A 115,343-nucleotide genomic window follows, 5' to 3' on the forward strand; every position below is an offset into this window, starting at 1 on the left:
CTGCTCCACCGCGACCTCGCCGCGCAACGAAAAATACAGGCAGGCGCCGTCAACGTAGGCATGCGACTGATGCGCGGACCCTGCCAGCGTGCCGGGCACCGCGTTCACCGCCGCCACCACCTCGTCGTAGATGGCGGACAGGTCGCTCCAGCGCCCGGACATTTCCAGCGTATCGGCCACGAAGCCCGGGCTGCGCTTGAAGCCTTCGGCGCTTTTGCCGGTCAGGTAGCGCGTTTCCAGCCAGCGTTCGAAGATGGCCTCGCCGTCGAGCTTTTCGCCCAATTCCTCGCAGACGCCTTCGCTGATCTGCATGACGGCATCCACCATCTGGCGCGCGCCCTCGTCGGCCACCAGCAACACGTTCAGGTCAGGTCGGTTGAACTGCACGCCGCTTTCCAATTCGTCGTACAGGCGCAGCGCCGCGGGGTTTGCGCCGCGCTGCATGATCTCGCGGCAGGCATCCAGGCCGATGGCAAAGGTCTTGAAACCGTAGGCGATGGCGCGGCCATAGTCGGGCAAACGATGCAGCTTCAGCCGCAAGCGCACGATCACGCCCAGCGTGCCTTCCGACCCGATGAACAACTGCTGAAGGTCCGGCCCCACGGCCGCCCGCGAGTAGCCGCCCACCGTGACCAGACTGCCGTCCGCCAGCACCACGTCCATGCCGAACACCATGTCTTCGATCTTGCCGTAGCGCGTGGACAGTTGCCCCGCCCCACGGCAGGCGGCCCAGCCGCCCACGGTGCTGATGCCGAACGACGACGGCCAATGGCCCATCGTCAATCCGTATTCTTTCTGAATGGTCTCTTCAAACACATCCCCAAACATGCCGGCTTCCACGTCCACGATCTGGCTGTCGCGGTCCACACCGATCAGCTTGTTCAATTGGCACACATCCAGCACGATGCCACCGCGCACGGGCAAGGCCGCGCCCGTGACGTTGCTGCGGCCGGCGGACACGGTGACCGGAATCGCCCCGGCATGCGCAATGCGCATGACCGCCTGCACCTGCTCCACCGACGACACCGCCACGATCACCGCGAGCGGCGTGGCGGGCTTGCCGCCCGTCTCCGACACCATCGATCCGGCCCACCAGTCCCGGGTCCAGGCCACCACGTCGCCCGTGGCGGTCAACACGTTGTCAGCCACGTGGCGCAAGGCGTCAAGCTGCGCGTCGGTGACGCGTACGGGGTCGCGCTGCAAGCCGGCTTCAGCGCCGGCTTCAGCGCTGGTGCCTGCCAAGGTGGCGGCATAGGCAGGCGGCGTGTGCGCGCCCACCACGTAATTGCCCCGGTTGTAGCCGCGCTTGATGGCTTCTTTACTGATCATTGTTCCTCTCCCATGAGTATGGATTTTTCGAGCTTGATGGCAGCCAGGTAATCACTGACCTGCTGCGTGATGGTGGCAGGCGGCAAACCGAGTTCCGCCTGCAAGATCTGTCCCACCCGGTCGGCCGCTTGCGCCGAGGCGTCGCGCGCCATCAAGCGGGTACGCATGCGCCGGGCCAGTACGTCTTCGACCGTGCCGGCCATTTCATGACGCACCGCGTAAAGCACTTCGGCTTCGGTGTAAGGCAGGCCCTGGACAATGGGCGCCAGCAAGGCCGGCGACGCCTGCATCAGGTCGCTGACAAAGCGCGCCTCGGTGCCGTACCGTTCGCCCAGATGCGCCGACATGCCGCCAGACGCCACGATGGCTTGCGGGTCGTAGCCGGCCGCCCCCAGCAGATAAGCCTTCTTGGTCTGGCAGGCGTTGCGCTGCCCCAGCACCTGCTGCGCGGCGTCGATGGTCTGTTCCGCCATATGCCGCGACGTGGTGAGCTTGCCGCCCACGATCGTGACCAGGCCGTCGGCCGACACGCGGATCTCGTGGTTGCGCTTGATCTCCAGCGTCTTGCCGCCCGGCGGCGCCACCAGCGGCCGGCAGCCCGCGATGCTGCCCACCACGTCTTCGGCTTGCAGGTCGGTCTTCAACGCCGAGCGCGCGCCTTCCAGCAGGAAGTCGAGCTCGCGCCGCGTGCAGTAAACGTCATCCAGATTGCCGTCGTAGTCTTCATCGGTCGTGCCCAGGTAAGACACGTCGCCCCAGCGCGTGATGGTGGCGCGGCGGCTGCGGCCGGGCACCGGAATGGTGACGGTGCAGTCGTTGCGGATTTTCATCCACGGCACGGCCACGTGCACGCCCTTGGCCGGACGCACATGCAAGGCGGGCTCGTCGCCTTTTTTCGCGCCGGTCCAGTCGCGCAGCCACACCCCCGTGGCCATGATGACCACACGGGCCCGCGCGCGGATTTCGCGCCCGTCCGCGTGCACGATCACGCCATCGACCTTGCCTTGCGCATCGCGCGTTACCGCCACCGCCTTGGCATGGTTAGCCACCGCTGCGCCGTGAAAGGCGGCGGTGCGCGCAACCGTCAGCGTCAGGCGCGCGTCGTCCACCCGCGCGTCGTAGTAAAGAAAGCCGCCCAGCAGGCCGTCCTCTTTGAAGGTCGGACAATGCGACAGGACCTCCGCCGCCGTCAGCTTCTGGTGCAGGATGCCTTCGCGCCAGCCGCCGGCGATGTCGTAGGTCCACAGCAGGCTTTCAAACGCCTTGGACAAGCGCTTGTCGAACACCCCATCGCGTTCCAGGATGGGAAACAGGAACGGCAAGCGCTGCACCAGATGCCGCGCATTGCGCCGCAAGCGCTGGCGCTCGTGCAGGGAATGGCGCACGAGGCCCAGGTTGCCCTGCTCGATGTAGCGCAAGCCGCCATGCACCATCTTCGATGACTTGGACGAGGTGCCCGAGGCAAAGTCGTCTTTCTCGATGACTGCGACACGGTATCCGCGCAAGGCCGCATCCAAGGCCGCATAAGCGCCAGTAATGCCGCCCCCCACGATCAACATGTCGAATTGTTCGCTGCCCAACCGGTCCAAATGTTCCTGCCGGTTCAGGCGTAATGGCTCGGTGCTGGTCATGTCGGCCCGATCCTTTCTGGGCTGTCTGGATAGCCACCCGATCATTTCTGCAATGCCTCTTGGTTGTCTTGCTTGAACTGTTTTACGTGCCCCAATTCCGACCCGACGCGGGCGTGCCACAGGGCACGGCGGCGCGCGCGCTCACCGGCATCGACAGCGGGTTCGAACACAGCGTCGGTCACGATGGTTTTGCGGGCGTCGTGTAGCGAGGGCCATAGCAAGCCGGACGCGCCCGCCAGATAGGCGATGCCGCGCAGGCTGGCGCGATCCGCCTCTTGCATGCGGCGTATGGGAATGCCGATCAGATCGGCTTGGATCTGCAGCAAGGGATCGCTGCGCGACAGGCCACCGCCCACCACCAGTTCCGACACCCGAACGCCCGACGCTTCCTCGTCTGCCTCGATGCAGCTGGCGACCGAGTGCGCGATACCTTCCAGAATGGCGTAGGCCACTTCGGCCTGCGTGGTGGCCATCGACACGCCGGTCAGCGAGGCGCGCGCGGCGGCTTCCATGCGCGGCACGCGCAGGCCGGTCAGGGCCGGCACGAACGTGACGCCGTTTGACGAGTCCACGGTTTGCGCCAGCGCGCTGATCTCGTGCGCGTCCTTGAACCACTTCAGCTTTTCGCACACCCAATTCAGCGCCGACCCGGTCGTCGCCACAAAGGTCTCGACCGCAAAGTGCGACACCCCACCCTGGCGGCGCGCCGTCATCGTCAGCGAGCCGTCGGACATGCCTGCATTCGCGGGCGGCTCCGTGCCGATGATCAGGTCGACAAAGCTGCCGGTGCCATGCACGCACATCGCCTGCCCCCGGTCCAGGCAGCCCAGTCCGATGGCGCCCGCGTGCTGGTCGCCGGCCGATGCCAGAATCGGCACGTCGATGCCAAGGACTTCCTGGCGGGTGCGCCCGAAGTCATCCGCGTCCTGACGCAGCGTGGGCAACAACTCGTGCGGGAAGCCCAGTTCCTGCACCCATTCCAGGTAGTAGCGATAATCAGCCAGCACGTAGGCGCCGGCGGACGTGGCGTTGGTGGGCGTGGTCACGCACTCGCGCCGTTGCGAAAAGTGCCACAGCAACCAGGTGTCCACAGTGCCGAACGCCAGCCGCTTGTCGCGCCACGCATCCGCTACCTGCGGTGTATCTCGCAGATGGCGCGCGGCCCACAGATACAGCGAGCGCACGCCCACCGGCCGGCCGACGCGCTCGCGCAGCCGCGCATCCCATTGGGGGGCGAGCAGGTCCAATGCATCCACAAAGCGCGTGTCTTGCCAGACCATGGCGGGCACCAGCGCGCGGCCCGTTTGCGTATCCCACAGCACCGCCGTAGCGCGCTGCGTGGCCAGCGCCAGCGCCACGATCTCCTGGTCGGCACGCCGGGCATCCGCGATGGTGGCGCGGCAGACCTTGATGGTTTGGTCCAGGATGTCGTTGGCGTCCTGCTCCACGACGCCCGGCCTGGGCGAGTCCACATGCAAGGCCGCGTACTGCAGGCAAGACACCTGCCCATCGGCGGACACGGTGGCGGCGCGCGTGCCGGACGTGCCTTCGTCTATGGCCAGAATCACATTCTTGTTTGTCATCGCGAGGCTTTCCCAATGGCGGGGTCCAGGGCGGGCAGCACGACGTCGTCCTTGAACTGCGGCGCGCCGGCTTCGTTGTCAGGGTTGATGGTGGTACGGGTGGGATCCCACTTGATCACGAAGCAGATGATGCTGGCGACAAGCGGCACAATCGACAGGATCAGGAAGGTCTTTTCCAACCCGTAGTTTTCGCGAAAGAGCGGAAACACCAGCAGTCCGATCGCGGCGCCTGTCGAACCCAGCGCGCCGATGATGCCGTTGGCGCCCGCCCGCAATTCGCTGCGAAACGACAGCGACGACAGGCTCTTGCCATTGGCGCCCGGCCCACCCGAGTGAAAGAGGATGAACAGCGAGGGCACGATGACGGCCACCCACAGCGGCATCTTGCCGTGGAAGGTGCCCAGGATCAGCAGCATCAGGAATACCGCGGCGAAACCGAATGCCGACGCGCGCCGCAACCCCAGCTTGCGGCCGATGTACGGCGACAGGAAGCCGCCGAAGATGCCGAACACGTTGAACACCAGGGCGCCGATGGTGGCGAAGATGAAGTCCTTGCCGAACAAGGCGGCGCTGATCAAAGGCAAGTACCAGCCCACGGCGAAATACTGGATGGACTGGCCGATCTGGACCGTGGCCGCCAGGATGGTGCGCGGCAGGTAGACGCCGCGAAAGATCAGCAACACGTTGGCCATGCCACGCTTGGCCTGGTTGGTCACCGGCACCCGTTCATGCATCGGCGCGGCAACGAAGGCTTGCCCGTATATGCGGGTCATGGCGCGCGCTGCCTGCTCGACTCGCTCTTTGCGCGCCAGCCAGATCGGGCTTTCGATCATGTAGCGCAGTTGCAGCACCAGGATGACGACAGCGAAGATGGCGGTGGCCGCCACCGAATAGCGCCAGATCGAATCGCCCACGTCCCATGAGAAAAACAGCATGGCCAGCAGCAGGTTCGTGCACACGGCCGTGTACCACATGCCTTGCCAGGTGTTCAGCCGACTTTTGAATTTCAGCGGCGTGAACTCGGCCAACACGGCCATCGCAATGGCGAAGTCGATGCCGTAAGCCGCGCCGACAAAGAAGCGACCCACCAGAATGACCTCGAAACTGGGCGCAAACATCACCAGCAGCGCGCCGATGACGGCCAGGAACTTGGCAATGATCAAGGGCCGGATGCGGCCCCAGCGGTCGGCCATCCACCCGCCGATGGGGTTGAAGGCGATGGCAACCCACGCTGCGAACGACGTCATCAGCGCCACTTGACCGGCAGTCAAGCCCAGGTCGCGCGTCATGGGGCCCAATGCCGCGCTCAGGGCGGAATTGGCGAAGGCATCCAGGAATAGTCCGCCCAGCGCCAGCCACCAGATGAGGCCGGCCCGGCCCGTGATGCCGGGGCGTGAATCGATATAAGCGATGACATCGTCGATGCCACGTATTTTTACGGTCGATGATTGCACAGTCGTCTCCTCTTGGAATTATTTCTGTAAGAGGTCGACGCAAACTGCGCGCAATAAAAGACCACCCTACAGATGGTCTTTTATCTAAATCTGTGCGGTGACTTTATGGGCTGCGCAAGGGGGTGTCAAGAAGAAGGCGTATCGGGATAAACCCTGTTTCCCGAGACTTTTTGGGCTTGGAAAAAGTATCCAAAAATCCAAAAAAGTATAAGTAATACGGTTAATTTATATGTTTTTTTCTTTATTTTTCAATGACTTGCATTAATTTTGCAAGCAGGCAAACTACGCGCATTCTGAAACTCCACCCAACAAGCCAAAAGAGGATTCCCATGCGCTTAATCACCGATCAAGAACTCAGCAATATGTCGACCGAGAACAAGCGTCGCCGTCATTTGGAACTGGATAAGAAGCTTGAGGTGGCGGCCAGCCGTGGCTGGGCCTGCGCCCACCGCATTGAAGCCACCCGTGCCAAGGTCCACGCGGCGATCCAGTCGGACGTGGAGCTGGGCCGCGATGTTGAGCAGCGCACGGAAAAGCGGCGCGACCGCGTGAAGTTCAAGAACTGACCGGCTGAATCCAGAGGATTCGCGCCAAGCTGGCGCCCGGCATCCACCCAGGCTACGGCCCCCGGACTGAACCAGCCCCGACTGGCTCAAAAGCAAAAACCCCCTGGCTCAACAGCCAGGGGGTTTTGTCATATTGGTGGTGCGGACAAGGGACTCGTAAACGCACCACTAGTGCGGCTTCGAACAACTGTTGGGGCAAAATTTTCGGCGCCACGAAGAAAAGTCCCATTCCCGACCTACTCCAGCCCGGAATGCTGACGTTTGCGTCCGACCGAGGCATGATGGCCCGCGGTTTCGAAGAGATCGCTGGAAAGCGCTACTGCCAGGGATGGTGGATCCGATGGCTTGAGTCGTGAGATTCCTTCTCCCGACTATTACCCCAACGTCACTTCAACAGCTTGCTATTCAGTAACGCAGCCATCTTAGCTTTTGCTCGAGCCACAAAGGCGTCCTCAGTTTCTGTGTCATGTGGTGGAGCAATCGCGTGGCTCAACTCTTGCGTGAACTCCTTGCTCATCACCAGTTGTGCTACGCCCTTGGCGAACTTGCTTTCCTCGCTCTCGCCACTTCTCCACCCCGTGCCGACTATCACCGCCCCCGCGAAGACACCTCCCACGCGCGACTGCACCGTTAGAGCCGAAGATTCGCGCACTTGCGCGCTATCCGGACGCGCGAGGAAGTCGATCAGACTCTCAGGCTTTCGCTGGACGAGGCTGCTCAATTGGGTATTCTTGTCGTCAGCCATGGGAACGCCCCTTTTGAGATTTGTAATAGGATCGGAAGACATAGTCGAACGCATCGACAGTGGCATCTACCACCTTCTTCTTTGTCGAGTCAGGCAGCTTTTCCCAAAACCCAAAGAGGCTCGAGATAAGGCTTAAAAACCAGCCAAACATAATAATCATCCGTGTTGTAGAAACGGTTACATTCTATATCAACACGATATGCCGTGGCTGGACCGAACGATTCTTTGGGCATCTTGCGCCGCAGCCCGTGCAGCTGCGTATGGCCTTGAACGAAAATGAGTTTCGATTGCGAGCCACTCGGCATCAAGCGCCTTGGCGCGGAGGTAAGCGTTGGCCTTCTTCCCGTGAGAAATGATCACTTTGGGCTTGACCCAATCAAGCAAAAAGTCAAAGTGCCTGGTGACTCGCTGATGCGCTTTAACGTCGCCAGCGGCAGGAGCTTCGGCCGCATATATATTCGTCTCCAAACATCGGAACTCTCCGAGCTCCTCGCCCGCAGCGATGAGTGCGTGAATCGTCATACGGCTATGCGAAAACTCGGCCTTCGACCTTCCAGTTTTAGTCTTCTGCGTTGCTCGAATAGCCCGAATTTCCCCCAGCACATCCGAACGTCTCATGCCGTACCCCGGTTCCCAATAGCTTAGAAATTGCCGTCCTGTAGCCGTAGCGGGGTTATATCCCACGATAAACACGTCGCACAGCAAAGGACTGCCCTCACAGATAAACGGACGAAGGTCATGCCCATCTCCGACAATTTCCAATAGCTCTTTTTCGAAACGCAAAAAATCTTGCATAGTTCACTCCTTTAACAGACCTACCGGAGCAGTAGGCCAGGGTCTTTGCCGGGTGGTTCGGGTTCTGATCCGGACTAATTCGGGGTTAGGGTCACCGTGAGACTGATCTTGCTATTTGCGCGGGTGACAGCGTCAATCACATCGAAAATTGTCACGGCGATCTAAGGTGCACCGGCTAATACCCTACGGGGCCTATGGAGAGGTTGTGTATCTTATTGGTGCTTGACGACGGCGGGAGGGTATGTGGGAGAAGCGTGGGATGCCAGTGGGCATACCTTGCGGGCAAGAGCGTGGTCAGGCGGAGCCTGTCAAACGTTTTTCCATCAGCAGTTGTACGCGGGTCGAGCAAGGAGAGCCGGGCGGTCGCGAAGCGATCATCCGCATATCCCAGGGGTCGGATAAACGTGGTTTGATTTAGTCCTGTTTTAAGGTTTTCGTATCACGCACCATTTCCAAATTCGCAAAAGGTCGAATTAACGCCATCGCTCACTTGGGACTCTCTGCCTTTACTACGGCGCAACCCAACCACGCCCGCTCCGCTATCAAGCGCGCTATTTCCTGTTTGCACATGAAAATAACCGATTCAACGGCCTCGGTGGGTAGCTGACTTTCGCTGACACAAAGAACCAAATCCCGCGATAGCGTGCGGTCTAAGGCATGCGCCTTAATAGTTCCTTCTGCAATTTCAGGATGGGCGGCCGAGAACGGCAAAATTGTCGCTGCCATAGCGCTTCGCACGGCTGGGATCAGGATAGCTGAAGTGCTGGCTTCCGCAAATAAATTGCATGCACACCCAGCGGTTAGAAATGCATGATCCACCCGCGTGCGCAGCGTATTCGGGAGACTTGGAAGCATTAGCGGCAAATGTGCAAAGTCCGCGATTCGAAGGATCCGTGCTGGCAACGAGACGCTAGAGTGCGCCAGCAGAAAGAGACTCTCACGAAATATTGATGTAGTGAGCATTCCCTGAATGGGTGCCTGGTCCGGAGAGAGGGAAAAGTCGACGCGCCCCTGAAGCACGAACCTCGTCAGATCCGCACTGGGCAAATCGACTATTTCCAGAACAACCGACGGCAACTCCGCCTTGGCCCGACGCATCAAAGGTAGCGCGAGCATCCGCGCTGTGCTCGAGGCCAGTCCAATGGAGACCGTGCCCGTGATCTGATCCGTGGTCTTCGAAAGAAGGCTGCGCGTGCTATCGACCTGGCGCAAGATTGTCTGCGCGTGTCTATGTAAGAGCAGCCCTTCGGCCGACGGCTGTACGCCCCTAACTCCACGTACGAGCAGCGGAACTCCCAGCTTCGCCTCAAGCAGGGACATTTGCTGACTCAGTGCTGGTTGCGCTACATGCAGGCTCTCTGCCGCACGGGTCATATTGCCTAGCTCCACCACACGGACAAAGTACTTGAGCTGACGAAGGTTCATCGAATAGGAAAATCTTATGTGTTGATCGGAAAATAGTATTTTTTTCTTCGGTTTACCAATGCCTAGAATGGGCGTCCATATGAGGATGCCTAAAATGAGTTCCCCACTCAAGGGTTTGAAAGTTCTTGATCTGACACGCGCGCTGTCCGGCCCTTTTTCCACCATGATCCTGGGCGATCTGGGTGCAGAGATAATAAAAGTTGAACCGCTTCCAGCGGGCGAGATGTCAAGGAAATGGGGTCCTTTTGAGAATAATCTCAGCCTCTACTACCTCAGCGCCAACCGAAACAAGCAAGGCATAGCAATCGACTTCCGTGAGCCTGAGGGTCTGGCGCTCTTGCGAAGCATGTCCATCGCCTCGGACATCGTGGTGGAGAACTTCAAGCCCGGAACGATGGATGCCATGGGTCTGGGCTATTCGTCGCTGTCCAGAGAGCGTCCCGACCTGATAATGGCGTCGATCTCAGGTTTCGGCTCCGTCGGCCCTGCTCGACATTGGCCAGGTTTCGATCAAGTTATCCAGGGTTACTCGGGCTTCATGAGTTTGACTGGCACACCTGAATCCGGCCCCATGCGTACCGGGGTGGCCATCGCTGATTTGTCGGCTGGCATGTGGCTGACCATTGGCATTTTGTCGGCGGTTGTCGAGCGTGCCTCCACTGGAATCGGGCGCCACGTCGAGACCTCTTTACTTGCAGGGCTGATGTCATTGCTCGGTGTTCAAGGTCAACGTTATCTGACGACGAATGAGGTCCCCCAACCGAGCGGAAACATGCATCCGGTTATTGCACCCTACGGCAGCTTTGACGCATCAGATGGGCCTCTGAACTTAGCCCCCGCGACTCAAGCGATGTGGGCCAGACTTTGCGACATCGTCGACGTTCCGCATCTGGTGGAGGATGAGCGCTTCAGTACTAACGCTGCACGCCTCGAGAAGCGGGAAGAACTACGGCAAGAACTCGAAAAAAGCCTTAAGCGAAAAACTCGTCTGGAGTGGACCTCGCTATTGATAGAAGGCGGCATTCCGGCAGGTCCCATCAACACTCTCGCCGAGGCATTCGCTGACGACCAGGTGACGACATCTGGCTTGCTGCGCACCTTATCGCATCCAGTGTTGGGCGAACTGAAGCAAGTTGCTCTCCCTCTGATATTTGGTGCGGACGAAGCCGAAAGCTATGCGCCGCCTCCGGCGTTTGGCGAAGATACACGCCAAGTCTTGTCGCAATATGGGCTCTCAAGCATCGAGATAGACGGCCTGCTGGCCCGGGGCATCGCTTACCAGGCGCAGGTGTCCAGGTGAAAAATTGTCCCAACTCCCCAAGCCTGTCCGTGGACGGATATTCCGCGACGATCCGCCTGCGAAGCCCCGAACATTCAAATCGGCTGGGGCCAGTTGACTTGGCCGCGATCAGGATGCACTTGGACGCGGTCAATTCAAACACAGCGATCCGCGTGCTTCGCTTCGAGGCGGAGGGCAAGACATTTTGCAGTGGTTATGACATCTCGTGCTTCGGCGCCGCATACACACCTGGCGCGCTCTATTTTGGTGAAACCATAGATCTGATCGAAGCAGCGCGCCCCATCACGATTGCCGCAATTCATGGAGGCATATATGGGGGAGGCACCGACCTCTGCCTGGCATGCGACTTTCGCATAGGCACACCGCAGGCAGAAGCTCTTATGCCTGCGGCGAGCCTCGGCCTACACCTCTATCCAGGAGCCCTGTCGCGCTACGTTTCCAGGCTGGGTTTGAACCAGGCGAAACGGCTATTTTTGATGGGTGAGCGCGTGCGTGCCGACGAAATGCTGCGGATTGGGTTTCTAACCGAACTTATTGACGCAAGCAGGCTCGAGAGCCGGTTGATCGAAATAAGTGAGCGAATGGCCGCGATGGCACCCATTCCGCTTTTGGGCATGAAGGCCCAGCTCAATCGCATTGCTCGAGGAGACTTTGATATTCGCTCAATCGAAGAGGCAGTGATGCTTTCGGAGGCCTCCGAAGATTTCGCCGAAGGCCTCTGCGCATGGAAGGAACGGCGCATACCGAATTTTAAACATCGCTGAGATTCGCGTGCGATGTGCTCATCCATTTGTGGCGACCGAATCCGGTTAAAGGAGTTTCAGGTGAAAACTATAATTTGTACTGTCACCATTGCTACGGCAATTTTGGCAGGATCGGCCGATGCCCAATCTGCACCGCTGTATCCTTCGAAACCCGTAAGTCTGGTTGTGGGCTTTCCTCCAGGCGGGGGAGCAGACCAAGTTGCCCGCATCTATGCAAATGCGCTCTCGAAGGAGCTCGCGACGCCGGTGATAGTGGAGAACCGCCCGGGTGCAGGCTCCACGATCGCCGCCAGCAGCGTCGCCCGTGCAAAGGCGGATGGCTATACGATGTATCTGGGAAACGCCAGTGTCATGGGCAGCGACAGCGTTCTCTACAAGGTTGACTATAGGCCCGACGACTTCATCCCCGTTGCGCAACTCACTCTTAGCCCGCTTGTATTGATCTCGAACTCTCGACTCGGTCTGAATAACGTACGTCAATTGATAGACAGGGCGAAAAATCAACCCGGTGCTCTCAATGTTGCTTCCTCCGGCAACGGAATCGTCACTCATATGGCGGCCGTCGAATTCATGCGACTCGCAGGGGTGAAACTCTTGCACATCCCGTTCAAGGGCGGTGCCGCAGCCGTCCAGTCGGTCGCAGCTGGCGACACCGATATTTCATTTGCGACCGCCTCATCGGCCAGAGCTGTTATCGAGTCGGGTAAGGTGACAGCGATAGCAGTGACCTCCGCCCATGCATCACCTTTGATGCCCTACCCCCCAATTGCCGATACGGTTCCCAACTATGAACTCACGAATTGGTGGGGGTTATTCGCCCCGAAAGACACGCCACCAAACGTTGTAGAGATTCTGTTCAGTGCTAGCAAGAAAATCCTTGCGGAGGACGACGTACAGCAAAGACTGTCTGCAAATTTCGAGCAAGCGACTCCGTCTGCCTCTCAGCAAGAATTCGCGGAGTTTGCCCATAGCGAAGGAGAAAAGGCGCTACGGCTAGCGAGAGACAGTATGGCCACGGCGAACTGAAGCACGGGCACGGAGCCGCCGCAAGCAGGGTCTGGTTGTATGTCGAGTCCCTGGCGATTTTGCTGGTTCGCCGATTTAGTTCCGCGCCGCTTAGCGCACCGATCGTCCCATTGGCCGAACTGAAGATTGAACCTACCGGCGGCAGCCCATACTCGCTTTTCATTAACAACGGCCTACTTGGAATGTTGGTGCCCTGTTTGGCTGCTGTCTCGATATCCGTGTGCATGCTCATGCTAACGAAAGGCATTTTGGCAAGCCGAAAATGGTACCAAGCCCGCGCGGCATGAACGCGCCAAGCGGATTCTGGTTCGCTCGGAAACTCAATGAAAAATCACCAAATTATTTGCTCAGCCGCGGTATTTACCGTCGACCGCTGGCTGTACGAGTTTTGCTCCTGAGCCAAGGAAGATTGCTGCAAGCAGCCCTACGTAAGCAGCAAATTGGTGCGACCGAGAAGCAGTAGCAGCGAGGATCAGACATCTTTATCTTCATCAGCTATGCCTTCCCTCATCGGGAATGGCTGGCCGTTTGAAAAATGGAGTACATCTTGCAGCAGAAACAGCCCACTCATGAACATCGAAACAGCACGTTAATGGCTTCGTCCGCGATGAAGGTCGCAATAGGACTGGCCTTGATCGTCGTGGTGCTGGCCATGGCTGGAAAACTAATTGAAGAATGGGCAACCGTTCTATGGCTGGTGTCCATGGGCGGACGCTTCTGGGGCGCTGTTTTTGTGGGACTCATCTGCGTCGCATGCGCTACTTGGGCCGGGTTGGTCAGTTGTGGCATGAGGGAAACAGAGGCCCCGATAACGCCTGGCGCATCAGAGCGTAAGGCAGCATTCTTGTTCTGGCTTGACGCCACGCTGATTGCGGGCTTGGTGATTTTCATTGTCGCTAACTTCGCCCTGTACGTTTCGTACAGCTCTTTCAGCGGACTGAACATCTATCAACAGATCGCTGTGGCCGTTATGCACGGTTCCATCGTCATGGGGATTTTCGTCCTTAGCGCGCACGCCGTGATCGAAGTCGGAGGCCACTGATGGATCGAAAGATATATGCCGTGGAGGTCACGCCAGCCAAAATGACCCGACCGTGGAACCCACTCCCATTGGTGGCCCTTGTTCTTGGGCGATACCTCGTCGGGGAACGGTTCCAGAACCTCGACCAACGTCTAGACGCTGGCAAAACGTGCCCACTCCCCCCCTTTGGCGTAAATCCTGGCGTGGATTTGGCGTAGCAAAGCAGGCGATTTAATGGGGATCGCAACGCTGCAGGCAAAAGAAAACCCCCGAGGCATACGAATGCTCGGGGGTTGTATGACATTGTTGGCGTAACGCTAAAACAATGTCAGCTCAATGTGAGCTAATACGTGGTGCGAAGGAGGGGACTCGAACCCCTACACCTGTTACGGCGTCAGGACCTAAACCTGGTGCGTCTACCAATTTCGCCACCTTCGCTAAAGGTCAAGCCCGCTATTGTAGCTTGCTTGTTAAAATCTTGCGTCATGAATCCGCGCCTCGATGCTTTACACCCCTACCCGTTCGAAAAATTGCGCGCGTTGCTGGCCTCTGCCAGCTCGCAGCCGGACGGCCTGACGCCCATCAACTTGTCGATTGGCGAGCCCAAGCACGCCGCGCCCGAGCGCGTGGCGGAGGCGATCCGCAGTCACATGGACGGCTTGTCCGTCTACCCCTCGACCAAGGGCGACCCAGCCTTGCGCCAGGCAATATCGAGCTGGTTGGCGCGCCGCTACAGCATCCCCGCGCCCGACGCCGACACCCAGGTGCTGCCGGCGCTGGGTTCGCGCGAAGCGCTGTTCGCCTTCACCCAGACCGTGATCGACCCGTCGGCCGGTTCGGTGGTGATCTGCCCCAACCCGTTCTACCAGATCTACGAAGGCGCCACCCTGCTGGCGGGCGCGACGCCCTACTTCGTCAACGCCGACCCGCTGCGCAACTTCGCCAGCGACTGGAACCAGGTGCCCGACGCCATCTGGAAGAAAACGCGGCTGGTGTTCGTGTGCTCGCCGGGCAACCCGGCCGGCAACGTCATGTCGCTGGACGAATGGGAGACGCTGTTCAAGCTGTCTGACCGCCACGGTTTTGTCATTGCGTCGGACGAATGCTATTCCGAGATCTACCTGGACGAGGGCGACGCCCCGCTGGGCGGCTTGCAGGCCGCGCGCCGCCTGGGCAGGGACGACTACCGCAACCTGGTGTGCTTTTCCAGCTTGTCCAAGCGCTCCAACGTGCCCGGCCTGCGTTCCGGCTTCGTGGCGGGTGACGCTGCGCTTATCGGCCGCTTCCTGCTGTATCGCACGTATCATGGCAGTGCCATGAGCCCGCTGGTGTCCGCCGCCAGTGTCGCCGCCTGGACTGACGAGGCGCACGTGAAAGACAACCGGCGCCTGTACCGTGAAAAGTTCGACGCGGTTGTGCCCATTCTGGAAAACGTGCTGGATGTGTCACGGCCGCAGGCCTCTTTTTACCTGTGGGCGGCCACGCCGGGCTCGGATACGGCGTTCGCACGCGACCTTTACGGCCGCACGGGTGTTACCGTTCTGCCGGGCAGTTTTCTGGCGCGGGAGGCACACGGAGTGAATCCCGGCCAGGGCCGCATTCGTATTGCGTTGGTGGCGCCCTTGGCTGACTGCGTGCAGGCAGCCGAGCGCATCGCCCATTTTGTACACACTTCTGTTTGATCAACCTTTAAAAGCTGAGCCGCTATGACTCTCGACCTGCAGACCACCATCGAAAAAGCCTGGGACGACCGGGCCAACCTGACGCCCGCCGACGCCAGCGCCGAGGTGCGCGAAGCGGTGGAACACACCATTGACGGGCTGGATCTGGGCCGCCTGCGCGTAGCTGAAAAAATCAACGACGACTGGGTTGTGCACCAGTGGATCAAGAAGGCCGTGCTGCTGTCGTTTCGCCTGAGCGACAACGCCATCATGGGCGAGGCCCCGCTGCAGTTCTACGACAAGGTGCCGCTCAAGTTCTCGGAATACGGCGACAACGCCTTCAAGCAAGGCGGCTACCGCGTGGTGCCGCCCGCCGTCGCACGCCGCGGCGCCTTCATCGGCCGCAACGTGGTGCTGATGCCGTCCTACGTGAACATCGGCGCCTACGTCGACGAAGGCACCATGGTCGACACCTGGGCCACCGTCGGTTCGTGCGCCCAGATCGGCAAGAACGTCCACCTGTCGGGCGGTGTGGGCATCGGCGGCGTGCTGGAGCCGCTGCAAGCCAACCCCACCATCATTGAAGACAACTGCTTCATCGGCGCCCGCTCGGAAGTCGTTGAAGGCGTGGTCGTGGAAGAAAACTCGGTGCTGGCCATGGGCGTGTTCCTGTCGCAAAGCACCAAGATTTATGACCGCGCCACGGGCAAGATCATGTACGGCCGCGTGCCCTCGGGTTCGGTCGTTGTTCCCGGCTCGCTGCCGTCGGCCGATGGCTCGCACAGCCTGGCTTGCGCCGTCATCGTCAAGCGTGTCGACGCGCAAACGCGCGCCAAGACCAGCATCAATGATCTGCTGAGGGCGTAATGAGCACGTCTGCCGTACTGGATCTGGTCAAGGACCTGATCGCCCGTCCGTCGGTCACGCCGGCGGATGAAGATTGCCAGGCGGCGCTTGCCGCCCGGCTGGAGCGCATCGGCTTCACGTGCGAAACCATCGCACAAGGCGGCGTCACCAATCTGTGGGCCCGGCGCGGCAGCGCCGCGCCGTTGACCGTGTTTGCCGGTCACACGGATGTGGTGCCTCCGGGTCCGCGCGAAAAGTGGGATAGCGACCCGTTCGTACCCACCGAACGCGACGGCTGGCTGTACGGACGTGGGGCGGCCGACATGAAAAGCTCGATTGCCGCCTTCGTGGTGGCGGCCGAGGAATTCGTGGCGGCCCACCCCCAGCATGACGGTTCGATCGCGCTGTTGATCACGTCGGACGAAGAAGGTCCGTCCATCGACGGTACCGCCATCGTTTGCGACGCCCTGAAGGCGCGCGGCGAAAAGCTGGATTACTGCATCGTGGGCGAGCCGACTTCCGGCGATGTGCTGGGCGACACCTGCAAGAACGGCCGCCGTGGCTCCTTGTCGGGCAAGTTGACGGTAAAGGGCATCCAGGGCCACGTGGCCTACCCGCACCTGGCACGCAACCCGGTGCACCAGTTGGCGCCGGCGCTGGCCGAGATCGTCAACATCGAATGGGACCAGGGCAACGAGTACTTCCCGCCCACGACGTTCCAGGTGTCGAACCTGAACTCGGGCACGGGCGCCACCAACGTGGTGCCGGGTGAAGCCGTTGCGCTGTTCAACTTCCGCTTTTCAACGGCCAGCACGCCGGAAAGCCTGAAGGCGCGCGTGCATGCGGTGCTGGACAAGCACGGTCTGGAATATGACCTGGACTGGGATTTGGGCGGCGAGCCGTTCCTGACCCCGCGCGGCTCGTTGACGGATGCGCTGGTGCAGGCGATTCACGCTGAAACCGGCGTCACCGCCGAACTGTCCACCACTGGTGGCACGTCCGACGGCCGCTTCATCGCCAAGATCTGTCCGCAAGTGATTGAGTTCGGTCCCGGCAACGCCACGATCCACAAGGTCAACGAACGCGTTGAAGTGGCCTCGCTGGAGCCGCTGAAGAACATCTATCGGCGCACGCTGGAAAACCTGCTGTTGCCCAAGTAAAACGCCGCTACGCGGACGCTCTGCCCCCCTTCAGAGGGGGGTGTTTTTTCCCGGTTCGGCACGCTGAATCGGGAACAAAAGGCCTGTTATGTATCAATCCGCCCGCCAAGAATTGCACACCCTGCGCGACCTCATCCGCTACGGGGTGTCGCGCCTGAATGGCGCCCAGGTGGCGCTGGGACACGGCAGCGACAACGCCTGGGACGAGGCGGTCTACCTGACGCTGCACGCCCTGCACCTGCCGCTGGACACGCTGGAACCGTTCCTGGATGCCCGTGTCGTCCGAGAAGAACGCGACCGCGTGCTGGACCTGCTGGAACGCCGCGTCACCGAGCGCGTGCCCGCCGCCTACCTCACCAACGAGGCTTGGCTGCGCGGTCACCGCTTTTATGTGGACAAGCGCGTCATCGTGCCGCGCTCGCCCATCGCCGAACTGCTGGACCAAGGGCTCTCGCCCTGGGTGCAGGACGCAACCGCCGTGGAAAACGTGCTGGACATGTGCACCGGTTCGGGCTGCCTGGCCATCCTGTCGGCCATGGCCTTCCCCTACGCCCATGTGGATGCGGTGGATGTGTCGGCCGACGCGCTGCAAGTGGCCCGCCGCAATGTAGATGACTACGGTCTGCAAGACCGGCTGGACCTGCACGAAAGCAATCTGTTCGACGCCCTGCCCGCGCGCCAGTACGACGTCATCATCTGCAATCCACCTTATGTGAACAGCGGCTCCATGGATGTGCTGCCGCAGGAATACCGCCACGAACCGCATCTGGCGCTGGCCGGCGGCGAGGACGGCATGGACCTCGTGCGGCGCATTCTGGCGGCGGCCCCCCAGTACCTCACGCCCGACGGCGTGATCGTGCTGGAGATCGGCCACGAGCGCGACTTCTTCGAAGCCGCCTTTCCGCAGTTGTCGCCCGTGTGGCTGGATACGGAAGAAGCGTCGGACCAGCTTCTGCTGCTTACCCGAGAGCAACTCAGCCTGTGATACGCGCTACTGGATTGACCCTGCGCCGTGGCACGAAAGTGCTGCTGGATAGCGCTGAATTTGTCGTGCACCCGGGCGAGCGCGTTGGCATCGTTGGCAAGAACGGCGCGGGCAAGTCCTCGCTGTTCGCGCTGCTGACCGGCGCGCTGGACCTGGACGCCGGCACGGTGAACCTGCCCGCGGGATGGCGTATCGCCAGCGTCAAGCAGGAACTGGACGCCGACGACCGCCCTGCCCGCGAATTCGTCATTGACGGCGACACGCACCTGCGCGAATTGCAGGCGCGCCGCGCTGAACTCACGGACGACCAAGGCACGCAGATCGCCGAAGTGGAAGCCGCGCTGATCGAAGCGGGCGCCTGGAGCGCCGCCTCGCGTGCCGAGCAGTTGCTGGCCGGCCTGGGTTTCAAGCCCAGCGAATGGATGCTGCCGGTCGAGAGTTTCTCGGGCGGCTGGCGCATGCGCCTGGCCTTGGCCAGCGCTCTGATGGCGCCGTCCGAATTGCTGTTGCTGGACGAACCCACCAACCACCTGGATCTGGACGCAATGCTGTGGCTGGAGAAATGGCTGGGCGCCTATCCGGGCACCGTCATGCTGATCTCGCACGACACCGAGTTCCTGGACGCGGTGGCCAAGTCCATCCTGCATTTCGACCACGCCAAACTGGTGCGGTATCGCGGCGGCTATGGCGACTTCCTGACGCAACGCGCCGAGCGCCTGCGCCAGACCAACATTGCCTACGAACGCCAGACCCGCGAAACCGCGCGCCTGCAAGGATTCATCGACCGCTTCAAGGCCAAGGCGTCCAAGGCCAAGCAGGCGCAAAGCCGCGTCAAGGCGCTGGCGCGCATGCAGGTGCTGGCGCCGCTACATGCGGAAGCGGGCATCGACATCCGCATCCCCTCGCCCGACCAAGTGCCGGACCCGCTGCTGACCCTGGAGCACCTGTCCGCCGGCTACACCGACGCGGCGGGCAATGCCATTCCCATCCTGCGCGACGTCACCTTGATGGTGCGCGCGGGCAGCCGTGTGGGCGTGCTGGGCGCCAATGGCGCGGGCAAGAGTACGCTGATCAAGACCCTGGCGGAAGAAATTCCCGTGCAAGCTGGCGAACGCCGCGCCTCGCGCGGCTTGGCCATCGGCTACTTTCACCAGCATCAGCTGGACATGCTGGACGTGGACAGCACGCCTATCGCCCATCTGGCGCGCCTGGCGCCGGAAACGCGCGAACAGGAACTACGCAATTACCTGGGCGGTTTCGGCTTTTCCGGCGACACCGTCACCAGCAAGGTCGGCCCGATGTCAGGCGGCGAAAAGGCGCGCCTGGCGTTGTCCCTGATCGTCTGGCAAAAGCCCAACCTGTTGCTGCTGGACGAACCCAGCAACCACTTGGACGTGGAAACCCGCGAGGCCCTGGCTGCCGCGCTGGCCGACTTCGGCGGCAGCATGCTGCTGGTGTCACACGACCGGCACCTGCTGCGCACCACCGTGGACAGCTTCTGGATCGTCGCGGACGGCGCGGTGCGCGAGTTCGATGGCGACCTTGAAGACTATCGGGATTGGCTGGCTGCGCGCAATGCCGGCGAACGCGCGGAAGCCGCGCGCGAAAGCGCCGAAGGCAGCGAACCCGTTGTAGACCGCAAGGCGCAACGCCGGGCCGAGGCCGAACAACGCCAACGCCTGTCAGCACTGCGCAAGCCACTGGAATCGAAGCTGGCCAAGGTCGAGGCCGAGATGGAAAAACTGCGCACCAAGCTGCACGCGCTGGACGCCATCATCGCCGACGCGGACCTGTATTCCGATGCGCGCCGCGCGGAACGCCAGAAGGTCATGGCCGAGCACGGTGAACACGGCAAGCGCATGGACGAGCTCGAAGAGCAATGGCTTGAGATCCAGGGTTCCCTGGAAGAAATCGACCAAAGCGAAGCCTGACGAGGGGCTTGGAAGATGCACCTGGGTGGCGGCTTTGCACGCCGCCCACGCCCCTCTGCTTCAACTATTAATAATAAGCATTATCATTTATACTTCGTCCCGAATTTGACTCCTACTGGCGCCGGACGCCAGCAACATGTCGACCCTTACGGACGTATTTCTCCGCCACTACCGCGAACTGCTGGGCTTTCTGTCGATGCGCACAGGCTCGCGCGATGTGGCCCAGGACTGCGCACAAGACACGTGGATCAAGCTGGCGGAATTCAACGACCGCACCCGCCCGGACAATGACCGCGCGTACGTATTCCGGGTCGCCGCCAACATCGCCACCGACTGGCACCGCCGCCGCACACGCGAACTGACGGCCACCGCGGACTACGCCGCCGCCCTGCCCGTCGCCTATGCCGCCGACACCTTCGACGTTGCCTCTGCCCATCAGATCTTGCGGCGCCTGGAAGCCGCCCTGCTCGCCCAGCCCCGCCGCAGCCTGGACGTCTTCGTTCTGCATCGCCACGAAGGGCTGACTTATCGGGCCATTGCGGAGCGTTTCGGGATATCGATCAGCGCGGTGGAAAAGCACATGATGCGCATCCTGCTGGCCTGCGACGTGGCGTTGGCCGACTGATGATGGCCGACTGATGGCGACGTCCCGCATCCGTCCCGCCGACCCCGTGGAAGAAGCGTCACGCTGGGTCATCCGGCAAAGCGGCCAGCGCCTGGACGATGCCGAGCATGCGGCGTTTGAAGCTTGGTATCGGGCGGATGCGCGGCACGCGGCCGCCTATGAGCGCTTGTCGCGGCTGTGGCGGCGCATGGGTGAAATTGATCGAGGCAAGCTCAGCAAGCGCCCCGCGCGCAAGCTGCGGGCAACCGCAATGCTGGCGCTGCTGACGGCGGCGTTCGCGGGCTGGTTCGGGTCAAGCAGCCCGACGCAGCAGGCCGATTATGTGGCCGGCGCCGGCATCTTGGCGCTGACGCTGCCGGACGGTTCAAGCGTCGTGCTGGACGCGCACAGCGCGCTGGCGCTGGACTACACCGACGGCCGGCGCCAGGTTCGCTTGCTGGCGGGCCGCGCGCAGTTCGAGCCCGCGCCACGGCAAAACGGCATGGCTTCGTTCTCGGTCCTCACCCGCGACGCCTCGGCCACGGCGCTTGGCACGCGCTTCACTGTGGATCTGCAAGACGACGGCACCCGCGTTGCGGTGCAAGCGCATCAGGTGGCGGTGCATTGCCTGCCTTGCTTTGAAGACCAAAGCGTGACCTTGTCGGCGGGCGAAGCCGTTGACGTATCCGAAGCGGGTATCAAACGCAGCGCCGAAGCGGGTACGGCATCGCCCGGCTGGACGCGCGGGCTGTTGAGCTTTGACGACGCCCCCTTGGAGACCGCGGCGCAGGCGCTGGCCCGCTACAGCGGCAAACACATCATGGTGATGGGCGATGCCGCCCGGGCACAGCGCGTGTCGGGCACCGCCAATGTGGCCAATGCCCGCCGCGCGCTGGAATTGCTGTTGGCGCAGACGTCTGTGCGCGTGACGGATTTGCCGGGCTTGCTGATCTTGCGTTGACGGCGCCCCGGCCGCGCGCCCGAAGCCGAAGCCGCACCAGCCCCAGGACCGGCGTCCATGTCCACGTCCGCACACAATCGGTAAATGAGAATCGATATAAATTATTCATCACGTTTTTGATGAGGGGTTTGGGCAGTGCCGACGTCCTACGGCTGACATTACTGCTTAGGACTTACGCATGGCTTCCCGCTTTTTCCTCTGCCGCCTGCCCTCGGGCACGGCCGCCGCGGCCACCTTGAGCATGGCGCTGACCTTGGTGCACCCTGCGCTGGCGCAGACGCGCGCCACCGCTGTCACGTTCGACATTCCGGCCCAGGCCCTGGGTTCAGCGCTGCTCGCGCTGGGCCAGCAGGCCAACCTGGAAGTGTCATTCGTGCCGGCGGCAGTCGCGGGTAAATCGGCGCCGGCATTGCACGGCACCTTGTCGCCACTGGACGCGCTGGACCAGTTGCTGCGCGGCTCGGGACTTGCCCTGCGCAATGACGGCCCGGGCCGCTACGTGATCTACGTCGACAAGACCAACCAGTTTTCAGCGCTGCGGCTGGACGCGGTGAAGGTCTATGGCGAACACAGCGACGAGCGCGTCTACACGCAGGAAGAAATCGCCACCACGCCTACGGCTAACCAGGACTTGAGCTCGCTTGTGGCCACCCACCCCGCCGTGCGAACGAACGCGACGGCCAATGGCTCAACGAACCGCGGCTCGATGAATGTGGAAGACATTTCCTTCCACGGGTCCAGCCCGTATCAAAACCTGTTCCAGATCGACGGCATGGACGCCACCAACCGCGTTGATCCCGCCAGTAAAAACCTGAACCTTCAGATCGGCAATATTCCCAGCAATTCGCAGTCGTACTTCGTGGACACAAACCTGCTGGGCGAAGTGCGCGTGATGGACAGCTTCGTGCCGGTCGAGTATGGCCGCTTCACGGGCGGAGTGGTCGATGCGCGGCTGCGCCGGCCGTCCGGTGAAAACCATCTGCAACTGGACTACCGCTGGAACACGTCAAAAATGACGCAGCAGAAGATCGCCGAAGGCGATGAAAAAGGCTGGGGCCAGGGTAAGCCGGGCTTTTCGCCGGTATGGAAGAAGCGCTTTTACACCGCCATTGGCGACATCGCCATCAACGACAAAACCGGCGCGGTGCTCAGCATGTCGCGACGCGAATCCAGCATCCGGCGCTGGAACATGGGCGTGGACGCCGACCAGCCCACGCAAGGCGAAGACAACTACACCGACCGCATCGACAACTTCCTGGGCAAGGTCACCGTGCGTGCCACGGCGGACACCATATCCGACCTGACCCTGAAATACAGCGACCGCCGCGAAACGCTGGCAAGCGACACGTTCCGCAACACGCAATGGGACAACACGCACGCCGCGCGCGGTATCGGCTGGAACCTGGATCACGCTTTCCAGGGCGGGCGCGCGTCGGTGCAGGCGGGTTGGGACAATGCGCTTAGCAACCGCTCATCAGAGGCCACCGAGCTGGTCACACACAAGTTTCCCTCCATTCCCCAATTCACCGCGGGCGGCTACGGCAAGGAACAAAAGGAACAGGACACCTGGACCTTGAAAGGCCGGATAGACCTGGACCCGATGCGCACAGGCGCCTTCACGCACACGCCCTATGTGGGTGTGGACGTGCAACGCGTGGCGGTGAACTTCGAGCGGTTCAGCGATTCGTATTCCTATATTGCAAACCACCTGTCCAACGGCGGCGAACGTCAAACAAGCAAGGTGCACTACCTTCAAGGCACCGTCGCAACGAAGTACAACACCGCATCCGTCTACGTGTCGGACCGTGTCGAACTGGGCCGCGTCGCCTTCACCGGTGCGCTACGCGCCGACCGTGAAACCTTCCTGGACAACACCAACCTGTCGCCGCGAACGCGGCTGGACTGGGACGCTTTCGGCGACGGCAATACGGTGATCAGCGGCGGCTGGGCCCGCTATTACGGTTCCGACGTGCTGAACATTGCGCTGGAAGAACGAATCAACACCCTGCGGCGTCAGGTGCTGGACCGCAACGGCAAGCCCGTAGCCGATGGCTCCAAGCCCTACTACGTGTCTTATGAAGGATTGCGTACCCCCTACGACGACGAATGGGCGCTGTCGGTCAGGCAGCGCATGGGCGGCATGGAAGGCGTGGCCGCCTACGTACACCGCAACGGACGCGACCAGGTGAGCAAGTCAGGCAACAGCATCCAGGGCTATCGCTACCTGAACGACGGCAAGTCCACCACCGACACCATCAGCCTGACGCTGCGCACGCTGGAACCGTGGCGTCTCATGGACACGCGCTGGACGGCGCGTGCCGACTGGAGCTATCAGAAGCGCCGCGTCAACGCCGACCTGGTTGAAGGCTATGAGGGCGGCGCGCGAGACCCGGATGAGTACATTCTTTACGACGGCGAGCGCATGCGCGCCATCGACCTGCCGCCAACGACATTCCATCAGCCGCAGAAGGCCTCGTTGAGCCTGACCGGCATCTGGCCCAAGGCCGGGCTCACGTGGGACAACAGCGTCCAGTGGCGCAGCTCGCGGATGTCATCGATTTACGTGGGCTTTGGCCCGCGCCCGGAATCGCTGCAAAGCTACCGCAGCGCCCGGCTGGCCTCGTACTGGACCTGGGACACGCGCCTGATTTGGGAACCCACTTTCGCGCGCAACGTCGCCTTCACCGTGGACGTGCTGAACGTCTTGAACAAGACCCCGGCCATTACCGCCAGCAACCCGAATCTGTCGACCAACCGCAGCACCTACCAGGTAGGCCGCGAGATCTGGGTACAAGCGAGTTACCGCTTCTGATGCGCGGTGTGCCTATTCGCCGTGGCCTATTGGGCGCGGCGCTCCTTTTCGTCATGGCCTGCGGCGCGGCCGCGCGGGCCGAGCCGGCTGCGGTTTGTGTCAACGATGGCGAATGGGACGGCGCCTGCCTGCGCGCACGATACGCCGGCCCGCCCGGCGATTGGCCCGCGCCGGACATTGACGCCGGCATCACGTGGACCGAATGGGCCACCGTGCCGCCGCCCAGCGCACCGCCAACATCATGGCTGGCAACTAATGCAGACCAAGCGCAGTTGGCGCAAGACATTCAAAAGCCGGAAGTCGTGGCCTTGGGGCAGATGCTGTTCTTCGACGCGCATCTGTCCCGCAAAGGCCAGGTGTCTTGTGCTTCCTGCCATCAACCGCAACGCGCCTTCACGGATGGCCGTCCGCTGGCAATCGGCGAAGACCGCCTGATGGGCCGGCGACGTTCACCGCCGCTGTTGGCGGCGCCTTTCGCGCCGAGCCTCTTCTGGGATGGACGCGCCACATCCCTGAAAACGCAGGTGCTGGGGCCGGTGCAGGACAGCCGCGAGATGAATCATGACCTGGGGGATGCCATTGCCCGCCTGCGGAACCTGCCGCCATATCCCGCGCAGTTTCTGAAGGCATTCGGACCGGCTGTCGGAATCGAGGGAATGGCAGTAGACACCGCGGCGGTCGATACCGCGGCGGTCGACACCGCGGCGGTCGATACCGCGGCGGTCGACACCGACCGGCTGGCCCGCGCGCTCGCCGCTTTCGTCGCGACGATCCGCCCGCAAACCACCCGCTTCGATGCGTTTCTGAATGGCCAGCGCGATGCCCTGGACGACCGCGAACTGTTGGGCATGCATCTGTTCCGCACGCAGGCGCGATGCATGAATTGCCATAACGGCCCACTGCTGACGGACCATCAATTCCATAACATCGGGCTGTCGTTCTATGGCCGCCGCAATCAGGACCTGGGCCGATTCGAGGTGACGCGCAACCCCGCCGATCTTGGCACGTTCCGCACGCCCAGCCTTCGCAATGTCTCGCAAGCCGGGCCTTGGATGCACAACGGTCTGTTCACGGATTTGAAGGGCTTGCTGCGCATGTACAACGCGGGCATGGGTCGGGACCCGGCGCTGGCCGACGCGCCTGACACCTACGCGCCGCGCAAGTCCGAACACATCCGGCCGCTGGATCTCAGCGCGGACGACATCGACGCCCTCTTGGCGTTTTTGAAAGTCTTGTAGGGAAGGAGAAAGCGGCGTCCCGGGCGCTTGCACGACGCAAGCTCGGGAACGCCGCTGGCCTGCCGTTACGAGTACGGCCGCTCGCGCAGGCGGGTGTGGTTATCGATCACGGTGTCGATCACTTCACGCAGAATGGTTTCGGCCAGGGCAGGCGGCACGCCCGCTTCTTCGGCCAAACGGCGGATGCGCTCGACCTGCTGGGATTCCCTGACGGGATCTAACAGATCCATGCCGTGGTTGGTCTTCAATTCGCCAAGCATGTCCGTGCAGCGAAAGCGCACGCCGAGCAGCAGCATGATTTGCTGGTCGATCTCATCGATCTCGGCACGCAGCGACGCCAGCTCGGCTTTTGGGGACTCATTGGTGGCCATGTTTAACCCTGAACAATATCAAGCTTCGCGATGCCCAGCGCCAAGGTCTTGGCGCCCACATCGCGAAACTGGATTTCTGCCTGGGCGTCCTGACCGGCGCCGCTCAAGCCAATAATCGTGCCATCGCCAAACCGCGCGTGGTGCACGCCCTGACCCACACGATACTGCTTGTCGCCCACCGTGACACCGCTTGCAATGCCACGAGGTTGACGCGGCGCAATGGTATTGGTGGCCTTGCGGCCAAATGCGTCGCCGCGATTGCCGCCGCCCCAACCCGCGCCCGTGCTGCTGAGCGGCGCCAGGCCAGCCTTGGGGGACAGCCACTTCAGATGCTCTTCGGGAATCTCGTCCAGAAAGCGCGAGCGCATGGCGTAGCGCGTCTGGCCATGCAGCATCCGGCTTTGCGCCAGGCTGATGTACAGACGCTGCCGGGCGCGCGTGATCGCCACATACATCAGGCGGCGCTCTTCTTCCAAGCCAGACTGTTCCAGGATGCTGTTCTCGTGCGGGAACAGCCCCTCTTCCAGGCCGGTGATGAAGACCGCGTCAAATTCCAGCCCCTTGGCGGCATGCACCGTCATGAGCTGGACGGCGTCCTGGCCTTGCTGGGCCTGGTTGTCGCCGGCTTCCAGCGCGGCGTGCGACAGGAAGCCCGCAAGCGGGGTCAAGCCGTCGGACGCCACGATGGGCGCGTCGACCACGCCGGGCATCAGCGTCGACGAGGCGGCCTGCTCGGGCACCACGCCGGCAGGCATGCCGTCATAGTTTTCTTCCGACGCGAACACGGCAGCCGCCGTGATCAGTTCGTTCAAGTTTTCCAGCCGCTCGGCGCCTTCGCGTTCCGCCTTGTAATGGGCGTTCAGGCCGCTGGTCTCAAGCATGTGCTCAACCATTTCCGGCAGCGGAAGGTCGCGCGTTTCTTCGATCAGACGATGGATCAGTTGGGCAAACTGGGCCAGGTTGGACCCGCCCTTGCCGCCCACCAGCGCCACCGCGCCGTACAGGCTGGTGTCGTGCGCGCGGGCCGCGTCGGCCAGTTGCTCCAGCGTACGCGCACCAATACCGCGCGTCGGGAAATTGACGACGCGCATCCACGAGGTGTCGTCGTGCGGGTTGGCCATCAAGCGCAAATATGCCAGCGCGTGCTTGATTTCCTGGCGTTCGAAGAAGCGCAGGCCGCCATACACCTTGTACGGAATGCCGGCCGAGAAGATGGCGTGCTCGATCACGCGGGATTGCGCGTTACTGCGGTAGAGCACGGCGATCTCGCGGCGCAGGCTGCCGTCATGGATGAGCGAACGGATTTCGTCCACGATCCATTGGGCTTCCATGCCGTCGGAAGGCTGTTCGATGACACGCACCGGTTCGCCTTCGCCCTGGTCCGTCCACAGGTTCTTGCCCAGGCGGCCGCTGTTGTGGCCGATGAGTGCGTTGGCGGAATCCAGAATGTGGCCGAACGAACGGTAGTTCTGTTCCAGGCGGATCACGGTGCCGTGCGCGTAGTCGCGCTCGAAGTCGGACATGTTGCCGACGTTCGCGCCGCGAAAGGCGTAGATGGACTGGTCGTCGTCGCCCACGGCGAACATCGCCGCGCCACCGCCGGCCAGCAGGCGCAGCCACTTGTATTGCAGCGTGTTGGTGTCCTGGAACTCGTCCACCAGGATGTGGCGGAAGCGGCGCTGGTAATGCTCGCGTACCGGCGCATTGCGCGACAGCAGTTCATAGGCGCGCAGCAGCAGCTCGGCGAAGTCGACCACGCCTTCGCGCTGGCACTGAGCTTCGTAAAGCTGATAGATCTCGATCAGGCGGCGGCGATGGGCGTCGTAGGCCTCGACGTCTTGCGGACGAAGGCCTTCTTCCTTGGCGCCGTTGATGAAGCGCTGCACGTCACGCGGCGGATACTTTTCGTCGTCGACGCCATTGGCCTTCATCAGGCGCTTGATGGCGGCAAGCTGGTCGGTGACATCCAGGATCTGGAAGCTCTGCGGCAAGCCGGCGTCGCGGTGATGCGCGCGCAGCATGCGGTTGCACAGGCCGTGAAAAGTGCCGATCCACAAGCCGCGCGTATCAATCGGCAAAATCGCCGACATACGCGCCAGCATTTCGCGGGCGGCCTTATTGGTGAACGTGACTGCCAGCAGCCCAAAAGGCGAGGCCTGGCCGGTTTGAATCAGCCAGGCCATGCGGGTAGTGAGTACCCGGGTCTTCCCGCTGCCCGCCCCGGCCAAGACCAGGGCGTGCTGCGGTTCTAACGTTACTGCGGCGCGTTGTTCAGGGTTGAGCTTCTCTAGCATCATGCCGCGTAGCGGCGCAGATGTTGAGCGAATTGCTCGAGCCCGGCGATGCCGCTTTGCTGGGCGCGCTGGCACCAGGCCTGCAGGTCATGAAGAAGCTGTTCGCTGCTGGCGCTGGAGCTTTCCCAGATGCGGCCGAGTTCACGACGCATTTGCACCAGCGTCGACAGCGACTTGTTCTGGGCAATGGCGCTGTCCACGGCAGCCAGGGTTTCCGGCTGGAGGATGTCCTCGTTGCGGTGGAGGGCACTACGCACCTGACGCAGCTTGTTATAGCCGCAATCCGCGTTGCCTTCCTGGCGCGAGGCCTTCAACTTGTTCATTTCTTCGCGAGCGGCGCTCTTGATCACGTCCGCATAGCGGGCCATGACTTCGTAGCGGTGCGTGATCACGCCTTGCAGCGTGCGCAGGTCGATGCCGGTGCGGGTGTCGTCCAGCTTCAGCTTGGGCGCAACCTTCTTGATCTTGGCCAGGCCAAAGAACTTCAGGATGTTGATGTAGGCCCAACCGATGTCGAATTCGTACCACTTGGCCGAAAACTTGGCCGACGTGCCGTGGGCGTGGTGGTTGTTATGCAGTTCTTCGCCGCCAATCACGATGCCCCAGGGGAACACGTTGGTGCTGGTGTCCGGACTGTTGTAGTTGCGGTAGCCCCAGTAGTGGCCGATACCGTTGACGACGCCGGCTGCCCAAAAGGGAATCCAGGCCATCTGCACCGCCCACACCGTGACGCCGACAGCGCCGAACAGGGCGACGTCGATGGCAAGCATGGACAACACGCCCCACAAGCTGTGCTTGCTGTAGACGTTGCGTTCGAGCCAGTCGTCAGGCGTGCCGTGGCCGAACTTGGCCATGGTTTCCTTGTTGTTCGATTCTTCGCGGTACAGCTCCGCACCGCGGAACAGCACCTTCCAGATGCCGAACAGCATGGGCGAGTGAGGATCGCCTTCCTTTTCGCACTTGGCGTGGTGCTTGCGGTGAATGGCAACCCATTCCTTGGTGACCATGCCGGTCGTCATCCAGAGCCAGAAGCGGAAAAAATGCATGACGGCTGGATGAAGATCCAGACCGCGGTGCGCTTGGCTGCGATGGAGGAAGACGGTGACCGCAACAATCGTGATGTGCGTCACGACCAAGGTGAAAACGACAATCTGCCACCAAGTGGCTTGGGTCAGACCGCCGGCAATGAAGGAGAGGATGTAATCCATAAAGCTGTTATGAGCCTCGCTTGTTAAGTGCCTGAAGTTTAGCTTACCTTTGCCGTCTTATGACAAGGTAGTTTCAAAATAGTTTTTGAGCGAAATCAAGGACTAAGCCCTGATTTTAGAGCAAAAAAAAGCCACGCTCGCGATCACTTCGGGCAGATCGCGAGGCTAGCCTTGCGGACATGCGGCGCTTTGGGCCGGCTACCCCTGGTAGTTGGGGGTATTCGCAAAGACACCTGGTTTTGGCCATATCCCGCAATTAAAGTTCCTGTCAGCGAGGGGGCTGGGGGAGTAAGGGGCTTCTGCCGCGATTGTTTTTCCCAAGACACACGCACCGGGCAAAATTTCACCCCTAAAATGCCCACGAACTGTCTCATTTGCCCCACTGATGTCACGAACAAAAACCCGTCCCTTATTGTTTTCGGCCCTCGCCTTCCTTGCGCTGGCGCTACACGCCCCCGCATCCGCCCAGTCGATGAAGTCGGGCGACGTGGCCGTGTTGGCGTCGTACTACGAAATTCGAGGGTCGGACTGCCTGGCGCTGCGGGCACCGTACGTGGTGATCACGGAAAAGCCGCGCCTGGGCAAGGCCAGCATCGTGCAGACTCGCGGGCAATCCAGCGATTCCGGCCGCTGCGCCTATAAGTCGGTAGCCGTATCCCAGGTGGTCTATATCGCCGACCAGCCAGGCTCGGATACCCTGGCCTGGCAGGTGAAATACCAGAACAAGACCTTGGGCACCCGCCGTTACAGCGCCACCATAGGCGTCACGCCGGCCAAATAGCCGGCGCGCGCCACACCGGGAGGTATCAGGCCGGCTTGCCTGGCGCGTCGGTATCGGCCTCGGTGGCAGCCTCGGTGTTGGCCTCTGCAGCGGCCACGGGTTCCGCCACCGGTTTGACCTCAGCCGCTTCTGCGTCGACCGGCGTGACGTCGACCCCGGTTTCCGCCAGCACGTCCTGGCCGTCGTCTTCCGCCAGGTCAGCGTCAGCCGCTACGCCTTCCGCTGCCGGCTCCGATGCCGCGCCCTTCTTTTTGCGCTCGAACACCGCCGCGAAAAAGCCGTCGGTGCCATGCACATCGGGACGCAATTGCAGATACGGGCCTTCCAGCTTCAGCGTTTCGCAGCGCGAGGCCAGAATTTCGGCGGCATCCAGGCGTTCGAAATCGGGGTGGTTGGCCAGGAAACGTTCGGCCTGCACTTCGTTTTCTTCCGCCAACAGGCTGCAGGTGGCATAGACCAGACGTCCGCCCGGCGCCACGCAGCGCGCGGCGCTGTTCAGGATGCGCTCTTGCAACTGCCCCAATTCGGCCAGCGCCTGCGGGTGCTGGCGCCACTTCAGGTCAGGATTGCGGCGCAAGGTGCCGATGCCGCTGCACGGCGCATCGACCAGCACGCGCTGGGCCTTGCCGGCCAGGCGCTTCACGCGGGAATCGTTTTCGCTGTCGATCACGACAGGCACCACGTTTGACAAGCCGCTACGCGCGAAACGGGGCTTGGCGCGCGCCAGGCGGGCGGCCGAGACGTCGAAGGCGTAGAGGCGGCCGGTGGAGCGCATCAGCGCGCCCAGCAGCAGGGTCTTGCCACCGGCGCCCGCGCAGAAATCGATGATCATTTCGCCACGGCGCGGCGCGACCAGCAGCGCCAGCAACTGGCTGCCTTCGTCCTGCACTTCGATGCTGCCGTTTTCGAATTGCGGCCAGCGGTTGATGGCCGGGCGCCCTTCCATGCGGATGCCCCACGGCGAATACGGCATGGCCACGGGTTCGTAGCGGCCGGCGCTTTGCTGCAGCTCGGTCAACATGGCGTCGCGTTCGACCTTGAGGGGATTCACGCGCAGGTCCAGGCTGGCCTGACGGTTCAGCGCTTCGACGAGGGTGTCCGGGCTGTCCATCAGCGCCAGACGCTCGTCCAGCCAATCGGGAATGCTGCCGCGAATGGCACGCGGCAAGGTTGCCAGGTCAATCTGCGACACGCGTTTGAGCCATTCGGCTTCGGCGGCGTCCATGCCCTCTTCCAGCGCCTCGGCGCCCAGCGTCGCGTTCAAGCCCAGAATGGCCAGGCGACGCGATGCGGGACCCACGCCGCTTTCGCCGAACTGGCGATAACGGCGCAGATGGCGCAGCACGTCATAGACGGCCTCGGCTACCTCGGAGCGATCGCGCGCGCCCAGGTTGGGGTGGTGACGCAGCCAGTGCGACAACGCGGCATCGGCCGGATAGGTCCATTGCAGGATTTCGCCCAAGACGCGCTGGACCTGGTCGATGCGGATGGCCGCATAGGACTGGCGGGGACGATTGAACTGCGGCTTTGGCGCGCCTTGTTCGCGGCTGCCCTGATCACGACTGCCCTGATAGGCGTCGCCACCACGCTGGCCGGCATATTGGCCGCGTTCGCCACGGTCGTCGCCGCGCGGGCCGTCATAGGACGGACGCGAATCCGAACGGTCCTGGCTTTCACGGCGATCCGAAGCATAGGAACCACGTTCACCGCCACGGTTTTCACCACGCGGGGCGTTGCCGTACGACGGACGCGAATCCGGACGGCCCCCGCCTTCACGGCGCTCCGAACCATAGGAGCCACGGTCACCGCCACGGCTCTCGCCACGCGGGGCGTTGCCGTACGACGGACGCGATTCCGGACGGCCGGCGCCTTCGCGGCGATCGGAACCATAGGAGCCGCGCTCACCGCCACGGCTTTCACCGCGCGGGGCGTTGCCGTACGACGGACGCGAATCGGAACGGCCTGCGCCTTCACGGCGATCCGAACCATAGGAACCGCGCTCACCGCCACGGTTTTCACCACGCGGGGCGTTGCCGTATGACGGGCGCGAATCCGGACGGCCGGCACCTTCGCGGCGCTCCGAACCGTAGGAACCGCGTTCACCGCCACGGCTTTCGCCGCGCGGGGCGTTGCCATACGACGGACGCGAATCCGGGCGGCCCGAGCCTTCACGGCGCTCTGAGCCATAGGAAGCACGTTCACCGCCACGGTTCTCGCCACGCGGGCCATTACCGTATGACGGACGCGAATCCGGTCGGCCCTGACCTTGACCCTGGCCTTGTACCTGGCCGCCACGGCGCTCCGAACCGTAGGAACCACGCTCGCCGCCACGGCTTTCACCGCGCGGGGCGTCGTAGGACGGACGGGGCGCGGGGCGTCCCTGGCCTTGGCCTTCGCGGCGGTCGCCGCCGAAGCCGCCGCGTTCGCCACGGCTTTCGCCGCGCGGGGCGTCGAACGACGGACGGGGTGCCGGGCGGCCGGCATCGCGGCTGGGGCGCTCTTCACGCCCCCGTTCGGCGCGCTCGCGCACCGGTGCCTCGCGGGCTTCGCCCTTGGGACGCGAAAAAAAGGACCGACCGTCGCGCCCTTCGGAGGCGGCCCTCGGGGAGCCTGCCGGACGAGAACGCGGAGATTGGGGTTTAGTCATGGTGTGTTCCAGTGGGGCGGAGGAGTTCCGCCCGATAAAAGCGATTCAGGGCCGCTCAGGCAGCCGGCGACCAGGTGAAAAGGCGTGCGGGATCCCCCTGCACGTCCACCCGGTGGTCGTTTGTCAGGGTAACCCGGCCTTCAGCCAACCAACGCACGGCGGCCGGAAAAGCCTGATGTTCCACGGCCAGCACGCGGTTGGCCAGCAGTTCCGGCGTATCCCCCGCCAGAACCGGCACACAGCCCTGGGCAATGATGGGGCCGTGGTCCAGGACCGGGGTCACGAAATGCACGGTGCAGCCATGCACGCGCACGCCGGTCGCCAAGGCTTGGGCGTGCGTATGCAGGCCAGGGAATGCCGGCAACAGCGATGGGTGGATATTGACCAGGCGGCCGGCGTAATGGTTGACGAAGCCAGGCGTCAGTACGCGCATGAAACCGGCCAGAATGACGTAATCAGGCGCATAGCGATCGATTTCGGCGGCCAGGGCGGCATCGAAGGCCTCGCGGCTGGGGTAGTCCTTGTGATACAGCGCCGCAGTGGGAATGCCTTGGGCGGCGGCCCACTCCAGGCCGCCGGCGTCCGGCCGGCTGGCGATGACGGCGGCGATATCGGCCGGCCAGCCCTGGTTGCGGCAGGCTTCGGCCAGCGCCTGCATGTTGCTGCCCCGCCCCGAAATCAGGATGACAAGGCGGCGCTTGGAAAGTTGTGTGTCCGGCAAGATAAAGAATCCAATAATTACCCCCACGCGCCCCGGCAGGGACGCGGTTAGCTTGGCGCAACGGGCTTGTCCGCCTTCATCCACGCACGATAAAACCGTCGGCGCGTGAATGATTGGGGGGGATTGGAACAAACCCGGAATCCAAAATTGTAAACTCTCGCTCGTGAAACCATCGCTGCGTATCTACCGATCCCTGCCTCCGCCCGACCGGCGCGCTCCTTGCGCGCTGACGATCGGCAATTTCGACGGCGTCCATCGCGGGCATCAAGCCATGCTGGCTCGCGTCTGCCAGGCCGCCCGCGAGCGCGGTCTTACCCCTTCCGTGATGACGTTCGAGCCGCATCCCCGGGAGTATTTCGCCACGCTGAACCAACGCCCCGAATTGGCGCCTACCCGAGTGTCGGGCTTGCGCGACAAGCTGTCGGCGCTGGCGCGCTATGGCGTCTCTCAGGTGGTGGTGCAGCGCTTTAACGCCCGGCTGGCTGAAATGTCGGCCAATGCGTTCATCGAAAACCTGCTGGTCCAGGGCCTGCAAACCAAATGGCTGCTGGTGGGCGAAGACTTCCGCTTTGGCCACAAGCGCAGCGGCGACATCGATCTGCTGCGCGAAGCCGGCATGCTCCACGGCTTTGAAGTACAGACGCTGGCGGACGTGACCGACCAGCAAGGCCATCGCATTTCAAGTTCCGAGGTGCGCACGGCGCTGGCCGTGGGCGACCTGGACCGCGCCCGCCACCTGCTGGGCCACCCCTTCCATATCAGCGGCCACGTCATCCACGGCCAGAAGCTGGGCCGCACCCTGGGCTACCCCACCATGAACCTGCGCGTGGCCGAACGCTGCGCCGCGCGCTCCGGCATTTACGTGGTGCAGGTCTATGGGCTGGCCGACCGGCCCTTGCCCGCCGTGGCCAGCCTGGGCGTGCGCCCAACCGTCGAAGACCGTGGCAGAGTGCTACTTGAGTCACACCTGCTCGAAGACACGATCAATGCTTACGGTAAACTCGTACGCGTCGAATTCCTGCACAAGCTGCGGGACGAAGAAAAATTTCCTGACCTCCCTTCCCTGACTGCCGCCATCGCCGAAGACGCGCGAAACGCGCGCGCTTATTTTGCCGTTCATGGACTATAAAAAGACCCTCAACCTGCCCGATACCCCCTTCCCCATGCGGGGCGACCTTGCCAAGCGCGAGCCCGCCTGGATTTCGCAATGGGAGGAAAACCACGTCTACCAGGCGATCCGAGCAGCCAGCCGCGGCCGGCCCCGTTTCGTGCTGCATGACGGCCCGCCCTATGCGAACGGCGACATCCACATCGGCCACGCGGTCAACAAGATCCTGAAGGACATCATCGTCAAGAGCCGCAACATGGCCGGCTATGACGCGCATTACGTGCCGGGCTGGGACTGCCACGGCATGCCGATCGAAATCCAGATCGAAAAGAAATTCGGCAAGCATCTGCCCGTGGCGGAAGTGCAGTCGAAAGCTCGCGCCTACGCGCTTGAGCAGATCGACCGCCAGCGCAAGGATTTCAAGCGACTGGGTGTGCTGGGCGAATGGGATCGCCCGTACATGACCATGAACTTCAGCAATGAAGCCGACGAAATCCGCGGGCTGGGCCGCATCCTGGACAAGGGCTATGTGTTTCGCGGCCTGAAGCCCGTGAACTGGTGCTTTGACTGTGGTTCCGCCTTGGCCGAAGCCGAAGTCGAATACGCCGACCGCGTCGACCCCGCCGTTGACGTCGCCTTCCCGTTCGCCGAACCGGCCAAGCTGGCCGCCGCCTTCGGGCTGGACTCGGTGGATGACGGCGCCATCGTCATCTGGACCACCACGCCCTGGACCATCCCGTCCAACCAGGCGCTGAACGTGCATCCGGAAATCGAATACGCGCTGGTGCGTGTGTCGCCGGCGCCCAAGTTCGGCCCGCTGCTGCTCGTCGCGAAAGACCGCGTCGAAGCCTGCCTGAAGTCGTGGAATCTGGAAGGCGAAATCATCGCCACGGCCCCCGGCGAGGCGCTGTCCGAAATCGAATTCCGCCATCCGCTGGCGCAGTTCAACGACGCCTACGACCGCCGCGCACCGATCTACCTGGGCGACTACGTCACGGCAGACTCGGGCACGGGCGTCGTGCACTCGGCCCCGGCCTACGGCATTGAAGACTTTGTGTCGTGCAAGGCGCACGGCATGAAAGACACCGACTTCATCAGCCCCGTCATGGGCGACGGCAAGTACGTGGACAGCCTGGCGCTGTTCGGCGGCCTGTCCATCTGGGATGCCAACCCGAAGATCGTCGAAGCGCTGACCGAAGCCGGCGCGCTGATGCACGTCGAAAAGCACAAGCACAGCTACATGCACTGCTGGCGCCACAAGACGCCGATCATCTACCGCGCCACCAGCCAATGGTTCGCCGGCATGGACGTGGCCCCCAAGGACGGCGGCCCGACCCTGCGCGAATCGGCCTTGGCCGGTATCGACGCCACGGCCTTCTACCCGTCCTGGGGCCGTGCCCGCTTGCACGCCATGATCGCCAACCGCCCGGATTGGACCCTGTCGCGTCAGCGCCAATGGGGCGTGCCGATGGCCTTCTTCGTGCACAAGGAAACCGGCGAGCTGCATCCGCGCACGTCCGAACTGCTGGAGCAGGTGGCGCAGCGCGTCGAGCAAGGCGGCATTGAAGCCTGGCAAGCGCTGGAACCGCGCGACCTGCTCGGCGACGAAGCCGACCAATACGAAAAGAACCGCGACACGCTGGACGTCTGGTTCGATTCCGGCAGCACGCACGCAACGGTGCTGGGCGGCAAGGATGGCGACTTCGCCGGTTCGCACGGCGCTGAACTCGGCTGGCCCGCCGACCTGTACCTGGAAGGCTCGGACCAGCATCGCGGCTGGTTCCATTCGTCGCTGCTGACCGGCTGCATGCTGTACGGCCAACCGCCCTACAAAGCGCTGCTGACGCACGGCTTCGTGGTGGATGGCCAAGGCCGCAAGATGAGCAAGTCGGTGGGCAACGTGATTGCGCCCCAAAAGGTGTCGGACTCGCTGGGCGCTGAAATCCTGCGCTTGTGGGTCGCCTCCACCGACTACTCGGGCGAACTGTCCATCTCGGACGAAATCCTGAAGCGCGTGGTCGAAGGCTACCGCCGTATCCGCAACACGCTGCGTTTCCTGTTGGCCAACGTGGCCGACTTCGACGCGGTGTCGCAGGCCGTGCCGTATGGCGATCTGTTCGAAATCGACCGCTACGCGCTGGCGATGACGGCGCAGATGCAGTCGGAAGTGCAGGCCAACTACGAACGCTACGACTTCCACCCGGCGGTCTCGCGCTTGCAGACGTTCTGCTCGGAAGACCTGGGCGCCTTCTACCTGGATATCCTGAAAGACCGCCTGTACACGTCGGCGCCCAATAGCGTGGCGCGCCGCTCGGCGCAGACCGCGCTGCTGGACATCACGCAGACGCTGCTCAAGCTGATGGCGCCCATCCTGTCCTTCACGGCCGAAGAAGCCTGGAAGGAACTGGTGGGCTCGGCGCTCAAGCACCAGGCCGACGCTGCCCGCACCACGATCTTCACCGAGGTCTATCACGCGCTGCCGCCGTTTGCCGATGCCGACGCGCTGTCGGCAAAGTGGACGCGCCTGCGCGCCATCCGCGCCGAGGTCCAGCGCAAGCTGGAAGCAGTGCGCACGGCGGGCGACATCGGTTCGTCGTTGCAAGCCGAAGTGGATCTTTACGCCAGCGGCGACGACCAGCAATTGCTGGCCAGCCTGGGCGACGACCTGCGCTTCGTGCTGATCGTGTCGCGCGCCACCGTGCATGCGGGCGAAGGCGACACCCGCATCGAGGTCACGCCGTCGACGCACAAGAAGTGCGAACGCTGCTGGCACTGGCGCCTTGACGTGGGCCAGGACGCGGACCATCCCGAGATCTGCGGCCGCTGCGTGTCCAACCTGTTCGGCTCGGGCGAAGCCCGCGACAAGGCGTGAACATGGCCCGCCCCTCCGATTCGGGAGTGACGGGCACGGCGCCCGCCCGCGCCGCCCCGGCGCGCGTGGGCGGCTGGCTGGCGCTGGCCTTGCTGATCATCGTGCTGGACCAATTGACCAAGGTGTACTTCAACACCTCGTTCCAATATGGCGAACGCGTCAACGTGCTGCCGGTGTTCGACTTCACGCTGATGTACAACCGGGGGGCCGCGTTCAGCTTCCTGGCGTCCGAGGAAGGCTGGCAGCGCTGGCTGTTCACGGGCCTGGGCTGCGTGGCGGCCGTGGTCATCACGATCATCCTGCGGCGCACGCATGGCCAACCGCGCTTCAGCTTGGCGCTGACACTGATTCTGGGCGGCGCCGTCGGCAACGTCATCGACCGCGTGGCCTATGGCCACGTGGTGGACTTCCTGCTGTTCTACTGGAACGAGTCCTACTTTCCCGCCTTCAACCTGGCGGACGTGGGAATCAGTTGCGGCGCCGTGCTGTTGGTGCTGGACGAACTTTTGCGCGCCCGCAAGAAGCCGCAGGCTTGACGACTTCGCGCCGGGGCAGTCCTGCCCCGGCCACCCCCTCCCCTGGCTTTTGCCATGTTTGATACCCCCTGAATGCATGGCGAACGGCGCAATGCCGCAATGCAGAATAAAATCACCCTCCATTCCTCGTTTTCACGGCGCTGAACCCGCCGCCACGCCCTCATGCTCGATCTCGCCCGCAAACGCATCGTCCTCGGTCTGACCGGGGGCATCGCCTGCTACAAAATCGCCGAGCTGGTGCGGCGCATGACCGAACAAGGCGCCACCGTCGACGTGGTAATGACCGAGGCGGCCACGCACTTCATCACGCCAGTAACGATGCAAGCCCTGTCCGGCCGGCCGGTATTCGTGGACGCCTGGGATGCGCGCGTGCCCAACAACATGGCGCACATCGACCTGACGCGCGGCGCAGACGCGGTGCTGATCGCGCCCGCCAGCGCCGACTTCATGGCCAAGCTGGCGCACGGCATGGCCGACGACCTGCTGTCCACGCTGTGCCTGGCGCGCGCCTGCCCCTTGCTGGTGGCGCCCGCCATGAACCGCGAGATGTGGGCCAACCCGGCTACCCAGCGCAATGTTGAACAACTGCGGGCCGACGGCATCAGCGTGCTGGGCCCGTCGGCGGGCGAGCAGGCTTGCGGTGAGACTGGCGACGGCCGCATGCTGGAATCGCATGAGCTGCTGAGCGACCTGATTGCGTTTTTCCAGCCCAAGCTGCTGGCGGGACGCCACGTGCTGCTGACCGCGGGCCCCACGTCCGAACCGGTCGACCCGGTGCGCGTGCTGAGCAACCGCTCGTCGGGCAAGACCGGCTACGCGCTGGCCCGTGCCGCGCGCGAAGCCGGTGCGCGCGTGACCTTGATCACCGGCGCCACCTTCCTGCCCGTGCCACGCGGCGTGACGGCGCTGTCGGTCATGACCGCGCGCCAGATGCATGACGCCGTGATGGCCAGCGCGGCCGATGCCGACATCTTCATTGCCGTGGCCGCCGTGGCCGACTGGCGCGTGAAGAACGTCAGCACGCAAAAACTGAAGAAGACAAGCGAAGGCGGCGGCGCGCCGCTGATGGAATTCGAACCGAATCCGGACATCCTGGCCGAAGTGGCCAAGCTGGAAAACGGCCCGTGGTGCGTCGGCTTCGCGGCCGAAACCGAAAAACTGGCCGAGCACGCCGAAGCCAAGCGCCAGCGCAAGGGCATCCCGCTGCTGGTGGGTAACCTGGCGCACAAGGTCATGGACGCGGACACCACCGAACTGGTCCTGTTCGACGAGCAAGGCGCGCATCCGCTGCCGGCGGGCGACAAGCTGGAAGCCGCGCGCCGCCTGATCGCGGAAATCGCAGCACGCTTTCCAACGTAGGATGGGTGAAGCGCGAGAAAGCCTGGGCAAGAAAAACAACGGCGAACGCGCGGAACCCATCAGGCAACGCCAGCACCAAAACAATTTCAGCCACAGAACCAGCACAACTTCAGACACAGAACCAAAATCGCAGCACCGCGCGATGGGTTACGCGCTTTCGGTGGCGGGGTTCTTGTCTTTGTTATCGCGCGCTTCACCCATCCTACGTGGCACGGTCTGTAAGCGCGCCATTGAGCCGTAGTGGGCTTGCAGCGTGTGCCACTCTGCTTCGTTGTAGAACGTCAGCGTGCGCTGGCCGTACAGCTTGGCAACTTCTATGCAGAAGCGCATCGCGACATCGGCGTCCACGGCGTTTGTTACGCCCGTGGCGCAGCCGGGCACCGTGGTCTGCGCGGTGAGCGCCACGCCCATCACGGGCGCGTCGGTCGCGGTGGCCGGCTGCATCAGCGAATTCACATGCCACAGGCCGTTTTCGTAGGGCGTGATGTCTTGCGTGGTCAGCGGCAGGGTCACGGGAAGTTCACCGCTGACCCAGCCCATCACATCCAGCATCGTTTCCGGAATGCGCAGCAGGTAACCCTGCTTGGCCACCGGCGTCAGCGCCACGCCGCGCTTGTTCACCAGGCGGTTGCCGCGCGTGGTGTCCACGGACAGGATCGCGTCCATGCGCGGGTCCACTTCGTGCGACATCATTTCGCGCATGGGAAAAGGCGAACGCATCATCGGCACGGGATGATGCGGGCGCGTGCCGGCCCGCGGGCAGATGTGCGTGCGAATGCGTACTGTGCCCGGCATCACGTCGCCCTGGCGCGCCATCGCCATCAGCTTGAGCGCGGCGGCAATGGCCACCACGGCCCCATCGCTATCGGACACCAGGCCCGTCACGGCGGGTCGCGCGCCGATGCCGCCCAGACGGCCGACGATGCCCAACTGCGGCGCGGCGGCATCAAGGCCGGGAATGACGATGGACAGGAAATCGGTAGCCGCGCCGTCGCGTTCCAGGCGGGTGACTTCCACGTCGCAATCGCCGGCGTCGCGCAGCACCTTGGCCACGGCCTCGCCGGTAATGTGCGCCGAGGACAGCAGTTCGATGGTGTCGATCACCTGCTTCATGCCGGAATCTCCAGCGGACCCGGACGGAAGACGCGCGGCTCTTCGCGGCCCAGGAACAACGGGGCGTCGTGCGGGCCGATCAGCGAGACTTGCTGGCCGCGCACGCGCAGGCCCGATCCTTCGGGCAGCCCAAGCACCGGCATCGCCGGGTTCAGCGTGCAGAACTCGGCCAGACGCTGGGCGCGCGTTTCGCCACGGTGTCCGGGCGGATGCGCGTTGGTGTAGTGCGGGTTGATCTGGAACGTGATCAAGTCCAGGCCGTCGAAACCGCCCGGGTCGGTGATGGGCATGTCGTTGGTGGTGCAGATGGTGGGGCACGTCAGGTTGGAACCAGCGCTCCAGCCCAGATACGCCGCGCCCGCGCGAACGCGGCGCTTGACCACGTCCAGCAAGCCCTGGCGACGCAATTGCCCCAACAGGTTGAACGTGTTGCCACCGCCCACGATGATGACGGCGGCATTTTCCAGCGCGGCCACGGGGTCTGCTGCACGATGCAGGCCTTCAATGGACAGGCCCGTGTCCGCCAGGGCCGAGGCCACCAGCGCGGTGTAGTCGTCCCAGCCGCGCGTGACGCCGGCAAACGGCACGAACACGGCAGGCGCACCGGGCGGCAGCGTGTTGATCAGTTCGCGGATGTCCGGCATGGCGTGGACCAGATAACCGGCGTCGCTGCTGGAATTGCTGAGTAGCAAAAGGTTCATGGAAGAGATTCCGTCAACAAAAGCAAAAGGGAAGAATTCAGGTAAGCCAGTAGGGATCGTTCAATTGGCGCCCCAGCCCGGCCACGTGCGTGAGCACGGCTTCGCGCAGGCGCGCCACGCGCTCGGCATCGGCCTGGAATGACACGAATGACAGGCACAGGCCGCGCAATTCACCCGTGGCGGGATCTCGCACGGCGGCGGCCACGGCGCCGATGCCGGGCATGGCCTGGTCGATGGCGACGCCGCAGTGATCGGCGCGCGTCTGCTCGACCAGCCGCGCCAGGTCGCCCACGGTGGCGGGGCAATCACGGCCTTCCATGGGCAAGGGCTGCGTGGGGTCGGCGCCATACAGCGCCTGGAATTCGGTATCGCTCAAGCGCGACAGCAGCACACGGCCCATCGCCGTGCCCGAGGCATTGCGACGCGAACCGGGCGGCGACAGCACCTGCACGGGATGCGAGCCGTTCAAGCGCTGCAGCACCACGGTTTCGCGCTGGTTCAAGGTGGATAGATAGGCGGTCAGGCCGCTGTCTTCGGACAGCCGGGCCAGCACGTCGCGGCAGGCTTCGTCCAGCGGCGTGGCGGCCATGCCGGCGCGCACCGCCTGGGCCAGCAAGGCGCCGGGGCGATACCGGCGCGTGGCCGGATCCTGGTCCAGCAAGCCGTAGTGCTGCATCTGGTTCAGCACGCGCGATGCCGTGCTTTTGGGCATGGCCAGGCGCGCCGCGACATCGGTGAAGCTCAGTTCCATGGCGCCGTCCGCGTAGAGCGACAGGACGCGCTGGACTCCGTCTAGAATGCTCATATTTGTTCCATAAATTGGAACTAAAGTTCCTTAATAGAGAACAAGCATAATCCAGGGCCGGGAACGCGGTCAATACGGAATGTGCCGACGAAAAAAAGCCCCCGGTTTCATCGGGGGCTTGAACAACCTTAAGTTGATTAAGTGAATACAGCCGTCGTGATCTACCGGTCGGCCAGCGTGGACCACTGCGCCAGCGGCAACGGCGGCTGGGCATGCAGGATGCGCGCCAGCACCAGCTTCAACTCTTCCCAACCGCCCCGCTCGCTTGGCCAACTGGACGGCGTCACCGGCTTCCAGCCGCCCTCCGGCGTGCGCTCCGCCATCTTGAAGCGGAAGGTGTAATGCCCCGCCATGCCCATGCGCAAATCGCTCACCACCAAGGCGTCGCCGATGGCGTCGTAGCGCAGCCAATCGTCCGTGAACCATTGCAGGCGCTGGTGCAGCGGCGCGTCGTCCAGTGCACGCGCCAAGTCCAGGTGCAGCGGCTGGCGCAGCCATTCCGGCGGCCCGCGATCAAACAGGCTGCTGACGGCTTCGTAGTAGTCACCGTCCGGCGTCTTGGCAATCACGCGCCATACCAGGGTATTGAACGGCATCGACACGGCCCGCAGCTCGGTCACGGCGATGCCCTGTTCACGCATGGCCTCGCGCACCCGGTCCTCGGCGGCAATGCGGCTGGCCAGGCCAAAGCCCAGGTACGCGGTGCTGAAGACCAGCACGCCCGCCAGGAAGCGGCGCGCGCGCTGCGTCATCCCGACAGCAATGGCGTAGAACACCGCCAGCAACATCGGCACCGTGTAGACCGGATCAATAATGAAAATGGCCGACCAGCTTTCGGGAATGGTGGTCATCGGCCAGAAAAGCTGCGTGCCGTAGATGGTGAACGAATCCAGTATCGGATGCGTCACCAGCACCAGCCATATCGTCAGAAATAGCCGTCGCCCGCTATAGGGTGCCTGTGGCCAATATTTGCGTATCAGCCAGGCAAGCAGCATGGCCAGGCCGGTCAGCACGAATACGGAATGGGAGAAGCCCCGGTGATAGGTCATGAGCGATACCGGATCGGGGTACCGCACCAATACGTCCAGATCGGGCAGGCTGCCCAGCACCGCCCCATACATCAGCGCCCGGCGCCCCTGGAAGCGCCCCAGCAGCGCGCCTTGTATGCCCGCGCCCAGCACGGCTTGTGTTACCGAATCCATAGTTTCCCAGTCGAACTTTCCATCAGCCGCATCAATCAGACAGCCTAGATAACATTTGGCCATCAAGCCAGGCGTTAAGATACCCGATTGCTTTCAGCTAATTTTCAGACTCTGCGTCCATGGATCAATATATCGACAAGATCGGCCTGTTCATCGAGGCCAACCAGGTGTGGGCAGGCCCCATCACGTTCCTGCTTACCATGGGGGAATCGATGGTGCTGTTGGGCCTGTTCATTCCCGCGACGGCGCTGATGCTGCTGACGGGCGGCCTGATCGGCGCGGGCACGCTGGACCCCTGGGGCGTGGTCGCCTGGGGTATTGCCGGCGCCATTGTGGGTGACGCGGTGTCGTATTGGCTGGGCCGCTGGGCCGGCCCGGGCGTTTTGCGCCGCTGGCCGCTCAAGCAGCAACGCACCGGCGTGGCGCGCGCGCGGCTGTTCTTTTACCGCTATGGATTCGCCTCGGTCCTGATCGGCCGCTTTCTGGGCCCCATCCGCTCAACCATTCCCACCGTCGCCGGCGTGATGGGCATGGCGCACCACCGCTTCCAACTGGCCAATGTCATGTCGGCGCTGCTGTGGATGCCCTTGATGCTGGCGCCGGGCTACATCACGGCGCGCAGCCTGGGCACGGCGGAAAACGCACAGCAAATCGCCATGATGATCGGCGCGGGCCTGTCAGTGCTGCTAGGATGCGGGCTTCTGCTGGCCATGGTGCGCAAGCGCCGTCAACCGGCTCGGCAACGGGCGGGACAAGGCCGCGGCAACTGATTGGAGAATGGCATGGCGATTGACCTGGAGCCGAAAGACGGCGATTTCGCGCGCTACATTGAAAACCTGTCGCGCGCGGGCGGTGTCACGCCCGGCAAGGTGCCCGAAAAGGGCCGCGCGTCGCGCCAGGCTAGCGTCGCCGTGCCGGTCCCCGTACCGGCCCCCGCCTCGGGCGACTCCTTGTCCACCGCCCCCTGGGGCAACACGGCCCCGCCCGCGCGCAACACCGGCTCCCCTGGCGCCACCGCGCCTTCCGACGCGGCTGAAATCTCGATGGCCCAGCGCGCACGCCAGCGCAAATTCGGCGTCATCCTGACCGTGGGCGGCGTGCTGGCGGGCTGGGCGGCCGCCAACATTGCCTTCCGCGTGCTGCGCAGCCCCCATTTCGAGCTGGACGAGTTGATGCCCGCGGTATTCCTGGGGTTCTTCGCGGTCATGCTGCTGAAGGCCGCCGGCAGCGCGCGCAAGGCGCGCGGCACGCCGCTGGGCAAATTGCCGCCGCTGAAAACGTCGTCCTATCGCAAGGACAACTGAAGCCGCTGGGCCGCCCGGCATTGGTGCTAACATTTCCGCCGCCGTCGCAAAGACCCTCAAGAATTACGGAGTAAAAGTGAATAACGTTGTCGGATTGAACCAAGCCCAAGCGGCCACGATGCTGAAGCTGCAGGACCACTTGAACAGCATGATCAATCCCGACTGGGTCAATGGCGGATCGCGTTTCCTGCGCGCCGCTTTTGTTGAGTCCGCCGAAGCGCTCGAGCACTACGGCTGGAAATGGTGGAAGAAGCAAACCATCGACCTGCCCCAGGTGCAGATGGAACTGGTGGACATCCTGCACTTCTACCTGTCGCACACCATCGTCCAAGCCCACGGCCAGCAAGCCGATGCCGCGCGCGCGCTGATGGCCGACCTGGCCACGCCCGCCTCGGTCACGCTGGACGGCAAGACCTATTCGCTGGGCGCCCTGCCCGTGCCAGAACTGCTGGAACTGATCGGCGGCCTGGCCGTCTGCGGCCGCGCCAGCTACAAGGTGCTGGAACAGACCATGACGGCGTGCGAAATGAGCTGGAACGACGCCTACACGCAATACGTGTCGAAGAACGTGTTGAACATCTTCCGCCAGCAGCACGGCTACAAGGAAGGCACCTACATCAAGATCTGGAACGGCGAAGAAGACAACGTCGTGCTGGCTCGCCTGCTGACGCAACTGGATCCCACCAGCGCGGATTTCGCCGACGCGATGGCGCGCGAACTGGAACAGGCCTACGCGCGCCTGTAAGACCACGGCAAACCCGTTCGTCTAAAAAAAATCGCCGCTTGAAGCGGCGATTTTTCATTGCAGGCACGGCGATTCAGCTTCAGCGCTGGCCGAAGCGTGTCTCGCCAAACAATTCCTTCAGTTCGCGCGGTTGCGAACGCCAGTACTGGTGCGGCGCCGACACTTGCCCGCCCAATTGCGCCGCCGCGTGCCAGGGCCAGCGCGGGTCATACAGCATGCCGCGCGCCAGCGCGACCATATCCGCCTGGCCCTCGGCCAGGATGTCCTCGGCCTGTTGCGCCTCGGTGATCAAGCCTACCGTAATCGTCGGCATACCGACCTGGCGCTTGATCTCGGCCGCAAAGGGCACCTGGTAGTTCGGCCCCACCGGAATTTTCTGCTGCGACGAAACACCGCCGCTGGACACGTCAATGAACTCGCAGCCGCGCTCCTTCAACTGCTGCGCAAAGACCAGCGTCTGCTCAAGATCCCAGCCGCCCTCCACCCAATCCGTGGCCGACACGCGCACACCCAGTGCAACCGAAGACGGCGTGGCTTCACGCAGCGCCTGGAACACTTCAAGCGGAAAGCGCATGCGATTTTCAAGCGAGCCGCCATAGGCATCCGTGCGCAGGTTCGCCACGGGCGACAAGAACTGGTGCAGCAGGTAGCCGTGCGCGGCGTGCAGCTCGATGGCGTCAAAGCCCAGGCGGATGGCGCGGCGCGCGCTGTCCACGAAGGCATCGCGCACACGCGCCAGGCCGGCTTCATCCAGCGCCAGCGGCGGCGGTTCGGATGCTTTGTGCGCAATGGGCGACGGCGCCCAACCCTGCCAGCCGCCTTCGGACGGCGGCACCAGTTGGCCACCGTTCCAGGGTGCGTCGCTGGACGCCTTGCGGCCGGCATGGCCCAACTGGATGCCCAGCTTGATAGGCGAATAGCGGCGTACCGCGGCCACCACGCGGCCCAACGCCGCCTCGGTCTCGTCCGACCACAGCCCCAGGTCTCCCGGCGATATGCGGCCATCGGGCTCCACCGAGGTGGCTTCCGTGAAGAGCAGCGCCGCACCAGACAAGGCCAGATGGCCCAGATGGATCATGTGCCAATCGGTGGCACAGCCGTTTTCGGCCGAGTATTCGCACATGGGTGCGATGACGATGCGATTGGCCAGTGGGACGTTACCGACCGACGTGGGACTGAACAGGTGACTCATGGACGCCTCCGGGCATGGGATGCGAAAGCATAGCGCCCGCGCTTGACGCAAAGCGCAATCCCATCGCCCCCGTCAGGGTTAAACGCCCCGGCTATTGGCCTTCGATCACCGAATCCAGGAACTGCCGCGTACGCGCTTCTTTCGGCTGGCTGAACAGCACGGAAGATTCCGCGTCCTCGACGATATTGCCCTGATCGAAGAACAGCGTGCGGTCGGAGCTGCGTTCTGCGAATTTCATCTGGTGGGTCACGATGATCATCGTCATGCTGCGGCGGGCCGACAGCTTGCGCAAGATTTCCAGAATGCCGCCGACCAACTCGGGATCAAGCGCCGACGTCACTTCGTCGAACAACATGATTTCCGGGCACATGGCCAGCGCGCGCGCGATGCCCACGCGCTGCTTCTGGCCGCCGGACAACTGCGCCGGGTATACATCGAGCTTGTCGCCCAGCCCCACCATGTCCAGGTATTCCACGGCGCGTTCGCGCGCCTGGTCCTTGGACATGCCCAGCACGTGTATCGGCGCTTCCATGGCGTTACCCAGCGCGGTCATGTGCGGGAACAGGTTGAAGTGCTGGAACACCATGCCGATCTTGCCGCGCACGCGGCGCAGGTATTCGGAATTGACGCCCACGGGCCGGCCCTGTTCGTCCGTCCACATCGTTTGGCCATCGATCTCGATATCACCGCTGGTGGGCTGGTCCAGCGTCATCAGTACACGCAGCAAGGTGGACTTGCCCGACCCGGATGGCCCGATCACGGCCACCGTCTGGCCCGCCGGGATTTCCAGATTGATGCCGCGCAGCACCTCCAGATCTCCGTAACGCTTGTGCAGATTCTTGATGGTCAAGCTGGCGCTCATCGCTTTCCTCCATATCGTTGCAGGCGGGCCTCCAGGCCGCGCACACCCCACGCCGCCACCAGGCTCAAGGCCAGGAACAGCACGCCCACGAGCGTCAGGGGTTCGGTGTACCGGAACGTCGCGGATCCGATCATCTTGCTTTGCTGCAGCAGTTCAACCACCGTGATGGCCGACAGCAGCGGCGTGTCCTTGAACATCGCAACCAGATAGTTGCCCAGCGCGGGCACCACCGGCGGAATCGCCTGCGGCAGCACCACACCCACCGCCGTGCGCCAGCGCGACATGTTCAACGCCGTGGCGGCTTCCCACTGCCCGCGCGGCACTGCTTCAATGCCGGCGCGATAGACCTCGGCGCAGTACGTGGCGTAATGCACGCCCAGCGCGACGATGCCGGTCGCCAACGGCGACATCTGCACGCCGGTCAGCGGCAGCACATAGAACAGGAAGTACATCTGCACCAGAAGCGGCGTGCTGCGGATGAACTCGATCACGAACGCCGTGGGCAGCGACACAATGTGCAAGCGCGAGCGCCGCAGCATGGCCAGGACCAGACCCAGCGTAATCGCCACCAGCATGCCCAACAGCGTCGCCTGAATCGTGATGACCAGCGCCGAACCCAGCGTCGGCAGGATCTCCAGCGCGAAAGACCAATCAAATATCGGTGTCATCGGACGCGGACCCTCCGCTCAAGCATGCGCACGCCGGCCGTGATCACCAGGGCCACCGCGAAGTACATCAACAGCATCAAGGTGAAAATCTCGGTGGTACGCAGGGTTTCGCTGCGCAGCAGTTGGCCACGGAAGGTCAGGTCGGTGATGGTGATCAGCGACACCAACGCCGTGTTCTTCATCAGTTCGATCAGCAGGTTGCCGGCGGGCGGCAGCATGGCCGGGATCGCCTGCGGCACCACGATGCGCCGCATGATCTGCGCGCGCGTCAGATTCAAGGCGATGCCCGCTTCGCGCTGGCCCGGCGGCACGGCCCGGATGGCGCCACGCACCACCTCGGCGCCGTAGGCCCCGGCATTCAAGGCCAGCACCACGATGCCCACCAGCATGGCCGGCAACTGGACGCCGAACAGCGGCAGCACGAAATAGAACCAAAACAATTGCACCAGGGCCGATGTGCCCCGAAAAACCTCGACGTAGACCGATGACAGCCAGCGCACGGGCCGCAACGTTGACAGGCGGCCGATGCCCGAGGCCAGCGCCAGGGGCACCGCCAGCACGACGGCGCCCGCCATGATCTGGAGCGTGACCCCCAGACCCTCAAGCAGGGGCGGCACCAGCGCCGCGATATGTTCCGAGAGAAGTTGCATCGGCGCTCCTTACTGGCCGGCGCAGAGCTTGGCGGCCGTCACGCCCTGTGGCAGTTCATCTTCGGTAAAGCCAAAAGGCGCCACCAGTTTCTTGTGCTCGTCCGTGCCGATGAATTTTTTCAGTTCGGCGTTGAAAGCCGTGGCAAATTCCTTGTCGTCGGTGCGGAACGCATAGGCGCCGTAGCCGCGTACGCCCTTGCCGTCGATCACCGGGTCGGTGAACGGGTCCGCCTTTTCCAGGTCGCTGCCCGCCTGCGTCTTGCCCATCAGGTCGTTGACCGTCAAGCCCGTGGCGGCGTAGGCATCGGCGCGGCCCGCCTGCACGCCCGACAAGGCGCTGACAGCGTCCGGAAACACCACGATCTGGCCCGACGGAATCTTCACTTTTTCGGCGTATTCGCCCTCGATGGCGCCCACCACCACGCCCAGCTTGGCATCCGGATTTTTCACCACGTCTTCATAGCTGTGCAGGTTCTTGGGATTGCCCTTTTTCACCAGGAAGGCCTCTCCCACCCCATAAGTCGGGTCCGAAAACGCCACCTGCTTGCAGCGCTCGGGCGTCACGTACATGCCGGCGGCGATGATGTCGAAACGCTTGGCGGCCAGACCGGGAATCAATGAACCGAACTCGGTCAGCACCCCTTCCACCTCGTTGATGCCCATGCGCTTGAGCACCACGCGCGCAATTTCCACGGATTCACCCGTGACCTTGGCTTCCTTGCTGTCCATGTACGCAAACGGCGCCTCGTTGGCGTAACCGATGCGGATTTTGCCTGCGGCCTTGGCGGCTTCCAGCGTGTTGGTAGCGCTGGCGGGCGCCCCGTCAGCCGCAGTGGGCTTGTCGCCCCCCGAGTCGGAACACGCGGCCAACACGCCCAGGCCCAAGGCCAGCAGCAAGCGTTTGGATTGAAGCAAGGTCATGGATTTTTTCTCCCAAATTTATTTCTAGGTGCATGGCTTCACTAAAAATAATACGCTATTAAATGATTTCGACACGAATCATATAGGCGTAAAAAAGCAGGCCTAAGCCTGCTTTTGGGGGCCGATGCTCTATGGAGCGTCAGCAGACGTTACGAAACGTAGAAAAACATGGCTGCGCTATTGTGCGTACGAAAAGCGGCCGTTTTTGACGATGCCCATCACCCGGGCGCGCTCGTCAAACCCTTGATGATTGTCCTTCGAAATATTCAGCACGCCATTGGGCACGACCAGATCGCGCGTGTTCTCCAGCGCATCGCGCAACGCGGCGCGGAACTCCGGCGTACCGGGCTTGGCGCCCGTTTTCAGCGCGCGGCCCACCGCCGAATCCAGCAGCATCCAGGCGCCATAGGCGTCACCCGCAAACTGCGTCAACGTATTGGCGCCGTATTGGCCTTCGTACTTGTCGGCAAACTCTACGGCCACTTTCTTCACCGGATTGCTGTCGGGCAACTCGCGCGCCACCACGCCCGGGCCGGTCGGGAACAGGGTGCCTTCCACATCCCTGCCGCCGACTTGCAGGAATTCCAGCGTGCCGATGCCATGGGTCTGATAGACGGCGCCGGTGTAGCCGCGTTCCAGCAAGGTCTTTTGCGGCAGGGCCGAGGGCGTGCCCGCGCCGGCAATCAGCACGGCGTCCGGCTTGGCCGAGATCACCTTCAGCACCTGCCCCACCACCGATGCATCGGTACGCTGAAAGCGTTCCTGTGCCACGATCTTCAGGTCGTTGCCGGCCGCGGCGTTGAACTCCTTCCACCAGCTATCGCCATAGGAATCCGCGAAACCGATGAAGGCCACGTTCTTCAGGCCCTTCTTCTTCATATCCTCGACCAGCACGGTGGCCATCAGCGAATCGTTCTGCGGCATCTTGAACGCCCAGGCCCGCTTGGGATCGGACAGGGGTTCCACGATGACGCTGGAGGCCGCCAGCGCAATCATCGGCGTCTTGGTTTCGGCCAGCACGTCCAGCGCGGCCAGGGCGGCCGCCGTGGTGTTGGGGCCGACAATGGCGTCGACCTTGTCTTCGGACGTCAGCTTGCGCAGGTTCTTCACCGCGCGGCTGACGTCGGTGCCATCGTCCAGCACCACATAGCGCGCCGGCTCCCCACCCAGCGTGTCGGGCCACAGGCGGATCGCGTTGTTGGTCTGGATGCCAATGGCGGCGGCGGGGCCGGTGGTGGACACATCCACACCGATCACGATTTCGGCTTGGGACGTCAAGGTGGGCAGCACCAGCGCGACGGCGCAGGCATAGCGAAGAAAATTGCGAGGCATGACAGCAGCTCTTGGGGTGGTTAAACAGATGCCGCTATTTTGCCTGATGGACCGCGTCGTACCGTGGACGATCGGCCCAAGATAGCCGCTGCCGTTACATCGGCTTGCCGTTGCGCACCGGTGGATTCCGCGCCCGCCCCCCGGCCTCGTCTTATCATCGTTCATGCCTTGCACGGCAAGGCACGCCGCCCCGCTGGCGGTCGTCTTTTTGCACCGGGCGCGCCCGCGACGCACGCGCCCATCCCTTAAAGGAGTCACTATGAAGAAAACCGCATCCGCCGCCTGGTCGGGCGATCTGAAGACTGGCAAGGGCACGATCTCCACCCAAAGCGGCGCACTCAAGGCCCAGCCCTACGGGTTCAACACCCGCTTTGGCGACACGCCGGGCACGAACCCCGAAGAATTGCTGGGTGCCGCGCACGCCGGCTGCTTCACGATGGCGCTATCGAACATCCTGTCCGAATCCGGCATGGTCGCCACCAGCCTGGATACCAAGGCCGAAGTCACGCTGGACAAGGTGGACGATGGCTTTTCCATTACCGCCGTGCACTTGACCGTGGAAGCCGTCATTCCGGGCGCCACTGCCCAGGCCTTCGAAGAGGCCGCGCGCAAGGCAGAAACCGGCTGCCCGGTTTCGAAGGTGCTGAACGCCAAGATCACCATGGACGCGAAACTCAAGTCCTAAGCGCGACACCGGCTGATGGGGCTGGCCTTGGCCGGCGCCATTAGCCTATCCGATTGGGATACCCGATTGGACACCGAGCCAACCCACCCGATTGGCCCGCCCTATCCCAAGCTTTTCCAAAATCAATTTGACGGCCACCAGGCGCTTCTAGAAAATGAGAACCATTCTCAGGAGCGCCGCATGACCAGTTTCATCTACGCGATCTCAGGCGGCAAAGCCGCCCTGGCCCAGGACGCCCAAGTGTCGGCGAACCTGCGCCGCATGGTCGGCTCGGGCATTCTGGTGGCCGTGGGCTACATCGATCCGGGCAACTGGGCGACAGACATCGCGGGCGGCAGCGGCTTCGGCTACGGCCTGCTGATGGTCGTCATCACCTCGGCATTCCTGGCGCTGGGCTTCCAGATTTTGGTGTCGCGCCTGGCGCTGGCCACCGGGCAAGACCTGGCCACGCTGACCGCTCGCCATCTGCCCGCGCGTTGGTCCAAGGCCGCGTGGCTGGCGGGCGAAGCCGCCATTCTGGCCACCGCCCTGGCTGAACTGATCGGCGGGGCCATTGCGTTGCGGCTGTTGTTCGACCTGCCCCTGATCGCGGGTGTGGCCGTAACCGGGGTAGGTACGTTCGCCGTGCTGGCCTTGACGCGCGGCAACGCCGACCGCCATGAACGGGTCATCGCGGTGCTGCTGGGCGTGGTGGCCGCGTCGTTCGTGTTCCTGCTGTTCAAGGCGAATCCCAACTGGACGGCCGTGGCGCACGGCGTCACGGAAACCGGTGAGGCATTGCGCAATCCCCAGGGTTTCCTGATTGCGCTGGGCATCCTGGGCGCCACCTTGATGCCGCACAACCTGTATCTGCATTCCGGCTCGCTGGCGGAACGCGCGCAGTCGCTGCCGTCGTCCGCGCGCGGCATGGCGATGCGCGTGGCCCGCAACGACACCATCGTGTCGCTGGGCGTGGCCATGCTGATCAACTCGGCGATCATGATCGTGGCGGCCGCCTCGCTGTCAGGATCGGGCCTGATCGTATCCAGCCTGGATGACGCGCACGCCGTCATCGGCCACAACCTGGGCATCGGCGCCGCGGTCGTCTTCGCGGTGGCGCTGTACGCCGCCGGGCAAAGCTCCACGATCACCGGGGTGCTGGCCGGACGCATCCTGTCCAAGGGTTTCCAGATTCGCAGCAACTGGTCGGATCGGCGCCGCGCACTGGCCACCCGCTTGATTGCGGGCGCGGCGGCCGTCGGTCTGCTGATCTTCACGGGCGGCAAGGATCCCGACGAATTGCTCGTGCTGAGCCAGGTCATCCTGAGCCTGGCCCTGCCCTTCGCGCTGGGCCCGCTGGTGGTGTTGGCCTGCCGCAAGGGCGTGATGGGCCACTATGCGTTGCGCGGCGCCTGGGCCTGGGCCGCCATCAGCGCCACCGTGGGCATCGTGATCCTGGACGGCTACCTGCTTGTCGACATGATGGTCTAGGCCAAAAAAAACGCCAGCGTCTGCTGGCGTTTCTTTGGCTTGCCGCTTGCGCCGTGGTGGCGGCGGGCGGGCTCGCGCCTTAGTGGTAGGCGGAGACGACCGGATGCTGCTTTCGGCCCACGTCCATGTCGTGCAGAACTTCGCCGACAGCGCCGCCGAAGGAGGCCACGCGCACCTTCAGGCGCAGCCATAGGCCACGGTTGAAGGGACCGGACAGGGTTTCCGCTTTGACGGCCTCGCGGATCAAGGACCGCTCCAGCGCATCCGACATACGGGCATTTTTCAACGCGGTATCGCTCATGATTCTCTCCTTGAGAAAGCGCGATGTGGAACAACACGACTTCATGTTAGATCCGCGTTTGTTGCGTCGCAATAAAAACTTCAAGCATTTTTTTAATCGTTGTGCAATGGGTACAAACACCACCAAAGCGGTGCAAGTGGCACCACGTTAAGCACTAGTTCTGTGCAGCGCCGTCCCCCATTCAGACGACTCGATACGCCTGAATCAGCTTGTCGGCCATCTCCGCCACGCGCCCGGCCGGGCCGCCCTCGCCGAATAGCTGGCTGGAAACAAAGGCGCCTTCAATCAACAGCAGCAAGCCGTCGGCCAAGGCCTCGGGGTCGTGCGCGCCCATGCCTGCCGCCATCTCGTTCAAGCGGCGCCGCAGCTCTAGCTTGTGCTCCACGGCCACCGCGCGGGCCGGATGGTGGGGTTCGGGGTATTCGACTGCCGCGTTGGTCAGCCCACAACCGCGATAGCCGTTTACCACCGCGCGCTTGCTCAGACCCGACAGGTAGTCCAGCAACTGCGCGCGCGGGTCGCCCGGATGTGCGGCGCAAGCAGCATCGAAACGTGCCCAGAATTCGCCCTCGTAATCCCGCAGATAGGCCGCCGCCAATTCGTCCTTGGACGAAAAACTGCGGTATAGGCTGGGCTTGGTCACGCCGGCTTGATTGACGATGGCGTCCACGCCCACGGCGCGGATGCCATCGCGGTAGAACATTTCGCGCGCCGTCTTGCGGATGCGGTCGGCCGCAAGCAGCGGCTTGGCGGCGGGTTGCGCCACTGTCGTGGACGAAATATCGGGTGCGATATCGGACGCGGGGGAAGGCTTGGTGGCCATGCTGGACTCCTGAAAACGGCGCGAAAAACACATTCATCAAAAAGCGCTTGACGATGTTACTGACCGGTACGTACTATTCGCAAATTCGCAAACCCGATACGTACCGGTCAGTAACATGATTATAACCCACCCCCCAATCCCCTTCCGCCGCGCCGGGCAAAAGTACGCTTTTGTCGTGGTCGCGGTGATATTCCTGGCCTTGCTCGTGTCTGCCGGGCTGCGCTCCACGCCCAGCGTACTGCTGGTACCGCTGGAAGAAGCCTTTGGCTGGAGCCGCAGTTCGATTTCATTCGCCGCCGCCGCGGGCATCTTTCTTTATGGACTGGTCGGCCCCTTCGCCGCCGCCGCGATGGAACGCTTTGGCTTGCGCCGCGTGCTGATCACCGCGCTGGTCCTGATGTCCGCCTCCAGCGCGGTCAGCGCGTACATGACCGAGCCCTGGCACCTGCTGATGAGCTGGGGCGTTTTCTCGGGCTTGAGCTCCGGCGCCGTCGCCTCCGTGCTGGGCGCCACGATCGTAAACCGCTGGTTCACCAAGCATCGCGGCTTGATGATGGGCTTGCTGACTGCCAGTACTGCCAGTGGCACGCTGGTATTCCTGCCCATTCTTGCCACCTTGGCGTCTTCCGGAGACTGGACGCGCGTGGTCTGGACGGTGGCGGCGGCCGCCGCGGCGATGGTGCCGCTGGCCTGGTGGCTGGTGCCCGACCGCCCGGCCAACGTCGGGCTAGTGCCCTTCGGTAGCGACCCGCACGCCCCGCCCGCTCCCGTTGCGCCGCGCACCGGCATGTTGGCCGCCACGTTCGGCGCTCTGGCGCGCGCGTCCAAGACCCCCACCTTCTGGTTCCTGTTCGCCACATTCTTCATTTGCGGCTTCACTACCAATGGCCTGGTCGGCACGCACCTGATCGCGCTGTGTGGCGACCACGGCATGCTGGAAGTGCAAGCCGCGGGCCTGCTGGCATTGATGGGCATCTTTGACTTGGTCGGCACCACGGCCTCGGGCTGGCTGACCGACCGCTACGACCCGCGCAAGCTGCTCTTCGTCTACTACGCCTTACGCGGCCTGTCGCTGATCTACCTGCCCTACTCCGATTTCTCGTTCTACAGCCTGTCGATCTTCGCCATCTTCTTCGGGCTGGACTGGATTGCCACCGTGCCGCCCACCCTGCGCCTGACCACCGAAGCCTTCGGCGAGCGCGACGCCGGCATCGTGTTCGGCTGGATCGTCGCGGGCCACCAGTTGGGCGCCGCCAGCGCCGCCTGGATGGCGGGCGCCATCCGCGAAGCGCAAGGCAGCTACCTGATGGCTTTCGTCATTTCCGGCATCACGGGCTTGATCGCCGCGGTCATCGCCTTGCGGATCGGCAAAAAACGCGTGGTGCCCCAGCCCGCCTGAACGCGATCCTTGCGCGCATGAAAATGCCCGGCATCCGAACTGAACCGGATGCCGGGCATGTTGCCTTGCAACGCAACGGGGGTACTAGGCCGAGGCTTCCTCGACTTCGCCCAGATACGCCGCCCTGACCTTCGGGTCATGCAGCATCTGCTTGGCGGGGCCGGACAGGATGATCTCGCCCGATTCCATCACATAGCCCCGATGGCTGTTTTCCAGCGCCAGGCGCGCGTTCTGTTCGATCAGCAATATCGTCACGCCCTCGCTGGCTATGGTGCGCACCACCTCGAACACTTTTTCGACCATCAGCGGCGCCAAGCCCATGGAGGGCTCATCAAGCAAAAGCAGCTTGGGGCGCGCGATCATGGCGCGGCCCATCGCCACCATCTGCTGCTCACCGCCCGACAAGGTGCCGGCCGCCTGCTTGCGGCGTTCGGCAAGCCGGGGAAACAGCGTGAACACGCGGTCGGTGTCCTGGCGAATCTGTGCGGCATCGCGGCGGATGTACGCACCCATCGCCAGATTCTCTTCGATGGTCAGTTGGCCAAAGATGCCCCGACCTTCAGGCACCATGACCAGGCCACGGCGAACCAGCTCATGCGATTTCGTGCCACCGATCGACTGCCCGCCGTAGACGATTTCGCCGCCCGCCAGCGGCACCAGGCCGCAAATGGCGCGTAGCGTCGTGCTCTTGCCCGCGCCGTTGGCGCCGATCAGGCACACGAGTTCACCCGCGTCCACGCGCAGGTCGATGCCGCGCACGGCACGGATACCGCCATACGCCACTTGCAGGCCGCGCAATTCCAATAAGGGTTGGGATGCCGTCATGATGCCGGGCTCTCCTTGTGAATCAGCGGGTCTTGCGCCGCGCCGGCGCCCAGATACGCTTCGATAACCTTCGGGTCGCGCTGCACCTGGGCGGGCTTGCCCATGGCCAGCACCTTGCCGTATTCCAGCACCAGCACCCGGTCGCACAGACCCATCACCAGCTTCATGTCGTGCTCGATGAGCAGCACCGTGACGCCATCGTCGCGGATCTTTTCGACCAGCTTGCGCAGCACCACCGTTTCCGATGCATTCATGCCGGCCGCGGGTTCGTCCAGCGCCAGCAGCTTCGGGTCCGTGGCCAGGGCGCGCGCAATTTCCAGGCGGCGTTGATCGCCGTATGGCAAGGAGCGCGCGACGTCGTTGGCGCGATGGCCGATGCCCACGTAGTCCAGCAGTTCCTGCGCCCGCGCCTCGATGGCCGCTTCCTCCGCCCTCGTGGCGCGCGTGCGCAACACCGCGCCCAAGACGCCTGCCTTGGTGCGCAGGTGGCGCCCAATCATCACGTTCTCGATGGCGGACAAATTGGCGAACAGGCGTATGTTCTGGAACGTGCGCGCCAGCCCCGCGTAGGCGACCTCATGCGGCTTCTTGCCGGACAGGGATTCTCCGTTGAACGTGCAACTGCCGTCCTCCGGGATATACAAGCCGGTCAGCACGTTGAACAGCGTGGTCTTGCCCGCGCCGTTCGGGCCGATCAGGCCATAGATTTCGCCCTGCTCAATATCGAAACTGACATCCGACAAGGCTTGCAGGCCGCCAAAGCGTTTGCCCAGCCCCTGCGCTTGCAGCAACTTGCTCATGCCGCGCCTCCTTGCGTCTTCGACGACAGCTCGCGCTTGCGCACGGCCGACGGCCACAAGCCCGCCGGGCGGAACAGCATGACGCACACCATGGCCAAACCGAACAACAGCATGCGGATGCCTTCGGGGTCCAGCACCACGGCGCCAAACACCATGTGCTGGAAGGGTTCCACCACCGCGCGCAAGAATTCCGGCAAGGCCGCCAGGATCAGTGCGCCCAGGATGACGCCCGGGATATGCCCCATGCCGCCCAGCACCACCATGCACAGGATCGAAATCGACTCCATCAGCGAGAAGCTCTCGGGGCTGACAAAGCCCTGCATCGACGCGAACAACGCGCCGGCCACGCCGCCGAAAGACGCGCCCATGGCGAACGCCAGCAGCTTGATGTTGCGGGTGTTGATACCCATGGCCTTGGCCGCGATCTCGTCTTCGCGGATGGCTTCCCAAGCTCGGCCGATGCGGGAATTCTGCAGGCGCACGCACACCACGATGATGATCAGCGTGATGGCCAGCAGCAGGTAGTAGTACTTTTCAGGCCCGGTGAAGCGCATGCCCAGCAAGCTTTCCGTGCGCCCGAACGAGAACTCGCCCACCTTGAAGGTATCGATGCGGTTGATGCCTTGCGGCCCGTTGGTGATGTTGATCGGGGCATTCAGGTTGTTCAGGAAGATGCGAATGATCTCCCCGAAGCCCAAGGTCACGATGGCCAGGTAGTCGCCCCGCAATTTCAGCGTTGGCGCCCCCAGCAGCACGCCAAACAGGCAGGCCACGGCCAGCGCAATCGGCAAGATCGCCCAGAACGGCAGGTGCAGCCCGAAATGCGGCGACGCCAGCAGCGCCCAGGTATACGCGCCCACCGCATAGAACGCGATGTAGCCCAGATCCAGCAAGCCGGCAAAGCCCACCACGATGTTCAGGCCCAGCGACAGCATCACATACAGCAGCGCAAAATTCAGGATGCGCACCCAGCTCTGGCCGGCCATGCCGATCACAAAGGGCAGCACCGCCAGCACGATGCCGATAAGCGCAATGCCGATCAGGTTGCGGGTCGACAGCCCGCTGTTTTTTTTCAGGGATACGTTCATGCCCGGTCTCCCACGCGTTCGCCCAAGAGGCCGGAAGGACGGAAGATCAGCACCAGCACCAGCACGAAGAACGCAAACACGTCCTGATAATGGCTGCCCAAAAAGCCGCCCGTGATATCGCCGATATAACCCGCGCCCAGCGATTCGATCACGCCCAGCAGCAGCCCGCCCACCATGGCGCCCACCATGCTGCCGATGCCGCCCAGCACCGCGGCGGTAAACGCCTTCAGGCCCAGCATGAAGCCCATGGTGTATTGCGACACGCCGTAATAGGTGGCGACCATCATGCCCGCCACGGCGGCGAGCGCCGAGCCGATCAGGAACGCCGCCGAAATCACGGTATTGATGTTCACGCCCATCAGCCCCGCCACTTCGCGGTTCTGCGCAGTGGCGCGCATGGCCGTGCCCAGGCGGGTCTTGTGAACGATGGCCAGCAAGCCGCCCATGATCAGCGCCGCAATCACCACGATGGCGATCTGCAAGGTGCTCATGCGGGCGCCGGCAAACTCGAACACGCGCGGCGACAGCACCTGCGGAAAGTTCAGGTAGTTGCGGCCCCAGGCCATCATCGCCACGTTTTGCAAGATGATGGACACGCCGATCGCGGTGATCAGCGCCGCCAGGCGCGGCGCGCGGCGCAGCGGCCGGTAAGCCACGCGCTCGGCCGTCCAGCCCACCGCCATGCACAGCGGCACGGACACCAGCAGGCCCACGCCCAGCACCACGAACGCGGACACGCCGGGGTCGCCACCGATCAGCGAAATGGCAATCGTGGTGGCCGCCATGGCGCCGATCATGACGACATCGCCATGCGCGAAGTTGATCAGCCCGATGATGCCGTACACCATGGTGTAGCCAAGGGCGACCAGGGCGTACACGCTGCCTAGCGTGACGCCGTTAATCAGTTGTTGAATGAAGATATCCATAGGGGCCGCGAAAATAAGCCTGGAAAAATCGCGCAACGCAGCGGCCCTCGTCATGACGAACGGGACGCGGCGGGCACGGCGCCACGCCGAGCGGCGCAAGCGCAAAGAGTGGGCGGACACCGGCTCAGCCGGCCCCGCCCGGGGTTCAGCCCGCCTTAGTTGGCTTGGCTGACCATCGTTTCAACCATCTCCCACTTGCCGTTCTTGACTTCGTAGATGGTGACCGAGATTTCCTTGAGATCGCCTTGCGCGTCGTAGGAAATGTGCTCGCTGGTGGCGCCCTTGCGGTTCAGCTTGGCCAGCACCGGCAGGTACTTCTCGGGGTCGGACGACCCGGCCTGTTCGATGGCCGTGATCATGTTCCAGGCGCCGTCATAGGCGTACGGCGCGTAGACGCCGGGGGCCTTCTTGAAGCGGGCTTCGTAGCGCTGGGCAAAGTCCTTGCCCGCCGTCATCTTGTCCAGCGGCACACCGGCCAGGGACGCAAACGTGCCGTCGGCGGCATCGCCCGCCAGCTTGATGAAGGTGTCGCTGCGCGTCATTTCGCCCGAGACAAGCGGAGCCTTCAGGCCCAGCGTGGCCAACTGGCGCTTCATGGGACCGGACTGCGCGTCCAGGCCGCCGTAGAAAATTGCGTCGGGCGCGGCGCCCTTGATGTTGGTCAGGATGGCCGTGAAGTCATTGGCCTTGTCGGTGGTGTATTCGCGGCGGACCACTTGGCCACCGGCGGCCTTCACGGCCTTTTCCACTTCGTCGGCCAGACCTTGGCCGTAGGCCGTGCGGTCGTCGATGATGGCGACCTTCTTGGCCTTCAGGTTCTGCACCATGAACTTGCCGACCGCCGCACCCTGCTGGGTGTCGCTGGTCATCATGCGGAACGTGGTTTCGTAGCCCTGCTTGGTGTATTCCGGCGACGTCGCCATGGCGATCTGCGGCAGACCGGCTTCATGGTAGACACGCGATGCCGGGATGGTGGTGCCCGAGTTGAAGTGGCCCAGGATGCCCACGACTTCCTGGTCGACCAGTTGCTGCGCCACCTGCACGCCCACGCGCGGATCGGCCTGGTCATCACGCGACACCAGCACGAACTTGGCAGGCTCGCCATCTACCTTGACGCCCTTCTTGTTGGCTTCTTCCAAAGCCAGGTTCAGCCCGTTCTGCATGTCTTCACCGTAGTGCGACTGCGGACCGGTCAGCGGGGCGGCAAAGCCGAGTTTGATGTCGGCGGCCGATGCGGCGGCCGTCATGCCCACAGCAGCGATGCTGGCGGCGAGTAGCTTCAAAGTCGTGCGGAACTTCATGGGGAATCCTCCGGGGTCTCGGATGGCCGTGTACTGATAGCGGTACTTAAGGCCTTGTTATACCTGAGCTTTTAGCCAGGCTTTTGGTTTTTCTACTACCGCGGGCCCGGCGGTGGCCGGGTCCCGCGCATGCATGTTCTGCAAGGTCTGGATGCCGGGTTGCGACATCCAGACTTGAGGTGCGACCGGATTTTCGTTCCAGTGCAACCTTGCCCGATATTGGAGATAACCCTCAGTCATCGAGGGTTACCCCTCGGTCACCCTTAACCGATCGTCATGAGGCTGGCGTTGCCCCCTGCGGCGGCCGTATTCACGCTGATGGAACGTTCGGTCAACAGGCGTTCCGGCACATAGGCGGCGCCCGCGGCCAAGGCATCGGACGTCAGCCCATGCACCGCCAGGATGGCCCCCGGACGCTGCGCGATGCGCTGGTTCAGCGCTTGCAGCGCGTCGCCATCGCCTTCAAACAGCACGGCCTGGTAGTCCGCCTGGTCGACCTCGTCATCAGCAAGAATGCCCGCCTGGCCTTGCTGCTCGGCGTCCAGCGTGGACAACAGCGCCTGCGCGGCCGGCGTATCCGCGAACCAGGCATGGTTGCCCGTCAGGCGCGCCACCGACCACTGCGCCCGCGCACCGGCTTCGGTGGCGGCCACGCAATACACGGCCCCGCGCGGTTCGACCATATAGGTGTTGGTTTCGCCCGTGGGGCCGGGCAACGCAATGCGTTGCGGCAGCGGCGCGGCGGCATCCAGTGCCGGCGGCAGACCGGCCGGACGCGTACCCAGCAAGCGGTACATGTACAGCGGGCCGCCCGCTTTCGGGCCCGTGCCCGACAGGCATTCGCCACCAAACGGCTGGACGCCCACCACCGCGCCCACGATGTTGCGGTTGACGTACACGTTGCCGGCATGCACTTGCCCGGTCACGTGCGCAATGGTTTCGTCGATGCGGGTATGCACGCCGAAGGTCAGGCCGTAGCCCGTGCCGTTGATGGCGTCCAGCAGCGCATCCAGCTCGTCGCGCTTGTAGCGCACCACGTGCAGCACCGGGCCAAACACTTCGCGCGTCAGTTCGCTGATGTGATCGATTTCGATGATGGTGGGCGCCACGAAGGTGCCATGGCGGCATTCGCCGTTCAGTTCGACCTGGTCAACGCGGTGGCCCGCCGTGCGCAGGGTTTCGATGTGGCGCTGGATGCCGTTGCGGGCTTCGGTATCGATGACGGGGCCCACGTCCACCGAGAGGCGGTCCGGGTTGCCCACGCTCAGTTCGCGCATGGCGCCGCGCAGCATCGTCAGCACGTGATCGGCATTGTCTTCCTGCACGCACAGCACGCGCAGTGCCGAGCAGCGTTGGCCGGCCGAGTCGAAGGCCGAGCTCAACACGTCGAACACCACTTGCTCGGACAGCGCGGACGAGTCCACCACCATCGCGTTCTGGCCGCCCGTTTCGGCGATCAGCGGAATGGTGTGGCCGTCGTCATCCAGGCGGTCGGCCAGCGTGCGCGCGATGATGCGCGCCACGTCGGTAGAGCCGGTGAACATCACGCCGCGCACGGCGGGGCTGGCCACCAGCTGGGCGCCTATGGTTTCGCCACGGCCCGGCAGCAGTTGCACCGCGCCGGCAGGCACGCCGGCCGCGCGCAGGATGGCCACCGCTTGCGCGGCGATCAACGGCGTTTGTTCAGCAGGCTTGGCCACCACGGTGTTGCCGGCAGCCAGCGCGGCCGCGACCTGGCCGGTGAAGATGGCCAGCGGGAAGTTCCACGGGCTGATGCACAGCACGGTGCCCAAGGGGCGATGCGTGTCGTTGCTGAATTCCTGTTCGGCCTGGTCTGCGTAGTAGCGCAGGAAGTCCACGGCTTCGCGCACTTCGGCAATGGCGTTGGGCAGCGACTTGCCGGCTTCGCGCACGATCAGGCCCAACAGGGTCTGCATCTGCTCTTCCAGCAATTGCGCCGCGCGGCGCAGGCATTGCGCCCGCTCGGCCACCGGCGTCGACTGCCAGATGGGCGCGGTATTGGCGGCGGCGCGCAAGGCGATATCGGCGTCTTCCGACTGCGCCTCGATCACGTGGCCGACCACATCGCGCAGGTTGGCGGGGTTGCGCACTTCAATGGCGCGCGCCGCGTCCCAGGCTTGCTCGCCCTCGCCCAACATCGGGCCGGCGCGCCACGGCGTGCCGGCGCTGGCCAAGAGCGCAGCCGACAGCGAACCCAGGCGATGCTCGTTGGTCAGGTCCAGCCCGGCCGAGTTGGCGCGAGCGCCCTGTTGCACGTTGCCGTACAGCTCGCGCGGCAGCGCGATCTTTTCGTGCGGTGCGCCCAGCGGCACAATGCGCGAGGCCGCTTCCACGGGGTCAGCCACCAGCGATTCCACCGGAATGGTGTCGTCGCCGATCAGGTTCACAAACGAGGTGTTGGCGCCGTTTTCCAGCAGGCGGCGCACCAGGTACGCCAGCAGCGTTTCGTGCGTGCCGACCGGCGCGTAGATGCGGCACGGGCGGTTCAGCTTGCCCTGGGCCAGCGGGCCGACCACTTCGTCGTACAAGGGTTCGCCCATGCCGTGCAGGCACTGGAATTCGTATTGACCGGGGTAGTAGTTCTGACCCGCCAACTGATAGATGGCGGCAAGCGTATAGGCGTTGTGCGTGGCGAACTGCGGGTACACGGCCTCGGGCGCGCCCAAGAGCTTGCGCGCGCAAGCCAGGTAGGCCACGTCGGTGTACAGCTTGCGGGTATAGACGGGATAGCCTTCCAGGCCGTCGACCTGGGCGCGCTTGATTTCGCTGTCCCAGTACGCGCCCTTGACCAGGCGCACCATTACGCGGTGGCGGCTGCGGCGAGCCAGGTCGATGACGTAGTCAATGACGAACGGCGCGCGCTTCTGATAGGCCTGGATGACAAAGCCGATGCCGTTCCAGCCATCAAGTTCCGGCGCGAAGCAAAGCGCTTCCAGCAGGTCCAGCGAGATTTCCAGGCGGTCGGCTTCTTCGGCGTCGATGTTCAGGCCGATGTCGTAGCTGCGCGCCAGCGCCGTCAGCGCCTTCACGCGCGGCAGCAATTCAGCGATGACCCGTTCGCGCTGGCTGCGCGAATAGCGCGGATGCAGCGCCGACAGCTTGATCGAGATGCCCGGGCCTTCGTAAATGCCACGGCCGGCCGCGGCCTTGCCGATGGCGTGTATGGCCTGTTCATACGACGCGTAATAACGCTCGGCGTCTTCGGCCGTGGTGGCCGCTTCGCCCAGCATGTCGTAGGAATAGCGGAAGCCGCGCGCTTCCATCTTGCGGTTGTTGGCCAGCGCTTCGGAGATGGTCTGGCCGGAGACGAATTGTTCGCCCATCATGCGCATGGCCATGTTCACACCCTTGCGCACCAGGGGCTCGCCGCCCTTGCCGATCAGGCGCGTCAGCGCCTTGGACAAGGATTGCTCGCTGCTCACGGCAACCAGCTTGCCGGTGATCATCAGGCCCCAGGTGGCGGCGTTGACGAACAGCGATTGCGAACCACCCATGTGCGACTTCCAGTCGCCACGCGCGACCTTGTCGCGGATCAGCGCGTCGCGGGTGGCGCGGTCGGGAATGCGCAGCAGCGCTTCGGCCAGGCACATCAGCGCCACGCCTTCCTGACTGGACAACGAGAATTCCTGAATCAGCCCTTCGACGCCGCCACCGCTACGCTTGCCGCGCAGCTTCTTGACAAGGTCGGACGCCATGGCGTGCACTTTTTCCAGATTGGGCACGCGGGCCTGACCCAGCAACAGCGGCACGCATTCCGGTTCGGGGCGGCGATACGCGGCGGTAATCGCGGCGCGCAGCACGGACTGCGGCTGCACGTCCTGGCCAAATTCGTAGAACGGCGGCGTGGCGGCGGCGGGCGCGTCGCCCGACTCGTCGTCAATACTGGCGTCCACGCCCAGATGCGACATCTCGGCGGGCAAGTGGCCCCGCTCGATTTTGTCCAGATAAGAAAGAATGGCCTGCTTATGCAGCCAGTGGGGCGTGCAGTTGAGCTTGTTGGCGGCGGCCTTGAGGCGGTCGCGCAGTGCGTCATCAACTTTGACGCCGAGGGTCGTGCTGGCCATAAGAGATTGCTTCCTGTCGCATGGCAAAGGTGTTACTGGGTCCGAACGAAACCCAGTATGGGTAGGACCGTATGCTAGACAGGTTGCAACCTTGTTTGTATTAAGGTTAACCCTAGGTTAACCGCTTGAGTTCATGCGAGTTTCTCAATCCTTCAGCGCTGAGCAGCCCAACATCTGCACCGATGCCGACCCCGTGGGGGCCTGCCCGCGTATGGCGGAAGCCATCACGCCGGCCAAGCCCGCTACCGCTTTTTGCTGTGCGGCGATCAATGCGGGTATACCGGTTTCGGACACGGGTTCGGTCACCACGCTGCGGCACAGCAACCCGGTGCCCTTGGCGTTGACGGGCCGCACGCGCCAGGTGGCATCCAACTGCGCCAAGCTGCCCGACACCATCTCAAAGCGCTGCACGTCGGTCTGCACCCGCCACACCGGAGCCCCCGGCCCGGGCTTGACCATCTGCACATCCAGGGCGCCCAGTTCGCGCTTGAGCCCATCCGACAGAGCGCCCCGCAATTCGTCGCCCAGCGGCGAGCTCCAGCGCTCGGAATACAGCGCCGACACGCTGCCGTCGCCGGTGCGCACCATCAACTGCGGCTGGTCGGCCTGCGTGGACAGGCTGACGGGTTGCACCTCGATCAGAAAGTCGGCGGATCCGGCAGGCGCCGCCGATGAAGGCGCCGTCGGCCCCTGCAAAGTGTAGTAGTGCACGGGCGGCGACGAACCGCAGCCCGCCAGGGCGGCGCCAAGCGCCAGCACGCACAAGACAGGACGCATCGAAGATAGAGTCATGGTTCTTTAGTTCCTGACAGGGCCTGAGCCGGGAATCGGATCATCACCACGGCCACGCAACAAGGCTTCGGGGTTCGCTTGCAGGAAGTCGGCCAGCGCGCGCAATGAGCGGGCCGCACGGCTCAGTTCCTGCATTGCCTTTTCGGTATTGACCGGCAGCGATGCATCCGAGGCCAGCATCGCATTGATATTCGCCATCGACTGCCGAGCCTGCTTCAGCATGCTTTGGGCTTCGGGCGCGACTTGCTTGTCCAGGCGGTTCATCAGCTTGGACGTGCTGGCCAGCGTGGTGCGCAGGTCTTCGCCGATCTTGTCGAACGGAATCTTCTCGATCTTGGCGACGATATTGCTGACCTGCTGCTGCAACTGATCCAGGTTGCCGGGCACCGTCGGAATCACGGCGGGGTCGGTCGCCTTGAACTCCACCGGCTTGGCGTTCGGGAAGTTGTCCAGCACCACATACAACTGGCCGGTCAGCAGGTTGGACGTGCGCAGTTGGGCGCGCAGGCCGTACTTGATCATCACGCCCAGCAGCCGGGTGCCTGCCTCGTCGCCGTCCTTGAGCGCGCGCTCGCGCACTTCTTCATACACGCGGCCCAGGCGTTCCGGATACAGCGTGGCGTCCACCAGCGAGAAGAAGCGCTTCGTGGCCGGGTCGAAATCCAGATTGATCTGCGTGACGTTGCCCAGCGTGATGCCGTTGAAATCAATGGGCGCACCCACGGTCAGGCCACGGATCGACTGGTCAAAGCGCATGCGGATGGGGAAGGCTTCGCCGTCCGGGTTGGCCTTGGCGGCGGCTTCGGTCGCGTACAGGTCAAAGTTGGCATCGGCCGGCGCCGGGTTGCTGCCGTCGCGCGCGCTTTGCACGGATTCGAACGCCACGCCGCCCACCGCCATGGACACCAGCGACTGCGTACGCACCTTGAGGCCGTCGGCATTGACGCTGAAGTCCACGCCGCTGGCATTCCAGAAGCGCGTGCCGTTGGTAACGAACTTGTCGTTGGGCGAATCCACGAACACTTCAACGTTCACGGCCGTGCCGGTCTTGTCCAGCTCGTAGCCGATGACGCGCCCCACGTTGATGCGGCGGAAGTAGACGGGCGAACCGATGTCCAGCGACCCCAGGTCCGACGCCTTCAGCATGAAGCGCTTGCCCGCGCGGTCGTGCGTGACCGCGGGCGGAATCTCCAGGCCTTCGAAGTCCAATTTGGTGGCCTTGGCGGACCCGTTCTTGCCTTCGGCCGCATCCACGCCAATGTAGGCGCCCGACAACAAGGTGCCCAGACCCGATACGCCGCTGACGTCCAGCCGTGGCCGCACCACCCAGAAATTGGTGCCGTCGCGGGCCAGATCGGACACTTCCTTGGCAAGTTCAGCCCGCACCACAACCTTGCTGCGGTCATCGTTGAAGCCGATGGACTTCACCGTGCCGATGTTCACGTCCTTGTAGCGCAGTTGCGTCTTGCCCACCTCCAGCCCTTCGGCCGTATTGAACGAGATGGAGATATCCGGGCCGGCCTGCATCCAGGTCCGGATGACGAGCGACATGCCCATCAGCGCGGCCACGATGGGCACCAGCCAGATCCATGAAATCCGGCTCTTCTGCTTGCGCGAGATGGTCGGTGACTTGTACTTCTCTTCACCGGCATCGGGTGCTTGGTCGGACATCTACTTTCCTTTTTTCTTCTTCCGCGGGACCCGCTGTTGTTGCTAACCCACTTCCCTGCTGGTCTGGGTCGGCGCCTGTGGCGCCGCCTGGGCCGGGTGAGCCCGGCCTTCTATCTCGAGTGTGTCGATTTCGCTGTCGTCTTCCAGATCCCAGCTACGGCGCAGATCGAAGCTCATGGCCGCCAGCATGGTCAAGATCACCACCACGCCAAAGGCCGCTGCCCCGGCACCTGCGCTGATCTCCATCAGGCCTTGAAAATCGGCCAGCGCCGCCAGCAATATAACGACAAAAACATCCAGCATCGACCATTGGCCAATGAACTCGACCATCTGATACAGGCGGGTACGCGGCCGCAGGTTGGTCGTGCTGCGCCATTGCTCGGTCAAGAGCAGCAAGATCAAGGCCAGCAGCTTGGTCAGGGGCACGGCCACGCTGGCGATGAACACAATCAGTGCGATGTCCCATGAGCCCATCTGCCATAGCTCGACCACGCCGCCAAGAATGGTGTGAGCGCTGTCGCCCAACACGGAACTGACCTGCATGACGGGCAGCACGTTAGCCGGGATATAGAACACAACCGCCGCGAGCAGCAGCGCCCAGGTGCGCGCCAGGTGGTCGGGCTTGCGGTAATGCACCACGGCGTGGCAGCGCACACAGTGGTGCTCTTCTTCGGGATCGGCCTCGCGCGGCAAGGCCTGCACCTGGCCGCAGACATGGCAGCCGGCCAGGACGGTGTCCGGACTGCTTTCGGGGATGTGCACGGGAGCCACGCCTGCTGTTTCGGCATAACGCCACAGCACGTGCGGCGACAGGCGTCCCAACATGGTCAGGAAAATGGTCAACAGGCCAAATGCGCCCAGCCCGATACCGGGTTGCACCGCCGCCATGCCCGCCAGCTTGACCACCGCCACCAGCACGCCCAACAGGAACACGGGCACCATGCACCACGGCCGCAGCACGCCCAGCAAGCGCATGGCACCACGAAAACCCACGGGTTCGCGGCCTTTGGACAAGGGACCCAGCACCCACAGCAGCACGGTCAATTGCAGCAGCGGCAAGGCAAAACCGGCCAGCCCCGTCATGACGGCGACGACCCAATGGCCTTGGCGCCACGTAATGGAAATGGCGTCCAGCAAGGACGCCTCTTGCACCATGCCCTGTACCGACATGGAAGCTACCGGGTAGGCATTAGCCACCCCGAAGACGATCAGGGCAGTAAGGGCAAGCGCCAGCCAATTGGACAAAGTAAGCCCGCTGTAGCGCCAGAGTATGGCTCCGCAGCGGGCGCAATTGGCGGTCTCGCCAGGTTCAAGCTGATGTCGGCGATATACGCTTGCGCAATGTTCGCACTCGATCAGCGGCTGGCTGTCCGCGGTCATCAATCGATCAGTTCAACTTCCTGCTTGTCCGGCGCATCCGAGGACGGCGGTTTCCCGTTGTCGTCGAAGTCCAGCGTCACCTTGCCCGACTCGTCCAGATCCACCGTGACCGAGCCGCCGTCGACCAGCTTGCCAAACAGCAGCTCGTCGGCCAGCGCGCGGCGGATGGTGTCTTGAATAAGACGTTGCATGGGACGCGCGCCCATCAGCGGGTCGAACCCCTCCTTGGCAAGGTGTTCGCGCAGTTTCGTGGTGAACACGGCCTCCACGCGGCGCTCGTGCAACTGATCTTCCAGTTGCATGAGGAACTTGTCCACCACGCGCAGGATAACCTCGCGGTCCAACGCGGCGAACGGGATGATGGCGTCAAGGCGGTTGCGGAATTCAGGCGTGAACATACGGCGGATTTCCGCCATTTCGTCGCCCAGCATCCGCGAATTGGCAAAGCCGATCGACGGACGGTTCAAGGTTTCGGCGCCCGCGTTCGTCGTCATGATGAGGATGACGTTACGGAAGTCCGCCTTGCGGCCGTTGTTGTCGGTCAGCGTGCCGTGGTCCATGACCTGCAGCAGGATGTTGAACACATCCGGGTGAGCCTTTTCGATTTCGTCCAGCAACAGCACGCAGTGCGGCTGCTTGGTGATGGCTTCGGTCAAGAGGCCACCCTGGTCGAAACCAACATACCCCGGCGGCGCGCCGATCAAGCGCGACACCGCGTGGCGTTCCATGTATTCCGACATATCGAAACGCAGCAGCTCAACACCCAGCGTGAACGCCAGTTGCCGCGCCACTTCGGTCTTGCCCACGCCCGTGGGGCCGGACAACAGGAACGCGCCGATGGGTTTTTCCGGCTTGCCCAAGCCCGAACGCGCCATCTTGATGGCGGCGGCCAAGGCATCGATCGCGCCGTCCTGGCCGAACACCACGGTCTTCAAATCGCGGTCCAGCGTGGCCAGCTTGCTGCGGTCGTCGTTGGAGACCGACTGCGGCGGAATGCGGGCGATCTTGGACACGATGTTCTCGATGTCCACCTTGCCGATCACCTTCTTCTGACGCGAACGCGGCAACAAACGCTGCGCGGCGCCGGCCTCGTCGATGACGTCGATGGCCTTGTCGGGCAGATGACGATCATTGATGAAGCGTGCCGACAATTCAGCGGCCGCCGACAGCGCGGCCGCCGAATAGCGGACGCTGTGGTGTTCTTCAAAGCGGCTCTTCAGCCCACGCAAAATCTGCACGGTCTGTTCGACGCTGGGTTCCGGCACGTCGATCTTCTGGAAGCGACGCGACAGCGCGTGGTCTTTTTCAAAGACGCCGCGATATTCCGTATACGTGGTCGCGCCAATGCACTTCAGTTGGCCCGACGACAAGGCCGGCTTCAACAGATTGGACGCATCCAGCGTGCCGCCCGAGGCCGAACCGGCGCCGATCAGCGTGTGGATTTCGTCGATGAACAGGATGGCGTCGGGGTTGCCGCGAATTTGCTTCAGCACGCCCTTCAGACGCTGTTCGAAATCACCGCGGTACTTGGTGCCGGCCAGCAACGCGCCCATGTCCAGCGAAAAGACTTGGGCGGCTTGCAGGATTTCGGGCACTTCGCCGCGCGTGATGCGCCAGGCCAGGCCTTCCGCGATAGCGGTCTTGCCTACGCCGGCCTCGCCCACCAGCAGCGGATTGTTTTTGCGGCGGCGGCACAACACCTGAATGACGCGCTCGACTTCGTGCTCGCGTCCGATCAGGGGATCGATGCGGCCCGCCAGCGCGGCGGCGTTCAGGTCGGTGGCATATTGGTCAAGCGGCGACTGACGCGATTCGCCCTGCTCTTCGCCATTGGTCTGCTGCTCTTTCTGCACGGCGGCGGACTCCACCTGGGGCTGTTTGGTAATGCCATGCGACAGGAAATTGACGACATCCAGGCGCGTGACGCCCTGCTGTTGCAGGTAGTACACGGCGTGCGAGTCCTTTTCCCCGAAAATGGCCACCAGCACGTTCGCGCCGGTCACCGGCTTCTTGCCGGTGCCGCCCGCGGATACGTGCATGATTGCGCGTTGGATCACGCGCTGAAAGCCCAGCGTCGGCTGCGTATCGACCTCTGCGCCGCTTGGAATCACCGGAGTGTTTTCCGAAACGAACTGGCGGAGGTTGCGGCGCAAGTCGTCCAGGTTCGCCGCGCAAGCGCGCAGAACCTCGACTGCCGAAGCGTTGTCAAGCAGCGACAACAGCAGATGCTCGACGGTAATAAATTCATGCCGGGCCGAACGGGCCTCGACGAAAGCCATATGCAGGCTGACTTCAAGCTCTTGAGAAATCACGCTTCCTCCGTATTGCATCGAAGCGGTCAAATACACGATTCATATTCTATGCCGATCATGGCGTAACGCCAGCGATTTCAAAAACCACTCTATCGTGGCGGCCTTGTGCGTCCATGACGGTAAGCGTATACCGGCCGTCTTGCGCCAGCACTAATTTAAACGGATGACTCGACGCGCCATGATTCACCACGCGCCCGTCAAGCATCCACCATACTTCGCCTTCGGCGCCCTGCACATCCACATCCAGCGCCACTTGCCGGCTGCCCGGCACGGGCCGAAGCACCGAACCGGTGGCCACGCCACCCACGCGCAAAGGCCCCTGCGTGGCGTCGGCATAACCGGCAAATGACGGCGGCGCCGTGTCGTTCAGCAGCCACGCCGCGCGCTGCTCGGGGCATTCCCCCGACGGCACGCTGCCCAGCCGATAACCCAGTGGCCAACACGTGACCGCCGCCTGCACCGTTTCGGGCCGGCTACGGACCTGCTGCGCGCCTTCCGGCAACGCGGCCACAATATCTTGCAGTAATGGCGCCGCCACATTCGCCCCGAAAAAACCGGGGTTCGGCGTGCCATCCGGACGGCCGACCCAGACGCCTAACGTCCATCGGTCGGTCACCCCGATTGCCCAGGCGTCCCGGAATCCGAAACTGGTTCCGGTCTTCCAGGCCAGCCGCCGGGCCGGACTGCCCGACTGGTAAAAAGGCCGGTCGGGATGCCCGCCGCCTTCGAGGATATCGCGAACGATCCAGGCGGCTCCAGGGCTCATCATACGGGACTCGATTCGAGGTTGCTCCGCCCGAAGGCGGGGCCGTCCCGAGACGCCGTCGCGGGCCAAAGCCCGATAAGCGCCCACCAGTTCTTCCAATGTGGTGCCACCCCCGCCCAAAATCAAGCTTAAATTTGGGACTGCCCCGTCCGGCAAACGTAACCGGACGCCGCCGGTCAGCATAACCGACGCAAAACTCGCCGGGCCGACGCGGTCCAACAGGTCTACCGCCGGCACATTCAACGACCGTTGCAATGCTTGCGCGACGCTGACAGGGCCCGAAAACGCTGCTTGAAAATTACCCGGAGCGTAGCCGCCAAACGACAGCGGCGCGTCGATCAGCAGGCTTTCGGAATGAATCAGCCCTTCGTCCAGCGCCTGCGCATACAGAAACGGTTTCAGAGTAGAACCCGGCGAGCGCACGCCGCGCACCATATCCACGTGGGCGTAACGGGTATCGTCGGAAAAATCGGCGGAGCCCGCGTAGGCCTTGACCTCCAGCGTATCGTTATCCATCACCAGCACCGCCATGGACACCTTGGGCGGCAGGCTGTCCACGCGGTCCAGCAACATTTGTTCCACCGACGCCTGCATATCGGCATCCAGCGTGGATGGAACCAAGGGCGGCCGTTGCCCCGCACGGCGCGCGGTCGGCGTGGCGCCCGCTTCCTGCAACAGGCGCTGCGCGGCCAGCGGCGCCAGCCAGCGCGCGCGCAGTGGCGGCGCGATCACGTTTTCGATCTTGGCGTCGGCCACATCGGCCGGAGCCCAGCGGCCCAGTTCGGCCATGCGGTCCAGCACCTTGTCGCGCGCGGCCTGGGCCGCCTCGGGATGGCGATCGGGACGCAGGCGCGACGGCGCTTGCGGCAAGGCGGTCAGCATGGCGGCTTCGGCGGGGCCGAGATCGCGCGCGGACTTGCCCAGCCAGAGCCGTGATCCCATCTCCACGCCTTCCACAATGCCCCCCATGGGCGCATGGGTCAGGTACATGGAAAGAATCTCGTCCTTGCTGTAGTGCATTTCCAGTTGCACCGCGCGCCAGGCTTGCCGCAATTTGGCGGACATGGAACGCGACGGCTTGCCGGCCAGTTGCGGGTCGATCAAGCGCGCGACCTGCATGGTCAATGTGGAGCCGCCCGACACGATGCGGCGGTTCGTGGCCCATTGCCAGCCGGCGCGCGCCATCGCCACGGGATTGACGCCGGGATGCCAGTAGAACCAGCGGTCCTCATATGTGAGCAAGGTGTCCAGATAGCGCGGCGAGACTTGGTCCGGCGTGACCGGATAGCGCCAGATGCCGTCACGGCTGGGGTAATTGCGCAGCGGCGTGCCGTCGGCGGCAACGATCACGGCGGCCCCGCCCGAGTCGATGGCGGGCAATGGAAACAGGCGGTCAAGCACGAATAACAACGCGGCCAGCGCAAATAGCACGCTGGCCGCGATGATGCCGCGCCGCCGCCAGCGGCGAGCGCGCATGGCGCCCGCCGTGGAGGAGGCGGCGGCGGTCAAGGACGCTTGGCGCCGCGATCGCGAATTTCGACCGTGCTCCACTGCTCACCCACGCCACGGATTTCCGGGCGGTACATATCTTCCGCCACGGTCGACGGCACCGCGTAGCGGCCCGGCGTCACGACGCGCACCAGATAGAACACGTCGACCTTGCCGCGGCCCAGGGACACCGCAGCCACGTAGCGGTCATCACGGAACTCACGATGCTTGATGTTGGAGTCGGCCATGGCTTCGGCCACGCGGCGTCCGCCGATCGTCCATTCCTGCATCTCGGGGCTTTGCGACAGGTTCAGGTTTTCTACTTCAAAACCCGCCGGCACGCGGTCCTCGATCAGCGCATCGGGAATGTTCTGGTTGGCGCTGGCTTGCACCCACACCACCAGCATGTCGCCGCTTTGCAGCGTGCCGCCATCCCACGGTTTGCCGTCCGGACGATACCAGCCACGCTTGAGCTGGATCACGTCGTTGCGCGGCTTGGGCGCAACCGTCGGGCTGCCCTGGATGTCGTACTCCAGGAACAGGGACTGCGCGCCGGTGTTGACGATCTGCGTGTTGGCAAGGTCAGCCGCCGACAAGCCCACCGTCTGGTCGCTCTTGCCGCCGTCCAGCGGCTTGCGCACGCCATTGACGGTCAGCGCGGCTTCCCACGGCGTGCCCTTGTCGCCACCGATGGCGCGTGCCGCCATCAACAGCGCCATGCGTTCCTGCGTGGACAGGTACGAACGGTTGCCCAGGCGCGAAGTCAGCTGCGTCAGCAGATTTTCCAGGCGCTCGTGCTTCAGCCCGTACTGGTTGGCCAGCGCGTACGACAAGGCGTAGTCGCGCACGCTGCTGCCATAGTCGCCCAGCCATTCGTCGTAGTAGCCGTTGTAATTGCGACGCGGGAAACCGTATTCGCGCGTCATCGCCGCGTCCAGCGCGGACTTCATGCGCCCTTCGTCGCCCATCAGCTTGAATGCAGCCGCCAACTGGATCAGGGGCAGCGGCGAACGCGCGCGCTCTTGATAGTTGTCGAACAGTTGGCGCACCGTCGACAGCGGCGCCTTCTTGTCGCGGGCCAAGGCCAGCACGGCGGTCGACAAGCCGGCAAAGCGGCGATGGTCTTCGCGCAGGATGTTGGCGTCGCTGCCGTCGATGCGGCCGGCTTCAACGTTGCGGCGCAGGTTCACCGACCACGTGCCGAAGGTGTTGGACGTCTGCTGCACTTGCTCCAGCAGCCATTGGCGCGAACGGTCGAGCGTGGCTTCGGGCACTTCAAAGCCTTGGTCGCGCGCGTCTTGCAGGAAGCCGACGGCATAGGCCGTCAGCCACACATCGCGCGAGCTGGAACCGCTCCAGAGGTTGTAAGAACCCACCGCATTGCGCATGCCGGACAAGCGGCCGATGGCGCCGGACACCTGGGCGGCGCGCTCCACCTGCGAGTGCGGCTTCAGGCCGAACTGCTTGGCCACGGCGTCGTCGATCAACACCCACGGCAAGGCGCGGCTGATGGTCTGTTCGGCGCATCCGTACGGATACGCCAGCAGGCCTTCAACCAGCTTGTTCACGTTGAACGGCGGACGGTTCGACACCGTCAGGCTGACCAGCGCCGAATCCGGGTAATACGAAGACACCCACGCCGCTTGCGCCACGTTGGTTTCGCCCGGGTTCAGGCGCAGGCGACGAACCTGGCGCTCGCCCGCGTAGGCCGGTTGCACCTGCAGCACCGATTCGCGCACGATGTGCACGGGCTTGGCGCCGCCCTGCCCGTCGACGGTCAGGCGCATCAGGCCCAGGCCATACGAACCGGTCGTGGTCGCGTTAAAGCGCAAGGTGGTGCGCTGCTTGTCCTTCAGCGTCACCGTGCGCACGCCGTCGGTAATGGCGAGCGGGTCCAGCGCTTCCAGCTTGATGCTGATCTTTTGCTCGGCGCCGCTCAGGTTGGTCAGGTCCAGCGCAATGGCGGCCTGGTCACCCGGCGTGATGAAGCGCGGCGTATTCAGTTCGGCGACGACCGGCGCGGCCACCACCATTTCGGTGTCGGTGCTGCCGTAGTTGTCGGCCGTGAACGCCACGGCCATCAGGCGCAGGGTGCCGTTGAAGTCGGGCAGATCCAGCGGAATATCCGCTTCGCCCTGCGCGTTCAAGGTGACCGGACCCGAGAACAGGTCGACCAGCTTGACCTTCTTGGGCAGGCTCTTGCTGTCGCCGCGCATGGCGGCGTCACCGCCCCACTTCAGCTTGCCCTTGGTGCCCTCCATTTTCTCGATCAGCTTGCCGTACATGTCCAGCAGTTCGGGCGCGTAGCGGTGCTTGCCGAAGAAATAATCCAGCGGATCGGGCGTGGCGTATTGGTTGATGTTCAGAATGCCCACGTCCACCGCGGACAGCGTCACCGTGGCTTGCTTGCCCTGCGCGCCGTCGACCTTGACGCGCACGGTGGTCTTGGTTTCGGGCTCGGTCTTGGCGGCCGCGCTCAACTTCACATCCAGCTTGCGGTCGGCGCTGGCAATCGGCAGGAACGCCAGGCCCAGCGCACGAGCCGGCGTCACGCGGTCGCCTTCGCTACCCGGGCGGAACACGGCGGCAGCCACATACAGGTCGTGGCGCTTCCAATCCTTGCTGATCGGAATTTCAACTTCGGTGCCCGTCGCCTTCACGGCAACCCAGGTGGACCACAGCATGCGGTCGCCTTCTACCGTGACCAGCGCCTGGCCGTCGTGCGGCGGCGTCAGCGTGACCTTGACGGTGTCGCCCGGCTTGGCCGGCACGCCTTCCAGCTTCATCTGCACGCGGTCGGGGCGGTTGCCCATCGCGTCGGCGTCCTGTGCGTTCCAGCCCGCATAGAAGCGGTAGCGCATCGTTTCGCCCGTTTCCGGGTCGGTGATTTCAAGGCGGTAACGACCCCACTTGACCGGCACGGTCAGTTGCGCGCGGTCGTTCAAGGCGATTTCGCGCGAGTCCACCAGTTCTTCGGTTTCGGTATAGCCGCTGTTCCAGCCGCGCTGGTCGTCAAAGCGCCAATAGTATTGGCGCTCTTCGCGGAACAAGCGCATCTGGGCCTGGGCCAGCGGAACGATCTCGCCTTGGGCATTGGCACGGATGACTTCAAACGCGGCGGGTGCGCGTTCGCGCGCCACATCGCTGTCAAACTGCGGACGCACGGCAATCAGTTTGTCGGCGGGCCAGACGCTGCGCTCAATGGAACGAACCACCGGGCGGCCGCCCGATTCCAGCAGGCTGGCCGACACGCGCACCTTCATGGGCGAGTGCGTGCCTGCCACACTTGGATTCACGCTGATCCGGGCTGCGCCCTTGTCGTCCAGCGCCTCCTCGGGCAGTTCGCCGAACGTGCGACGTGTGTCATCGGCCACGTCGCCGAAGATGAAGCCCGGCCATTTCTGCGCCAAGGCAAAACGGTCGCGCTTGACCTGGAAGCTGGACAGCAGGCGGTTGCCGGCGGCAGGCGCGCCGTAGAGGTAATCGCCCTGCACATTGACGATCAGTTCCTCTTCCGGCGACAGCACCTCTTGATCAGAGGTCAACGCCATCTTCATGCGTTCAGGCAGGAATTCCTCGACCTGGAACTTCCACGACGCATCCGGCGTGCGCGAAGCGGGGTCCACGCGCAGTTCAAGCAGCCACGAACCCGTCTGGGCATCCAGCGGCAGGTCGATGGCGCGCTCAACATAGCCGACCAGATCTTTCTTGGGCTGCCACAGGGTAGTCTGCACCACACGGCCATCGGGGCGCTTGATCGTCGCCGTCAGCGGCGCGGGTGTCAGCATGCGGCCGTCCAGGTCGCGCGGCAGCACCGACACGTTGAAGGTCTCGCCCGGACGGTACAAATTGCGGCCGGCGTAGACGAACAGATTGTTGGGGCGCGACACATGGCCGCCCGTATCGAACTCAGACAGGTCCAGCGCCGGTTCGCCCAGGGCCAGCACGGTCATTTCCTTGTCGCGCGAGGCACGGATGACGCGCGCATTGGTGAAGCTGCCGTCAAAACGCACATGGCCCTGCGCATCGGCAGCGGCCTTGGCCAGCGTCTTGCCCGCGCCGTCCACCAGTTCGAATACGGCGCCCGAAATGGCCTGGCCCGACTTCAGCGACACGGAATAGGCTTCAACGCGGTCGCTGTAACGGCGCGCATGCAGGCCGATGTCGCTCACGTAGAAATAGGTAACCTGGTATTCGTAGCGGAAACGGCCCGGTTGGCTCATGACCGCGATATAGATGCCGGGCTCTTGCAGTTCCTTCACGCCTTCAACCGGCAGGAAGGTGACATGGCGGCGGTTCGGCTTGTCGTCGGTGATGAAACGGCCCTGATAGACGCTGGTCGTCAGCGAATTCAGGCGGTCCAGATCCCAGTTGCTGACCGAGCCTTTCAGGCTGCGGTTGTCGGAATAGCGCCAGTTGTCCTCTTCGTCGTAGCCGGCTTCATCTTCGTCGGAGGCCGACGCGGTGTTGCGGCCAATGCCCAGCACCGTTTCAAACAATTCCGGCACACGGTCCGGGGCCACGCGCAGGAACTGCACGTCAACCTCGGGCACGTTCACGGTAGCCACCGGCAAACCGCCGTTCTGGCCGGCCGGCAGCACCACGCCGCGACTGGCGAAATAGAACGACGGCGGCATGGCCTGCGTATTCACTTCGCAGTTCGAGGTTTCAGCCAGCACGACCTTGTCACCCACGCCGGGCAAACCCGAACGCACCGTGATGGCGTATTTGCGCTGCGGCTGGATGTACGGGAAATACACCATGCGCGGGTTCTCGCCCACGATCCAACTGCCTTTCAGGATCTTGCCTTTGGGCGCGGAGTCGCCAGGCTTGACCGAGGCCGGCTGGTCGCCCGCATTGGCGGGGGTCTCGTTGTCTTCGTCAGCCTTGCCCGACGAGGCGCCCAGGTCGGTGACCTGGAGGAAATCATCCAGCTTGGCCTTGGCGTCCACCGGCTGGGTAAACGTGACCGAGAGCGACAGCGCATCGTTGAATTGGCGCGGCTGGCAGGTCAGCGCCGCGAAGGGGTCGGGTGCGCCCACCGTCGCGCTGGCACCCAATGCGGGCTTGCCGTCGCCAGCCGCAGCGGCCGGGGCTGCAGCTGGAGTTTGAGTCGCGGTGGAAACCGCCGGCGCCTGGACAGGAGCCGCGCCCTGCTTGTCCTTGCCGCCCATCCACCAGCCCACGCCGATGGCGCCCGCCAACACCACAACGCCGGCAACCGCCAGCCAGGTCTTGCTAACCTTTCCACTCACGGCAAACCCCTCCGCCTACTCGAATACAACGCTCCTTTGCGGCGGAGCTGCCGACCTGCTGCTCCGCGCGCTTCCCCACACGCGGATATTGCCGTGCCTTGCACAGCACAACGCCGCCTTCGAGGGCGGCGTCTTTATTCTGGGTATTAAACGGGTTCCATCACACATTGCAGCGGGTGCTGACGCGCCCGCGCATACTGTCCTACCTGGGCAATGCGGGTAGCCGCGAGGTCTCGGGGATACACCCCGCATACTCCGCGACCTTCGTGATGCACTTGCAGCATGATCCGCGTTGCCTCTTCATGGTTTTTATTGAAGAATTTTTGCAGGACTTTCACGACGAATTCCATCGGCGTGTAGTCGTCATTCAGCAGCAGAACCTGATACATCGGAGGCGGCGCGGCGCGTGCCGGTGCCTTCTCGACGGCCAAATCATGCTGGGTATCCAAGGTAGAACTCATAGGGCGGCTATTCTATTTAAACTGGGGACGCCTAACGCGCAACTTACTTAAAATTACACGCAGAAATACGTAGTTTCCATACTTGACGACACGAAGAAAAGCGGCGCATTATCAGCGCATTCTGGGGTTTTCAACTCATCGAAAATCTGCCAGGAATTCGGAGGGGGGGGAACAGAGGTCTAGACCGCGATGCCCTTCTGTCAACATACGATTCAATGAGGCAGTCCGCATGTCTGATACGACCGCAACCGCCGTCCAAGGGGACAATCCCAAATCGACGGGTACCGTCAAGTGGTTCAACGATGCAAAGGGGTTTGGCTTCATTACGCCCGACGACGGCGGTGAAGATCTGTTCGCCCACTTTTCGTCCATACAGATGAATGGTTTTAAAACCCTGAAGGAAGGCCAGAAAGTGGCTTTCGAAATCATTCAGGGGCCTAAAGGCAAACAGGCGCTTAATATCACGGCTGCCTGAGTATCCCTTAAAGTGCAGCGGTAAGGCTGCACCATTATCCAGGCGGGGCTTTCGGGCCCCGCCTTGTTATTTTCTTTTTACTGCGCCAGTCATGCTGAAGAATGTGAAGTTATTGCCTGTCAACCCTACGTTGTTCAAGACAGCGTTCTTTAAACCAGCATTTCTGAAAGCACTGTCGGCGGCACTGGCCGCCACGGCGCTTGCGCTGACCGCGGGCGCCCACGCGCAAACCGGTCCGCAACCGCCCTTGCCCACCACACAGCTTTCGGCGGGCATCCATATTATCCGCGCTGAAGTCGCCGATACCGACGCCACCCGCCAAAGCGGCCTGATGTTCCGCAAGGAACTCCAGGGTAACGACGGCATGCTGTTCGTGTTCGAGCGGCCGGACGTGCAGTGCTTCTGGATGCGCAACACGCTCTTGCCGCTCTCGATAGCCTTTATCGCCGACGACGGCACGATCGTCAATATCGACGACATGGCGCCCCAGACCGAAGACCCGCACTGCGCAAGAAAGCCGGTGCGCTATGCCCTGGAAATGGCCCAAGGCTGGTTCGACCAGCACGGCATCAAGGCCGGCCGGAAAGTCGACGGGCTGCCCTGATCGGCGGCCCCAGGGCGCCAGCGCCCCCTTCAGATACGGCAAGGGAGCCCCGCAGGGCTCCCTTTTCATTTCCGCCCCTGACAGAGCAGCGGAAAAAACAACACTTCAGGCTTAGACGCGCTCGATGATCAGCGCGATGCCCTGGCCCACGCCGATGCACATCGTGCACAGCGCGTAACGGCCGCCCGTGCGGTGCAGTTGGTTGATGGCCGTGGTGGCCAGACGCGCACCCGACGCACCCAAGGGGTGGCCCAGGGCGATCGCGCCGCCGTTGGGGTTCACGCGCGGGTCGTTGTCGGCAATGCCCAATTGACGCAGCACAGCCAGGCCTTGGGCGGCGAACGCTTCATTGAGTTCGATGACGTCCATCTGGTCCAGCGTCAGGCCGGTTTGCGCCAGCACTTTCAGCGTGGCGGGCGCCGGGCCGATACCCATGATGCGCGGCGCAACGCCGGCGGTGGCCATGCCGACCACGCGGGCGCGCGGCGTCAGGCCGTGGCGGGCCGCGGCCTTTTCATCGGCCAGCAGCAATGCGGCGGCGCCGTCGTTCACGCCCGACGCATTGCCGGCCGTGACGGTGCCGCCTTCGCGGACCACGCCCTTCAGCTTGGCCAGCGATTCCAGGCTGGTTTCACGCGGGTGTTCGTCTTTGGAGACGACGATGGGGTCGCCCTTTTTCTGGGCGATCGACACCGGCACGATTTCGGCGTCGAACACGCCTTCTTGCTGAGCGCGAGCCGTCTTTTGCTGGCTGGCCAGCGCGAACAGGTCTTGGTCTTCGCGGCTGATCTTGAAGTCGTCAGCGACGTTTTCGGCCGTTTCCGGCATGGAGTCCACGCCGTACTGGGCCTTCATCAGCTTGTTGACGAAGCGCCAGCCGATGGTCGTGTCGAAGATGGCGGCGCTGCGCGAGAACGCGCTGTCGGCCTTGCCCATGACGAAGGGAGCGCGGCTCATGCTTTCCACGCCGCCGGCCAGCATCAAACCGGCTTCGCCCGCGCGGATGGCGCGGGCGGCGGTGCCGATGGCGTCCAGGCCCGAACCGCACAGGCGGTTGACCGTGGCGCCGGGCACTTCGATGGGCAGGCCCGCCAGCAGCGTGGCCATGCGGGCCACGTTGCGGTTGTCTTCACCAGCCTGGTTCGCGCAGCCCATGATGGCGTCGTCCAGTTCTTCCCAGCGCACGCCGGGGTTGCGCGCAATCAGCGCCTTGATGGCAACGGCAGCCAGATCGTCGGGGCGCACGCTGGCCAACGCACCGCCGTAGCGGCCGAAGGGAGTGCGGATCGCATCACAAATAAAGGCATTCACGGTCATGGGAAGCTCGAAGTGAAGTGAAAAATTCGGGATCGGACGATCTTAGCGCACCGCATTTCGCGCCAAGTTGGTGCACAGTCGAGGTGTCCGCCACACGGACGGTGTCCGGTAGGTGTTCACCCTGATTGTGTGGCGCGGGCCGATCGGCCCAACGCCGTCAGGCTGACGGCGCCTTGGACGGCGCGGCGCCCGACTCGGCTTGCGCCGCGCCGGCTTGCGCCGCGCGGCCCGCTTCTACCAAGGCTTGCCGACGGAAACGCCCCGCCGCCAAATGGTAGAACGGTTGCGGGCAGAACTGGCGCGACACGCCAGAGGCCAGCAAAGACCCCACCAGCAACCAGAACAGCATCGGCTGGCTGCCCGTCATTTCCATCACCACCACGCTGGCCGTCAGCGGCGCCTGCGTGGCCGCCGCCAGGAAAGCCGCCATCGACACGAGCACCAGCACGCGCTGATCCACGCCCTCGCCCGCGAGCTCCCAGATGTGCTGGCCTATGCCGGCGCCGGTGGTCAGCGCGGGCGTGAAGATGCCGCCAGGAATGCCCGCCCAATACGACGCGACGGTAGCCGCCAACTTGGCCAGGCCGAAGCCGGCGGGCGCGGTGTCGTGGCCGGACAGCAGGTCGGCCGCCACGCCGTATCCCGTGCCGTAAACGCTGCCGGCCGTGCACAGGCCGATCACCGCCAGCACCAGGCCCATGATGAAGGCCGTCCAGATGGGATGCGCGCGGATCCAGGCGCGCCAGGCGGCCGGCGCGGCGCCGGATGCGCCTTTGCCCAGCAGCCGCGCGAAGATGCCGCCCAGCGCGCCATTGATGGCGCCGCAAATGACGATCCACATCACCATGCCATGGGCCAGCGGCGCCCCGCCGAACACGCCGAAGTACGGGTTGTTGCCCTGCACCGCCACCACCAGGAAGCCGGCGGCCAGCACGCCGATCAGCACCAGGCGCTGCCAGCGCAGCACGGTGCCGCGGCCCAGCTCTTCGATGGCAAAGATGACACCGGCAAGCGGCGCATTGAAGGCGGCAGCCAGCCCGCCCGCCGCGCCGGCGGCGATCAGTTCATTGGAATGGAAGCCGCGCAACTGCACGCCACGACGCTTCCAGAAGTCGCCCCATGCCAGCATGAGCGCGGCGCCCACCTGCACCGACGGGCCTTCGCGCCCGATCGACGCGCCGGCCAGCATGCCGAAGAACGACAGCGGAATCTTCCATAGCGTTTGCGCCAGCGACACCAGGCTGCTTTGGCTGGGGCCGGGAGGCAAGGACAGCGCGCCGATGACTTGTGGAATGCCGCTGCCCGCCGCGTTCGGCGCAAAGCGCAGCGTCAGCCAACGCAGCGCGGCCAGGCTGAATGGCAGCACCAGCAAGGCAAGCCAGCCGTTGTGGCCCACCCATTCGCGGTTCCAGTCCAGCGCCTTGTCGGCCAGATACGCAAACCCCAGCGACATCATTGCGACCAGGCCCGCACCACCCAGCAGCAGCGCCATTTGCAGGCTCTTGCGCGACAAGCGGTTGATCTGGCGCACCTTGCGCCGCATCAGGCGGCGGGCGGCGGTGGTGGTCCGGCGAAAAGGTTCGGTCAGGCTCATGGGCTGCTGGCGTGCGGCGCAAAGTGAGTAACCTTACCACTCTCACCTGACCGGCAGCCCACAAGTGTCAGCAGAAAGTCACACCGCCGGAAGCAGTCGAGCTTGCGCGGTGCGCGCCGAGCCCGCGCTCGAACCCGCGCTCGCTTCGACCTTGAAGCGGCGCACTTCCTGTGCCAGGCGGCCGGCCTGCTCCTGCATGCTGGCGGCCGCTGCCGCCGCCTCTTCGACCAGCGCGGCGTTCTGCTGCGTCACGGAGTCCATCTGCGACACGGCCTGGTTGACCTGGCCAATACCCGCCGATTGCTCTTCCGACGCGCTGGCGATGTCGCGCACCAACACCGCCACCTGACGCACGCTGTCGACCACTTCGCGCATGGTGCGGCCGGCTTCGTCGACCTGCCGCGTGCCGCCTTCGACTCGCGCGGCCGACTCATCGATCAATGCCTTGATCTCCTTGGCGGCCACCGCCGAACGCTGCGCCAAGGTGCGCACTTCACCCGCCACCACGGCAAAGCCCCGGCCTTGCTCGCCCGCGCGCGCCGCTTCCACGGCGGCGTTGAGCGCCAGGATGTTGGTCTGGAACGCAATACCGTCGATCACACCCGTGATATCGGCAATGCGACGCGAACTATCCGAGATCGCGCTCATGGTCTGGACCACGCCATCCACCACTTCACCGCCACGCACCGCCACGGTGGACGCATGCGTCACCAGGCGGTCGGCCTCGGTGGCGTTGTTGGCGTTTTGCTGCACGGTGCTGGTCAGTTCTTCCATCGACGCCGCGGTTTCTTCCAGCGACGAGGCCTGTTCTTCGGTGCGTTGCGACAGGTCGGAGTTGCCTTGCGCAATTTGCGACGACGCCGACGCGATGCTTTCACAGCCGTCGCGCACGTCCGCCACGATGCGAGCCAGGCTTTCGTTCATGGCCTTCAGCGCGGCCATCAGCTCGCCCGTTTCGTCGCGCGTGGCAACCTGGATGTTGGTGGTCAGGTCGCCCGCGGCCACCTGGCGCGCGGCCTTCACGGCTTGCTCCAGCGGACGCACGATGCCGCGCGTCACCAGCCAGCCCAGCAACATGCCGACCACCACGCCGGCCACGGCCAGGATGATCATCACCGCGCGCACGGTGTTGTACAGGTTCGTGGCCACATCGACGGATTGCGCGGTGGCCTTTTCCTTGCCCACGGCCAGGTCGGTCATCAGGTCGTCAAGCTTTTGCGACGAGGTGATGACGCGCTTTTCGATCTCGGCAACGCGCGGATCCGTCTGCGTCAGCGACTGCGATTTCGCGGCCGCGAAGAACGCTTCCGACTCACGCTTCCAGACCTGCTCGGTCTCGACGAACTGCGCCAGCAGGCGTTTGCCCTCTTCTTCGTGGAAATTCTTCGCTGCCTTGTCGCGCAGCACGTCCAGATTCTTGACGGCCTCGTCGAACTGCTTCTTCAAGGCTTCACGATCCTGCTCGGTGCTGGCGGCCAGATAGCCGCTGCGGGCACGACCCGCGTAGATCAGGTGCAGATTGGATTCTTTCAGATCCGAGATGCCACGCAGTTCGGTGTCGTACAAGCGGTCATTCAATTCGTTGATGCGAGACAGCCCCCAAACCCCAAAAGCCCCGATCGCACCGCCAATTACCGCCACGAGCAAAAACGCGCCCGACAGGCGCGCCCCAATGCGCAAGCCTGAAAATAAGCGAAACATGCTTCCCTTCCCTGTAGTTACCCCGGTTGTAAGCGGGCATGCCGCAATCCGTTGGCCCCGTGGTTCAGCCCCCCGACCGTTCGCAACAATAGAGGCAGGAAACCCTAGGGATAACCCTAGATAAAAGCATGTTTCGTCGTCATTTCCCTGGAATGAAATCGACAATCGACAGGGTTTTGTAAGCTGAATTTTTCCTGAATTGGAATAAAAAAACCCCTTGGCGATGCGCAAGGGGTTTTTTGGTGCAAGCCAGCAGCGTGGAAGCCGAGGCTTGTTTCTTTACCGATCAGGCGAAGTTCTTGGCGGCGAACTCCCAGTTCACCAGGGCCCAGAAGTTTTCCAGATACTTGGGACGCGCGTTGCGGTAGTCGATGTAGTACGCGTGTTCCCAGACATCACAGGTGAGCAGCGGCGTGTCGGCCGTGGTCAGCGGGGTGGCGGCGTTGCTGGTGTTGACGATGTCGACCGAGCCGTCAGCCTTCTTGACCAGCCAGGTCCAGCCCGAACCGAAGTTGCCGGCTGCCGACTTGTTGAACGCTTCCTTGAAAGCGTCGAAGCTGCCCCACTTGGCGTTGATGGCGTCAGCCAGCTTGCCCGAGGGCGCGCCGCCGGCCTTGGGGGCCAGGCTGTTCCAGTAGAACGTGTGGTTCCAGATCTGAGCGGCGTTATTGAAAATGCCACCCGAGGACTTCTTCACGATGTCTTCCAGCGACAGCGTTTCGAATTCCGTACCCGGGATCAGGTTGTTCAGGTTCGTGACGTAAGTCTGGTGATGCTTGCCGTAGTGGAACTCCAGCGTTTCCTTGGAAATGTGCGGAGCCAGGGCGTCGAGTTCGTAAGGCAGGGGGGGAAGAGTATGTGCCATGTGTGGGTTCCTTCTGTTGAGTGCACGATCAAGCCGGTCAATTGTATCGGCAACTAATGAGGATACCGCGTTAACCCCGTGCCCGCGCGGGGTTAACGCGCCGCATCCACCAGAGCAATGGTCTGCGTTGGAATGTCATTGGCCGGCATGCCGCGCCAAGCAGGGCTTAACCGGCGTCGCGCGTCTTGCGGGTCTGCCGCACGTCGACCTGCGCGCCGCCTTGCGCAAAGCTCAGGTCCAGCGCCTGCCCGGCCTCCAGGGCGGCGGCGTCGTGCACGATGCGGCCGTCGGCGTCACGCGCAATGGCGTAGCCGCGCGCCAGGGTGTTGCCCGGATCCAGCGCGCGCAATTGCGCCGTGGCCGAGGCCAGGCGGTTGCGGCCCTGCACCAGCAGACGGGCATGCGCCTGCCCCAATTGACGCGCCGCGTTGGCCAGACGGTCGGTCGCGCGGCGGGTGTCGGGCGCCCGGTGCGACAGACGCTGTGTCAGCAGATTGACACGCGCGGTACGGCGGTCTTGCGGGCCGGACCAGGCCGATGCCAAACGAAAGCGCAAGCTGTTCAAGCGTTCGCGCTGATGCTCCAGCCGTTGCGTGGGCGACACCAGTTGCCCCGCCGCACGGTCCAGGCGCTGCGCGGCACGCTCCAGGCGGCGTTGCTGGCCGCGCGCCATGACCTGGGCGGACTGCATGACCTGGCCCAGCAATTCAGAGCGCGGCACGCAGGCAAGTTCCGCCGCGGCGGTGGGCGTCGGGGCGCGCACGTCCGCCACGAAGTCCACGATGGTGAAGTCGGTTTCGTGACCCACGCCGCTGATCACCGGAATCTCGCTGACCGCCACCTGGCGCGCCAGATCCTCGTCATTGAAACTCCAGAGATCTTCGATGCTGCCCCCGCCCCGCACCAGCAACAGCGTGTCCACCTCGGCACGCGCATTGGCAAGGCGTACCTGGGCAGCCAGGCGGCTGGCGGCGTCCGCCCCCTGAACTGGGGCCGGATAGATGATGACCGGCACCTGCGGCGCGCGGCGAGCCAGCGCCGACAGCACATCCCGCAACGCCGCTGCGTGCAGCGAGGTGATGACGCCGATCGCACGCGGCAGCCGGACGGGCTCGCGCTTGCGGGCCGGGTCGAAGAGGCCTTCGGAGGCCAGTTGCTCTTTCAGCCGCAGAAACGCTTCATACAGGTTGCCGAGTCCCGCGCGGCGCATGGCGTCGGCCTGCAACTGGTAGTCGCCCCGGGGCTCATAAAGGGAAACCCGGGCGCGGATTTCGACCTGGTCGCCCGCGCGCGGCACAAAACCCACCGCGCTGGCGCGGCTTCGGAACATGACAGTGCGTACGGAGGCTCGGCTGTCCTTGAGAGTGAAGTACCAATGCCCGGATGCCGCCTGCGTGAAGTTGGAAATCTCTCCGCGCACCCACAACGCCGGAATGCTGCGCTCCAGCAATTGCCCCACTGCTTGGTTTAGCTGGGCAACTGTCAGGATATCCCGCGTGAATGCGTTGTTTGTGACTGCAAATTCAATTGTCATGAGGCTTCCCGATGCGTATCTGTCCACAGGCCACGCGGAGCGGGCCGCAATGATACCGTTTCCAGCGAATTTTGCAGCGATCGCCCCGAAAGCCAATAAAATTGGCGCAAGCAATTGATTTATATAGAATTTTTTATAAATCCCCGCTGCGCGCTTTTGAAGCAAACAAGCGCAAGCCCTGTGCCCACAAGCGTTCCGGGGAAGTTTTGCACAGAATTATCCACAATTTCTGTGGATAATTCCGGGGGTTCCCCGCCTTGCCACAAACCCGCCGCGCCGTTACAGTTTCGGCTTGATCTGATTCCACGGCGCGAGCGCTTCGCTGCCCTGGCCCCCGGGAGTTGAACGCTTTGCTTTCCATTTTGCGCGAGGCCGGCTGGCCTATCTGGCCCCTGCTGGCGACATCCGTGCTGGGACTGGCGCTGATCTTCGAGCGCTTCTTCTCCCTGCGCCGCAGCCTGATCCTGCCCCGAGGGTTGAACGATCAGGTGGTGGACATGCTGCGCAACCGCCAAGACACCCCCGAAGCCGTCAACCGACTGGAACGCAATTCGCCGCTGGGCCGCGTGCTGGCCGAGGTGATGCGCCACCGCCATCTGCCGCGTGAAGAATTACGCAGCGTGGTCGAAGACACCGGGCGCGCCGTCGCGCATGACCTCAGCCGCTACATTCCCGCCATTGGCACCATTGCCGTCGTGGCCCCGCTGATGGGCCTGTTCGGCACCGTGGTCGGCATGATCGAAATTTTCGGCTCGTACACGCCAGGCGGTGGCGACCCCGCCCAACTGGCGCGCGGCATCTCGATTGCGCTTTACAACACCGGCTTCGGCATCCTGATCGCCATTCCCGCCATGATCGCGCATCGCTACCTGCGCAGCAGGGTCGACAACTACCTCAGCGTCATGGAGCAATCGGCCTCGCGGCTTGTCCGTGCCTTGTCGCCGACACCCCCCGTGCGCGAGGGGCGTTCATGAATTTCCGTGGTGCCCGTGGTGAACGCGACGAGCTGGACATCAACCTGATTCCGCTCATCGATGTGTTGCTGGTCATCCTGATCTTCCTGGCCGCCACCACGTCGTTCACGCGATTCACGCAGTTGCAGGTGACGTTGCCCCAGGCCTCGTCGGAACAGGACACGCCGCCCGCACTGGAAGTGGCGGTCAGCCAGGACGGGCGTTACGCGCTGAACGGCACACTTATCGACGTCTCCACACCGCCCGAAATCGCCGACGCGCTGCGCCAGGCCGCGGCGGGCAAACCCGATGCGCTGGTCATCATCAACGCCGACGCCCAGGCCACCCATCAATCCGTGATCAACATCATGGAAGCCGCCCGCCTGGCCGGCATTGGCCGCGTTAACTTCGCCGCCCAGACTTCACGGTGAGCACCCCGCGTTCGTCCCCCTCGCTGCTGGCGCGCCAGTGGCAGCACGGCGGCTGGCTGTCGGCCCTGCTGCTGCCCTTGTCCGCCCTGACGGCGTGGGCAGTCGCCAGAAAACGGGCCGCCTATGAGAGCGGCGCCAAGCCCAGCTACCGCGCCCCCGTGCCCGTCGTGGTGGTGGGCAACATCTATGTTGGCGGCACGGGCAAGACGCCCGTGGTGATTGCCACCGTGCAAGCGCTGCGCGCACGCGGGTTTACGCCAGGCGTGGTCAGCCGGGGCTACGGCGTGAAGATCGGCGCGCAGGCCCGAGTCGGCGTCGGCGCCTTGGAGCCCGCCCGCTTTGGCGACGAACCCGCACTGATTGCGCGCGCCACGGACGCCCCGGTGTCCGTACACCCCAAACGCGCGCTGGCGGCCCAGGCCTTGCTGCAAGCCCACCCCGAGGTGGACGTGATCGTCTCCGACGACGGCTTGCAACACCTGGCCCTGGCCCGCGATGTGGAAATCGTGGTGCAGGATGAGCGCGGCGTGGGCAACGGCCGGCTGCTGCCCGCCGGCCCCTTGCGCGAGCCCGCCAGCCGCTTGCGCGAGGTGGACGTCGTGGTCACCAACATCGGCACGCCCGACGGCCGCCCGGCCGACACGGGCAACGCCCGCCCCCGCCCGGTGCGCATGTGGCTGGAACCCGGCGACACCCGCAACATCGAAAGCGGCGCAACGCGCCCGCTGTCCGCCTATGCGGGGCAAGCGCGCATCGCGGCGGCGGCCGGCATCGGCAACCCGGAACGCTTTTTCACGACGCTGCGCGCGGCGGGCATCACGCTGGACGCGACGCTACCCTTGCCGGACCACCACGATTACGCCGATTCCCCCTTTCAGTCGATATCGGCGGACACCATCCTGGTCACGTCCAAGGACGCGATCAAGTGCGCCGCCTTGCACGATACGCGCCTGTGGGAAGTGCCGGTGCAGGCCGCTTTTTCAGACCCCCGGCTATTCGATTGGCTGGCGCAGGCGTTACGCCAAGCCGCCCGAACGCAGTAGTCCGGCGCGTCTGCGCGGGATTCCGCTACGCCAAAATCGGACTGGTCCCATGGCAAGCGAGTCTTGGCCGGCCCAAACTGTTTTAGAATCGCGGTCATGGAATCCCGACTTCTCGACATCCTCGTCTGCCCCTTGTGCAAGGGCCGCCTCGAACACGACCGGCAGCAAGCCGAACTGGTTTGCCGTGCCGACCGTCTGGCTTTCCCGATTCGTGACGGTATCCCCGTCATGCTGGAGTCGGAAGCCCGCGTCCTGGACGAAACCGTCTCATCCTGACCGCCGCACCGTGAGCTTCATTGCCCTGATTCCGGCGCGCGCCGCCTCGACCCGCCTGCCCGACAAACCGCTTGCCGACATCGCCGGCAAGCCGATGGTCGTGCGTACCGCCGACCGCGCCGCGCTTTCGGGCGCGTCGCAACTGTTCATCGCCACCGACGACGTCCGCGTCCAGGCGGCCGTGCAGGCGCATGGCCTGACCGCCCTGATGACACGCGGCGACCACCCCACGGGCACCGACCGGCTGGCCGAAGCGGTGGAACAGTTGGGCCTGCCCGATGACGCCATTGTGGTGAACGTGCAGGGCGACGAACCGCTGATCGAACCGGAACTCATCGACGCCGTCGCCGCCAAGCTGCTGGCATGCCCCGAGGCGGATATCGCCACCTGCGCCTGCCCGCTGGCCGACGCCGAGGCGCTGTTCAACCCGAATGTGGTGAAGCTGGTGTGCACCGCGGATGACCGCGCCATGTACTTCTCGCGCGCGCCTATTCCCTGGGCCCGCGACGCGCTCGCCGGTGGCGAACGGGTCTTGGCCGACGGCCTGCCCGCGTGGCATCACATTGGCCTTTACGCCTACCGCGTGTCGTTTCTGCGCCGTTTCCCGACGCTGCCGCAAGGCATGCTGGAACGGTTCGAGTCCTTGGAACAGCTACGCGCCATGGAACATGGCCATCAAATCGTCGTACACCGTACGTTCGACCCTCCCGCGGCAGGCGTAGATACCCCGGCCGATCTGGAGCGCGTGCGGCAGTTCTACAGCAAACAGATGTAAGGGTTATTCCCATGGCGCAGCCCCGCATTGGCTGCTGCGTTGCGGCATAATTCCCCGGATCACAAAAAATAAACCCCATCAGGAGCACTCATGCGTCTCATCTTGCTCGGACCTCCCGGCGCCGGCAAAGGCACCCAGGCCGCGTTTCTCACCCAACACTTCGGCATTCCTCAAATCTCCACCGGCGACATGCTGCGAGCCGCGGTGAAGGCAGGCACGCCCTTGGGTATTGAAGCCAAAAAGGTCATGGATGCCGGCGGTCTGGTTTCCGACGAGATCATCATCGGCCTGGTCCAAGACCGCCTGAAGCAGCCCGACTGCGCCGGCGGCTACCTGTTCGACGGCTTTCCCCGCACCATTCCGCAAGCCGACGCGCTGAAAAGCGCCGGCGTCAAGCTGGACTACGTGGTGGAAATCGAAGTGCCCGAAGAAGACATCATCGAACGCATGAGCGGGCGCCGCGTGCACCAGCCCAGCGGCCGCAGCTACCACGTGCGCTTCAACCCGCCCAAGGTCGAAGGCCGCGACGACCTCACCGGCGAAGAACTGATCCAGCGCGACGATGACCGCGAGGAAACGGTGCGCCATCGCCTGTCCGTCTATCGCGAACAGACCCGTCCCCTGGTTGATTACTACTCGACCTGGGCGCAGCAAAACGCCGCCGAGGCCCCCAAGTACCGCAAGATCTCGGGCGTGGGCGCCGTCGACGAAATCAAGTCGCGCCTGTTCGAAGCCGTCAAAAGCTGATTGGCGCTTTGATGGCCCAAAGGCCTTCGGCGCCGGCTGGACGCATAGCGCTCCGGCATCGGCCCGAAGGCCTTGTCGCATTCGGCGCCTGCCGCGCCGCTTTCATCCCCTTGAATTGAACTGGTGGTAGAGACATGGAAATCGCGAACAAGGTATTCATCGTTACGGGTGGCGCGTCCGGATTGGGCGCGGGCACCGTGCGCATGCTGGTCGAAAACGGCGCCAAGGTCGTCATTGCCGACGTGCAGGACGAACCCGGCCAAGCCCTGGCCAAGGAATTGGGCCAGCGCTACGTGCATTGCGACGTCACCCAGGAGGCCGATGGCAAGAGCGCCGTGGCTGCCGCGCAAGAGCTGGGCGCCCTGTTTGGCCTGATCAACTGCGCGGGCGTCGCGCCCGCCGCGAAGATCGTGGGCAAGAACGGCGCGCATCCGCTGGATCTGTTCCAGAAGGTCGTGTCGATCAACCTGATCGGCAGCTTCAACATGATGCGCCTGGCCGCCGAAGCCATGAGCGCCAACACGCCCGAGCCCACCGGCGAACGCGGCGTCATGATCAACACCGCATCGGTTGCTGCATTCGACGGCCAGATCGGCCAGGCGGCCTACGCCGCGTCGAAGGCCGGCGTGGCCGGCATGACCCTGCCGATCGCCCGCGACCTGGCCAAGACCGGCATCCGCTGCATGACCATCGCCCCGGGCATTTTCGGCACGCCGATGATCTTCGGCATGCCCCAGGAAGTGCAGGATTCGCTGGCCGCCAGCATCCCCTTCCCCGCCCGCCTGGGCCGCCCGGAAGACTACGCCAAGCTGGTCCACAGCATCGTCACGAACGATATGTTGAACGGCGAAACGATTCGTCTTGACGGCGCCATCCGCATGCCGCCGAAGTAAATGCCCCCACGCCGCGCATGCTTCGCACGCTTGCTGCCCCCCGAGGGGGCGCTTTTCCCCTTGGGGCGGCCCGGCGGGGAAAAGGCATTCTTGCGGAGTTCGGCGACTGACAGCACACTCTCCCTTTCAACAGGCATTGTGTTTGCAGGGCCAGCGGGCCCTTTTTTTGCGTAGTACCCATCCATGAGCCTGTTTCGTTCGGCGGCCACTGTCAGCAGCTTCACCCTGCTGTCCCGCATTTCCGGCCTGATCCGCGACATCCTCGTCGCCCGCGCGTTTGGCGCCGGTCCCATCACTGACGCCTTCTGGGTCGCATTCCGCATTCCAAACCTGCTGCGGCGCCTGTTCGCCGAAGGCGCGTTCGCGCAGGCGTTCGTGCCCATTCTGGGCGCCGCGCGCAATCAGCGGTCGGAAGAAGAGGTCCGCATCCTGCTGGACCGCGTGGCGCTGCTGCTGACCGCCGCGTTGATGCTGATCACCTTGATCGGCATCGTGGCCGCGCCCTGGGTCGTGTCGGCCATGGCCAGCGGTCTGCGCGGCGCCGCGCGCGATACCGAATTCGGGGCCGCCGTCTGGATGACGCGGATGATGTTTCCCTACATCTTCTGCATGTCCCTGATTGCCTTCGCCTCGGGCGTGCTCAACACCTGGCGCCGTTTCGCCGTGCCGGCCTTCACGCCGGTGCTGCTGAACCTGTCGATGATCGCCGCCTGCATCTGGCTGGCCCCGCGCATGGATGTTCCCGTCTATGCGCTGGCGATCGGCGTGATGATCGGCGGCGTGGCGCAACTGGCCGTACAGTGGGTCGCCCTGGCGCGATTGGGCCTGACCCCACGCTTTTCGCTGCGCTTTCGCCAGGCCTGGGCCGACCCCACCGTGCAGCGCATCCTGAAGCAGATGGCGCCCGCCACGCTAGGCGTGTCTGTGGCGCAGATTTCCTTGCTGATCAACACCAACATCGCCACGTGGCTGACGCCGGGCAGCGTGACCTGGCTGTCTTTTGCCGACCGGCTGATGGAATTCCCCACCGCGTTGCTGGGTGTCGCATTGGGCACGGTGCTGTTGCCCAGCCTGTCGGCCGCCCACGCCCGCGACGACCAGGGCGGCTACAGCGCCCTGCTGGACTGGGGCCTGCGCCTGGTGCTGCTGCTGGGCCTGCCCGCCGCGGTGGGCATGGCGCTGCTGTCGGACGGCCTGGTTGCCACGCTGTTCCATTACGGTGCGTTCGCCGCCGACGACGTGCTGCAAACCCGCCTGGCCGTGATTTCCTACTCGGCCGGCTTGATCGGCCTGCTGGCAGTGAAGATCCTGGCCCCCGGTTTCTACGCCAAGCAAGACATCCGCACCCCGGTCAAGATCGCCATCGGCGTGCTGATTTTGACGCAGTTGATGAATCTGGTGCTGGTGCCGCTGATGGCCCACGCGGGTTTGGCGCTGGCCATCGGGCTGGGCGCCTGCCTGAACGCGCTGGCCCTGCTGATCGGGCTGCGCCGCCGCGGCGTATATCAGCCCGGTCCGGGCTGGATGGTCTTTGCGCTGCGCCTGCTGCCCGCGCTGGCGGCGCTGGCAGCCCTGCTCTGGTACGCCGACGGCAAGATCGACTGGATCGGCTTGCAGGCACATGCAGGCTTGCGCGCGGCCTGGCTGGGCGGCGTCCTGGCAACCAGCGGCGTGGTCTACTTCGGAATGTTGTTACTCTTTGGGTTCCGACTTAAAGACTTTGGCCGTCGTCCAAAAGCCTGATTTCATCCGTGCGGACGACATTCCCACCAAAAAGCCGGCTTCCCGCCGGCTTTTTGCATTAGATTCGTCAAGAATTGCCAAGCAGCCGGTAATCTTTGGTAAAAAACCTTTATTATTTACAAATTGCCATCGAAAGGATTCCCGCCGATTTGCGTGCGGGAAGATGAAGTGAAGTACGCCCAAGGACAACCCATGGCGGACCAGGTGATCAATTGGTTGCTCTTGCTGCGCTCAGGCAAGGCAACCGCGCAGGACTACAACGACTTCCTGGCGTGGCGCGCGGCTGACCCTCTCCACGAGAATGCCTGGCAGCAACTGACCGGCACGCTCGCAGGGTCCACGTTCGGACGCCTTGGTGACGCCTACCCCGCAGCGGATTACGCCACCGGAGCCGCGCCTGCCGCGCCGTCGCTGATCCTTCCGCCCCCGGCCATCGTGCCGCCCCGCCGCCGTTTTCTGACCGGCGCGTTGGCGCTCGCCAGTACGGGTGCGTGCGCGGCCTACGTCGGCAACGCCTTCTACCCGCTCAGTAATGTGGCCGCGGACGCCGCCACGGCAACCGGCGAACGCCGCCGCTACCTGCTTTCGGACGGCAGCCAACTGCTGCTGGACGCCCGCAGCCGGGTCGATCTGGACTTCACTCCCGCCTACCGCCAGGTCCGTTTGCTGGACGGCGCCGTGACGGTGTCGGTGGCGCCGGACGCGCGCCGCCCCTTCCTGGTACAGACGGCGGAAGGCACCGTACGCGCGCTTGGCACCCGCTACATGGTGCGCCAGCAGGCACAGCGCACGGTGGTGGTGGTGCATGAGCACGAAGTCGAGGTCGAAACCATGGCCGGCGCCCACGGTACCGTCCGTGCCGGCACCGGCGCCCGGTTCGATGTATCCCGCATGGACATCCCGCGCGCCGAACTGATGGCCGAAGCGGCGTGGGAATCCGGCTGGGTCGACGCCCGAGGCCGCCCGTTGGCGGAAGTGATCGCCGCGCTGCGCCCTTACCGCACGGGCACGCTGCGTGTGTCCATGGCTGCCGGCGGTTTGCCCGTGTCCGGGCATTTTCCGCTGGACGACACCAATGCCGCGCTCGACGCGCTGCAAGAGATGATGCCCATCAACGTGCGGCGTTTTACGCCCTGGTTCGTGTCCATCAACGTCGCCACCTGACAACGCTACGCCGCGCGCCTGTGCCTCGGGCTCGCTTCGTTGTATACTCGGTACCGTATTTTTATCCAGTAGGCGCCGCGGGTTTTCCTCAAGGCTTTGGTTCCAGGCTTTAGCAGGGGATTATCCGAAAGGGTTCTCTAGCTATAGCTCTTTAGCTAGAACTCTTTAGCCCAGGGACTTTTCTTCCCCAGCGCCCCCCGCCCGGTTGACGGGCGCTCCATCGACAGATCTGACATTAAAAGCTTGCAATCCCACAGGGACTTGCTAAAATGTTGGACTTTGCCGAATTCAACTTATATAGCAACATGGCCAATACCGCCCAAGCCCGCAAGCGCGCTCGCCAATCCGTTGAGCGCAACAAGCACAATTCCAGCCTGCGCTCGATGCTGCGCACCGCCATCAAGCGCGTTCGCCAATCTATCGCCGCTGGCGACAAAGCTGCGGCTGGCGACGTGTTCCAGAAGGCCTCGAGCGTGATCGATCGCGTGGCTGACAAGAACATCATCCACAAGAACAAGGCTGCTCGCCACAAGAGCCGCCTGGCTGCCGCCATCAAGGCGCTGGCCTAAGATTCTGCCGCCCCGCTTTTTGGGGCGTCATGAATACGGCAAATGAAGAAGGATGCCCCCGGGCATCCTTTTTTGTTGCCTGCTTGATTTGAAAACGGTCTATTCAAAAACGCATGTCGCTCAAGGCGAGCCCGCATACGTATCCGCCAGCCTGGCCTTGATGGCATTGGCGGCATCGGATAACGATGCCATGAACCCACCCACCAACGGATTGGCCGGACGATGCTCCGGAAAGACCGCGTTGACGCGGAACGGCAATGAGCGACGCAACGGCCGGATGTGCAAGCCGCGACCCGCAAAATCCAATGCCGTCAGCGGGTTCACAATAGCCAGGCCCAGCCCTAGCCGCACGAACGTGCAAACCGACACCGCAGTCGGCGTTTCCACGATGGAGCGTCGCAATACCCCCGCTTCCGCAAACGCTTCGTCGATCTGTATCCGATAGGGATCGTTGGCCGACAGGCTGACAAAAGCGTGCCCTTCGAAATCCGCCAGATCGATTTCCGCGCGCGCCAGCAGCGGATGCCCGTCAGGCAGCACGCACACCTCATCCACCTGCAACAGCAGACTCAGCCGCGTGCCCGCCGGGGCGGCGTCGTGTTCCGTCAGGCCCAGATCGTAGCGCTGGGCCGTCAGCCACTCTTCCAGAAACGGCGATTCCTGCGTCTCCACCGACAGACTTACCCCCGGATGCTGGCCATGAAAACGCCGGAATGCGTCGGGCAGGATGGAATGCGAAAAGGCGGGCAAGGCGATCACCTGCAATTGCCCGCCCCGGAACTCGCGCAGGCGCGCCGCGGCCGACGCCACGCGCTCCAGGCCCGCATAGGACTGCCGGATCTCGTCGTATAGCGCCAGGGCGGGCATGGTGGGTCGCAGGCGGCCGTGTACGCGCTCGAACAGCGCAAAGCCAATGCCCTGCTCCATGCGGGCCAGTTCGCGGCTGATCGTGGGCTGCGAGGTGCTCAAGAGCTCGGCGGCCCGAGTCACGCTGCCGGCGATCATCACCGCCCGGAACACTTCGATATGCCGATGTGTCAGCATGCCCCGCCCCATATCAGGAGTGAATGGATCTTCAACATATAAGCATTTTACTGGATGCCTTGAAACCGGCATCATTCCGCCTGCTTTCAACTCTTCCATTCAAGGTCAGCCCGTCATGGCATTCGATCCGCGCCAACTCACCCAACTCGCCACGCAGCACGGCACGCCTCTGTGGGTGTATGACGCCGCCGTCATCCGCGAACGCATTGCGCAACTGCGCCGCTTCGACACCATCCGCTATGCGCAAAAGGCGTGCTCGAACCTGCACATCCTGCGTTTGATGCGCGAGGAAGGCGCGGTGGTTGATGCCGTGTCGCTGGGTGAGATCGAACGCAGCCTGGCCGCCGGCTTCGACCCCAAGGGCGAGCCCGAAGGCATGGTCTTCACGGCCGACCTTATCGACCACGCCACCCTGGCCACCGTGCTCAAGCACGGCATCACCGTGAACGCCGGCTCGCTGGACATGCTGGACCGCGTGGGTCAGGCCTCGCCCGGCCATCGCGTGTGGTTGCGCATCAACCCCGGCTTTGGCCACGGCCACAGCAACAAGACCAACACCGGCGGCCCGCAAAGCAAGCACGGCATCTGGATCGACGACGTGGCGCAAGCCATGTCCATCGTGCGCCGCCACGGGCTGAAGCTGGTCGGCATCCACATGCACATTGGCTCGGGCGTGGACTACGGCCACCTGTCCAGCGTCTGCGATGCCATGGTCGAGGTGGTGCGGTCCCTGGACCATGACATCGAAGCCATCTCGGCCGGCGGCGGCCTGTCCATTCCTTACCGCGATGGCGAACCGCGCATCGACTGCGACCACTATTTCGAACAATGGGATTCGGCCCGCAAGCGCATTGAACAGTTCCTTGGCCATGACGTCCGTTTGGAGATCGAACCGGGCCGCTTCCTGGTTGCCGAAGCCGGCGTGCTGGTCACCGAAGTGCATGCCGTCAACCACCGCCCCGAGCGCGATTTTGCACTGGTGGATGCAGGCTTCAACGATTTGATGCGGCCGGCCATGTACGGCAGCTTTCACCGCATCTCGGTCCATGCGCGCGACGGGTCGGATCCGCAGGGCGTGGCCGAAACGCGCATCGCCGTTGCCGGACCGCTGTGCGAATCAGGTGATGTGTTCACGCAGGAGGAAGGCGGCGTGATGACCGATCAGTTGTTGCCGCAGCCGCGCATTGGCGACTTCATGGTCATGCACAACGCGGGCGCGTATGGCTCGTCGATGTCATCGAACTACAACAGCCGGCCGCTGGCGCCCGAGGTCCTGCTGGACAAGGGCGAAGCGCGATTGATCCGCCGCCGCCAGACCGTCAGCGAATTGCTGGCGCTGGAGGACTGAGCACTAAGACTCAGCAGGAAAACCAAACCACACGCCCCGCGTCATTTGAACTGCCCCCAAGAAGTTGGACAGTTAAAAGCTAAGGGCCGAAGGCCTGGGTCCGGTATTGAACCGGGCTCAGGCCTTTTAGCTTGAGCTTGATGCGGTGGTGATTGTAGTAGTGGATGTAGCGGCGGATGCCGGCCTGTAGCTGCTCGATGCTCTCGAAGCGGTTCAGATGGAAGAACTCCGACTTGAGCGTGCCGAAGAAGCTCTCCATGGCGGCGTTGTCCAGGCAGTTGCCCTTGCGGGACATGCTCTGGGTGACGGCGCGCTCGGCCAGCAGGCGCCGGTAGGCGCGTTGCTGGTATTGCCAGCCCTGATCCGAGTGCAGCAACGGCGTATCCAAGGGTTTGAGCTTGGCGAAGGCCTTTTTCAGCATCTTGGTCACCAGGCTGAACACTGGGCGCTGCTCGGTTTGATAGGCCACGATCTCGCCGTTGTACAGGTCCATCACCGGGGACAGATACAGCTTCTTGCCCTGGACGTTGAACTCGGTCACGTCGGTAGCCCACTTCTGGTTGGGGCCAGACGCCTCGAACTGGCGCTTGAGCAAATCCGGTGCGATCCGGCCTACCTCGCCACGGTATGAGCGATATTTCTTGGCCCGCACTAGCGATTTGATCCCCAGCGCCTGCATCAGGCGCTGCACCGTCTTGTGGTTGATCAGTTCGCCGGCCTGGCGCAGCACCGAGGTGATCCGGCGATAGCCGTAGCGCCCCTTGTTGCGAGCATAGACGGCACCGATCCTGGCCTTGAGCCCGGCGTACTTGTCCGCCGCGCCCTGCGCCTTCAGATGGTAGTAAAACGTGCTGCGCGACAGCCGGGCTGCGCGCAGCAACAATGTCAGCGGATGGGCTGACCTTAATCCTTGGACCATTTGCGCTTTTTGACGAGCGCTTCGGTCCGTTCCGCTTGGATCAAGGCCTTCAATTTTTTTAGGTAGTCGAGCTCCGCACGCAGATAGGCATTCTCTTTGCGCAACTCGTCCTCGGTCATGTCTTTGGGGGTCGGTGCCGGAGGGTATTTATGCGGCATGGGACGTCTACCTTTAGTTCGCGGCGCCAACGCGCCTGCTCCCCCAGCATCATACTGGGCGCGCCAGATGCCGATGCTGCCCGCGTGACGAATGTCATAGAGCGCCGCAGCCTGGCGATCTGACAGGCCATCAAGGTCTATCCGCCCAAGCACCTCCTGCTTGAACGCCGCATCGTAATGACTGAACTTCTTGGCTAGCCCAGCACTGCCGTGCTGCTCGTAGCTCGCTACCCAACGGCGCAGCATCGAATGCTCGATCCCATGGCTGCGGGCCACCTCTCGATAGCCAAGCTGGCCAGCTAAGTAATGCCTTACCGCATTCAGCTTGAATCGCTCATCGTACTTCGTCATGAAAAACACCCCAAAGGTCGGACGGGTGTCCAACTTCTGGGGTGCAGTTCACATTCGCGGGGCGTGTCGCATTACGCCCGACGCAATCAAGTAGGGAATGCGTCGCGCAATGCAAACGTGGCCTGTTTGAACACGCCCAGGTCAGTACCCACGGCAACGAAGTGCATGCCCATGTCCAGATAACGGCGAGCATCCGCATGCACGGGAGCAAGGATTCCCACGGCCTTGCCCTGGGCCGTCACGCGCTGATGCAGGTGGCGGATGACGTCTTGCACTTCCGGGTGGCCGGGATTGCCGATGTGGCCCAGCGCGGCGGCCAGGTCAGACGGGCCGATGAACACGCCATCCACCCCTTCCACGGAGGCAATCTCGTCCACCGCCTCGATGCCCGGGCGGCTTTCAATCTGCAGCAGCACGCAGATGTTGTCGTTGATGGTCTGCAGGTAGTCCGGCACCGTGCCATAGCGGTTGCTGCGCTGCGCGCCCGCCACGCCGCGCATGCCCTGCGGGGGATAACGGGTAGCCGCCACCGCCAGGCGCGCGTCCGCTTCGGACTCGATGAACGGAATCAGCAGGTTGTAGAAGCCGATATCCAGCAGGCGCTTGATCTGCACCGGATCATTCCACGACGGCCGCCCGACGGCAGCGCTGGCGCTGCCCTGCAAGGCCTGCAACTGTTGCAGGAACATCGGCACTTCATTGGGCGAGTGCTCGCCGTCCAGAAGCAGCCAGTCGAAGTCCGCCAGTCCGACAAGCTCGGCCGTGATGTGGCTGGACATGCACATCCAGAATCCGATGAGCCGTTCGCGGGCAAGGATGCGTTGCCGGAAGCGGTTGGGTAAGGGAGATTTCATTGCCACCTTCATCTGTGCAAGATAAAAATCCTAAAACCTGAAAGAACAGGCCGGGCCAAAGCCCGGCCGCCCCGCGTTAATCCATGCGCGCGCCAGACGCCTTGGCCGCCTTGCCCCACTTGCTGATTTCGTTATCGACAAACGCCGAGAACGACTTCGGGTCGTCGCCCACCACGACAAAGCCCACGCTCTCCAGCTTTTGCCGGATATCGGGCGACGACAGCGCCTTGACCGTGGCCTGGTTCAAGCGCTGGATCACGGCAGGCGGCGTCTTGGCCGGTGCGGACAAGCCAAACCAGGATTCCGCCGAGAAACCCGGGTAGCCCGATTCCGCCACCGTGGGCGTGTCGGGATAGGCCGGGTTGCGCTTGGCGCTGGCCACGGCCAAGGCGCGCAATTTGCCGGAGGTCACCTGCGGCAGCAGCGTGTCCTGGTTCAGGAACATGACCGAGACGCGCCCGCCGATCATGTCGGTAATCGCGGCGGCGCCGCCCTTGTACGGCACATGCACCAGGTCGATCTTGGCGTCTTGCTTCAGCATTTCCATGGCCAGATGGCCCGACGAGCCGCTGCCCGAGCTGGCATGCGTGTACTTGCCCGGGTTCTCGCGCGCCAGCTTGATGAAGTCGGCAAAGGTCTTGCCGGGAAACTCCATGTTGGCGACCAGCACGTTGGGCCCGGTGGCCAGCAGCGAGATATGCGCGAAGTCGCTGTTGCGATACGGCATGTTCTGGTAGATGGCGTAGCTGATGGCGTTGGAGCCCACGCCCGACAGCAGCAAGGTGTAGCCGTCCGGCTCGGCCTTGGCCACCACATCGGAACCGATGTTGCCGTTGGCCCCGCCCTTGTTTTCGACGATGACGCTCTGGCCCAGCTCTTTGGAAAGCTCGGCCGCCAGCAGCCGGCCCACCGAGTCGGTGCTGCCGCCGGCCGGGAACGGCACGACCAGCTTGACCGGCTTGCTTGGCCAGGCGCCGGATTGCGCCGTGACAGATGCGGGCAGCAGCGTCATGGCGCCAAGCGTGGCCGCGGCAAGTACGGCAAGGCGTCTGCGCGCCGAAGGTTTGGGTTGTTGCATGGTTGTCTCTTCCGTATGGTTTTTCTTAGGGTGTGAGCCCGGTGGCCGGGTCTGCTGTTATGGGTAAAACAATTCAGGCACGACAAAGTTAGCGCAACAAACCTATTGCGATCAGATATCGTCCAGCAGATAGGGCGTGTCCGCGCGTTCACAGATGCCGCGCAGGCGCTCGGCCAATGCAGCAGAAATGGGAATGCCGGCGCGCAACCGACGCGCGCGCTCGGCCGCTTCGGGTTCACCCGCTACCAGCACGGGCTCGTCGGGGTTGGCGGGCGGCGTGTCGTGCAGCGAGTCGATCATGTCGTCCATATCGGATTCGAATGAGCCTGCCGCGCGGAACGCATCGGGGTTCAGGGCCAGGAAAAAATGGCCTACATCATCGGGCTCGCCCGGCTTGCGCGTGGGCGCGCGGCGCGCAGCGAATGCGCTGCCGCTGAGCGTGCCGCCAAGAATCTGCGCCATCATCGCCAGGCCGTAGCCCTTGTGGCTGCTCATGGCGGGCGTGCCGCCCAAGGGCGTCAGCCCACCTTCGGGGTGCTTGAAAATGAATTGCATCGCGGCATCGGCGTCCGTCACCGCGCCGCCCTGCCCGTCCACCGCCCAGCCCGGCGGCAGCGGTTTACCCAGGAAGTCATATACCTTGACCTTGTTCGCGGCGACGGTGGTGGTGGCCATGTCCAGCACGAAAGGCTCGTTGTGCGCGGCCGGTGCGCCGAACGCGATGGGGTTGGTGCCCAGCATGGGCATGGCGCCGCGCGTGGGCACCATGATGATGCCGTTGGCGCTGCTGGTGACCAGCCCGACCACGCCGCGCTCCACCGCAATGCGCGCATAGACACCGGCCGCGCCGAAGTGATGCGAGTTGCATACCGACACCGCGCCCACGCCGTGTTCCAAGGCCTTGTCCACGGCCAGGTGCATGGCCTGCGCGGCCACCGGATAACCCAGGCCACCCATGCCGTCGATCAGCGCGCTGGCGCCGCCGTCGCGCACGACCTGCGCGCGCGCGTCCAGCCGCAGCGAACCGGCGCGCCATTTTTCCTCGTAGGAAGGCAGCATCGAAATGCCATGTGAATCGATGCCCAGCAGATCCGTCTGCGCCATCAGGCCGGCGGTGGTGTGCGCCAGGTCCTCATCCATGCCCCACGCTTGCAGCACCTGCAAGATTTGTTCGCGCACCTGCTCTACCGGCACGTCCCTGGCTGTTGCTCCGTTGCCTTGCACTGGTTTGTCTCCGTTTGATGTTGTGTGGCGGGCCCACCCCGGCGCGCGATCGATCAGTCGCGGTCGCGGTCCACCAGCCGATGGCGCGCCTGCCCCAGATGAAACTGCATGGCCACGCGGGCGCGCTCGCTGTCCTGTTCGCGGATGGCGTCCAGGATGGTGGCGTGTTCGTCCACCACACGCTGCGCGCGCTGGCGCGAACCGGTGCGCGTCAGGCTCAAGGTGAGCCGCATGAAACCGTTGATGGATTCGTGGATGCTTTCCAGCACGCCCAGATAGAAGTCGTTGCCGCTGGCCTCGGCGATGCTGGCATGAAAAGCCAGGTCCGCTTCGGGCGACACCTGGCCATGCGTCAGGCTGTCGGCAAACGCGGCATGCGCGTCGGCGATTTTCTTGAGCTGTTCGTCGGTGCGGCGTAGTGCCGCCAGCCGCGCGGCATCGCCCTCCAGGGCGACGCGCACCTCTTGCGCGCGCAAATACGCGCTGACGTTCTGCACATCGTTGAAGGTCTTCAGGCGCGGCGCGGGCTGATGGCTCACAAACGTGCCCAGGCCCTGATGCGCGGTGATGAGCCCATCGGCGCGCAAGCGCAGCAGCGCTTCACGCACCACCGGCCGCGACACGCCGAAGCGCTCCGAGATCTCGTTCTCGGACGGCAGCTTGTCGCCCACGTTCAAGCCGCCCGACACGATCTGTTCAAAGATCTGCCCGTAGACCTGGTCCGCCAGCCGCACCCGGTGTCCCCGTTCCAGCACATGGGAACCGGCTGCGTCGGCCTGCTCGGGCGCCTGCGGTTCGGATGACGTTGTAGTTTTGGATCGGGCCACGAAACCTCCTGAATGCGTAAGGCCTGTCCGCCTTTACGCGGACAGCGCCCATCGTACCGCCAACACGCGAAACGATGAGCGAAGCGCGGCCATGCCGTTCGCGCTCAGGCCGCCACGGCTTCCTTGTCCCAGGCGGCCAAGGCACGCGCTACCGGGGCCACGCGCTCGCGCTCGGCGCTGGAAATGCCGGTCAGCAGCGGCAGCATGGGGCCCATGTCGGCCACACCGGACAAGGTCACGGCGTCGTGCAGCACGCGGATGGGGCTGATGCCGTCGCGGCAGTCTTCCAGGCCCATGTAGTGTTGGCGCACGGCTTCGGCCTCGTCGTAGCGGCCTTCGCGCAGCAGATGCAGCAAGCGCATCGATCCGCGCGGCGCTACGCAGACGGAGCCTGACGTAAAGCTCTTCAAGCCGAAGTCGCGATAGTGCACGATGGCCGGGCGTTCGCCGATGCCGCTGACGACCCAGCGCGAATCCACCGATTCCAGCAGCGACGACAGATACGCATCCTTTGCCGGCTCGTCGCGAACGACGGCGTACTTGAACGCCACGATGCGGCCTTCTTCGATCAGCCGGGCGGCGGTTTCCGGTGCCAGGTAGTCGGCGGACTTGATGTACATGACGGCGGGCTTGCCCAGCGCGTCGGTGAAACGGCGCACGCCATCGGCCAGGCCCGCGTCCGTATAGGGGAACGACATCGGCAACAGCATCGCGGTGGGAAACGCGCGCGATCGCAGGATGGCCGCCTGATCCATCATCTTGCCGTAGTCAGGCCCTACCGAAGGCAGGATCCACGTATCCGAACCGGCCAGGCCAGCCAGCATGTCCACGATGCGCGCGTATTCGCTGACGCCCACGTTGTAGAAATTGGCGTTGCCGCCGTACATGACATTGCGCACGCCGCCCGCTTCCAGATGGCCCAGCAGCGCCTTGTTGGCGGCCTCGTTCAGGGAAAGATCGTCATGGCGGGCCAGGGGCGGCACGGCGATGACCGAGCGCTGCAAGTCCTGCGCGGTGACCGGGGAAGTTTTCATGGACGGGGCTCCTGGCTGATCCAGTTGTCAGATAAGTAAGGTGAAAAAAGTATACTTGGTTGACAAGCATATTCTCAATACCTATATTTGTTTGACAAGTGAAACGGCATCACAAAGCGGGGTGCGTTGCGGCACCTTGCGGTTGAAAAGAAAGCGCGGCCACGCGCACACCCAAGGAGACAAGACCATGCACGCCCCCATCGCGCGACGCCGGCTGATCGCGGCCGCCACCTTGACGGCCATCGCCTTGGCGCTACCCGCCGCGCAAGCCCACGCCGACTACCCCGAACGCGACGTGAAGATCGTCGTGCCCTTCCCCGCCGGCGGCACCGCCGACATTGCGGCGCGCGTCGTGGCCGCGGAACTGGGCAAGACCTGGAACAAGTCGGTGGTGGTGGACAACAAGGCGGGCGCGGGCGGCAATGTCGGCACGGCGGAAGCCGCGCGCGCCACCGCCGACGGCTACACCTTGCTGATGGGCACCGTCAGCACGCATGCGATCAACCAGTCCGTCTACAGCAAGCTGCCCTACGATCCGGTGAAGGATTTCGTGCCAGTCACGCTGGTCATTCCTGTGCCGAACATTCTTGAGCTGAACCCGAAGTTCGCGGACAAGCACGGCATCCGCACCGTGGCCGACCTGATCAAGTACCTGAAGGCAAACCCGGATAGCGTCAACATGGCTTCCACCGGCAACGGCACGTCCACACACCTGTCGGGCGAACTGTTCCAGACCATGACGGGCACGCGCATGACGCACGTGCCGTACAAGGGCAGCAGCCCCGCGCTGACCGACGTGATGGGCGGCTCGGCCGACCTGATCTTCGACAACCTGCCCTCGTCCATGGGCTATATCAAGGGCGGCAAGCTGCGCCCGCTGGCCGTGACCACCACCGCGCGCTCGCCCGCCCTGCCCGACGTGCCGACCATGGCCGAGGCGGGCGTGAAGGGCTACGAAGCATCGAGCTGGTTCGGCCTGCTGGCCCCGGCTGGCACGCCGCCCGCCATTGTCGAGAAGATTCAGCGCGACGTCGCCGCCGCCTTGCAACAGGAGCCGGTGCGCGCGCAGTTGCAGGCGCAAGGCGCCACGCCGTCGGGCAACACGCCCACGCAGTTCAAACAATTCATGGCGCAAGAGACCGTCAAGTGGGCCGAGGTGGTGAAAACCTCGGGCGCGAAAGTCGACTGAACCTACGCAAATTCGGCCCGTGCGCAACGCGTGAGCGCCGGGCTTTTCATCACCACGCGAACCAGGAGACAACATGAATAAACTGTTCTGCGCGGCCGCCGCGGCGGGCGCTGTGCTACTTGCCGGGCCCACGGCCCAGGCCGCGGACTACCCGGAGAAGCCGGTCACCATGATTGTGCCGTTCGTGCCGGGCGGTTCGTCCGACATCACGGCGCGCTCGGTCACGCCGGTGCTGTCCCAGACGCTGGGCCAGACCTTCGTGGTTGAGAACAAACCCGGCGCCAACAGCGCCATCGGCGCGCAGGCGCTGGCCCGCAGCACGCCCGATGGCTACACGATGATGGTCGGCTCCATCGGCACCTTCGCCATCAACGAAGCCCTGTACAAGAATCTGTCCTACAACCCCAGCAAGGACTTCGCTTACCTGACGCAGGCAGTGCGCAACCCGAATGTGCTGGTCGCGGCTACCAAGTTCCCCGCCAACACCGTGGCCGAACTGGTTGCCTACGCGAAGAAAAATCCGGGCAGCGTGTCTTACGCCTCGTCCGGCACGGGATCGTCGGACCACCTGTCCGCCGTGCTGTTTCGCCAGCGCACGGACAGCACCGGCGTGGACGTGCCCTACAAGGGCGGCGGCGCGGCCATTGCCGACCTGATCGGCGGACAGGTCAACGTGTCGTTCCAGAACCTGGGCGCGGTGCAAAACCACATCAAGGCCGGCAAGCTCAAGGCCCTGGCCATCACGGGGGATACGCGCGCGGCCGACCTGCCCGACGTACCAACGCTGGCTGAAGCCGGCATCAAGGACATGGTGGTGTATTCGTGGCAGGGGTTCGCGGTGCCCAAGGGCACGCCGCCGGCAATCGTGGAAAAGCTGTCCAAGGCCTTGCAGGACGCGCTGCGCGACCCGAAGACCAAGCAGACGCTGCAAGGCTTGGGCTTTGAAGTCGTGGCCAACACGCCGCAGCAGTTCGCGGCGTTTCAGCAGGCCGAAGTGAAACGGTGGAAGGACGTCATCCAGAAGGCCAACATCCAACTGGAGTAAGCGCCGCCGGGCCGCCGGATCGCCGGACCGCCACATCGTCATGGGGGGGTGTCTTCGGGCATCCCCTCAGCGGCTTTCAAGCTTGAATCAAGTAGCATGACCGTTTTCGCCATCCACTCGTACGACAACATGACCACCAAGCATCGCATCATCCAGGTCGGCTCGCTGGCCGGCTCCCCCTCCGCCAACAAGAACCTTGCCGACGGCTATGACGTCGTCGAACTGTGGAAATTTCCCGACCGCAAGGCCGCGCTGGCTGAACACGGCAAGGGCATCACCGCCATCGTCACGTCGGCCAATTTCGGCGCAGACGCCGACTTGATCAACGCGCTGCCCGACCTCAAGGCCATTTGCAGTTGGGGCGTGGGTTACGAAACGATAGACGTGGAGGCCGCCAAGAAGCGTGGCGTGCAGGTCAGCAACACGCCCGACGTGCTGACGGATTGCGTGGCGGATCTGGCCTGGGGCCTGCTGATCGCGGGCGCGCGCCGCATGGGCCAGGGCGAACGCTTCGTGCGCGCCGGCCAATGGGGCCAGGTGCATGGCAGCATCCCGCTGGGCCAGCGTGTCAGCGGCAAGAAGCTGGGCATTGTGGGCCTGGGCCGCATCGGCGAAGCCATCGCCAAGCGCGGCGCGGGTTTCGACATGGACGTGCGCTATCACAACCGCAGAAAGCGCGACGACATCGCCTATGGCTACGAGGCGTCGCTGGTGGACCTGGCCGCCTGGGCCGACTTCCTGGTGGTTGCGACCGTGGGCGGACCCAGCACGCGCCATCTGGTGAACCAGCCCGTGCTGGAAGCGCTGGGCCCCAAGGGCATCATCGTCAACATCGCGCGCGGCCCCGTCATTGACGAAGCCGCGCTGGTGGCGGCGCTGGAAGCCGGCAAGCTGGGCTGCGCCGCGCTGGACGTGTTCGAACACGAACCCAAGGTGCCGCAAGCGCTGATCGACAGCGACAACGCCGTGCTGCTGCCGCACATCGGCAGCGCCACGCTGGAGACGCGCCTGGACATGGAAAACCTGATGCTGGACAACCTGAAGTCCTACTTCGACACCGGGCGCGTGATCACGCCGGTGGAGTAAACGTCAGACGCATTACGCGCATAGGATGCACACCGCGCATGGCGCGCAAATGAAAAAGCCTCTCGGCGCCCATACCGAGAGGCTTTCGACTTTCCGGCCCCAAGAGGCCGGTAGTCTTCCTGCAAAGGAACTAGCGGGGTTTTACAGTCCCTGCCTTACTTCGCCGGCGTAGTGCCGGATTGGCCCATACTTGAAGCCGTGCCTGATTTCGCGCCCGCGTGTTTGGCGGAGGCTTTGTCAGACTTGTGATGCTTGTGCTGCGCGTGGGTCTTGGAATCACCCGCCTTGGCTTGCGCATCAGCGCCGGCCGCGAACGCAGAAGGCGCAGCAGCAAGACCGAGGCACAAGGCCGAAGTGGATAAGAACGCAGCGATACGGGAGTGTGTCGTCATTGCATGAACTCCTGGATAAACAAGGCCGAAGCCCGTTCGGCATTGGGCAGCAACATCGCCGCTTATGCCGTACTTCGTTTGAAGAGCGGGTATGCGGAAGGTTCAATGCGGAACCAGAAAATTTCGGCTGCTAACGCCTGGAAATAACGCTGTCGATACGCTGTCAGGGCGCTATCGGCGGGCTGTCGATGCGTTGTCGATGCGTTGTCGACGTCCGATCGACGGCCCCTCTACGATTCGAATACCAACAACGCGACGGTGGCGAACAGCAGCAGCGCGAAGCAGACTCGCAGCTTGCGTTCGGGCAGCTTATACGCCAGGCGCACGCCGACCGGCACGAACAGCAAACTGCCGATCGCCATCGGCAGGCCCACCATCCAGTTGGCCTGCCCTGCCCAGGCGTAGGTGATCAGCGCAATGGTTGAACCGGGAATCACCATGCACAGCGCCAGGGCCTGCGCAGTGGTCTGCGACATGCGAAACACCGTCGTGATGATGGGCACGGCCAGCACCGCGCCGCCCACGCCGAAGAAGCCGCCCAAGGTGCCGCACAACATGCCCAGCACGCTTGCGCGACGTGGCGTAAGGATTGGGACCGGGCGCGGCGGCGCGTGCTTGTTCGAAGGATGTTCCGACCGCTGTTCCGATGCGTGCTTGTCCGAAGGCTGTTCCGACCGCTGCTCCGGCGATTGCTCGGGCCGCTGGCGGCGGGCGGCAACGCGACCGGCACGCCAGGTCTGCCAGACGTAGAACAACGCGACAAAGAACAGGAACACGGCGAAGCTCTGGCGCAGCACGCTGGAATCAATGCCCAGCGCCAATCGCGCACCCACCCAGGTGAACACCACGGCGCCCGCGGCGCCTGCCGCGGCCACGCGCCTGTCGATGCGCGCTTGCTGGTTGTACTTGCGCACCGCTACGGTAATGGCGGGCAGCACCATGATCAACGCGGTGCCCTGCGCCAATTGCTGCGACATGCCCATCAACAACACCAGCGCGGGAATGGCGATGAGCCCACCACCGATGCCAAGCGCGCCGCCCATGAAACCGATCAGGCTACCCGCGGCCAGGCAGACGGCAATAATCAACAGACTCACTTCTTGCTTGCTCCAGCAGCCCTTGTCTTCATGACCAGGAATCAGCGCATCAGCGCAGTTTGTCCAACGCGGCATCCAGGCGGTCCACCGCCCAGATCTCCAGCCCGTCGATGGGTTGACGCGGGGCGTTGGCCTTCGGGATGAGAGCAATCGAAAAACCCAGCTTGGCCGCTTCACGCAGGCGTTCCTGCCCGCGCGGCGCGGGGCGGATCTCGCCGGCCAGGCCGACTTCGCCGAAGGCGATCAAGCCGCGCGGCAGCGGCTTGTCGCGCAGCGATGACATGATGGCCAGCAGCACCGGCAAGTCCGCCGCGGGCTCGGTGATGCGCACGCCGCCCACCGCGTTCACGAACACGTCCTGGTCAAACGTGGTGACCCCGGCGTGCCGGTGCAGCACGGCCAGCAGCATGGCCAGCCGGTTGCCTTCCAGTCCCACCGTCAGCCGGCGCGGGTTGGGCGCGTGCGAGCTGTCGACCAGCGCCTGGATCTCGACCAGCAGCGGGCGCGTGCCTTCCTGCGTGGCCATCACGCACGAACCCGCCACCTGTTGTTCATGCTGAGACAGGAACAGCGCCGACGGGTTGGCCACGCCGCGCAGGCCACGGTCGGTCATGGCGAATACGCCCAGCTCGTTGACCGCGCCGAAGCGGTTCTTGAACGCGCGCACCAAGCGGAACGAGGAATGCGTATCGCCCTCGAAATACAGCACCGTGTCGACGATGTGCTCCAGCACGCGGGGACCGGCCAACGCGCCGTCTTTCGTAACGTGGCCGATCATGACGATGGCGATGCCGGTCTGCTTGGCCAGACGCGTGAGTTGGGCCGCGCACTCGCGCACCTGTGACACCGACCCCGGGGCGGCGCTCAATTCGCCGCTGTACACGGTCTGGATGGAGTCGATCACGGCCACGGTGGGCTTCTGTTCGGATACCGCTGCCTGGATGGCTTCCAGCCGGATCTCGGCCAGCAAGTTGACGTTGCCGGTTTGCAGGTCCAGCCGGCGGGCGCGCAACGCCACCTGCTCGGCCGATTCCTCGCCGGTGACATACAGCACGTTGGTGCTTGCCGACAACGAAGCCAGCGCCTGCAGCAGCAGCGTGGACTTGCCGATACCCGGGTCGCCGCCGATCAGCACGACCGCGCCGGCCACCAGGCCACCGCCCAGCACGCGGTCGAATTCGTCCAGCCCGGTTGGCTGGCGGGGCGTCTCGCGGGCTTCGATTTCGGACAGGCTGCGAACCGGGCTGGCCGAGGCCAGCGGCGCGTAGCGGTGCGCGGCGGCGGTGGGAGTGGATGACTCCACCGTCTCTTCCAGCGTGTTCCAGGCATTGCAGTGGGGGCATTTGCCCTGCCACTTGGGGGTGGTGCCGCCGCAGTCGGCGCACACATATACGGTTCGGGATTTGGCCATGCGCGAAAGTGTACCGGCAACGCACTTTAGCCGGGGCCAGGGCCGAAAGTTACATCATGGCAATCGGCGAAATTTCCCTGCCGGAAATGCCGCGAATCGCGCATAATCGACGGATAAAGCGCCCGGCAAAGATCAACGCATAGGCTAATTGCCACCGGACGCCACCATGAGGAGTAGCGCATGAGCATTACCTATCGCCCCCCTTTCGACGAAGACGATGCCCGGGATCTGCGCGCCCTGTACCGCAAGCTCGGGCCCGGCAGCAGCCCTGAACTGGACGCCGCGGTGCGCCGCAGTTGGCACCCTGGACATAGTTGGCACCCCGGCTGGGCAGCCGCCGCATGCGCCATGCTGGTTGCCGGCCTGTTCGCGTGGACCAATATGCGCGAAGCCGTCCCCCAAAACGAAACCGACACGCAGGCTGTGACCCAGGCTGCCGGCGGTCACGCTGGGTCTTCTTCGGCCATGACCCTGGCCTCGGCCCCGCCCATGGCCCCAGCAATCACCGAAGCCATGACCCCGGCCATGGCCCAGCCCGCCCCGGCCGTGGAATCCGTCCCCGCCGTGGCCACCCAGGCAAGCGAGCCCGCTGCCGTGGAAGTGGCGGCATTCAGCGAACAGGACATCGAGGCCCGCGTGGCGCATATCCGGCAACTGATGCAGGACGACCAGCAAGACGCCGCCGTGCTCGCGCTGCGCGAACTGCAACAGGGCGCCCCGGACCTGGCCTTGCCGGATGATCTACAGGAACTGGCTCAGCAGAATCCCGCCTGACGGTGCTTACTCAGCCCTGCGCGGTGGCCGCCTGCATGGCAGCGCCCACGGTGCTGTTGCGCGCATGACGCACTGAAATTTTTGGTCAAAAAATGGGCGGCTTCTTGCTAACATAGCCGCCATGAGTCCGAGCTTCCACCACCGCAATCTTCCCCACCTGCTGCTATACGCGCGCGAAACCCTGATGGCGCATTTTCGTCCCGTTCTGCACGCGGCCGGGGTCACCGAACAACAATGGCGGGTGTTGCGCACCCTGAGCGAAACGGGCGCAATGGAACCCAACCAGATCGCCCGCAGTTGCCAGATCCTAAGCCCCAGCCTGACCCGCATGTTGGCCGGCATGGAAGAACAAGGGCTGATCAAGCGCGTGCGCTCCAGCGCCGACCAGCGCCGCCAGGAAATATCCCTGACCCCCAAAAGCCACAAGCTGATCGACCGCATGCGCCCGCATGTGGATGCGAAATACCAGGAAATCGAGGCGAAGATCGGCAAGGAATTGCTGGACCGCCTGTATCACGACGTCGACACCATGGTGGCGCTGATCAAGCGGGATGCGCCGTCGTCGGCGGACGCCGCCGATTCCGGCGATCCCGCCTGAAAGTGATTCAGTCAGGCACCGGGAAGATCGCGTTGATCTGGCCCGTGCCGGAACTGGTGAAGTAGTCGGTCACTACCTCTACCGGCTTGTCGTAGCCGTCCCAGCCCAGCAAGCCCAGCAACATGGCCGTGTCGTGCATGCCGCCCTCGCCCACGCAGAGCTCGGCGTATTCCGGGAGCATGGCGCAGAAGGTTTTCCAGTCGCCTTGGCGCCAGAGGTCGACCACGCGCAAATCCACCTGCCGGAAGAACTCGCGGCTGATCTGATGCATGGCGGCTTCGGGGCTGTTGTTGTCGTTGAAGCGATGCGACAAGGACCCGCTGGCCAGCACCGCCACGCGGCTGTCGCCGGCGTCGATGGCCTGGCGCAAGGCCGCGCCAAAGCGCCGGCTGTCTTCCAGCGCGTGCCAGGCGCACCACGCGGCCACCGACACCACCTTGAAGCGGCCGTCGCCGTTCATGTAGCGCATGGGCACCAGTGTGCCGTATTCAAGTTCCAGGCTATCGATTTCGTGGCTGCGGGTGCCCACGCCCGCCGCATTGGCGCATTCGGCGATGCGGCGGCCCAGCTCGGGATTGCCGCCATAGGCGTAGTCCATGTCCTTGATGAAATGCGGCAGTTCGTTGCTGGTATAGCGGCCCTTGAAGGCGTGGTTGGCGTTCACGTGATAGCCGCCGTTCACCAGCCAATGCACGTCCAGCACCACGATCGTATCCACGTCCAGGTCCCGGCAACGCTGGCCGATCACGCGGTGGCCCTCGATGGCGGCCGCGCGGCAGCCATGGTGCCTGCCGGGTAGCTCCGACAGATACATCGACGGCACATGCGTCACCTTGGCCGCCAGTGCAAGCTTACCCATGATGGTTGTCTCCTTTACGCATTCACACACCCCACTTGGGGATGTGGTGGCTGCCCATCGACACGCACACGTTTTTGATTTCGGCGAATACCTCGTAGCTGTATTCCCCGCCCTCGCGTCCCGTGCCCGATTCCTTGGTGCCGCCGAACGGCTGGCGCAGGTCGCGCACGTTCTGGCTGTTGATGAACACCATGCCCGCCTCGATGCCGCGCGCCAGGCGGTGTGCCCGGCCGATGTCGCTGGTCCAGATGTAGGACGCCAGACCGTACTTGACGTCATTGGCCAGCGCCAGGCCTTCGGCTTCGTCCTTGAACGGGATCAGGCAGGCCACTGGCCCGAAGATTTCTTCCTGCGCGCAACGCATGCGGTTATCCACGTCGGCCAGCACCGTGGGCCGCACGAAATTGCCGCCCGCCAGGTGGGCCGGCAACCCCGCCGGCTTGCCCGCGCCGCCCGCAAGGATACGCGCCCCTTCCTGTTCGGCAAGCTGGATGTAGCCGGTGACCTTTTCCCAATGCTGACGCGTGATCATCGCGCCCACGTGCGTGGCCTCGTCGGTGGGGTCGCCCACCACCAGGCGCTGCGCGCGCTCGGCGAATTTGCGCACGAAATCATCGTAGATGCTTTGCTGGACAAAAATACGCGAACCCGCCGTGCAGCGTTCGCCGTTCAGCGAAAAAATCGTGAACAAGGCGGCGTCCAGCGCGCGCTCGACATCGGCGTCGTCAAAAATCAGCACGGGCGATTTGCCGCCAAGCTCCATCGAATATTTCTTGATGCCGCCCGCGCTGGCCAGGATCTTCTTGCCCGTCACCGTGCCGCCCGTGAACGAGATGGCGCGCACGCCGGGGTGACGCACCAGCGCGTCGCCCGCCTGGGCGCCGTAGCCCTGCACCACGTTCAGAACACCCGCGGGGATGCCGGCTTCCAGGGCCAGGCGGCCCAATTGGTCGGCCGTCAGCGGTGACAGTTCCGACATTTTCAACACGGCCGTATTACCCAAGGCCAGGCACGGCGCCGTTTTCCAGGTGGCCGTCATAAACGGCACGTTCCAGGGCGACACCAAGGCGCATACGCCCACCGGCTGGTACAGCGTGTAGTTCAGCATCTGATCGTCCACGGGATAGGTGTGGCCGTTCATGCGGGTGCAGACTTCAGCAAAGAAATTGAAGTTCTCGGACGCGCGCGGAATCAGTTGCTTGCGGGTCTGCGAAATGGGCAGGCCCGTGTCCCGCGTTTCAAGTTCGGCCAATTGGGGGACGTTGGCGTCGATCAGTTCGCCCAGGCGGCGCATGAGGCGGGCGCGCTCCTTGGCGGGCGTGTTGGCCCATTTGGGAAAAGCCTCGGCGGCGGCGGACACGGCGGCGTCGATCTCTGTTTGGCCGCCCGCGGCAACCTCGTCGATGGCTTCACCCGTGGCGGGGTTATAGGTGACGAAGCGGTCGGCGCTGTCGACCTCTTTGCCGTTGATCCAATGCTTGATGCTCACGTGCGGCTCCTCGTTTTGATCGTGGTCCACGGCGCCGTCGGTTGCCGCGACTTTTAATTAACACGTTAACTTTATGCCGGCAAGATGGCGCTGTCAACGACGCTGTGTTTGCCCCACGCAGCCCTACGCATTCGTTGCCGCCAATCGTCTTTCCCGCCATTCTAATTAACATGCTAACAATTTTGGCGGATGACTCCATGCCCCATATCTGGATTGAGTATTCGGGCAATCTGACCCTGGATACGCACGCGCTGATGCGCACGGTGCAGGACGCCGCCGTGGGCGACGGCAGCCTGTTTCCCCTGGCCGGCGCGCGCACCCGCGCCCTGCGGGTGGACGACTGCCTGATCGTCGATGGCCACCCCGACAACGCCTTCGTCCACGTCGTGCTGCGCATTGGCCATGGTCGCAGCGACGCCCAAAAAGCGGCCTTGGGCGAACGCGTATTCAAGGCGCTGAGCGCCGCGCTGGCGCCGCACATGGCCATGCGGCCGCTGGGCATTTCGATGCAGATCGAAGAAGCGGACGCGGTGCTGAACTACAAGCAGAACAATTACCGCGACTACCTGGCCGCGCGCGCCGCGCAGGCCGAGGCCGCCCTGGCAGGCCCGCCCCGCACCGTGGTCGGCGCCGCGCTCAATACGCGTCAGTCGCTGGACGCACTGGGCGACAGCGTCAACGCGCCGCCCTACAAAGCGGCGCCCCGCGCGCCCGTGCTCTACATCAAACCGGCCAACACCTATGCGCGCGACGGCGACACCATCGCCCTGCCCGCCGACGTGGATGACGTGGAGGTGGGCGCATGCCTGGGCGTAGTGTTCTCGC

The 115,343-nt window shown here is 63.8% G+C and carries 98 protein-coding genes and 1 tRNA gene (2 of these 99 cut by a window edge); 44 read left to right on the plus strand and 55 right to left on the minus strand.

The genetic code is table 11. From position 1 onward, the window contains the following. The 4 genes in view from CVS48_RS22100 to CVS48_RS22115 are tightly spaced (each overlapping or abutting the next) and all read right to left on the minus strand, a layout consistent with a single transcriptional unit that may run on beyond the window. Nucleotides 1-1,329, minus strand: partial view of an FAD-binding oxidoreductase gene (locus CVS48_RS22100; protein WP_100856303.1) — the 5' portion only. Its footprint begins 240 nt before the window's first position; only the first 1,329 of its 1,569 coding nucleotides appear in the window; the start codon lies at nucleotides 1,327-1,329; its stop codon lies beyond the left edge, outside the window. After that, nucleotides 1,326-3,005, minus strand: a complete 1,680-nt coding sequence (locus CVS48_RS22105) for a glycerol-3-phosphate dehydrogenase/oxidase (protein ID WP_100856304.1) — start codon at nucleotides 3,003-3,005, stop codon at nucleotides 1,326-1,328. Before CVS48_RS22105 ends, CVS48_RS22100 begins: the two co-directional genes overlap by 4 nt. After that, complete coding sequence (locus CVS48_RS22110; protein ID WP_100856305.1) at nucleotides 3,002-4,543, minus strand: FGGY family carbohydrate kinase; 1,542 nt, start codon at nucleotides 4,541-4,543, stop codon at nucleotides 3,002-3,004. Before CVS48_RS22110 ends, CVS48_RS22105 begins: the two co-directional genes overlap by 4 nt. Beyond that, nucleotides 4,540-5,997 (minus strand): MFS transporter, encoded by a 1,458-nt coding sequence (locus CVS48_RS22115; RefSeq protein WP_100856306.1) that lies wholly within the window; start codon nucleotides 5,995-5,997, stop codon nucleotides 4,540-4,542. The genes CVS48_RS22110 and CVS48_RS22115 overlap by 4 nt, the downstream gene beginning before the upstream one ends. 329 nt (nucleotides 5,998-6,326) lie before the next feature. On the opposite strand from CVS48_RS22115, the gene CVS48_RS22120 reads away from it, so the two are divergent. Next, on the plus strand, nucleotides 6,327-6,563 hold the full coding sequence (locus CVS48_RS22120; protein ID WP_100856307.1) for a toluene tolerance protein: 237 nt from the start codon (nucleotides 6,327-6,329) through the stop codon (nucleotides 6,561-6,563). Between the two features lie 385 nt (nucleotides 6,564-6,948). Here the strand turns inward: CVS48_RS22120 and CVS48_RS22130 are convergent, their stop codons facing one another. From CVS48_RS22130 to CVS48_RS22140, 3 genes are all read right to left on the minus strand, one after another. Beyond that, the gene (locus CVS48_RS22130) at nucleotides 6,949-7,308 is read right to left on the minus strand and encodes a hypothetical protein (protein WP_100856309.1); all 360 of its coding nucleotides are present in this window, start codon (nucleotides 7,306-7,308) and stop codon (nucleotides 6,949-6,951) included. Between the two features lie 189 nt (nucleotides 7,309-7,497). Beyond that, on the minus strand, nucleotides 7,498-8,103 hold the full coding sequence (locus tag CVS48_RS22135; RefSeq protein ID WP_100856310.1) for a hypothetical protein: 606 nt from the start codon (nucleotides 8,101-8,103) through the stop codon (nucleotides 7,498-7,500). Nucleotides 8,104-8,589: 486 nt separating this feature from the next. Then, nucleotides 8,590-9,639: a LysR substrate-binding domain-containing protein gene (locus CVS48_RS22140; RefSeq protein WP_242001193.1), complete on the minus strand. Its 1,050-nt coding sequence runs from the start codon at nucleotides 9,637-9,639 to the stop codon at nucleotides 8,590-8,592. Here CVS48_RS22140 and CVS48_RS22145 point away from each other — a divergent pair. The 4 genes from CVS48_RS22145 (at nucleotide 9,623) to CVS48_RS22160 (ending at nucleotide 13,660) form a co-directional block, all read left to right on the plus strand. After that, complete coding sequence (locus CVS48_RS22145) at nucleotides 9,623-10,828, plus strand: CaiB/BaiF CoA transferase family protein (RefSeq protein ID WP_100857800.1); 1,206 nt, start codon at nucleotides 9,623-9,625, stop codon at nucleotides 10,826-10,828. The genes CVS48_RS22140 and CVS48_RS22145 overlap by 17 nt on opposite strands. Then, on the plus strand, nucleotides 10,825-11,592 hold the full coding sequence (locus CVS48_RS22150; RefSeq protein WP_100856312.1) for an enoyl-CoA hydratase/isomerase family protein: 768 nt from the start codon (nucleotides 10,825-10,827) through the stop codon (nucleotides 11,590-11,592). Before CVS48_RS22145 ends, CVS48_RS22150 begins: the two co-directional genes overlap by 4 nt. 60 nt (nucleotides 11,593-11,652) lie before the next feature. Further along, a complete protein-coding gene (locus CVS48_RS22155; protein ID WP_242001192.1) occupies nucleotides 11,653-12,618 on the plus strand; it encodes a Bug family tripartite tricarboxylate transporter substrate binding protein in 966 nt (321 codons plus the stop codon). A gap of 547 nt (nucleotides 12,619-13,165) precedes the next feature. Then, entirely contained in the window at nucleotides 13,166-13,660 is a 495-nt protein-coding gene (locus CVS48_RS22160) for a hypothetical protein (protein ID WP_126376298.1), read from the plus strand. Between the two features lie 330 nt (nucleotides 13,661-13,990). On the opposite strand, the gene CVS48_RS22165 is transcribed toward CVS48_RS22160, so the two are convergent. Continuing rightward, nucleotides 13,991-14,077, minus strand: a tRNA-Leu gene (locus CVS48_RS22165). A 47-nt stretch (nucleotides 14,078-14,124) separates the two neighbouring features. Here CVS48_RS22165 and dapC point away from each other — a divergent pair. The 9 genes from dapC (at nucleotide 14,125) to CVS48_RS22210 (ending at nucleotide 25,837) form a co-directional block, all read left to right on the plus strand. Beyond that, complete coding sequence (gene dapC, locus CVS48_RS22170; protein WP_167401039.1) at nucleotides 14,125-15,321, plus strand: succinyldiaminopimelate transaminase; 1,197 nt, start codon at nucleotides 14,125-14,127, stop codon at nucleotides 15,319-15,321. Between the two features lie 24 nt (nucleotides 15,322-15,345). Beyond that, nucleotides 15,346-16,167 (plus strand): 2,3,4,5-tetrahydropyridine-2,6-dicarboxylate N-succinyltransferase, encoded by an 822-nt coding sequence (gene dapD, locus CVS48_RS22175; protein WP_100856316.1) that lies wholly within the window; start codon nucleotides 15,346-15,348, stop codon nucleotides 16,165-16,167. Next, entirely contained in the window at nucleotides 16,167-17,306 is a 1,140-nt protein-coding gene (gene dapE / locus CVS48_RS22180) for a succinyl-diaminopimelate desuccinylase (protein WP_100856317.1), read from the plus strand. Before dapD ends, dapE begins: the two co-directional genes overlap by 1 nt. An 88-nt stretch (nucleotides 17,307-17,394) precedes the next feature. Continuing rightward, nucleotides 17,395-18,291, plus strand: a complete 897-nt coding sequence (prmB, locus tag CVS48_RS22185) for a 50S ribosomal protein L3 N(5)-glutamine methyltransferase (protein ID WP_100856318.1) — start codon at nucleotides 17,395-17,397, stop codon at nucleotides 18,289-18,291. Beyond that, nucleotides 18,288-20,222 (plus strand): ABC-F family ATP-binding cassette domain-containing protein, encoded by a 1,935-nt coding sequence (locus CVS48_RS22190; RefSeq protein ID WP_100856319.1) that lies wholly within the window; start codon nucleotides 18,288-18,290, stop codon nucleotides 20,220-20,222. Before prmB ends, CVS48_RS22190 begins: the two co-directional genes overlap by 4 nt. Before the next feature lie 136 nt (nucleotides 20,223-20,358). After that, nucleotides 20,359-20,847 (plus strand): RNA polymerase sigma factor, encoded by a 489-nt coding sequence (locus CVS48_RS22195; protein WP_100856320.1) that lies wholly within the window; start codon nucleotides 20,359-20,361, stop codon nucleotides 20,845-20,847. Between the two features lie 13 nt (nucleotides 20,848-20,860). After that, nucleotides 20,861-21,787 (plus strand): FecR family protein, encoded by a 927-nt coding sequence (locus CVS48_RS22200; protein WP_100856321.1) that lies wholly within the window; start codon nucleotides 20,861-20,863, stop codon nucleotides 21,785-21,787. 178 nt (nucleotides 21,788-21,965) lie between these two features. Beyond that, a complete protein-coding gene (locus tag CVS48_RS22205; RefSeq protein WP_100856322.1) occupies nucleotides 21,966-24,599 on the plus strand; it encodes a TonB-dependent receptor in 2,634 nt (877 codons plus the stop codon). Then, entirely contained in the window at nucleotides 24,599-25,837 is a 1,239-nt protein-coding gene (locus CVS48_RS22210) for a cytochrome-c peroxidase (RefSeq protein ID WP_419191429.1), read from the plus strand. The genes CVS48_RS22205 and CVS48_RS22210 overlap by 1 nt, the downstream gene beginning before the upstream one ends. A gap of 65 nt (nucleotides 25,838-25,902) precedes the next feature. Here the strand turns inward: CVS48_RS22210 and CVS48_RS22215 are convergent, their stop codons facing one another. From CVS48_RS22215 to CVS48_RS22225, 3 genes are read right to left on the minus strand one after another with little or no spacing between them, the layout of a single operon-like run. After that, the gene (locus tag CVS48_RS22215; protein WP_100856323.1) at nucleotides 25,903-26,208 is read right to left on the minus strand and encodes a chorismate mutase; all 306 of its coding nucleotides are present in this window, start codon (nucleotides 26,206-26,208) and stop codon (nucleotides 25,903-25,905) included. Nucleotides 26,209-26,210: 2 nt separating this feature from the next. Next, a complete protein-coding gene (locus tag CVS48_RS22220) occupies nucleotides 26,211-28,505 on the minus strand; it encodes a UvrD-helicase domain-containing protein (RefSeq protein WP_100856324.1) in 2,295 nt (764 codons plus the stop codon). Next, nucleotides 28,502-29,710 carry a DesA family fatty acid desaturase gene (locus CVS48_RS22225; protein WP_100856325.1) on the minus strand — a complete coding sequence of 403 codons (1,209 nt, stop codon included), beginning with the start codon at nucleotides 29,708-29,710 and terminating at the stop codon, nucleotides 28,502-28,504. Before CVS48_RS22225 ends, CVS48_RS22220 begins: the two co-directional genes overlap by 4 nt. A 385-nt stretch (nucleotides 29,711-30,095) precedes the next feature. Between CVS48_RS22225 and CVS48_RS22230 the strand changes: the two genes are divergently transcribed. Further along, complete coding sequence (locus tag CVS48_RS22230; protein WP_100856326.1) at nucleotides 30,096-30,491, plus strand: hypothetical protein; 396 nt, start codon at nucleotides 30,096-30,098, stop codon at nucleotides 30,489-30,491. 25 nt (nucleotides 30,492-30,516) lie between these two features. Here CVS48_RS22230 and CVS48_RS22235 read toward each other — a convergent pair whose 3' ends face one another. Continuing rightward, the gene (locus CVS48_RS22235) at nucleotides 30,517-31,974 is read right to left on the minus strand and encodes an RsmB/NOP family class I SAM-dependent RNA methyltransferase (RefSeq protein ID WP_100857802.1); all 1,458 of its coding nucleotides are present in this window, start codon (nucleotides 31,972-31,974) and stop codon (nucleotides 30,517-30,519) included. A 1,219-nt stretch (nucleotides 31,975-33,193) separates the two neighbouring features. After that, complete coding sequence (purN, locus tag CVS48_RS22240; RefSeq protein ID WP_100856327.1) at nucleotides 33,194-33,859, minus strand: phosphoribosylglycinamide formyltransferase; 666 nt, start codon at nucleotides 33,857-33,859, stop codon at nucleotides 33,194-33,196. 163 nt (nucleotides 33,860-34,022) lie between these two features. On the opposite strand from purN, the gene CVS48_RS22245 reads away from it, so the two are divergent. The 4 genes from CVS48_RS22245 (at nucleotide 34,023) to coaBC (ending at nucleotide 39,734) form a co-directional block, all read left to right on the plus strand. Beyond that, nucleotides 34,023-34,988 carry a bifunctional riboflavin kinase/FAD synthetase gene (locus tag CVS48_RS22245; RefSeq protein ID WP_100856328.1) on the plus strand — a complete coding sequence of 322 codons (966 nt, stop codon included), beginning with the start codon at nucleotides 34,023-34,025 and terminating at the stop codon, nucleotides 34,986-34,988. Beyond that, complete coding sequence (gene ileS, locus CVS48_RS22250) at nucleotides 34,978-37,839, plus strand: isoleucine--tRNA ligase (protein ID WP_100856329.1); 2,862 nt, start codon at nucleotides 34,978-34,980, stop codon at nucleotides 37,837-37,839. Before CVS48_RS22245 ends, ileS begins: the two co-directional genes overlap by 11 nt. Before the next feature lie 2 nt (nucleotides 37,840-37,841). After that, nucleotides 37,842-38,375 carry a signal peptidase II gene (gene lspA, locus CVS48_RS22255; RefSeq protein WP_100856330.1) on the plus strand — a complete coding sequence of 178 codons (534 nt, stop codon included), beginning with the start codon at nucleotides 37,842-37,844 and terminating at the stop codon, nucleotides 38,373-38,375. Between the two features lie 162 nt (nucleotides 38,376-38,537). Then, nucleotides 38,538-39,734 carry a bifunctional phosphopantothenoylcysteine decarboxylase/phosphopantothenate--cysteine ligase CoaBC gene (coaBC, locus tag CVS48_RS22260; protein WP_100856331.1) on the plus strand — a complete coding sequence of 399 codons (1,197 nt, stop codon included), beginning with the start codon at nucleotides 38,538-38,540 and terminating at the stop codon, nucleotides 39,732-39,734. 147 nt (nucleotides 39,735-39,881) lie between these two features. Here coaBC and CVS48_RS22265 read toward each other — a convergent pair whose 3' ends face one another. From CVS48_RS22265 to CVS48_RS22280, 4 genes are all read right to left on the minus strand, one after another. After that, complete coding sequence (locus tag CVS48_RS22265; RefSeq protein WP_100856332.1) at nucleotides 39,882-40,847, minus strand: DUF1177 domain-containing protein; 966 nt, start codon at nucleotides 40,845-40,847, stop codon at nucleotides 39,882-39,884. Next, on the minus strand, nucleotides 40,844-41,548 hold the full coding sequence (pepE, locus tag CVS48_RS22270; protein ID WP_100856333.1) for a dipeptidase PepE: 705 nt from the start codon (nucleotides 41,546-41,548) through the stop codon (nucleotides 40,844-40,846). The genes CVS48_RS22265 and pepE overlap by 4 nt, the downstream gene beginning before the upstream one ends. 37 nt (nucleotides 41,549-41,585) lie before the next feature. Then, the gene (locus CVS48_RS22275) at nucleotides 41,586-42,353 is read right to left on the minus strand and encodes an IclR family transcriptional regulator (protein ID WP_100856334.1); all 768 of its coding nucleotides are present in this window, start codon (nucleotides 42,351-42,353) and stop codon (nucleotides 41,586-41,588) included. A 161-nt stretch (nucleotides 42,354-42,514) separates the two neighbouring features. Continuing rightward, entirely contained in the window at nucleotides 42,515-43,555 is a 1,041-nt protein-coding gene (locus CVS48_RS22280; RefSeq protein WP_100856335.1) for a metal-dependent hydrolase, read from the minus strand. Between the two features lie 119 nt (nucleotides 43,556-43,674). On the opposite strand from CVS48_RS22280, the gene CVS48_RS22285 reads away from it, so the two are divergent. From CVS48_RS22285 to CVS48_RS22295, 3 genes are all read left to right on the plus strand, one after another. After that, nucleotides 43,675-44,325, plus strand: a complete 651-nt coding sequence (locus CVS48_RS22285) for a DedA family protein (RefSeq protein ID WP_100856336.1) — start codon at nucleotides 43,675-43,677, stop codon at nucleotides 44,323-44,325. 12 nt (nucleotides 44,326-44,337) lie between these two features. Then, nucleotides 44,338-44,859 (plus strand): hypothetical protein, encoded by a 522-nt coding sequence (locus CVS48_RS22290; protein ID WP_100856337.1) that lies wholly within the window; start codon nucleotides 44,338-44,340, stop codon nucleotides 44,857-44,859. Nucleotides 44,860-44,953: 94 nt separating this feature from the next. Further along, nucleotides 44,954-45,604, plus strand: a complete 651-nt coding sequence (locus CVS48_RS22295) for a dUTPase (RefSeq protein WP_100856338.1) — start codon at nucleotides 44,954-44,956, stop codon at nucleotides 45,602-45,604. Nucleotides 45,605-45,683: 79 nt separating this feature from the next. Here the strand turns inward: CVS48_RS22295 and CVS48_RS22300 are convergent, their stop codons facing one another. The 6 genes from CVS48_RS22300 to CVS48_RS22325 form a co-directional block, all read right to left on the minus strand. Further along, a complete protein-coding gene (locus CVS48_RS22300) occupies nucleotides 45,684-46,796 on the minus strand; it encodes an NADH:flavin oxidoreductase/NADH oxidase (protein WP_100856339.1) in 1,113 nt (370 codons plus the stop codon). 91 nt (nucleotides 46,797-46,887) lie between these two features. After that, nucleotides 46,888-47,658 carry an ectoine/hydroxyectoine ABC transporter ATP-binding protein EhuA gene (gene ehuA / locus CVS48_RS22305; RefSeq protein ID WP_100856340.1) on the minus strand — a complete coding sequence of 257 codons (771 nt, stop codon included), beginning with the start codon at nucleotides 47,656-47,658 and terminating at the stop codon, nucleotides 46,888-46,890. Then, nucleotides 47,655-48,326: an ectoine/hydroxyectoine ABC transporter permease subunit EhuD gene (ehuD, locus tag CVS48_RS22310; RefSeq protein ID WP_100856341.1), complete on the minus strand. Its 672-nt coding sequence runs from the start codon at nucleotides 48,324-48,326 to the stop codon at nucleotides 47,655-47,657. Before ehuD ends, ehuA begins: the two co-directional genes overlap by 4 nt. Then, on the minus strand, nucleotides 48,323-48,976 hold the full coding sequence (gene ehuC / locus CVS48_RS22315) for an ectoine/hydroxyectoine ABC transporter permease subunit EhuC (RefSeq protein WP_100856342.1): 654 nt from the start codon (nucleotides 48,974-48,976) through the stop codon (nucleotides 48,323-48,325). The genes ehuD and ehuC overlap by 4 nt, the downstream gene beginning before the upstream one ends. 9 nt (nucleotides 48,977-48,985) lie before the next feature. Next, nucleotides 48,986-49,897, minus strand: a complete 912-nt coding sequence (gene ehuB / locus CVS48_RS22320) for an ectoine/hydroxyectoine ABC transporter substrate-binding protein EhuB (RefSeq protein WP_100856343.1) — start codon at nucleotides 49,895-49,897, stop codon at nucleotides 48,986-48,988. Between the two features lie 177 nt (nucleotides 49,898-50,074). Next, nucleotides 50,075-51,229: an ABC transporter substrate-binding protein gene (locus CVS48_RS22325; RefSeq protein WP_100856344.1), complete on the minus strand. Its 1,155-nt coding sequence runs from the start codon at nucleotides 51,227-51,229 to the stop codon at nucleotides 50,075-50,077. 259 nt (nucleotides 51,230-51,488) lie between these two features. Between CVS48_RS22325 and CVS48_RS22330 the strand changes: the two genes are divergently transcribed. After that, nucleotides 51,489-51,914: an OsmC family protein gene (locus CVS48_RS22330; RefSeq protein WP_100856345.1), complete on the plus strand. Its 426-nt coding sequence runs from the start codon at nucleotides 51,489-51,491 to the stop codon at nucleotides 51,912-51,914. 180 nt (nucleotides 51,915-52,094) lie between these two features. Continuing rightward, nucleotides 52,095-53,384, plus strand: a complete 1,290-nt coding sequence (locus CVS48_RS22335) for an Nramp family divalent metal transporter (RefSeq protein ID WP_100856346.1) — start codon at nucleotides 52,095-52,097, stop codon at nucleotides 53,382-53,384. A gap of 79 nt (nucleotides 53,385-53,463) precedes the next feature. Here the strand turns inward: CVS48_RS22335 and CVS48_RS22340 are convergent, their stop codons facing one another. Both CVS48_RS22340 and CVS48_RS22345 read right to left on the minus strand, forming a co-directional pair. After that, nucleotides 53,464-53,685 carry an XRE family transcriptional regulator gene (locus CVS48_RS22340; RefSeq protein WP_100856347.1) on the minus strand — a complete coding sequence of 74 codons (222 nt, stop codon included), beginning with the start codon at nucleotides 53,683-53,685 and terminating at the stop codon, nucleotides 53,464-53,466. Nucleotides 53,686-53,866: 181 nt separating this feature from the next. Further along, nucleotides 53,867-54,508: a TetR/AcrR family transcriptional regulator gene (locus CVS48_RS22345; protein WP_100856348.1), complete on the minus strand. Its 642-nt coding sequence runs from the start codon at nucleotides 54,506-54,508 to the stop codon at nucleotides 53,867-53,869. 115 nt (nucleotides 54,509-54,623) lie between these two features. Here CVS48_RS22345 and CVS48_RS22350 point away from each other — a divergent pair, with 115 nt between their 5' ends. Continuing rightward, a complete protein-coding gene (locus CVS48_RS22350; protein WP_100856349.1) occupies nucleotides 54,624-55,907 on the plus strand; it encodes an MFS transporter in 1,284 nt (427 codons plus the stop codon). Nucleotides 55,908-55,991: 84 nt separating this feature from the next. Here CVS48_RS22350 and CVS48_RS22355 read toward each other — a convergent pair whose 3' ends face one another. The 13 genes from CVS48_RS22355 to clpS form a co-directional block, all read right to left on the minus strand. Further along, a complete protein-coding gene (locus CVS48_RS22355; RefSeq protein ID WP_100856350.1) occupies nucleotides 55,992-56,732 on the minus strand; it encodes an ABC transporter ATP-binding protein in 741 nt (246 codons plus the stop codon). Beyond that, a complete protein-coding gene (locus tag CVS48_RS22360; RefSeq protein WP_100856351.1) occupies nucleotides 56,729-57,532 on the minus strand; it encodes an ABC transporter ATP-binding protein in 804 nt (267 codons plus the stop codon). The genes CVS48_RS22355 and CVS48_RS22360 overlap by 4 nt, the downstream gene beginning before the upstream one ends. Further along, on the minus strand, nucleotides 57,529-58,620 hold the full coding sequence (locus CVS48_RS22365) for an ABC transporter permease subunit (RefSeq protein WP_100856352.1): 1,092 nt from the start codon (nucleotides 58,618-58,620) through the stop codon (nucleotides 57,529-57,531). The genes CVS48_RS22360 and CVS48_RS22365 overlap by 4 nt, the downstream gene beginning before the upstream one ends. Next, complete coding sequence (locus CVS48_RS22370; protein ID WP_425265765.1) at nucleotides 58,617-59,600, minus strand: branched-chain amino acid ABC transporter permease; 984 nt, start codon at nucleotides 59,598-59,600, stop codon at nucleotides 58,617-58,619. Before CVS48_RS22370 ends, CVS48_RS22365 begins: the two co-directional genes overlap by 4 nt. A 101-nt stretch (nucleotides 59,601-59,701) precedes the next feature. Then, a complete protein-coding gene (locus CVS48_RS22375; RefSeq protein ID WP_100856354.1) occupies nucleotides 59,702-60,847 on the minus strand; it encodes a branched-chain amino acid ABC transporter substrate-binding protein in 1,146 nt (381 codons plus the stop codon). 263 nt (nucleotides 60,848-61,110) lie between these two features. After that, entirely contained in the window at nucleotides 61,111-64,932 is a 3,822-nt protein-coding gene (putA, locus tag CVS48_RS22380; RefSeq protein ID WP_100856355.1) for a trifunctional transcriptional regulator/proline dehydrogenase/L-glutamate gamma-semialdehyde dehydrogenase, read from the minus strand. A 144-nt stretch (nucleotides 64,933-65,076) separates the two neighbouring features. After that, nucleotides 65,077-65,724, minus strand: a complete 648-nt coding sequence (locus CVS48_RS22385) for a PqiC family protein (protein WP_100856356.1) — start codon at nucleotides 65,722-65,724, stop codon at nucleotides 65,077-65,079. Nucleotides 65,725-65,730: 6 nt separating this feature from the next. Then, a complete protein-coding gene (locus CVS48_RS22390) occupies nucleotides 65,731-67,395 on the minus strand; it encodes a PqiB family protein (RefSeq protein ID WP_100856357.1) in 1,665 nt (554 codons plus the stop codon). A gap of 42 nt (nucleotides 67,396-67,437) precedes the next feature. Continuing rightward, nucleotides 67,438-68,775 (minus strand): paraquat-inducible protein A, encoded by a 1,338-nt coding sequence (locus CVS48_RS22395; protein ID WP_100856358.1) that lies wholly within the window; start codon nucleotides 68,773-68,775, stop codon nucleotides 67,438-67,440. Then, nucleotides 68,775-71,087 carry an ATP-dependent Clp protease ATP-binding subunit ClpA gene (gene clpA, locus CVS48_RS22400; RefSeq protein WP_050445390.1) on the minus strand — a complete coding sequence of 771 codons (2,313 nt, stop codon included), beginning with the start codon at nucleotides 71,085-71,087 and terminating at the stop codon, nucleotides 68,775-68,777. The genes CVS48_RS22395 and clpA overlap by 1 nt, the downstream gene beginning before the upstream one ends. Nucleotides 71,088-71,142: 55 nt before the next feature. Then, complete coding sequence (gene pbpC / locus CVS48_RS22405; protein ID WP_419191469.1) at nucleotides 71,143-73,329, minus strand: penicillin-binding protein 1C; 2,187 nt, start codon at nucleotides 73,327-73,329, stop codon at nucleotides 71,143-71,145. Between the two features lie 29 nt (nucleotides 73,330-73,358). Continuing rightward, nucleotides 73,359-78,596 (minus strand): alpha-2-macroglobulin family protein, encoded by a 5,238-nt coding sequence (locus CVS48_RS22410; protein WP_167401041.1) that lies wholly within the window; start codon nucleotides 78,594-78,596, stop codon nucleotides 73,359-73,361. Between the two features lie 146 nt (nucleotides 78,597-78,742). Next, on the minus strand, nucleotides 78,743-79,057 hold the full coding sequence (gene clpS / locus CVS48_RS22415) for an ATP-dependent Clp protease adapter ClpS (RefSeq protein ID WP_006220276.1): 315 nt from the start codon (nucleotides 79,055-79,057) through the stop codon (nucleotides 78,743-78,745). Between the two features lie 229 nt (nucleotides 79,058-79,286). On the opposite strand from clpS, the gene CVS48_RS22420 reads away from it, so the two are divergent. Next, entirely contained in the window at nucleotides 79,287-79,532 is a 246-nt protein-coding gene (locus CVS48_RS22420; RefSeq protein WP_006220277.1) for a cold-shock protein, read from the plus strand. A 91-nt stretch (nucleotides 79,533-79,623) separates the two neighbouring features. Then, complete coding sequence (locus tag CVS48_RS22425) at nucleotides 79,624-80,136, plus strand: DUF192 domain-containing protein (RefSeq protein ID WP_100856361.1); 513 nt, start codon at nucleotides 79,624-79,626, stop codon at nucleotides 80,134-80,136. A 111-nt stretch (nucleotides 80,137-80,247) separates the two neighbouring features. Here the strand turns inward: CVS48_RS22425 and pcaF are convergent, their stop codons facing one another. From pcaF to xseA, 5 genes are all read right to left on the minus strand, one after another. Next, the gene (gene pcaF, locus CVS48_RS22430) at nucleotides 80,248-81,453 is read right to left on the minus strand and encodes a 3-oxoadipyl-CoA thiolase (protein ID WP_100856362.1); all 1,206 of its coding nucleotides are present in this window, start codon (nucleotides 81,451-81,453) and stop codon (nucleotides 80,248-80,250) included. Nucleotides 81,454-81,610: 157 nt separating this feature from the next. Continuing rightward, the gene (locus CVS48_RS22435) at nucleotides 81,611-83,047 is read right to left on the minus strand and encodes a chloride channel protein (protein WP_100856363.1); all 1,437 of its coding nucleotides are present in this window, start codon (nucleotides 83,045-83,047) and stop codon (nucleotides 81,611-81,613) included. Nucleotides 83,048-83,125: 78 nt separating this feature from the next. After that, a complete protein-coding gene (locus tag CVS48_RS22440) occupies nucleotides 83,126-84,748 on the minus strand; it encodes a methyl-accepting chemotaxis protein (protein WP_242001190.1) in 1,623 nt (540 codons plus the stop codon). A 286-nt stretch (nucleotides 84,749-85,034) separates the two neighbouring features. Next, on the minus strand, nucleotides 85,035-85,613 hold the full coding sequence (gene sodB, locus CVS48_RS22445) for a superoxide dismutase [Fe] (RefSeq protein ID WP_050445200.1): 579 nt from the start codon (nucleotides 85,611-85,613) through the stop codon (nucleotides 85,035-85,037). 166 nt (nucleotides 85,614-85,779) lie between these two features. Next, entirely contained in the window at nucleotides 85,780-87,147 is a 1,368-nt protein-coding gene (xseA, locus tag CVS48_RS22450; RefSeq protein ID WP_100856364.1) for an exodeoxyribonuclease VII large subunit, read from the minus strand. 350 nt (nucleotides 87,148-87,497) lie between these two features. Between xseA and CVS48_RS22455 the strand changes: the two genes are divergently transcribed. The 10 genes from CVS48_RS22455 to rpsT all read left to right on the plus strand — a co-directional run bounded on the left by CVS48_RS22455 (nucleotide 87,498) and on the right by rpsT (nucleotide 95,741). Then, nucleotides 87,498-88,121, plus strand: a complete 624-nt coding sequence (locus tag CVS48_RS22455) for a MotA/TolQ/ExbB proton channel family protein (protein ID WP_100856365.1) — start codon at nucleotides 87,498-87,500, stop codon at nucleotides 88,119-88,121. Then, on the plus strand, nucleotides 88,118-88,531 hold the full coding sequence (locus CVS48_RS22460; RefSeq protein WP_100856366.1) for an ExbD/TolR family protein: 414 nt from the start codon (nucleotides 88,118-88,120) through the stop codon (nucleotides 88,529-88,531). Before CVS48_RS22455 ends, CVS48_RS22460 begins: the two co-directional genes overlap by 4 nt. Continuing rightward, nucleotides 88,528-89,574: a tetraacyldisaccharide 4'-kinase gene (gene lpxK, locus CVS48_RS22465; RefSeq protein WP_100856367.1), complete on the plus strand. Its 1,047-nt coding sequence runs from the start codon at nucleotides 88,528-88,530 to the stop codon at nucleotides 89,572-89,574. Before CVS48_RS22460 ends, lpxK begins: the two co-directional genes overlap by 4 nt. A 96-nt stretch (nucleotides 89,575-89,670) precedes the next feature. After that, entirely contained in the window at nucleotides 89,671-89,850 is a 180-nt protein-coding gene (locus CVS48_RS22470) for a Trm112 family protein (RefSeq protein WP_100857804.1), read from the plus strand. A 10-nt stretch (nucleotides 89,851-89,860) separates the two neighbouring features. Further along, nucleotides 89,861-90,625: a 3-deoxy-manno-octulosonate cytidylyltransferase gene (gene kdsB, locus CVS48_RS22475; RefSeq protein ID WP_100856368.1), complete on the plus strand. Its 765-nt coding sequence runs from the start codon at nucleotides 89,861-89,863 to the stop codon at nucleotides 90,623-90,625. 90 nt (nucleotides 90,626-90,715) lie between these two features. After that, on the plus strand, nucleotides 90,716-91,372 hold the full coding sequence (gene adk / locus CVS48_RS22480) for an adenylate kinase (RefSeq protein ID WP_100856369.1): 657 nt from the start codon (nucleotides 90,716-90,718) through the stop codon (nucleotides 91,370-91,372). Nucleotides 91,373-91,506: 134 nt separating this feature from the next. Next, nucleotides 91,507-92,265 carry a 3-hydroxyacyl-CoA dehydrogenase gene (locus CVS48_RS22485; protein ID WP_100856370.1) on the plus strand — a complete coding sequence of 253 codons (759 nt, stop codon included), beginning with the start codon at nucleotides 91,507-91,509 and terminating at the stop codon, nucleotides 92,263-92,265. A 183-nt stretch (nucleotides 92,266-92,448) separates the two neighbouring features. Further along, a complete protein-coding gene (gene murJ / locus CVS48_RS22490) occupies nucleotides 92,449-94,008 on the plus strand; it encodes a murein biosynthesis integral membrane protein MurJ (RefSeq protein ID WP_100856371.1) in 1,560 nt (519 codons plus the stop codon). Nucleotides 94,009-94,200: 192 nt separating this feature from the next. After that, nucleotides 94,201-95,172, plus strand: coding sequence for a FecR domain-containing protein (locus CVS48_RS22495; RefSeq protein ID WP_100856372.1), 972 nt, complete (start codon nucleotides 94,201-94,203; stop codon nucleotides 95,170-95,172). Between the two features lie 305 nt (nucleotides 95,173-95,477). Further along, nucleotides 95,478-95,741, plus strand: a complete 264-nt coding sequence (gene rpsT, locus CVS48_RS22500) for a 30S ribosomal protein S20 (protein WP_025135824.1) — start codon at nucleotides 95,478-95,480, stop codon at nucleotides 95,739-95,741. Between the two features lie 120 nt (nucleotides 95,742-95,861). Here rpsT and CVS48_RS22505 read toward each other — a convergent pair whose 3' ends face one another. After that, a complete protein-coding gene (locus CVS48_RS22505) occupies nucleotides 95,862-96,785 on the minus strand; it encodes a LysR family transcriptional regulator (RefSeq protein WP_100856373.1) in 924 nt (307 codons plus the stop codon). 115 nt (nucleotides 96,786-96,900) lie between these two features. Here CVS48_RS22505 and lysA point away from each other — a divergent pair, with 115 nt between their 5' ends. Continuing rightward, nucleotides 96,901-98,133 (plus strand): diaminopimelate decarboxylase, encoded by a 1,233-nt coding sequence (gene lysA / locus CVS48_RS22510; RefSeq protein ID WP_100856374.1) that lies wholly within the window; start codon nucleotides 96,901-96,903, stop codon nucleotides 98,131-98,133. Nucleotides 98,134-98,212: 79 nt separating this feature from the next. On the opposite strand, the gene CVS48_RS22515 is transcribed toward lysA, so the two are convergent. The 6 genes from CVS48_RS22515 to CVS48_RS22540 form a co-directional block, all read right to left on the minus strand. Further along, nucleotides 98,213-99,561 (minus strand): IS3 family transposase gene (locus CVS48_RS22515; RefSeq protein ID WP_419191428.1). Its coding sequence is split into 2 segments (ribosomal slippage): nucleotides 98,213-99,076 and nucleotides 99,079-99,561, totalling 1,347 coding nucleotides; the frame shifts between segments, so codons are not numbered across the junction. Nucleotides 99,562-99,647: 86 nt separating this feature from the next. Beyond that, nucleotides 99,648-100,415 (minus strand): 2-dehydro-3-deoxyglucarate aldolase, encoded by a 768-nt coding sequence (garL, locus tag CVS48_RS22520; RefSeq protein ID WP_100857805.1) that lies wholly within the window; start codon nucleotides 100,413-100,415, stop codon nucleotides 99,648-99,650. Nucleotides 100,416-100,491: 76 nt separating this feature from the next. Then, nucleotides 100,492-101,493, minus strand: a complete 1,002-nt coding sequence (locus CVS48_RS22525) for a Bug family tripartite tricarboxylate transporter substrate binding protein (protein ID WP_100856375.1) — start codon at nucleotides 101,491-101,493, stop codon at nucleotides 100,492-100,494. 111 nt (nucleotides 101,494-101,604) lie between these two features. Continuing rightward, complete coding sequence (locus tag CVS48_RS22530; RefSeq protein ID WP_100856376.1) at nucleotides 101,605-102,717, minus strand: Ldh family oxidoreductase; 1,113 nt, start codon at nucleotides 102,715-102,717, stop codon at nucleotides 101,605-101,607. Nucleotides 102,718-102,770: 53 nt separating this feature from the next. Further along, nucleotides 102,771-103,544, minus strand: a complete 774-nt coding sequence (locus tag CVS48_RS22535) for a FadR/GntR family transcriptional regulator (protein WP_100856377.1) — start codon at nucleotides 103,542-103,544, stop codon at nucleotides 102,771-102,773. Between the two features lie 104 nt (nucleotides 103,545-103,648). Beyond that, the gene (locus CVS48_RS22540) at nucleotides 103,649-104,578 is read right to left on the minus strand and encodes a dihydrodipicolinate synthase family protein (protein ID WP_100856378.1); all 930 of its coding nucleotides are present in this window, start codon (nucleotides 104,576-104,578) and stop codon (nucleotides 103,649-103,651) included. Nucleotides 104,579-104,765: 187 nt separating this feature from the next. Here CVS48_RS22540 and CVS48_RS22545 point away from each other — a divergent pair, with 187 nt between their 5' ends. The 3 genes from CVS48_RS22545 to CVS48_RS22555 all read left to right on the plus strand — a co-directional run bounded on the left by CVS48_RS22545 (nucleotide 104,766) and on the right by CVS48_RS22555 (nucleotide 107,898). After that, nucleotides 104,766-105,767, plus strand: coding sequence for a Bug family tripartite tricarboxylate transporter substrate binding protein (locus tag CVS48_RS22545; RefSeq protein ID WP_100856379.1), 1,002 nt, complete (start codon nucleotides 104,766-104,768; stop codon nucleotides 105,765-105,767). A gap of 73 nt (nucleotides 105,768-105,840) precedes the next feature. Then, nucleotides 105,841-106,812 (plus strand): Bug family tripartite tricarboxylate transporter substrate binding protein, encoded by a 972-nt coding sequence (locus CVS48_RS22550; protein ID WP_100856380.1) that lies wholly within the window; start codon nucleotides 105,841-105,843, stop codon nucleotides 106,810-106,812. A 129-nt stretch (nucleotides 106,813-106,941) separates the two neighbouring features. Continuing rightward, complete coding sequence (locus tag CVS48_RS22555; RefSeq protein ID WP_100857806.1) at nucleotides 106,942-107,898, plus strand: 2-hydroxyacid dehydrogenase; 957 nt, start codon at nucleotides 106,942-106,944, stop codon at nucleotides 107,896-107,898. Nucleotides 107,899-108,053: 155 nt separating this feature from the next. Here CVS48_RS22555 and CVS48_RS22560 read toward each other — a convergent pair whose 3' ends face one another. The 3 genes from CVS48_RS22560 to radA all read right to left on the minus strand — a co-directional run bounded on the left by CVS48_RS22560 (nucleotide 108,054) and on the right by radA (nucleotide 110,798). Continuing rightward, on the minus strand, nucleotides 108,054-108,290 hold the full coding sequence (locus CVS48_RS22560) for a hypothetical protein (protein WP_100856381.1): 237 nt from the start codon (nucleotides 108,288-108,290) through the stop codon (nucleotides 108,054-108,056). 230 nt (nucleotides 108,291-108,520) lie between these two features. Then, a complete protein-coding gene (locus CVS48_RS22565) occupies nucleotides 108,521-109,387 on the minus strand; it encodes a sulfite exporter TauE/SafE family protein (RefSeq protein ID WP_100857807.1) in 867 nt (288 codons plus the stop codon). 49 nt (nucleotides 109,388-109,436) lie between these two features. Further along, nucleotides 109,437-110,798 carry a DNA repair protein RadA gene (gene radA, locus CVS48_RS22570; protein WP_100856382.1) on the minus strand — a complete coding sequence of 454 codons (1,362 nt, stop codon included), beginning with the start codon at nucleotides 110,796-110,798 and terminating at the stop codon, nucleotides 109,437-109,439. Between the two features lie 180 nt (nucleotides 110,799-110,978). On the opposite strand from radA, the gene CVS48_RS22575 reads away from it, so the two are divergent. Together CVS48_RS22575 and hpaR are read left to right on the plus strand one after the other, a co-directional pair. Next, a complete protein-coding gene (locus CVS48_RS22575; protein WP_100856383.1) occupies nucleotides 110,979-111,572 on the plus strand; it encodes a hypothetical protein in 594 nt (197 codons plus the stop codon). A gap of 121 nt (nucleotides 111,573-111,693) precedes the next feature. Next, a complete protein-coding gene (hpaR, locus tag CVS48_RS22580; protein WP_100856384.1) occupies nucleotides 111,694-112,170 on the plus strand; it encodes a homoprotocatechuate degradation operon regulator HpaR in 477 nt (158 codons plus the stop codon). A gap of 7 nt (nucleotides 112,171-112,177) precedes the next feature. On the opposite strand, the gene hpaD is transcribed toward hpaR, so the two are convergent. Both hpaD and hpaE read right to left on the minus strand, forming a co-directional pair. Beyond that, nucleotides 112,178-113,029, minus strand: a complete 852-nt coding sequence (gene hpaD, locus CVS48_RS22585) for a 3,4-dihydroxyphenylacetate 2,3-dioxygenase (protein ID WP_100856385.1) — start codon at nucleotides 113,027-113,029, stop codon at nucleotides 112,178-112,180. 22 nt (nucleotides 113,030-113,051) lie between these two features. Then, nucleotides 113,052-114,518 carry a 5-carboxymethyl-2-hydroxymuconate semialdehyde dehydrogenase gene (gene hpaE / locus CVS48_RS22590; protein WP_100856386.1) on the minus strand — a complete coding sequence of 489 codons (1,467 nt, stop codon included), beginning with the start codon at nucleotides 114,516-114,518 and terminating at the stop codon, nucleotides 113,052-113,054. A 197-nt stretch (nucleotides 114,519-114,715) separates the two neighbouring features. Here hpaE and CVS48_RS22595 point away from each other — a divergent pair, with 197 nt between their 5' ends. Further along, nucleotides 114,716-115,343 carry the 5' portion of a fumarylacetoacetate hydrolase family protein gene (locus CVS48_RS22595; RefSeq protein ID WP_100856387.1) on the plus strand. Its footprint extends 425 nt past the window's final position, so 628 of the gene's 1,053 nt are visible here — the first part of the coding sequence; it begins with the start codon at nucleotides 114,716-114,718; its stop codon lies off the right edge, out of view.

Origin of the sequence: Achromobacter spanius (assembly GCF_002812705.1) — a bacterium.
GTDB classification, from domain to species: Bacteria; Pseudomonadota; Gammaproteobacteria; order Burkholderiales; family Burkholderiaceae_B; genus Achromobacter; species Achromobacter spanius.

Excerpts from the sequence above, each read along its gene's own strand:
- lysA (WP_100856374.1), top strand. The coding sequence starts at position 96,901 with ATGGCATTCGATCCGCGCCAACTCACCCAACTCGCCACGCAGCACGGC.
- CVS48_RS22545 (WP_100856379.1), top strand. The coding sequence starts at position 104,766 with ATGCACGCCCCCATCGCGCGACGCCGGCTGATCGCGGCCGCCACCTTG.
- CVS48_RS22440 (WP_242001190.1), bottom strand. The coding sequence starts at position 84,748 with ATGTTTCGCTTATTTTCAGGCTTGCGCATTGGGGCGCGCCTGTCGGGC.
- adk (WP_100856369.1), top strand. The coding sequence starts at position 90,716 with ATGCGTCTCATCTTGCTCGGACCTCCCGGCGCCGGCAAAGGCACCCAG.
- CVS48_RS22280 (WP_100856335.1), bottom strand. The coding sequence starts at position 43,555 with ATGGATTCGGTAACACAAGCCGTGCTGGGCGCGGGCATACAAGGCGCG.
- xseA (WP_100856364.1), bottom strand. The coding sequence starts at position 87,147 with ATGACAATTGAATTTGCAGTCACAAACAACGCATTCACGCGGGATATC.
- CVS48_RS22285 (WP_100856336.1), top strand. The coding sequence starts at position 43,675 with ATGGATCAATATATCGACAAGATCGGCCTGTTCATCGAGGCCAACCAG.
- CVS48_RS22365 (WP_100856352.1), bottom strand. The coding sequence starts at position 58,620 with ATGAACGTATCCCTGAAAAAAAACAGCGGGCTGTCGACCCGCAACCTG.
- rpsT (WP_025135824.1), top strand. The coding sequence starts at position 95,478 with ATGGCCAATACCGCCCAAGCCCGCAAGCGCGCTCGCCAATCCGTTGAG.
- pcaF (WP_100856362.1), bottom strand. The coding sequence starts at position 81,453 with ATGACCGTGAATGCCTTTATTTGTGATGCGATCCGCACTCCCTTCGGC.
- CVS48_RS22220 (WP_100856324.1), bottom strand. The coding sequence starts at position 28,505 with ATGATGCTAGAGAAGCTCAACCCTGAACAACGCGCCGCAGTAACGTTA.
- CVS48_RS22345 (WP_100856348.1), bottom strand. The coding sequence starts at position 54,508 with ATGGCCACCAAGCCTTCCCCCGCGTCCGATATCGCACCCGATATTTCG.
- CVS48_RS22325 (WP_100856344.1), bottom strand. The coding sequence starts at position 51,229 with ATGCCTCGCAATTTTCTTCGCTATGCCTGCGCCGTCGCGCTGGTGCTG.
- dapC (WP_167401039.1), top strand. The coding sequence starts at position 14,125 with ATGAATCCGCGCCTCGATGCTTTACACCCCTACCCGTTCGAAAAATTG.
- CVS48_RS22485 (WP_100856370.1), top strand. The coding sequence starts at position 91,507 with ATGGAAATCGCGAACAAGGTATTCATCGTTACGGGTGGCGCGTCCGGA.
- ehuB (WP_100856343.1), bottom strand. The coding sequence starts at position 49,897 with ATGACCTTGCTTCAATCCAAACGCTTGCTGCTGGCCTTGGGCCTGGGC.
- CVS48_RS22370 (WP_425265765.1), bottom strand. The coding sequence starts at position 59,600 with ATGACGAGGGCCGCTGCGTTGCGCGATTTTTCCAGGCTTATTTTCGCG.
- putA (WP_100856355.1), bottom strand. The coding sequence starts at position 64,932 with ATGGCCAGCACGACCCTCGGCGTCAAAGTTGATGACGCACTGCGCGAC.
- CVS48_RS22555 (WP_100857806.1), top strand. The coding sequence starts at position 106,942 with ATGACCACCAAGCATCGCATCATCCAGGTCGGCTCGCTGGCCGGCTCC.
- CVS48_RS22425 (WP_100856361.1), top strand. The coding sequence starts at position 79,624 with ATGCTGAAGAATGTGAAGTTATTGCCTGTCAACCCTACGTTGTTCAAG.
- hpaR (WP_100856384.1), top strand. The coding sequence starts at position 111,694 with ATGAGTCCGAGCTTCCACCACCGCAATCTTCCCCACCTGCTGCTATAC.
- garL (WP_100857805.1), bottom strand. The coding sequence starts at position 100,415 with ATGAAATCTCCCTTACCCAACCGCTTCCGGCAACGCATCCTTGCCCGC.
- CVS48_RS22395 (WP_100856358.1), bottom strand. The coding sequence starts at position 68,775 with ATGACCGCGGACAGCCAGCCGCTGATCGAGTGCGAACATTGCGCAAGC.
- ehuC (WP_100856342.1), bottom strand. The coding sequence starts at position 48,976 with ATGCAACTTCTCTCGGAACATATCGCGGCGCTGGTGCCGCCCCTGCTT.
- CVS48_RS22130 (WP_100856309.1), bottom strand. The coding sequence starts at position 7,308 with ATGGCTGACGACAAGAATACCCAATTGAGCAGCCTCGTCCAGCGAAAG.
- CVS48_RS22300 (WP_100856339.1), bottom strand. The coding sequence starts at position 46,796 with ATGAGTCACCTGTTCAGTCCCACGTCGGTCGGTAACGTCCCACTGGCC.
- CVS48_RS22385 (WP_100856356.1), bottom strand. The coding sequence starts at position 65,724 with ATGACTCTATCTTCGATGCGTCCTGTCTTGTGCGTGCTGGCGCTTGGC.
- ehuA (WP_100856340.1), bottom strand. The coding sequence starts at position 47,658 with ATGAGCGCCAGCTTGACCATCAAGAATCTGCACAAGCGTTACGGAGAT.
- CVS48_RS22375 (WP_100856354.1), bottom strand. The coding sequence starts at position 60,847 with ATGAAGTTCCGCACGACTTTGAAGCTACTCGCCGCCAGCATCGCTGCT.
- CVS48_RS22505 (WP_100856373.1), bottom strand. The coding sequence starts at position 96,785 with ATGCTGACACATCGGCATATCGAAGTGTTCCGGGCGGTGATGATCGCC.
- CVS48_RS22495 (WP_100856372.1), top strand. The coding sequence starts at position 94,201 with ATGGCGGACCAGGTGATCAATTGGTTGCTCTTGCTGCGCTCAGGCAAG.
- ehuD (WP_100856341.1), bottom strand. The coding sequence starts at position 48,326 with ATGACACCGATATTTGATTGGTCTTTCGCGCTGGAGATCCTGCCGACG.
- CVS48_RS22470 (WP_100857804.1), top strand. The coding sequence starts at position 89,671 with ATGGAATCCCGACTTCTCGACATCCTCGTCTGCCCCTTGTGCAAGGGC.
- murJ (WP_100856371.1), top strand. The coding sequence starts at position 92,449 with ATGAGCCTGTTTCGTTCGGCGGCCACTGTCAGCAGCTTCACCCTGCTG.
- CVS48_RS22210 (WP_419191429.1), top strand. The coding sequence starts at position 24,599 with ATGCGCGGTGTGCCTATTCGCCGTGGCCTATTGGGCGCGGCGCTCCTT.
- CVS48_RS22200 (WP_100856321.1), top strand. The coding sequence starts at position 20,861 with ATGGCGACGTCCCGCATCCGTCCCGCCGACCCCGTGGAAGAAGCGTCA.
- ileS (WP_100856329.1), top strand. The coding sequence starts at position 34,978 with ATGGACTATAAAAAGACCCTCAACCTGCCCGATACCCCCTTCCCCATG.
- pbpC (WP_419191469.1), bottom strand. The coding sequence starts at position 73,329 with ATGCGCGCTCGCCGCTGGCGGCGGCGCGGCATCATCGCGGCCAGCGTG.
- CVS48_RS22435 (WP_100856363.1), bottom strand. The coding sequence starts at position 83,047 with ATGAGCCTGACCGAACCTTTTCGCCGGACCACCACCGCCGCCCGCCGC.
- CVS48_RS22225 (WP_100856325.1), bottom strand. The coding sequence starts at position 29,710 with ATGGATTACATCCTCTCCTTCATTGCCGGCGGTCTGACCCAAGCCACT.
- CVS48_RS22560 (WP_100856381.1), bottom strand. The coding sequence starts at position 108,290 with ATGACGACACACTCCCGTATCGCTGCGTTCTTATCCACTTCGGCCTTG.
- CVS48_RS22290 (WP_100856337.1), top strand. The coding sequence starts at position 44,338 with ATGGCGATTGACCTGGAGCCGAAAGACGGCGATTTCGCGCGCTACATT.
- hpaD (WP_100856385.1), bottom strand. The coding sequence starts at position 113,029 with ATGGGTAAGCTTGCACTGGCGGCCAAGGTGACGCATGTGCCGTCGATG.
- CVS48_RS22350 (WP_100856349.1), top strand. The coding sequence starts at position 54,624 with ATGATTATAACCCACCCCCCAATCCCCTTCCGCCGCGCCGGGCAAAAG.
- CVS48_RS22420 (WP_006220277.1), top strand. The coding sequence starts at position 79,287 with ATGTCTGATACGACCGCAACCGCCGTCCAAGGGGACAATCCCAAATCG.
- CVS48_RS22460 (WP_100856366.1), top strand. The coding sequence starts at position 88,118 with ATGAATTTCCGTGGTGCCCGTGGTGAACGCGACGAGCTGGACATCAAC.
- prmB (WP_100856318.1), top strand. The coding sequence starts at position 17,395 with ATGTATCAATCCGCCCGCCAAGAATTGCACACCCTGCGCGACCTCATC.
- CVS48_RS22110 (WP_100856305.1), bottom strand. The coding sequence starts at position 4,543 with ATGACAAACAAGAATGTGATTCTGGCCATAGACGAAGGCACGTCCGGC.
- dapE (WP_100856317.1), top strand. The coding sequence starts at position 16,167 with ATGAGCACGTCTGCCGTACTGGATCTGGTCAAGGACCTGATCGCCCGT.
- CVS48_RS22525 (WP_100856375.1), bottom strand. The coding sequence starts at position 101,493 with ATGCAACAACCCAAACCTTCGGCGCGCAGACGCCTTGCCGTACTTGCC.
- lspA (WP_100856330.1), top strand. The coding sequence starts at position 37,842 with ATGGCCCGCCCCTCCGATTCGGGAGTGACGGGCACGGCGCCCGCCCGC.
- pepE (WP_100856333.1), bottom strand. The coding sequence starts at position 41,548 with ATGAACCTTTTGCTACTCAGCAATTCCAGCAGCGACGCCGGTTATCTG.
- dapD (WP_100856316.1), top strand. The coding sequence starts at position 15,346 with ATGACTCTCGACCTGCAGACCACCATCGAAAAAGCCTGGGACGACCGG.
- CVS48_RS22330 (WP_100856345.1), top strand. The coding sequence starts at position 51,489 with ATGAAGAAAACCGCATCCGCCGCCTGGTCGGGCGATCTGAAGACTGGC.
- CVS48_RS22265 (WP_100856332.1), bottom strand. The coding sequence starts at position 40,847 with ATGAAGCAGGTGATCGACACCATCGAACTGCTGTCCTCGGCGCACATT.
- CVS48_RS22390 (WP_100856357.1), bottom strand. The coding sequence starts at position 67,395 with ATGTCCGACCAAGCACCCGATGCCGGTGAAGAGAAGTACAAGTCACCG.
- CVS48_RS22120 (WP_100856307.1), top strand. The coding sequence starts at position 6,327 with ATGCGCTTAATCACCGATCAAGAACTCAGCAATATGTCGACCGAGAAC.
- CVS48_RS22205 (WP_100856322.1), top strand. The coding sequence starts at position 21,966 with ATGGCTTCCCGCTTTTTCCTCTGCCGCCTGCCCTCGGGCACGGCCGCC.
- CVS48_RS22105 (WP_100856304.1), bottom strand. The coding sequence starts at position 3,005 with ATGATCGGGTGGCTATCCAGACAGCCCAGAAAGGATCGGGCCGACATG.
- CVS48_RS22360 (WP_100856351.1), bottom strand. The coding sequence starts at position 57,532 with ATGAGCAAGTTGCTGCAAGCGCAGGGGCTGGGCAAACGCTTTGGCGGC.
- CVS48_RS22215 (WP_100856323.1), bottom strand. The coding sequence starts at position 26,208 with ATGGCCACCAATGAGTCCCCAAAAGCCGAGCTGGCGTCGCTGCGTGCC.
- CVS48_RS22275 (WP_100856334.1), bottom strand. The coding sequence starts at position 42,353 with ATGAGCATTCTAGACGGAGTCCAGCGCGTCCTGTCGCTCTACGCGGAC.
- CVS48_RS22540 (WP_100856378.1), bottom strand. The coding sequence starts at position 104,578 with ATGAAAACTTCCCCGGTCACCGCGCAGGACTTGCAGCGCTCGGTCATC.
- radA (WP_100856382.1), bottom strand. The coding sequence starts at position 110,798 with ATGGCCAAATCCCGAACCGTATATGTGTGCGCCGACTGCGGCGGCACC.
- CVS48_RS22145 (WP_100857800.1), top strand. The coding sequence starts at position 9,623 with ATGAGTTCCCCACTCAAGGGTTTGAAAGTTCTTGATCTGACACGCGCG.
- CVS48_RS22230 (WP_100856326.1), top strand. The coding sequence starts at position 30,096 with ATGTCACGAACAAAAACCCGTCCCTTATTGTTTTCGGCCCTCGCCTTC.
- CVS48_RS22355 (WP_100856350.1), bottom strand. The coding sequence starts at position 56,732 with ATGACGGCATCCCAACCCTTATTGGAATTGCGCGGCCTGCAAGTGGCG.
- CVS48_RS22550 (WP_100856380.1), top strand. The coding sequence starts at position 105,841 with ATGAATAAACTGTTCTGCGCGGCCGCCGCGGCGGGCGCTGTGCTACTT.
- coaBC (WP_100856331.1), top strand. The coding sequence starts at position 38,538 with ATGCTCGATCTCGCCCGCAAACGCATCGTCCTCGGTCTGACCGGGGGC.
- sodB (WP_050445200.1), bottom strand. The coding sequence starts at position 85,613 with ATGGCACATACTCTTCCCCCCCTGCCTTACGAACTCGACGCCCTGGCT.
- CVS48_RS22575 (WP_100856383.1), top strand. The coding sequence starts at position 110,979 with ATGAGCATTACCTATCGCCCCCCTTTCGACGAAGACGATGCCCGGGAT.
- clpS (WP_006220276.1), bottom strand. The coding sequence starts at position 79,057 with ATGAGTTCTACCTTGGATACCCAGCATGATTTGGCCGTCGAGAAGGCA.
- CVS48_RS22335 (WP_100856346.1), top strand. The coding sequence starts at position 52,095 with ATGACCAGTTTCATCTACGCGATCTCAGGCGGCAAAGCCGCCCTGGCC.
- CVS48_RS22340 (WP_100856347.1), bottom strand. The coding sequence starts at position 53,685 with ATGAGCGATACCGCGTTGAAAAATGCCCGTATGTCGGATGCGCTGGAG.
- CVS48_RS22195 (WP_100856320.1), top strand. The coding sequence starts at position 20,359 with ATGTCGACCCTTACGGACGTATTTCTCCGCCACTACCGCGAACTGCTG.
- CVS48_RS22135 (WP_100856310.1), bottom strand. The coding sequence starts at position 8,103 with ATGCAAGATTTTTTGCGTTTCGAAAAAGAGCTATTGGAAATTGTCGGA.